The 80,761-nt window shown below is 72.2% G+C and carries 69 protein-coding genes and 3 tRNA genes (1 of these 72 only partly in view); 24 read left to right on the plus strand and 48 right to left on the minus strand.

What is annotated here, in order from left to right; genetic code table 11:
• Both ACIBFB_RS16880 and ACIBFB_RS16885 read right to left on the minus strand, forming a co-directional pair.
• Nucleotides 1–1,318: the 5' portion of an AAA family ATPase gene (locus ACIBFB_RS16880; protein WP_397230990.1), read on the minus strand. Its footprint begins 1,136 nt before the window's first position; 1,318 of the gene's 2,454 nt are visible here — the first part of the coding sequence; its start codon is at nt 1,316–1,318; its stop codon lies beyond the left edge, outside the window.
• Nucleotides 1,319–1,542: 224 nt separating this feature from the next.
• A complete protein-coding gene (locus tag ACIBFB_RS16885; RefSeq protein WP_397230992.1) occupies nt 1,543–2,271 on the minus strand; it encodes a ribonuclease HII in 729 nt (242 codons plus the stop codon).
• 152 nt (nt 2,272–2,423) lie between these two features.
• Between ACIBFB_RS16885 and ACIBFB_RS16890 the strand changes: the two genes are divergently transcribed.
• The 3 genes from ACIBFB_RS16890 to ACIBFB_RS16900 all read left to right on the plus strand — a co-directional run bounded on the left by ACIBFB_RS16890 (nt 2,424) and on the right by ACIBFB_RS16900 (nt 4,086).
• Nucleotides 2,424–2,999 (plus strand): DoxX family protein, encoded by a 576-nt coding sequence (locus ACIBFB_RS16890; RefSeq protein ID WP_397230994.1) that lies wholly within the window; start codon nt 2,424–2,426, stop codon nt 2,997–2,999.
• A 69-nt stretch (nt 3,000–3,068) separates the two neighbouring features.
• The gene (locus tag ACIBFB_RS16895; RefSeq protein ID WP_397230996.1) at nt 3,069–3,728 is read left to right on the plus strand and encodes a hypothetical protein; all 660 of its coding nucleotides are present in this window, start codon (nt 3,069–3,071) and stop codon (nt 3,726–3,728) included.
• 166 nt (nt 3,729–3,894) lie between these two features.
• Entirely contained in the window at nt 3,895–4,086 is a 192-nt protein-coding gene (locus ACIBFB_RS16900) for a hypothetical protein (RefSeq protein ID WP_075927964.1), read from the plus strand.
• Between the two features lie 69 nt (nt 4,087–4,155).
• On the opposite strand, the gene ACIBFB_RS16905 is transcribed toward ACIBFB_RS16900, so the two are convergent.
• The gene (locus tag ACIBFB_RS16905) at nt 4,156–5,607 is read right to left on the minus strand and encodes an SPFH domain-containing protein (RefSeq protein ID WP_397230999.1); all 1,452 of its coding nucleotides are present in this window, start codon (nt 5,605–5,607) and stop codon (nt 4,156–4,158) included.
• Complete coding sequence (locus ACIBFB_RS16910; protein ID WP_397231001.1) at nt 5,604–7,418, minus strand: SPFH domain-containing protein; 1,815 nt, start codon at nt 7,416–7,418, stop codon at nt 5,604–5,606. Before ACIBFB_RS16910 ends, ACIBFB_RS16905 begins: the two co-directional genes overlap by 4 nt.
• Before the next feature lie 314 nt (nt 7,419–7,732).
• Here ACIBFB_RS16910 and ACIBFB_RS16915 point away from each other — a divergent pair, with 314 nt between their 5' ends.
• Nucleotides 7,733–8,038, plus strand: coding sequence for a hypothetical protein (locus ACIBFB_RS16915; RefSeq protein WP_397231003.1), 306 nt, complete (start codon nt 7,733–7,735; stop codon nt 8,036–8,038).
• A 57-nt stretch (nt 8,039–8,095) separates the two neighbouring features.
• Here ACIBFB_RS16915 and ACIBFB_RS16920 read toward each other — a convergent pair whose 3' ends face one another.
• The 3 genes from ACIBFB_RS16920 to nrdR all read right to left on the minus strand — a co-directional run bounded on the left by ACIBFB_RS16920 (nt 8,096) and on the right by nrdR (nt 11,995).
• Nucleotides 8,096–8,530: a CBS domain-containing protein gene (locus ACIBFB_RS16920; RefSeq protein ID WP_397231004.1), complete on the minus strand. Its 435-nt coding sequence runs from the start codon at nt 8,528–8,530 to the stop codon at nt 8,096–8,098.
• A 160-nt stretch (nt 8,531–8,690) separates the two neighbouring features.
• On the minus strand, nt 8,691–11,486 hold the full coding sequence (locus tag ACIBFB_RS16925; RefSeq protein WP_397231006.1) for a vitamin B12-dependent ribonucleotide reductase: 2,796 nt from the start codon (nt 11,484–11,486) through the stop codon (nt 8,691–8,693).
• Between the two features lie 35 nt (nt 11,487–11,521).
• Nucleotides 11,522–11,995: a transcriptional regulator NrdR gene (gene nrdR / locus ACIBFB_RS16930; protein WP_397231008.1), complete on the minus strand. Its 474-nt coding sequence runs from the start codon at nt 11,993–11,995 to the stop codon at nt 11,522–11,524.
• Nucleotides 11,996–12,622: 627 nt separating this feature from the next.
• On the opposite strand from nrdR, the gene lexA reads away from it, so the two are divergent.
• Both lexA and ACIBFB_RS16940 read left to right on the plus strand, forming a co-directional pair.
• Nucleotides 12,623–13,339: a transcriptional repressor LexA gene (gene lexA / locus ACIBFB_RS16935; protein ID WP_397231010.1), complete on the plus strand. Its 717-nt coding sequence runs from the start codon at nt 12,623–12,625 to the stop codon at nt 13,337–13,339.
• Nucleotides 13,340–13,404: 65 nt separating this feature from the next.
• The gene (locus ACIBFB_RS16940) at nt 13,405–14,478 is read left to right on the plus strand and encodes an alpha/beta hydrolase family protein (protein ID WP_397231012.1); all 1,074 of its coding nucleotides are present in this window, start codon (nt 13,405–13,407) and stop codon (nt 14,476–14,478) included.
• A 3-nt stretch (nt 14,479–14,481) separates the two neighbouring features.
• Here ACIBFB_RS16940 and ACIBFB_RS16945 read toward each other — a convergent pair whose 3' ends face one another.
• The 3 genes from ACIBFB_RS16945 to leuS form a co-directional block, all read right to left on the minus strand.
• Nucleotides 14,482–15,120 (minus strand): hypothetical protein, encoded by a 639-nt coding sequence (locus ACIBFB_RS16945; protein WP_397231014.1) that lies wholly within the window; start codon nt 15,118–15,120, stop codon nt 14,482–14,484.
• Nucleotides 15,117–15,728, minus strand: coding sequence for a hypothetical protein (locus tag ACIBFB_RS16950; protein WP_397231016.1), 612 nt, complete (start codon nt 15,726–15,728; stop codon nt 15,117–15,119). The genes ACIBFB_RS16945 and ACIBFB_RS16950 overlap by 4 nt, the downstream gene beginning before the upstream one ends.
• Nucleotides 15,729–15,820: 92 nt before the next feature.
• On the minus strand, nt 15,821–18,316 hold the full coding sequence (gene leuS, locus ACIBFB_RS16955; protein WP_397231018.1) for a leucine--tRNA ligase: 2,496 nt from the start codon (nt 18,314–18,316) through the stop codon (nt 15,821–15,823).
• Nucleotides 18,317–18,699: 383 nt separating this feature from the next.
• Between leuS and ACIBFB_RS16960 the strand changes: the two genes are divergently transcribed.
• Nucleotides 18,700–20,256, plus strand: coding sequence for a long-chain fatty acid--CoA ligase (locus ACIBFB_RS16960; protein WP_397231020.1), 1,557 nt, complete (start codon nt 18,700–18,702; stop codon nt 20,254–20,256).
• A 66-nt stretch (nt 20,257–20,322) separates the two neighbouring features.
• On the opposite strand, the gene ACIBFB_RS16965 is transcribed toward ACIBFB_RS16960, so the two are convergent.
• Nucleotides 20,323–21,150: a carbohydrate ABC transporter permease gene (locus tag ACIBFB_RS16965; RefSeq protein ID WP_397231021.1), complete on the minus strand. Its 828-nt coding sequence runs from the start codon at nt 21,148–21,150 to the stop codon at nt 20,323–20,325.
• A 170-nt stretch (nt 21,151–21,320) separates the two neighbouring features.
• Between ACIBFB_RS16965 and ACIBFB_RS16970 the strand changes: the two genes are divergently transcribed.
• Complete coding sequence (locus tag ACIBFB_RS16970) at nt 21,321–21,608, plus strand: hypothetical protein (protein WP_397231023.1); 288 nt, start codon at nt 21,321–21,323, stop codon at nt 21,606–21,608.
• Nucleotides 21,609–21,649: 41 nt separating this feature from the next.
• Here ACIBFB_RS16970 and ACIBFB_RS16975 read toward each other — a convergent pair whose 3' ends face one another.
• From ACIBFB_RS16975 to ACIBFB_RS16995, 5 genes are all read right to left on the minus strand, one after another.
• Entirely contained in the window at nt 21,650–22,528 is an 879-nt protein-coding gene (locus ACIBFB_RS16975; RefSeq protein WP_397231145.1) for a carbohydrate ABC transporter permease, read from the minus strand.
• Between the two features lie 137 nt (nt 22,529–22,665).
• Entirely contained in the window at nt 22,666–23,949 is a 1,284-nt protein-coding gene (locus tag ACIBFB_RS16980; RefSeq protein WP_397231025.1) for a sugar ABC transporter substrate-binding protein, read from the minus strand.
• Nucleotides 23,950–24,092: 143 nt separating this feature from the next.
• Nucleotides 24,093–24,581 carry a hypothetical protein gene (locus ACIBFB_RS16985; RefSeq protein ID WP_397231027.1) on the minus strand — a complete coding sequence of 163 codons (489 nt, stop codon included), beginning with the start codon at nt 24,579–24,581 and terminating at the stop codon, nt 24,093–24,095.
• Between the two features lie 125 nt (nt 24,582–24,706).
• Entirely contained in the window at nt 24,707–25,993 is a 1,287-nt protein-coding gene (locus ACIBFB_RS16990; protein ID WP_397231029.1) for a class I SAM-dependent methyltransferase, read from the minus strand.
• A gap of 59 nt (nt 25,994–26,052) precedes the next feature.
• On the minus strand, nt 26,053–27,498 hold the full coding sequence (locus tag ACIBFB_RS16995) for an FAD-binding oxidoreductase (RefSeq protein ID WP_397231031.1): 1,446 nt from the start codon (nt 27,496–27,498) through the stop codon (nt 26,053–26,055).
• Nucleotides 27,499–27,734: 236 nt separating this feature from the next.
• Between ACIBFB_RS16995 and ACIBFB_RS17000 the strand changes: the two genes are divergently transcribed.
• On the plus strand, nt 27,735–28,526 hold the full coding sequence (locus ACIBFB_RS17000) for a glutamate racemase (RefSeq protein ID WP_397231033.1): 792 nt from the start codon (nt 27,735–27,737) through the stop codon (nt 28,524–28,526).
• On the opposite strand, the gene ACIBFB_RS17005 is transcribed toward ACIBFB_RS17000, so the two are convergent.
• Nucleotides 28,469–30,004, minus strand: coding sequence for a hypothetical protein (locus tag ACIBFB_RS17005; protein ID WP_397231147.1), 1,536 nt, complete (start codon nt 30,002–30,004; stop codon nt 28,469–28,471). The genes ACIBFB_RS17000 and ACIBFB_RS17005 overlap by 58 nt on opposite strands.
• Nucleotides 30,005–30,219: 215 nt before the next feature.
• Between ACIBFB_RS17005 and ACIBFB_RS17010 the strand changes: the two genes are divergently transcribed.
• Together ACIBFB_RS17010 and ACIBFB_RS17015 are read left to right on the plus strand one after the other, a co-directional pair.
• Nucleotides 30,220–30,567, plus strand: coding sequence for a hypothetical protein (locus tag ACIBFB_RS17010; RefSeq protein WP_397231035.1), 348 nt, complete (start codon nt 30,220–30,222; stop codon nt 30,565–30,567).
• 155 nt (nt 30,568–30,722) lie between these two features.
• Nucleotides 30,723–31,247 (plus strand): DUF6315 family protein, encoded by a 525-nt coding sequence (locus tag ACIBFB_RS17015; RefSeq protein WP_397231037.1) that lies wholly within the window; start codon nt 30,723–30,725, stop codon nt 31,245–31,247.
• Between the two features lie 328 nt (nt 31,248–31,575).
• Here ACIBFB_RS17015 and ACIBFB_RS17020 read toward each other — a convergent pair whose 3' ends face one another.
• On the minus strand, nt 31,576–33,657 hold the full coding sequence (locus ACIBFB_RS17020; RefSeq protein ID WP_397231039.1) for an ATP-dependent DNA helicase: 2,082 nt from the start codon (nt 33,655–33,657) through the stop codon (nt 31,576–31,578).
• Between the two features lie 224 nt (nt 33,658–33,881).
• Nucleotides 33,882–34,316: a hypothetical protein gene (locus ACIBFB_RS17025; protein WP_397231041.1), complete on the minus strand. Its 435-nt coding sequence runs from the start codon at nt 34,314–34,316 to the stop codon at nt 33,882–33,884.
• A 169-nt stretch (nt 34,317–34,485) separates the two neighbouring features.
• Between ACIBFB_RS17025 and ACIBFB_RS17030 the strand changes: the two genes are divergently transcribed.
• Nucleotides 34,486–35,664 carry a DUF418 domain-containing protein gene (locus ACIBFB_RS17030; protein ID WP_397231043.1) on the plus strand — a complete coding sequence of 393 codons (1,179 nt, stop codon included), beginning with the start codon at nt 34,486–34,488 and terminating at the stop codon, nt 35,662–35,664.
• A 162-nt stretch (nt 35,665–35,826) separates the two neighbouring features.
• Here ACIBFB_RS17030 and ACIBFB_RS17035 read toward each other — a convergent pair whose 3' ends face one another.
• The 3 genes from ACIBFB_RS17035 to ACIBFB_RS17045 all read right to left on the minus strand — a co-directional run bounded on the left by ACIBFB_RS17035 (nt 35,827) and on the right by ACIBFB_RS17045 (nt 39,509).
• On the minus strand, nt 35,827–38,478 hold the full coding sequence (locus ACIBFB_RS17035; protein ID WP_397231045.1) for a polysaccharide lyase family 1 protein: 2,652 nt from the start codon (nt 38,476–38,478) through the stop codon (nt 35,827–35,829).
• A gap of 505 nt (nt 38,479–38,983) precedes the next feature.
• Nucleotides 38,984–39,056, minus strand: a tRNA-Ala gene (locus tag ACIBFB_RS17040).
• A 380-nt stretch (nt 39,057–39,436) separates the two neighbouring features.
• A tRNA-Ala gene (locus ACIBFB_RS17045) sits at nt 39,437–39,509 on the minus strand.
• A 151-nt stretch (nt 39,510–39,660) separates the two neighbouring features.
• On the opposite strand from ACIBFB_RS17045, the gene ACIBFB_RS17050 reads away from it, so the two are divergent.
• A complete protein-coding gene (locus ACIBFB_RS17050) occupies nt 39,661–39,954 on the plus strand; it encodes a co-chaperone GroES (protein WP_017597826.1) in 294 nt (97 codons plus the stop codon).
• 10 nt (nt 39,955–39,964) lie between these two features.
• On the opposite strand, the gene ACIBFB_RS17055 is transcribed toward ACIBFB_RS17050, so the two are convergent.
• The gene (locus ACIBFB_RS17055; protein ID WP_397231047.1) at nt 39,965–40,558 is read right to left on the minus strand and encodes a TetR/AcrR family transcriptional regulator; all 594 of its coding nucleotides are present in this window, start codon (nt 40,556–40,558) and stop codon (nt 39,965–39,967) included.
• Nucleotides 40,559–40,697: 139 nt separating this feature from the next.
• Here ACIBFB_RS17055 and ACIBFB_RS17060 point away from each other — a divergent pair, with 139 nt between their 5' ends.
• Nucleotides 40,698–42,452: an ABC transporter ATP-binding protein gene (locus ACIBFB_RS17060; protein ID WP_397231150.1), complete on the plus strand. Its 1,755-nt coding sequence runs from the start codon at nt 40,698–40,700 to the stop codon at nt 42,450–42,452.
• Between the two features lie 86 nt (nt 42,453–42,538).
• Here ACIBFB_RS17060 and ACIBFB_RS17065 read toward each other — a convergent pair whose 3' ends face one another.
• Genes ACIBFB_RS17065 through ACIBFB_RS17075 form a run of 3 tightly spaced genes read right to left on the minus strand, consistent with a single transcriptional unit; the run spans nt 42,539 to nt 45,649 of the window.
• Entirely contained in the window at nt 42,539–43,438 is a 900-nt protein-coding gene (locus tag ACIBFB_RS17065; protein WP_397231049.1) for a carbohydrate ABC transporter permease, read from the minus strand.
• Nucleotides 43,435–44,283 (minus strand): carbohydrate ABC transporter permease, encoded by an 849-nt coding sequence (locus ACIBFB_RS17070; RefSeq protein ID WP_397231152.1) that lies wholly within the window; start codon nt 44,281–44,283, stop codon nt 43,435–43,437. The genes ACIBFB_RS17065 and ACIBFB_RS17070 overlap by 4 nt, the downstream gene beginning before the upstream one ends.
• A gap of 55 nt (nt 44,284–44,338) precedes the next feature.
• Nucleotides 44,339–45,649 carry an ABC transporter substrate-binding protein gene (locus ACIBFB_RS17075; RefSeq protein WP_397231051.1) on the minus strand — a complete coding sequence of 437 codons (1,311 nt, stop codon included), beginning with the start codon at nt 45,647–45,649 and terminating at the stop codon, nt 44,339–44,341.
• 215 nt (nt 45,650–45,864) lie between these two features.
• Here ACIBFB_RS17075 and ACIBFB_RS17080 point away from each other — a divergent pair, with 215 nt between their 5' ends.
• From ACIBFB_RS17080 to ACIBFB_RS17095, 4 genes are all read left to right on the plus strand, one after another.
• Nucleotides 45,865–46,887, plus strand: a complete 1,023-nt coding sequence (locus tag ACIBFB_RS17080; protein ID WP_397231053.1) for a LacI family DNA-binding transcriptional regulator — start codon at nt 45,865–45,867, stop codon at nt 46,885–46,887.
• Between the two features lie 27 nt (nt 46,888–46,914).
• Nucleotides 46,915–48,543 (plus strand): glycoside hydrolase family 13 protein, encoded by a 1,629-nt coding sequence (locus tag ACIBFB_RS17085; RefSeq protein WP_397231056.1) that lies wholly within the window; start codon nt 46,915–46,917, stop codon nt 48,541–48,543.
• A gap of 1,050 nt (nt 48,544–49,593) precedes the next feature.
• Nucleotides 49,594–50,451 (plus strand): hypothetical protein, encoded by an 858-nt coding sequence (locus ACIBFB_RS17090; protein ID WP_397231058.1) that lies wholly within the window; start codon nt 49,594–49,596, stop codon nt 50,449–50,451.
• 3 nt (nt 50,452–50,454) lie between these two features.
• Complete coding sequence (locus tag ACIBFB_RS17095) at nt 50,455–51,105, plus strand: ArsR/SmtB family transcription factor (protein WP_397231060.1); 651 nt, start codon at nt 50,455–50,457, stop codon at nt 51,103–51,105.
• A gap of 139 nt (nt 51,106–51,244) precedes the next feature.
• Here the strand turns inward: ACIBFB_RS17095 and ACIBFB_RS17100 are convergent, their stop codons facing one another.
• From ACIBFB_RS17100 to nadD, 7 genes are all read right to left on the minus strand, one after another.
• Nucleotides 51,245–52,042: an ABC transporter ATP-binding protein gene (locus ACIBFB_RS17100; protein ID WP_397231062.1), complete on the minus strand. Its 798-nt coding sequence runs from the start codon at nt 52,040–52,042 to the stop codon at nt 51,245–51,247.
• Nucleotides 52,039–53,109, minus strand: a complete 1,071-nt coding sequence (locus tag ACIBFB_RS17105; RefSeq protein ID WP_397231064.1) for a FecCD family ABC transporter permease — start codon at nt 53,107–53,109, stop codon at nt 52,039–52,041. The genes ACIBFB_RS17100 and ACIBFB_RS17105 overlap by 4 nt, the downstream gene beginning before the upstream one ends.
• Complete coding sequence (locus ACIBFB_RS17110) at nt 53,106–54,119, minus strand: ABC transporter substrate-binding protein (protein WP_397231066.1); 1,014 nt, start codon at nt 54,117–54,119, stop codon at nt 53,106–53,108. Before ACIBFB_RS17110 ends, ACIBFB_RS17105 begins: the two co-directional genes overlap by 4 nt.
• Nucleotides 54,120–54,417: 298 nt before the next feature.
• Nucleotides 54,418–54,490: transfer RNA gene (locus tag ACIBFB_RS17115), tRNA-Ala, on the minus strand.
• Nucleotides 54,491–54,569: 79 nt separating this feature from the next.
• Entirely contained in the window at nt 54,570–55,175 is a 606-nt protein-coding gene (locus ACIBFB_RS17120) for a histidine phosphatase family protein (RefSeq protein WP_397231154.1), read from the minus strand.
• Between the two features lie 48 nt (nt 55,176–55,223).
• Nucleotides 55,224–55,616 (minus strand): ribosome silencing factor, encoded by a 393-nt coding sequence (gene rsfS, locus ACIBFB_RS17125; protein WP_397231068.1) that lies wholly within the window; start codon nt 55,614–55,616, stop codon nt 55,224–55,226.
• Nucleotides 55,617–55,633: 17 nt separating this feature from the next.
• Entirely contained in the window at nt 55,634–56,212 is a 579-nt protein-coding gene (gene nadD, locus ACIBFB_RS17130) for a nicotinate-nucleotide adenylyltransferase (RefSeq protein WP_397231156.1), read from the minus strand.
• Between the two features lie 283 nt (nt 56,213–56,495).
• On the opposite strand from nadD, the gene ACIBFB_RS17135 reads away from it, so the two are divergent.
• Nucleotides 56,496–57,542 (plus strand): M48 family metallopeptidase, encoded by a 1,047-nt coding sequence (locus ACIBFB_RS17135; RefSeq protein ID WP_397231070.1) that lies wholly within the window; start codon nt 56,496–56,498, stop codon nt 57,540–57,542.
• 10 nt (nt 57,543–57,552) lie between these two features.
• Here the strand turns inward: ACIBFB_RS17135 and ACIBFB_RS17140 are convergent, their stop codons facing one another.
• The 4 genes from ACIBFB_RS17140 to ACIBFB_RS17155 are packed head-to-tail and all read right to left on the minus strand — an operon-like array spanning nt 57,553 to nt 63,511.
• Nucleotides 57,553–58,281, minus strand: coding sequence for an alpha/beta hydrolase family protein (locus ACIBFB_RS17140; RefSeq protein WP_397231072.1), 729 nt, complete (start codon nt 58,279–58,281; stop codon nt 57,553–57,555).
• A gap of 20 nt (nt 58,282–58,301) precedes the next feature.
• Nucleotides 58,302–60,659, minus strand: coding sequence for a bifunctional salicylyl-CoA 5-hydroxylase/oxidoreductase (locus ACIBFB_RS17145; protein ID WP_397231074.1), 2,358 nt, complete (start codon nt 60,657–60,659; stop codon nt 58,302–58,304).
• Between the two features lie 37 nt (nt 60,660–60,696).
• Nucleotides 60,697–62,322 carry an AMP-binding protein gene (locus ACIBFB_RS17150; RefSeq protein WP_397231076.1) on the minus strand — a complete coding sequence of 542 codons (1,626 nt, stop codon included), beginning with the start codon at nt 62,320–62,322 and terminating at the stop codon, nt 60,697–60,699.
• A gap of 22 nt (nt 62,323–62,344) precedes the next feature.
• Nucleotides 62,345–63,511, minus strand: coding sequence for an acyl-CoA dehydrogenase family protein (locus tag ACIBFB_RS17155; protein WP_397231078.1), 1,167 nt, complete (start codon nt 63,509–63,511; stop codon nt 62,345–62,347).
• A gap of 161 nt (nt 63,512–63,672) precedes the next feature.
• On the opposite strand from ACIBFB_RS17155, the gene ACIBFB_RS17160 reads away from it, so the two are divergent.
• Entirely contained in the window at nt 63,673–64,557 is an 885-nt protein-coding gene (locus tag ACIBFB_RS17160; protein ID WP_397231080.1) for a PaaX family transcriptional regulator C-terminal domain-containing protein, read from the plus strand.
• On the opposite strand, the gene ACIBFB_RS17165 is transcribed toward ACIBFB_RS17160, so the two are convergent.
• The 5 genes from ACIBFB_RS17165 to ACIBFB_RS17185 form a co-directional block, all read right to left on the minus strand.
• Nucleotides 64,547–64,987 (minus strand): RidA family protein, encoded by a 441-nt coding sequence (locus tag ACIBFB_RS17165; protein WP_397231082.1) that lies wholly within the window; start codon nt 64,985–64,987, stop codon nt 64,547–64,549. The genes ACIBFB_RS17160 and ACIBFB_RS17165 overlap by 11 nt on opposite strands.
• Entirely contained in the window at nt 64,987–65,814 is an 828-nt protein-coding gene (locus ACIBFB_RS17170) for an enoyl-CoA hydratase family protein (protein ID WP_397231084.1), read from the minus strand. Before ACIBFB_RS17170 ends, ACIBFB_RS17165 begins: the two co-directional genes overlap by 1 nt.
• Nucleotides 65,811–66,575 carry an SDR family NAD(P)-dependent oxidoreductase gene (locus ACIBFB_RS17175; RefSeq protein WP_397231086.1) on the minus strand — a complete coding sequence of 255 codons (765 nt, stop codon included), beginning with the start codon at nt 66,573–66,575 and terminating at the stop codon, nt 65,811–65,813. The genes ACIBFB_RS17170 and ACIBFB_RS17175 overlap by 4 nt, the downstream gene beginning before the upstream one ends.
• Before the next feature lie 161 nt (nt 66,576–66,736).
• Entirely contained in the window at nt 66,737–67,708 is a 972-nt protein-coding gene (locus ACIBFB_RS17180) for a hypothetical protein (protein ID WP_397231088.1), read from the minus strand.
• Between the two features lie 300 nt (nt 67,709–68,008).
• Nucleotides 68,009–69,283 (minus strand): glutamate-5-semialdehyde dehydrogenase, encoded by a 1,275-nt coding sequence (locus ACIBFB_RS17185; protein WP_397231090.1) that lies wholly within the window; start codon nt 69,281–69,283, stop codon nt 68,009–68,011.
• Nucleotides 69,284–69,873: 590 nt separating this feature from the next.
• Between ACIBFB_RS17185 and ACIBFB_RS17190 the strand changes: the two genes are divergently transcribed.
• From ACIBFB_RS17190 to ACIBFB_RS17200, 3 genes are all read left to right on the plus strand, one after another.
• Nucleotides 69,874–71,082, plus strand: a complete 1,209-nt coding sequence (locus ACIBFB_RS17190) for an AMP-dependent synthetase (RefSeq protein ID WP_397231092.1) — start codon at nt 69,874–69,876, stop codon at nt 71,080–71,082.
• Nucleotides 71,083–71,190: 108 nt separating this feature from the next.
• Complete coding sequence (locus ACIBFB_RS17195) at nt 71,191–72,156, plus strand: aldo/keto reductase (RefSeq protein ID WP_397231094.1); 966 nt, start codon at nt 71,191–71,193, stop codon at nt 72,154–72,156.
• Between the two features lie 115 nt (nt 72,157–72,271).
• On the plus strand, nt 72,272–72,736 hold the full coding sequence (locus tag ACIBFB_RS17200; protein WP_397231096.1) for a MarR family winged helix-turn-helix transcriptional regulator: 465 nt from the start codon (nt 72,272–72,274) through the stop codon (nt 72,734–72,736).
• 53 nt (nt 72,737–72,789) lie between these two features.
• On the opposite strand, the gene ACIBFB_RS17205 is transcribed toward ACIBFB_RS17200, so the two are convergent.
• From ACIBFB_RS17205 to ACIBFB_RS17230, 6 genes are all read right to left on the minus strand, one after another.
• Nucleotides 72,790–73,020, minus strand: coding sequence for a hypothetical protein (locus ACIBFB_RS17205; RefSeq protein WP_397231098.1), 231 nt, complete (start codon nt 73,018–73,020; stop codon nt 72,790–72,792).
• A 126-nt stretch (nt 73,021–73,146) separates the two neighbouring features.
• Nucleotides 73,147–74,706 carry an acyl-CoA carboxylase subunit beta gene (locus tag ACIBFB_RS17210; RefSeq protein WP_397231101.1) on the minus strand — a complete coding sequence of 520 codons (1,560 nt, stop codon included), beginning with the start codon at nt 74,704–74,706 and terminating at the stop codon, nt 73,147–73,149.
• Nucleotides 74,706–75,755, minus strand: a complete 1,050-nt coding sequence (locus ACIBFB_RS17215; RefSeq protein ID WP_397231103.1) for a 3-oxoacyl-ACP synthase III family protein — start codon at nt 75,753–75,755, stop codon at nt 74,706–74,708. Before ACIBFB_RS17215 ends, ACIBFB_RS17210 begins: the two co-directional genes overlap by 1 nt.
• 56 nt (nt 75,756–75,811) lie before the next feature.
• Entirely contained in the window at nt 75,812–76,900 is a 1,089-nt protein-coding gene (locus tag ACIBFB_RS17220) for a cyclase family protein (protein WP_397231105.1), read from the minus strand.
• Nucleotides 76,901–76,979: 79 nt separating this feature from the next.
• Entirely contained in the window at nt 76,980–77,711 is a 732-nt protein-coding gene (locus ACIBFB_RS17225) for an HAD family hydrolase (RefSeq protein ID WP_397231107.1), read from the minus strand.
• A gap of 47 nt (nt 77,712–77,758) precedes the next feature.
• Nucleotides 77,759–78,853, minus strand: a complete 1,095-nt coding sequence (locus ACIBFB_RS17230; protein WP_397231109.1) for a ScbA/BarX family gamma-butyrolactone biosynthesis protein — start codon at nt 78,851–78,853, stop codon at nt 77,759–77,761.
• Between the two features lie 454 nt (nt 78,854–79,307).
• Here ACIBFB_RS17230 and ACIBFB_RS17235 point away from each other — a divergent pair.
• On the plus strand, nt 79,308–80,761 hold a 1,454-nt coding region (locus tag ACIBFB_RS17235; RefSeq protein WP_397231111.1), incomplete at its 3' end, for an FAD-dependent monooxygenase.

Here is an 80,761-nt window from a genome sequence, read left to right on the forward strand (position 1 = left end):
GGCCCACGAGGGTCTCGGCGATGCGGAAGAGCTCGTCGGCGGTGTAGCTGGGGAAGGTGATGCGGGTGGCGAAGCGCGAGGCCAGACCGGGGTTGGACGCCAGGAAGGCGTCCATCTCCTGCTCGTACCCGGCCAGGACGACCACGAGTCGGTCGCGGTCGTCCTCGGCACGCTTGAGCAGGGTCTGCACGGCCTCGTTGCCGAACCGGTCGGGCTGGCCGTCGCCCTCGTTGACCAGGGAGTAGGCCTCGTCGATGAAGAGCACCCCGCCCAGGGCGCGGTCGATCAGCTCGTTGGTCCGGATCGCGGTGGCGCCCAGGTACTCCCCCACCAGGTCGGCGCGCTGGGCCTCGACGACGTGGGCGCTGGGCAGCAGGCCGAAGGAGTGGAAGATCGTGGCGAGGGCGCGGGCGACGCTGGTCTTGCCCGTGCCGGGAGGCCCGGAGAAGACCAGGTGCCGCAGGGGCCGTTCGACCGGGAACCCCGCGTCGGCGCGCAGGCGGGCGGCCTCGATCGAGGCGGCCAGCCCCCGGACCTGCTGCTTGACCGGGTCCAGGCCGATCATCGACTCGAGTTCGGCCAGGGCCTGGTCGACGGGGACGGGCTCGGCGTCGTCGGCGGCGGCGCTCCGGCCGCGCCCGGGGCGCGGGGCCCCGTCGGCGCGCCCGCGCACGGGTTCGGGACGGACTCGGGCGGCGCGGTCGGCGCCCGAGGGCGGGCGGGGAGCGGAGGCCGAGGTGGCGCGGGCGTCGGCGCTCTCCCTGATGATCTGGCGGGAGGCGGTCAGCCGCCACACCAGACAGGCCCCGGCCGCGGCGTAGAGCAGGGCGACGCCCCACGCCGCGGACAGGGCCGGGACCACCATCCCGGCCAGGGCGAGGGAGTACCCGGCGACCAGCCCCGCGGTCAGGGCCAGCGCGGAGGTGTGCCAGACGGGGAACTCGCGGACCCGGCCCGCGGCGAGCACGACGAGCGGGGGGACCGGCACGAGCAGGAGGGTGACGGGCTCACCGGCGAGCGGGATCTGGAAGAGCGGGAAGGTGACCGTCAGCCACACGACGCACACCGTCACCGTGACGAACGCGTCGAGCGAGCGCATGAGCGCGGCGAAGAGCAGGAGGAGGGCGAGGGTGGCGGCGAGCGCGCCCAGGACGGGGAGGTTCGCCACCAGAGCGACGACGGCCACCACCGTGACCAGGACCAGCGCGGCCACCAGCCGTCTGGCGAGGGGGACGCTGCGGTACCGGGCGCGCAGACGGGACAGCCCGGACGCGCGTCCCGGTTCCGCGGCGGCGGCGGAGTGCGTCTCGCGCGTCATCCATACCCTTCCTGCCTGGGGGTGCGTGGGAGGTCGGCTCTCCAGACCGTGACGGCCGGGCCGGGTGGTGTCGGGGGGACCGACGTGTACGGCATGGCTACGGAACCAGCCTTGCCCGAAGTGGTGTGGATGTCCAGTGCGGTGCGGCGTGTCGCGGCCCGTGGGTCCCGGAACCGGGTGGGGCGCCGTCCCCCTTCGCCGGGCGGGCTCCGCGCCGCGGGCGGTCAGAGCAGGGACAGCTGTTCGCCCTCGTCACCGGGTCCGCCGCCTGCGGTGGAGGGCGCCACGCGGTGCCTGCGCAGGTGCTTCCAGCGGGGCAGGGCGTCGAGGTAGGACCAGCTCAGCCGGTGGTGCGGGGTGGGTCCGGCCTCGGCGAGGGTCGCGCGGTGCGCCGGTGAGGGGTACCCGGCGGCGCGGTCGAAGCCGTAGCCGGGGTGGTCGGCGTCGAGTTCGGCCATGAACGCGTCCCGGCGCACCTTGGCCAGAACCGCCGCGGCGGCCACGCTCACGCAGACCAGGTCCCCCTTGACCTGGGTGCGCACCCGCCAGGGCCGGCCGATGAAGTCGTGCCGGCCGTCGAGGATGACCGCGTCGGGCCGCGCGGTGAGGCCGTCGAGGGCGCGCCGGGCGGCACGGCGCAGCGCCTCGGTCATGCCCACCTCGTCGATCTCGGCGGGCTCGGACCAGCCGAAGGCGTGGTCGGCGACCCAGGGCCCCAGCCGCGCGGCGATGTCCCGGCGGCGCTTGGGGGTGAGGCGCTTGGAGTCGGTGAGCCCGGCGGGCGGGGCGCCCTCGCCGGGCACGGCGGCGCACACCAGGAGCGGACCGGCCCACGCGCCGCGTCCGACCTCGTCCACCCCCGCCACGACACGGGCGCCGCGGGCGCGGAGTTCGTCCTCCACCTCGAACGTGGGGGCGGCGGACGGGCTGGCGCCCGTGGATGTCGTGGTCACACCTCCACCCTAGGGTGCCGCGCGTGCGGCGCGGCCCGGGGCCGGGGAACGCGCCATTTGGCGACTCACCGCGCGTGACAACACGCCGCACGTGGGCACCTTCGGTAGTTTCCGCTTGTCAGCACCGCCACGATCGGACCACAGGGGTGCACATGCGGGCCGCCAGGAGTCGACCCCGGATCTCTCGGGGACGCCTGTACGACGTCGTCTCCGCCCTCACCCGCGTCGGCGTCGGGTGGATGTTCGTCGAGCACGGCCTGGACATGCGCGGGCGGACCGACGCGGTGTCCGCGCGGCTGCCCGACCCCGGCTCCGCGGTGGCGGGCGTCCTCAGTCCCGCCCTGCCCGCGCTGCTCGTGGCGCTGTCCGTCGCGTTCGCCGTGGGCCTGCTCACGTGGTTGACCGGCCCCCTGCTGGCCGCGACGGCGATCCTGGGCGCGCTCGCCGTCGGCGGCGGGGGGCCTCCGGACCTGGCGCCGTTCGGCCCCTGGCCCACGACGGTGCTGGTCACAGCGGTGTGCGTGCTCATGGCGGTCAGCGGCGGGCGGTGGTCCTGGGACCATCTGGTGCTGTCCTCCGGCCGCACCGGCCGACGGCCGGGTACGGTGCGCGCGGTCGGACCCGCGACCGCTCGTGCGCCCGCCTTTTCCCGCCGTCTCCCCGAACACGCTCCGCCACTGCTCTATCCTGTCGGTGAGGCCGCGTTCCGACGGCCGTCTCGACTGTGACGCGGCCGGCCCGCCCCTTCGGCATGCCCACCGGTCCGTCGCATCCGCGGATTCCACGGAGGGGAACGTATGTCCGCCGCAGGTACCGGTTCGGACCCCCACGGGTCCGTGGCCAAGCTGATCGAGATCGCCGAACAGCCGACGCTCGGCCAGCGGCTCATCAGCTGGGCCTCGCGCCCGCCCGGACGGCTCTACATCCCCGCCTGCGGTGTCGTCGCGCTCGTCCTGGTCTTCGAGGACAGCGTCCCCGCCGGACACCTGCCCACCTTCGCGGTCGGACTGGTCTGCGGCCTGCTGCTGGCCGCGATGGGCGCGCTGCGGCTGGGCATCGCCCTCGCCGTCGCCCGGCCGATGATCCGGTACTACTGGCTGCGGTGGATCTCCGCGCCGCTGATCGCCGCCGCCGCGCTGGGCGTGTCCGGCGCCGACATCCCGCTCCAGCTGCGGACGGCCGCGTCGACCGACCAGTTGCGGGCGCTGGGCGACGAGGTCGACGACGGGGAGACGGTCGCACGCGACGGCTCCTGGACCGGGGCCTACCCGTTGGCCGAGGTCTCGGTCTCCGGCGACATCACGCACTACACCGTCCAGGGCGCCGGTGTCCTGGTCCCCTCCGCCGGGCTGGCGCACAGCACCGAGGACATCCCCGTGGGCGTGTTCGTCCCCGGCCAGGGCTCCCGCGTCTACGAGCACGTGTCCGGCGACTGGTACGCCTGGGCGAGCCACTGACCGCGCGGACCGGGTCACCGGCGTACCGCGGGGCTTTCCCGCCGTTCCGCCCCCCGTCGGCCGGTTCCAACCCCGCTCTCACCTTCGGCCGGTAGACAGGTGCCGCCCCCGGGGAAGGGTCTCCGACCTCTCCCCCACCGCAGCACCGAGCCCGAGGAGTCGCCCCATGCGCGAGTTCGCCCTGACCCTCCACCTGCGGATCCACGACGCGATCACCGCGCTGCGCCGGGCGCACGCCACCGGTGACGACGACCTCGCCAGCTCCCTGGCGGGCGAGGTCGAGGACCTCGTCGAGATCGCCGTCCGCAACGGCATCGACATCGCCGCGGCGTACGCCTCCTTGTCCGTCACGGGTTGAGCCGGACCCGTGCACACGAACGGGGACCCGCGACCACGGCGGTCGCGGATCCCCGTCGGCTCCGGCAGGTCAGCGGCGGCCGTAGCCCTCGCCGCGCTCGAACTGCTGGCGCATCGCGACGTCCTGCTGGCGCTGGTACTCGTCCGCCATGTGCTGCTGGCGCTCGGCGGCGGCCGCGATCGCGCCCTGGGCGGACTCCGCCATCTCCTGGGCGCCCGCCGACGCCGCGGCGGAGACCCCGCGGGAGCCCGGCGCCGCTCCGTTGAGCACCTGCGGCAGCAGCTGCGCGGTGAGCAGCGTGGACAGCGCCGAGGAGTCGCCGGATCCGGCCTCGGTCTGCACGACGACCGGTCGCGGCGCCCGCTCGGCGAGCGCGGCGCCCACGTCCAGGCGGCGGCGCGCCAGCTCGTACTCCAGCACCGCCCGGTTGTCCCGGTAGGCGGTGGCCAGACGCTGCTGCGCCTTCGCCTCGTTCTCGGCGGCGACCAGGTCGGCGCGGCCGCGGGTCTCGATCTCGTAGCGCACCCGCTGCGCCTCGGTCTCCTGTTCCTCCAGCATCTGCGCGACGTCCTTGCGCGCCTTGTTCAGGGCGGCGTTGACCTCGACGATCTTGGCGTCGCGCGTCTTCTTCGAGCGCTCGATGTCCATGAGCAGGGTGTCGATGCGGCGCTTGCGCGTCAGCTCCCACTCCTGCTCGTAGGCGACGAGCTCCTTGGCGACCCGCTCCCGCGTGGCCAGGTGCTGCTGGTACTGGTTGGGCAGCTGCACGTCGGGGATGTTGCAGCCGGTGATGCGCACGCCGTACTTCTCCAGCTGGGAGTTGAGCAGGCGGCGCATGTCCTCGACGTTGGATCCGCGCAGGTCGTAGGCGGACTCGGTGTTGACCAGGCGGCTGCGCTGGCGGATCGCGTCCTGCACGGCGCTGGAGAGCACCAGGTCGAAGTTGCTGGCGCCGATGATCGTCACGAACCGGATCGGGTCGATGATCTGGAACTTGAGGAAGAACTCGATCGACTTCAGCGGCACGTTCTCGCGGGTCGGGCAGGCCAGGACCGGTGCCGTGTAGGGGATCTCCGTGCGGGTGTCCACCACGAAGTCCACCCGCGACCAGGGGTGCCACAGGTAGTGGCGGCCCGGACCGATCGCCCGGACGATCGCGCCGTAGCGGGTGAGGATCCCGTGGGTGCCCTCCTCGATCTCGATGATCGAGCCGCGCCACCACCACAGACCCGCGCCGACGATGCTGAGCAGGCCGACGAGCAGTGTGGGGACCGCCAGCAGGGTGTAGCCGACCACGCCGCCGCCGATGGCGGCGTTGACCGCCATCATCAGAGCCGAGCACAGGGCGAAGAGGCCGAACCAGAGCAGCACGGTCCAACGCAGGCCGCGGGTGTCGCGGGGGATGACGACGGGGACGAGGGCGCCCTGGTCGCCGCCGCGCAGCAGACCGGCCAGGTCCCCCCAGGAGGCGAGCGACTCCTTGATGCTGGAACCGCTGCCGGTGTTCACGGGCTGGCTCATCGGGCGAAACCTCCCTGGTTCGGGCCGAGGTCCTCAGGGCCGTGCTGCGACCACGGAGGCGGGGGCGGTGCCTGGTGCTGCTGGTACTGCGGGTCGATGGTGGAGGACGGGTCGGCGGCCGGAGCGGGCCGGGCGGCGGAGGTCGCGGTGGGCTCGGCGGCTTCGCCGGGGTCCGCGGAGGTCTCGGCGAGGCGCTCGTCGATGGCCTCCTCCGAGACCGACTGGCGGATCTCCTCGACCAGGTCCTGGCCGGGGTCCCCGCCCTCGGGCTGGCGGCGCGCCCTGTCGGCGTCCTCGACGAGGGAGCTGATCTCCTGCTCGCGCTCGGCGATCCGGGCGGAGATCTCGCCCAGGCGGGCGCGGATGGCCTCCATGTCGGCCTCGGAGAACAGGGCGGTGTCGGTCTGGCCGATGATCTCCTGGGCGATGCGCAGGTAGTCGACGGAGGCGGTGTCGCCCGAGCCGATCCGCAGGACCTGCGGCAGGCTGTCGGCGACCGCCTCCAGCTTGTCCAGGAGGTTCTCGCGGAAGCGGTAGTTGAGGATCTCGGGGGCCTCGGCGGCGCTGACCGCGCGGATGTCCAGGGCCTGGGCCTGGAGCAGGGCCGCGTTGGCGTTGGCCTCGGACTCGGCCTCGACGAAGCGCTGGCGGGCCAGGGCGCGCGCCCGGTTGGTCTCCCGCTCCAGGGCGGTGTCCATCTGCGCCTGGTACTGGGCGATGTCCGCCTGGATCGCGGAGAGGGTCTCGTTGAGGGTCGCCAGCTCCTTGTTCAGGTCGCCCTCGTTCTGCTCCTTGCGCAGCTGGAGCTCGTACTCGAAGGTGTAGGCGTCCTTGGCGACGCGGACCATCTCCGGCGCCGCCAGGTCCATCCGGTACTCCTGGCTGGAGGGCTCGGCGTGGGTGATGTTGGCGTTGGTCAGGACCACGATGCCGCCGAACTGCCTGTTCAGCTGGTCGAGCAGGGTGTGCGTGCTCTCACCGACCATGTCGTAGATCGCCGAGGCCTGCTGCTCGTAGATGAGGCTGCGGGTGGTCTCGCTGATCGCGTTGTTGAGCTTCTCCTGGAAGCCCTGCACGCCGCCCAGCGTGTAGACGAAGCTGGTCGCGTCCTCGATGCGGAACTGGACGAAGAGGTCGACCGAGGCCTGGACCCCGCTCTTGGTGGGGGCCGAGCGGATGGGGGCGTTGAAGGGGTACTCGCGCGTGGTGTTGACGATGTAGGAGACGCGCTTCCAGGGGTTGAACAGGGTGACGCGCCCGGGCTTGAAGTTGTCCTCGCGCTTGCCGAAGCGCGTGACGATCGCCTCGCAGCCCTCGGGGACCATCACCATGCCCTGGCGCCACCACATGAAGGCCGAGACGGCCGCGGTGATGATCCAGTAGTGGATGCCGAAGAGGGGGTTGAGCAGGGGGTTGCCCCCGGCCAGCGACCACGGGATGAGGACGGCGAAGGAGCCGAAGACGCCGAGGACCACGAGCAGGATCGCGGGGAGCATGGTGAGGAACGTGCGGCCTCGCGGGATCACCATGGGGCAGATGACGTGCACGGCGCCGCCCCGGCCTCGGTCGACGTAGCTGCGGTTGAGCGCCTCGCCCGCGTTGTTGAGCGAGGTGGTCTTCTGTTCGATCCGGGTGCCGACGGACTCGCCCTGCTCGCGGGCGGCGATGAAGTCGCGGGGGTCCAGGCCACCTCCTCCGTCGGACTGGGTCCGGTCCGAGACCTGTTGGACGGCGCTGGCCATCGCCTGACGCGGATCGCCTCCCTGGACGATGGCGTCGGCGGCGCCGCGCACGGTCTGCGCGAACGACATAGGCGTGGACTCCTTGCTGGCGAGGACGGGGAACTATCGGGTTCGACGCCGCGTACGCCCATCCGGTTCCAGGTGGGAGCGGGTGGGAGGGCGGGAGCGGCGATAACGGACAGGGATAACTGTGGCACGGCCTCGAACCGGAACCCATCAATCGTGTCCTGAGCGTGATCTGCCCAGACGCGGCGGACGGAACGGACGCGGGTCCCCTCGCGGTGTCCCCGCGTGCGTGCCGGTTGGCGGTGGCGCGGGGACGGGGGCTAACGTCGTGCGGAGGACGGGCCGAGAACCGGCCGCGACGAGGAGGAGCGCCCCCGATGACCGCAGTACCCAGTGCCGCGCTGACCACCGCCGGGCTGATCGGCGGCTACGCGACCGCCCGCGCCACCGGCAACCGCCCGCTGGGCGGGGTGGTGCTGGCGGCCTTCGGCGCGGCGGCGTTCGAGACGTGGCGTCGGCGGTCGGGGCTCGGCACCGCGGTCGCGCTCACCGCGGTGTACGTGGGGGCGTTCGGGCTGGCGCACCCGCTGGCCAGGAAGGTCGGCTCCTGGCCCGCCGTGCTGGGGGTGACCGCGGCGACCGCGGCGGTGGCCGTCGCGGTGGGAGACCGGTGCGGGGAGTAGGCCGCCGAGGTGCGCCCGCTGCGTCGCGCCCGCACCCGACCGTGCTTCCGTTCCTGGTCAGGCACGGCGCCCCTGGATGTAGGCCTCCAGCGCGGCGCGGTCGTCCTCCAGCACGCTCAGACGGCTCTTGACGACGTCGCCGATGCTGACGATGCCCACCAGCCTGCCCCCGGAGAGGACGGGGATGTGCCGGAACCGCCGAAGCGTCATCGCCTCGCTGACGTCCTCGACGGTGTCCTCGGTGGAGCAGGTGAACACGTCCCTGGTCATGATGGCCGAGACGGGGTCGGAGAGGAGTTCGGGGCCGCTGCGTTGGAGGGCTCGGACGACGTCGCGCTCGGAGACGATGCCGACGACGCGGTCGTCCTCGGCGACGACGACGGCGCCGATGTCGTGGCGGGCGAGTTCGGTGAGGAGGAACGCGATGGTCGCGTCGGGGGCGACCCTGACCACCTCCGGCCCCTTGGACCGGAGGATCGCGGCGATCAGCATGGGGACCACCTTCCGCTGAAGGGCGCTCGGTCCCGAAGGGTTACCCGCTCTTCCGGCGTGCCAACCACAGGTCTGGACCATCCGCGTGCTCTCCGTGCACGGGGTGGGGGCGGTTCGACCGCCCCCACCCCGGGAGTTCCCCCAGCGACCACCGCCGGTATCAGCTGCACCCGCTGGTGGCGCCGCAGCCCTCACAGGCGTAGCAGCTGCCCGACGGCCGCATCTTGGTGCCGCAGGTCATGCACAGCGGCGCGTCCGCGACGAACCCCTGCCGCAGCTCCAACAGCTCCGTGCTGGAGTGCGGCTCCCTCGGCGGAGCCTCCTCCCGCGCCGCGCCGGAGCCCTCGGCCTCCCGGGTCGGGGCCGATTGGGCGTAGGACTCCACCTCGGCCGCGACCTGTGCCGGATCCTCGCCCGCCACCCGGGCCGCGCGTTCGTCCGCCGAGAGCACGCCCAGCGCGGCGCGCTCGTCGTAGGACAGGTGGTCCAGGGCCAGGCGCCGGAAGATGTAGTCCACCACGGACTGCGCCATGGGGACGTCGGGGTCGTCGGTCATGCCCGCCGGTTCGAAGCGCATGTTCGTGAACTTCTGCGCGTAGGTCTCCAGCGGGACGCCGTACTGGAGGGCGATGGAGACCGCGATGGAGAAGGCGTCCATCACCCCGGCCAGGGTGGACCCCTGCTTGCCGAGCTTCAGGAACACCTCGCCCAGGCCGCCGTCCGGGTAGGAGCCGGCGGTGATGTAGCCCTCCGCGCCGCCCACCGCGAACGACGTGGTCTCGCTCGGGCGCTTCTTGGGCAGGCGACGGCGGACCGGGCGGGCCGCCTCCGCGGAGCGCGGCGCCGCGGAGGCGCCCCTCTCGGCGCCGGTCGACAGCGGCTGGCCGACCTTGCAGTTGTCGCGGTACACGGCGAGCGCCTTCAGGCCCATCCGCCAGCCCTCGAAGTAGAGGTGCTCGACGTCGGCGACGGTGGCCTGCTCCGGGACGTTGACCGTCTTGGAGATCGCTCCGGACAGGAAGGGCTGCACCGCGGCCATCATGCGCAGGTGGCCCATCGGCTCGATGTGGCGGCGGCCCATCGCGCAGTCGAACACCTCGTGGTGCTCGGGGAGCAGGCCGGGAGCGTCCTCCACGTGTCCGTGCCCGGCGACGTACTCGACGATCGCCTCGATCTGCTCGTCCCGGTAACCGAGGGTGCGCAGGGCGCGCGGGACGGCCCGGTTGACGATCTGCATGGAGCCGCCGCCGACCAGTTTCTTGAACTTGACCAGCGAGAAGTCCGGCTCGACTCCGGTGGTGTCGCAGTCGAGCATGAAGCCGATCGTGCCGGTGGGCGCGAGCAGGCTCGCCTGCGCGTTGCGCCAGCCGTCGCGTTCGCCGAGGCGCAGGCACTCGGCCCACTCACGGGTGGCGGCCTCGTGGACGGGCTCCTCCAGGGCTCCGACGGCGCGCAGGTCGTCGTTGGCGGCGACGTGCTTGCGCATGACCCGGCGGTGGGCCCGCTCGTCGCGCGCGTACCCCTCGTACGGGCCGACCACGGCGGCCAGCTCGGCGCCGCGGCGGTAGGCGGCGGCCGTCATCAGGGAGGTGACCGCCGCGGCGACGGAGCGCCCGCCGTCGGAGTCGTAGGCGTGGCCGGTGGCCATCAGCAGGGCGCCGAGGTTGGCGTAGCCGATGCCGAGCTGGCGGTAGGCGCGGGTGGTCCGCGCGATCGTGTCGGTGGGGAAGTCGGCGAAGGTCACGGAGATGTCCATCGCCGTGACGACCAGCTCGGTGAGCCGGACGAAGGACTCCACGTCGAAGGTGTCGTCCTCGCACAGGAACTTCAGCAGGTTGATCGAGGCCAGGTTGCACGAGGAGTCGTCCAGGGACATGTACTCCGAGCAGGGGTTGCTGGCGCTGATACGGCCGCTCTCGGGGTTGGTGTGCCAGTCCTGGATGGTGCCGTCGTACTGGATTCCGGGGTCGGCGCACTCCCACGCGGCCCTGGCCATGCGGTGGAAGAGGTCCTTGGCGTCGACGGTGGCGACGACCTCGCCCGTGGTCCGGGAGGTCAGTCCGAATGCGGAGCCGGTCTCCACGGCGCGCATGAAGGCGTCGGAGACCCGCACCGAGTTGTTGGCGTTCTGGTACTGGACGCTGAACGTGTCGGCACCGCCGAGGTCGACGTCGAACCCCGCGTCGCGCAGGGCGCGGACCTTGTGCTCCTCGCGCGCCTTGGTCTCGACGAACTCCCCGACGTCGGGGTGGTCGACGTCCAGGACGACCATCTTGGCCGCCCGGCGGGTGGCTCCGCCGGACTTGATGGTTCCGGCGGAGGCGTCGGCGCCGCGCATGAAGGACACGGGCCCCGAGGCCATGCCGCCGGACGAGAGCGGTTCCCGGCTGGAGCGGATCCGCGACAGGTTCACACCCGCGCCGGACCCGCCCTTGAAGATGACCCCCTCCTCCTTGTACCAGTCGAGGATCGACTCCATGGTGTCGTCGACGGAGAGGATGAAGCACGCGCTGACCTGCTGCGCCGAGGTGGTGCCGACGTTGAACCAGACCGGGGAGTTGAAGCTGAAGAGCTGGTGGACGAGGGCGTACTTGAGTTCGTGGTCGAAGACCTCGGCGTCAGCGTCGTCCCCGAAGTAGCCGTGGGCCCGGCCGGTGGCGGTGTAGACGCCGACGACCCGGTCGACGAGCTGCTTGAGGCTCCATTCGCGCTCGGGGGTGCCCGGGACGCCGCGGAAGTACTTGCTCGCCACGATCTGCGTCGCGTTCATCGACCAGGAGGTGGGGAACTCCACACCGCGCTGCTCGAAGTTGACCGTCCCGTCACGCCAGTTGGTCATGACGACGTCGCGGCGTTCCCATGCGAGGGTGTCGTAGGGGTGGACGCCGGGTGCGGTGTGGACGCGCTCGATCCGGAGCCCCTCGTGTCCGGACTTCCCGCCGGTGTTCTCCGTCATGACGGCATCTCCCCCGAGAATGCGTCTGGAGGGTGTTACTCGCTGGTCGGCCCCGTGTCGGCCTGGTGGTCCTGGCGCAGGCTGGCGATCTCGGCCTCGAAGTCGGCGAGGCTCTCGAACCCGCGGTAGACGCTGGCGAAGTGCAGGTAGGCGACCTCGTCCAGTTCGCGCATCGGACCGAGGATGGCCAGTCCGATCTCGTGCGCGGGGACTTCAGCCAGACCCCGGCTGCGGATCTCCTCCTCGACGCGCTGGCCGAGCTTGGCGAGCGCGTCCTCGGAGACCGGGCGGCCCTGGCAGGCCCGGCGCACTCCGGCGATGACCTTGGTGCGGCTGAACGGTTCGGTGACCCCCGAGCGCTTGGCGACCATCAACAGGACGGTCTCCTGGGTGGTGAACCTGCGCTCGCACACGGGACAGGACCGGCGGCGCCTGATGGCCGCCCCGTCGTCGGTGGACCTGCTGTCGATCACCCGGGTGTCCGGATGTCGGCAGAACGGACAATGCATCCCTGTTCACCTGCTTCCTCACGACGACCCGTACGTCCACTTAACCACAAGTTCTGGGCTTTCGCCCCTCCGCGACTCCTAGATGTTGTGGTTGAACCTAGACCGCCACGCGGCGTCCCGCAACCTGTCCGGAGCGTGTCCCGCCCACGGGACGGCGGACCCGGACGGGGCGGGTCCGTCAGGGCGCACGAGGGAACGGGGAGAGTCGGCGGACGGTCCGCGGGAGGGTCGCGGTCCGCCCGAAATCCGGTTGCAAGGATACCGCCGAACGGCCCCCGAACACCGCGCCCCAGGGGTCGGGGAATGGCCGACGACCGCGTACGCAGGGGGTTCGCGACGCGGGCGGCCCCGGAGAGACCAGACCCACACCGGCACCGGCGCCGACGTGTTCGCGTATTCCGGGGACAGCGGCGGGAGTACACGTGTACACGTAAGTGGAGGCCGGTAATTGACCGCGAAAACACGCGGGCCATTATCGACGGCCTCGAACGCTTGTTTGATATCACCGTCTGCAACGACTAATGTTGACGTTGATTTCACTCCGGTTTCGTCGGCGTTGGCGCGGACCGGAGGTGGGCAGTCACCCGAGACGGCCCTGACCGAACCGAACGCCGAGGAGGCCCGGCCGTGCCGGAGGAGAACCCCGGAAGCACCACCGTCCTCTCGCCCGTGGGCGACACGGGCGGGCCGAAGCCCGACGCCCCCAAACTCACGGCGCGTCAGCAGAGTGTGCTGAACTGTATTCAGCGGTACGTACGGGAGCGCGGTTTCCCGCCCTCGATAAGGGAAATCGGCGACGCGGTCGGCCTGTCCAGTCCCTCCAGCGTGGCGCATCAGCTCAAGGTGCTCCAGCGCAAGGGGTACCTGCACCGCGACCAGAACCGCCCGCGCGCGGTGGAACTGCGCACGCCCGGCCGTGCGTCCGGCGCCAAGGTGGACCCGGCGGAGTTCACCGCGGACGCCTCGCGGGCGGCTGCCGTCCCGCTGGTCGGCCGGATCGCCGCGGGCGGACCGATCCTCGCGGAGGAGTCCGTGGAGGACGTGCTCTCCCTTCCGCGTCAGCTGGTCGGCGAGGGCCGGCTGTTCATGCTCACCGTGGTCGGTGACTCGATGACCGACGCCGCCATCACCGACGGCGACATGGTGGTCGTCCGGCAGCAGCCGGAGGCCAACAACGGCGACATCGTGGCCGCCCTGCTCGACGACGAGGCCACGGTCAAGGTGCTGCGCCGCGCGGACGACGGCCACGTGTGGCTCATGCCGCGCAACGACGCCTACGAGCCCATCAACGGTGACGACGCCACCATCCTGGGCAAGGTCGTCGCCGTCATGCGCCGGGTCTGAGGCGGCGCCGGGCCGGTCCGGGAGGGCGCCGCGGGCTCCCGGGCCGGGCCGCTACGCTGAGGAGCGTGTCCACAGCCACCTCCTCTCCCGTGACCGGTCGCCGACGCCTGCTCGCGGCCGTCGGCGCGGCCACCGGTCTCCTGCTCGCCACGGCCTGCTCCGGCGAGGCCCCCTCGGTTCCCCCGCCCGCGGTCAGCGGCTCGGAGCGGGACCTGTCCTTCACCGTGGACGGCACGAGGGTGTTCGGGACCTTCACGGCCCCCACCGACACCGCGGGCGCCGTTCCCGCCGCCCTCATCGTCTCCGGCAGCGGGCCCACCGACCGGGACGGCAACGCACAGACCCGACCCGACGCGGACACCAATCTGAACCTCGCCCGCGTGCTGGCCGACGCCGGGGTGGCCTCGCTCCGCTACGACAAGCTCGGCAGCGGCGAGACCGGTCTGGGCGACCTGGATCCGGAGGCGCCGATCGACCCCGAGGTCCACGACCGCCAACTCGTGGCCGCCTACGAGCAGCTCACCGCCCAACCGGGGGTCGACCCCGACCGCACGGTCGTCGTCGGGCACAGCGAGGGCGCGTTGTTCGCCCTCCGCGCGCACGACCTCCTGGACACGTCACCCGCCCTGGTGCTCGCCGCCCCGCCCGGCACCCGCTACCTTGATCTCATCGACCGCCAGCTCACCGAGCGGATCCGTGTGGGCGAGGCTCAGGGCCGGATCGGTGAGACCGACAGCGTCACCGTGCTCTCCGACGCACGGGCCGGACGGGCCGCCCTGCGCGGCGGACGGGATCTGCCCGACGACCTGTCGCCGCTGCTGGAGACCGTCTACTCCGAGCAGAACGCGGCCTTCCTCGGCTGGATCGACGCCTTCGACCCCGTCGACCTGGCCGAGGACGTCCCCGAGGACACCTCCGTGCTGGTGTTGTGGGGCGAGGAGGACGCCCAGATCCCACGTTCGGACATCGACCGGCTCATGACCGGCTTCGCCGACGCCGAGCGCGTCGACATCCCCGACGCCGACCACGTGTTCCGCGAATTCCGGGACCGGCCGGGCGCCGCCGTCCTGGACGCCGACCGCCCCTTCGCCCCCGAGGTCGCCCCGGCCCTGGAGGACTTCCTGGCCCAGGCCTGGTGAGGATCAGGAGGGCAGGTCGGCGACCACGGCCCGCGCGAGTTCCTCGGCCGTCTCCAGTCCCCGCTCAGGCTCGGCCGCGCGCGTGACCGCGTAGTCCGCGGCCACCCCGTAGCAGGTCTCCACGTACAGGTTGGACACCCGCGCGCCCACACAGGCGAACGGGAAGTCCGACGCGTCCGTCCACGAGAAGGCCTCGTCGCCGATGCCCTCGACACGGCCGGCTCCCTGGTTCGCGGTCGTGTTCCGCAGGTTGTCGGCGGCCGTCCGGATCCCGCCGGGGTTGGGCGCGGCCACCATCACCAGGGTCGCGAAGGAAGGAACCGCGTCGCCCGGTCCCTCGGGGGTGGACCACCGGCACTGCCATCCGGTGCCGAACGAGTCCTGCTCGCTCCCCACCGGCTGCTCCAGCTCCAGCGTGTGGGCGGGCACCAGCTCGTCGAGCACGTCGGTCTCCCCGACCGCGCACGCGGGCGCGGCGTCGAAATCGCCCGACTCCAGGGTGTCGCGGTTGACGACGAACCACACTCCTCCGGCCACGACCAGCACGACGACCAGGGCCAGGGCCGCCACGCCGGCCACCGCGCAGCCCCGGCTCTGGGGTTGGGCCGAGGAGACGACCGGACGGGGGTGTTCGGGGTTCACACTGCCTCCACGAGTCGCTCGGCGACGCGCACCGCCGCCTCGCGCGCGTCCTCCCGCTCCACCGGACCGTCTCCGGAGACGCCGGAGTAGGCCACCCTGACCAGCAGGTTGTCGCTCTGGAAGACCAGGTCGGCGGTGCCCGGCGCCTGCTCCTCCCACACGTGCGCCGCGACGTCCGGCCCGAGCGCGACCTCGTCGACGCTGTGCGGGACGACCGCCGCCAGCGCGCCCTCGGCGTGCTGCACGCCCGAGACCGGCTCTTCGCCCGATGTGTCGGTGAACAGCGCGGAGAACTCCACCCGCAGCGTTCCGGGGGCGTCGGCGCGGCCCAGTGAGGTCCACGCGCACACGGTGGTGTGCCCGCCCGGCCTCGGCCCGGACTCGGCGGACTCGACCACCGCGTCGGGCAGCGCCTCGGTCACCGCGTCCTCGGGAACCACCGCGCAGTCGGGCGCCGAGGTGTGGACGTCGTCCTCCCCGGGAACGTCGGGGTCGCCGCCCGCCAGGACCAGCCCGCCGCCGATCGCCGCCGCGGCGAGCACCGCCGCGCCGCCCACGATGACGACGCCGCGCACCAGCGCGCCGCCCGCCCTACCCGCTGGGGACACCCGCCCACCGCCTCCCTGTCGGTCGTCGCTCGCTCCGGCTCGTCATACGGAGGCGGCGGCCGCCGGACGCGACCGCCGCCTCCGTCGCCGGATCAGCCGACGACGATGTTCACCAGCTTCGGCGCGCGCACGATCACCTTGCGGATCTGCTTGTCACCGATGAATCCCCGGGCCTTCTCCGAGGCCAGCGCCAGCCGCTCCAGCTCCGCCGGGTCGATGTCGGGCGCCACGGACAGCTTGTCGCGGACCTTGCTCTGCACCTGCACCACGCAGGTCACCGACTCCTGGACCAGCAGTTCCGGGTCGGCCTCGCGCCAGTTGCCGACGGCCACGCTGCCGGTGTGCCCCAGCCGCTCCCAGCCCTCCTCGGCCACGTACGGCGCGAACAGGGACAGCGCGACGGCCACGAACTCCGCCGCCTCGCGCACGGCCGGGTCGGCGGCGCCGGGGCCGGTGTCGATCGCCCGGCGCGTGGCCGAGACCAGTTCCATGGTGCGCGCGATGGCCACGTTGAACCTGCGGGCCTCGACCAGGGTCGTGATCTGGTCGATCGTGCGGTGGGTGATCCGGCGCAGGTCGGTGTCCCCGGCGGCGGCGTCGGTCCCCGGCGCGCTGGCCGCGCCCGCCTCGCTCATCACACGGAACGCGCGGTTGAGGAACTTCTGCGCGGCGGTGCAGGACACGTCCGCCCAGTCGACGTCCTCCTCGGGCGGGCTGGCGAAGAGCATGGTCAGGCGGACGGCGTCCACGCCGTAGGCCTCGATCTCCTTGCCCAGGTCCACGCCGTTGCCCAGGGACTTGGACATCGCCCGGCCCTCGTTGATGACCTGGCCCTGGTTGGTCAGGCGGCGGAACGGCTCGGTGAAGGAGAGCATGCCCAGGTCGTGCAGGACCTTGGTGAAGAAGCGCGCGTACAGCAGGTGCAGGGTCGCGTGCTCCTTACCCCCGATGTAGTGGTCGACGGGGCCCCACGTGTCGACCGCCTCGGTGTCGAAGGGCGCGGTGTCCAGACGCGGGGAGCAGTAGCGAAGGAAGTACCAGGACGAGTCGACGAACGTGTCCATGGTGTCGGTGTCGCGGTTGGCCGGGCCGCCGCAGGAGGGGCAGTCCACCTCGACCCAGTCGGTGGCGGCGGCCAGCGGCGACACGCCCCGCGGCGCCAGCTCGGCGCCCTTGAGCTCGGGCAGCGTGACCGGCAGCTGGTCGTCGGGGACCGGCACCTCACCGCAGGAGGGGCAGTGGACGATCGGGATCGGGGTGCCCCAGTAGCGCTGGCGGGACAGCAGCCAGTCGCGCAGGCGGTAGTTGATCGCCGCGTCGCCCGTGCCGCGCTCGGCCAGCACCTCGATGATGCGGTCGATCGCGTCGGTCTTGGCCAGACCGTCCAGCGGCCCGGAGTCGCGCAGGGTGCCCTCGCCCGCGGCGGCCACACCGGTCTCGGCCGGGTCGGGTTCACCGGTCTCCACGACCACCCTGACGGGGAGGTCGAAGGCCAGGGCGAAGTCGAGGTCGCGCTGGTCGTGCGCGGGCACGGCCATGATCGCGCCGTGGCCGTAGTCGGCCAGCACGTAGTCGGCGGCCCAGACGGGCATGCGCTGCCCGTTGACCGGGTTGACCGCGTACCGGCCCAGGAACACACCGGTCTTGGGCCGCTCGGTGGCCTGGCGCTCGATGTCGGACAGCTTGGCGACCTCGGCACGGTAGGCGTCGAAGGCCTCCCGCTGCTCGGGCGCGCACAGCTCCTCGGCCAGGTCCGCGTCGGCGGCCACGACGAAGAACGTGGCTCCGTACAGGGTGTCGGGCCGCGTGGTGAACACGGTCACCGGTTCGTCGCGTCCCTCGATGGCGAAGCGGACGTCCGCGCCGACGGAGCGGCCGATCCAGTTGCGCTGCATGGCCAGGATCTCGTCCGGCCAGCGACCGCCGTCCAGCTGGTCCATGTCGTCCAGCAGGCGCTGGGCGTAGTCGGTGATCTTGAAGTACCACTGGTTGAGGCTGCGCCGGACGACGTCGGCGCCGCACCGCTCGCACCGGCCCTGGACGACCTGCTCGTTGGCCAGCACGGTCTGGTCCTGGGGGCACCAGTTGACCTGGCCGTCCTTGCGGTAGGCCAGCCCGCGCTCGAAGAACCGCAGGAACAGCCACTGGTTCCACTTGTAGTACTCGGGATCGCTGGTGTGCAGGCGACGCGACCAGTCGACGCCGATGCCGTACCGGCGGAACGAGGAGGCCTGGGTCTCGATGTTGGCGTAGGTCCACTCGGCGGGGTGGGAGTCGTTCCTGATCGCCGCGTTCTCGGCGGGCAGGCCGAAGGAGTCCCAGCCGATGGGGTGCAGGACGTTGTCGCCGCGCTGGAAGCGGTAGCGGCCGATGACGTCGCCGATGGCGTAGGCCTCGGCGTGGCCCATGTGGAGGTCGCCGGAGGGATAGGCGAACATGTCGACCACGTAGCTGCGCGGCCGGGTGTCGCCGGGGTCCTCGCTGGCCTGGAACGGAAGCTCAGCGGCCCAGCGCGCCTGCCACTTGTCCTGGAGGGCGCGGGCGTCGTAGGTGTCGCCCGTCTTCTGGTCGCCGTCTACCGCTGTCATCGCTGCAAGTTCCTTAGCCGGTCTCTCACGTCGGTCGCACGCGGACGTGCCGGGTCGGGCCCGGCGTCCACGCGTGCAGTTCCCAGGTTAGCGGTACCCGCCCTCGGCCGCGGACCCGTTCGCCTCCCTGTGGACAGCCCGCGGCCACGGCCGCGCCGAGCCACGGGCCGCGGCCTCGCGCCCCGCCTCCGCGGCGGTCCGCGTCCCGGCTCCGGGGCGATGGACGGGGGCGCCCGGATCACGTTTTCCGAACACTGTTAGGTTTCAATCGCACCTACTCCTCCACACCGACCAGCTGGTTTGTTACTCTGCCGTCACGTGACGCAGACCACGAGACCCAGACCACACCTGGGTCCGTCACTCACACGTAGCGGGAGGCCCCCATGCTCAACCTGTCCGTGCTTCTGGAGGACGGCGCCCGATCGGTTCCCGACAAGGAATGCCTGGTCTTCGGCGACCTGCGCCTCAACTACGCCCTGACCGACATGATCGCCAACCAGGTCGCCAACCTCCTCGTGGCACGCGGTGTGCGCCCCGGCGACCGGGTCGCGCTCGCCAGCCCCAACCTTCCCTACTTCCCCTTCGTCTACTTCGGCGCCCTCAAGGCCGGAGCCGTCGTCGTCCCCCTCAACGTGCTCCTCACACCGCGCGAGATCGCCTACCACCTGGAGGACTCCGGAGCCACGGCGCTCTTCGCCTTCACCGGCACCCCCGAACTCCCCCTCGGCGAGCGCGCCTTCGAGGCCTTCCAGCAGGTCGACACCTGCGAGACCTACATCGACCTGCCCGCCACCGCCGGAGCCACCGAGTCCGCCGTCGAGGGGGCCGAGACCCTGTGGAAGGCACTCGACGGCCAGCCCGGCACGTTCGAGACGGTGCAGGCCAACGCCGACGACACCGCCGTCATCATCTACACCAGCGGCACCACGGGTCAGCCCAAGGGCGCCCAGTTGTCCCACCACAACCTGATGACGAACGCGATCATCTCGGCCGAACTGGTCAACGCCCACCCCGACGGCCGCGACGTCGCCCTCACCGTCCTGCCGCTCTTCCACATCTTCGGCCAGACGGTCATGCTCAACGCCTCCCTGTACCGGCACGGGACCCTGGTCCTCATGCCGCGCTTCGACCCGGACGAGGCGCTCAGACTCATGGACAAGGAGGGCGTCACCGGATTCGCCGGGGTGCCCACCATGTACTGGGGCCTGCTCAACGCCGTCCAGGCCGCCGAGCCCGGCACCTATGACCTGGAGAAGATCGCGGGCGACATCGTCGACGCCTGCTCCGGCGGCTCCTCCCTGCCCGGCCAGCTCGCCGAGGACTTCGCCAAGACCTTCGGCGTGGAGATCAAGGAGGGCTACGGCCTGTCCGAGACCTCCCCCGTCGTCTCCTTCAACAACCCCCGGGTCCGGGCCAAGACCGGTTCGATCGGCCTGCCCGTGTGGGGCGTGGAGATGAAGCTGATCGACTCCGAGTGGAACGACGCCGAGAACGAGGGCGAGATCGCCGTGCGGGGCCACTGCGTGATGAAGGGCTACCACAACCGCCCCGAGGTCAACGACGAGGTCATCCGGGACGGCTGGTTCCGGACCGGTGACATCGCCCGCCGCGACGAGGACGGCTTCTACTTCATCGTCGACCGGTCCAAGGACATGATCATCCGCGGCGGCTACAACGTCTACCCGCGGGAGATCGAGGAGGTCCTGATGACCCACCCCGGGGTCAGCCTGGCCGCCGTCGTGGGCGTGCCGCACGCCACGCACGGCGAGGAGGCCAAGGCGTTCGTGATCCGCGAGGCCGACGCCGCCCTCACCGAGCAGGAGCTGGTCGACTGGGCCAAGGAGCGACTCGCGGCGTACAAGTACCCCCGCCAGGTCGAGTTCCGCACGGAGCTGCCCATGACCGCCACCGGCAAGATCCTCAAGCGCGAGCTCAGGTGACCCGCGGCCGCCCCTCCGCCCGTCCCGCGCCCGGGTGGAGGGGCGCCGCGCCGCCCCGGCGGCGCCTCACCCCTTCACGGCCCCCTGGACCAGCCCGGCGACCAGCCAGCGCTGGACGAGGATGAAGAAGACCATCACCGGGACCGTGATGATCGTGGACGCGGCCATGACGTGCCCCCACTCGTTGGCGTACTGGCCGAAGAACTGACGCAGGCCCACCGCGACCGTGTACCTGTCGCTCTGCTGCATGAAGGTCAGGGCCAGCACGAACTCGTTCCACGCCACGATGAAGGAGAAGACGGCCGTGGCCACCAGGCCCGGGGCGACCAGCGGGAAGAGCACCGACCAGAACATGCGCGGCCACGACGCGCCGTCGATGTAGGCGGCCTCCTCGACCTCCCGGGGAACCGCCGCCACGAAACCGCGCATCATCCACACCGCCAGCGGGAGCGACAGCGCCACGTACACCACGCCCAACCCCAGCACGGTGTTGAGCATCCGCAGGTCACGCACCTGGAGGAACAAGGGGATGACCAGGGCCTCCAGCGGCACCATCTGCACCACGAGGATGAGCACCAGCACCGTGGTCCGGAAGCGGAACCGGAACCGCGCGACCGCCACCGAGGCCAGCAGCGCCAGCAGGCACGCCCCCGCCACGGTGATGCCCGCGACCGCCAGGGAGTTGCGCAGGTACACGGAGAACTGGCCCTCGGTCATCACGTACGCGAAGTTGCCGAACGTGGGATCGGTGGGCAGCAGCGCGCCGGTCCCGGAGGTACTCCGATCGGAGAACGCGCTGACCAGCATGAAGTAGACGGGGAACAGGGTGAAGGCCAGCAGGACCGCCACCCCGAGGGCCCTGGCCGTGCTCCGGACGGCCGTGCTCGTACGCATCGGGGCTCCTCTCACCGGGGTCCGCCGCCGGACCCGGTCGGGTGGCGGGCCGGGGAAGGGGGAGGGCTAGAATCCTGCTCTGTTCGTGCGGGGGTGCTCACGGCGCCCCGATGACGGTTGAGGGGTGATGGCCGTGTCGACGTGGTCGTCGGAAACGGTGGCGTGACGCCGTGAACGAGTCCGTCGGGCCCTCCCCCACCGAGGTCGTCATCAGCTGGATCCCGCACGACGCGCGCTTCCGCGACCGCGCCGTGCGCCACGCGCTCGCCGACCCGAGCGGCCAGCGCCTGTTCGTGTACGTCAACAACCTCGTGAACCGGAGCCACGACGACGGCCGCCCCCTGGGGTCCTACGACCTTCGCACGATGGACGCGGTCCTGGAGGACCTGGACCACCGGCCCCTGGCCGCCGTGGACTGGCGCCGGGTCCGCGCGAAACTCATCGAGGCACTCGCCTGACCGGGCGTGCCCGGAGCCCCCCGGCGGCGTCGTCCTCCCCGTCATCGCAGCTCGTCCTCCCTGAACAGGGCGCGCAGGTACAGCACCGTGATCGCCAGCAGGAGCAGGGTGAGCAGGACCGCGACAGCCGCCCCCGTCCCGTAGTCGTTGTGGCCGAAGGAGCGCACGTACGCCCACACGCCGAGGTTGAGCATCTCCGAACCGCCGACGTCCCCGCCGGGCATGAGGTAGATCTGCGCGAACACCTTGAAGTCCCAGATCGTGGACAGGACCGTCACCACGGCGAACACCGGGCGGAGCACGGGGAAGGTGACGTGCCAGAACCGCCGCCAGGCGCCCGCGCCGTCGATCATCGCCGCCTCGTGCAGGTCCCGCGGGACGGTCAGCAGCCCCGCCAGCACGGTGACCGCGACGAACGGGAACCCGCTGTGCACCACGTTGAGGGTGACGACGGCGTAGAAGAACAGGCGGTCGGCGAACCAGTTGTACCCGTCCGGGCCCAGGACTCCGAGGGACGTCAGTGCCCGGGCGACGATGCCGTGGTCGACGTCGAAGATCCAGATCCACACGTACGTGCCGCTCACGGCGGGCATCGCCCAGGCCACCATCACGCACGAGACGACGACGACGCGCGGGAGCGGCCGCAGGGTGGACAGCAGCAGCGCCACGAGCGTGCCCAGCACCACCGTCGCGACCACCGCGACCAGGGCGAACCCCACCGTGTTGGGCAGCACGACGCGCCACAGGTACGGGTCGCCCAGCAGCGCCGCGTAGTTGTCCAGGCCGACGGACTCCGAGGTTCCGGTGACCAGGTTGCGCAGGTGGAAATCCCGGAAGGACAACCACACGACGCGCCCGAGGGGGAAGAGCAGGAGCACCCCGATGACCGTCAGGGCGGGGGCCAGCAGCCCCCACGGCAGGAGCGCCCGCCGGGTGCCCCCGCTGAGGAGCGGCGCCCGGCGGCGCCTTCGCTGCCGCGCCGGGGCCGGGACCGCCGCGCGGCCGACCCGCTCGGTCCGCCGCCGCGCCTCACTGATTCCGACCGGTGTGCCCACGTTCAGTCCCCGTTGAGGATGCGCTCGATCTCGTCGGCCGCGTGCTCGGTGGCCTCCTCCACGCTGGCGTCGCCGTTGAGGATGTCCTGCTGCATGGCGACGATGACCTTCTCGGCCTCCACCCGACCCCAGGCCGGGGTGACGGGGGTTCCGCGGCTGGCCGCCTCGAGCTGGACGGCGAACGGTCGGACCAGCGGGTTCTCGGACTCCGCGAAGGTGCGCACCGCCGCCGCGCGCCCGGGGAAGAAGCCGGTCTCCTCCGACCAGCGGATGGAGAACTCGTCCCCGGTCAGGTGTGCGACGTACTCCCAGGCCGTCTCCTCCTGGCCCGTCCCCGCGAACACGGACAGCAGGGATCCGCCCGCGAAGGAGTCGGTGTAGCCCCCCTCCCTGCCAGGGATGGGGAAGGCGCCCAGACGGCCCTCGAGACCGGGGTTGGACTCCAGGATCGCCTTGGGGTTGGCGCTGCCGGAGATCGCCATGACCGCGCGCTCCTCCGCCAGGGCCTCCATGACGTCGATCTCGTTCCAGTTCACCGCGCCCGTGGTGGACACTCCGTCCTCCAGGGCGAGGCCGGTGAAGAAGGACATTCCGGCACGGCCGCCCTCGCTGTCGATCTCGGACTCCCACGTGCCGTCGGGTCCCCGCACCGCGAGCTCGCCGCCGCCGCCCCAGATCCACGGCATGACCGAGTACTGGGCGTCTCCCGGGACGGGGAAGGCGATCATGTCCTCCTCGGCCTCGGAGAGCGCGATGGCGGTCTCGCGCAGCTCGGCCCAGTCCTCCGGGACCTCCTGGCCGTGCTCCTCGAAGAGGTCGGTGCGGTAGACGATCGAGCGGATGGCCGCGTACCAGGGCACACCGTAGATCCGGTCCTCGATCTGGCCCATGCGGACCATGCTCTGGGTGTAGAGGTAGGGGTCGTCGATGTGGGCCGACAGGTCGTACAGGGCGCCGGAGTCGGCGAACTCGGGGATGAAGGTGGTGCCGAGCTCGACCACGTCGGGCACCGTGCCTCCGGCGATGGCCGTGGAGATCTTGTTCTGGGCGTCGCTCCACGGCACGAACTCGACCTCGACCTCGACGCCCGTCCGCTCCGTGAACGCCGTGTTGGCGGCCTCGAAGTAGGTGGTCGCGTCGGGGTTGGTGCCCTCCATGATCCAGACGACCAGGGGGTCGGCCGCGGGGGCGCCGCCCGTACCGACGCCGCAGGCGGTCGCGGTGAGGGCCAGGGCCAGGGCAGCGGTGGGGATCTGAACGTGAGTGTGGGTCCGTCTGCGTGCCATCGGCGCGCCTCCCGTTCCATTCGAGGGCCCCCAGGGGGATGGTAGGAAACCTACGTAATGAAGCCTCCAATGTGAAGTAAACAACGCGCCCTTGTGGCCGAGTCGTGAGCAGACGGTGGCCCGGCGGGTAGGCGCGAACGCCGTCAGTCCTCGGCGAGCCCGGTCACCTGGCGGAGCGTGGACACCAGTTCGGGCCGCCGGTACACGGCCAGGCCGATGGCGGCGCTGAACGCGGCGAGCATGTGCACGAAGACCATGGGGTCGCCCTGGGAGATCCGCTCGGCGGCCTCCTCCTCACCGACGGAGTGCGCCTCCCAGGTGGTGCTGACGGCGAACTCCAGCTCGGGCGGGAGCATCTCGGCGACCGTGCGGGCGACGGCCTCCCGCGAGTCCGCGGGCTTCCACACCACACCGGTCTGCTGGACGCGGCGGCTCAGGAAGGCGGCGATGACCTTGAGCTCCGACAGGACGTCGTCGACGGCGTCGGCCGCCCCGGGGACCGCCTCCTCGAGTTCGTCCCGGTTGCGGTCGGCGTAGGCGCCCACGAGCGCGATCGCGGTGTGCTTGACGTGGTCGGGCAGGTCGGGTGCGGGCGACTCGTCGCTCTGGGGCGCGTTCTCGTCGGAGGACACTGGCTGGTCCCTTCACGGTGCGTCGGGCCGGTGTGACGGCTTCCATCATGCCGTCACCGGACCGGCCGCGGGCGCCTGACGGGCCGGTGTCCCCTCCCGGCGAACAGGAGGGGGCACCGGAGCGGTCAGAACTCGGGACGCAGCGGCACGCGGGCGTCGGTGCCGTCCAGTCGGACGCCGAGGATCTGGTGCAGCTGGACGACGTTCCGCTCGAAGCCGAGCACGCATCCGGCCATGTACAGGCGCCAGACCCGGGCCGTGCCCTCACCGACCAGCGCGACGGCCTCGGCCCAGTTCCGTTCGAGGTTGGCGCCCCAGTGGCGGAGGGTGAGCGCGTAGTGCTCGCGCAGGTTCTCCTGGTGGCGGATCTCGAACCCGGCGTCGTTCATCGCCGTCTGGATGGCGCCCGGCCCCTCCAGCTCGCCGTCGGGGAACACGTACCGGTTGATGACGCCCTTCGGGTCCAGGGGCTTGAGGTCGTTGCGCGGCCGGGTGATGCAGTGGTTGAGCAGACGGCCGCCGGGGACGAGCTTGGCGTGCAGCGACGCGAAGTAGGAGTCCAGGTTGCGCGCGCCGACGTGCTCGGTCAGCCCGATCGAGCTGATCCGGTCGAAGCTGGCGTCGGGCACGTCCCGGTAGTCCATGTGCCGGACCTCGGCCAGCTCCGACAGCCCCTCCTGGGCGATCCGCTTGGCCGCCCAGTCCGCCTGCTCCTTGGACAGGGTGACGCCCAGCGCCTTGACGCCGTGCTCGCGGGCGGCGTGCATGACCATGCCGCCCCAACCGCAGCCGACGTCGAGCAGGCGCATGCCGCGCTCCAGGCCGAGCTTGCGCGACACCAGTTCGTACTTGCGGAACTGGGCGCTCTCCAGCGCGCCCTCGAAGCGCCCGACACGGTCCAGGGCGCCGTCCTCCTCGTCGAAGACGGCGCAGGTGTAGGTCATGGACGGGCCCAGGACCAGTTCGTAGAAGTCGTTGGACACGTCGTAGTGGTGGTGGATGACCTCCGCGTCGCGGCTCTTGGAGTGCCGCCAGCCCAGGCCCGCGAGTCTGCCCCGGCGCATCTCCTGCGGCGGCGGGGCCACACGGTTGACGAACTTGACCCAGCCGACCGACCGGACGACGGCGGCGAGGTCGCCGAAGGACAGGTTGACCCCCTCCGCGAGGACGAAGTCGGACATCCGCCGCAGGACGGTGTACATGTCGCCCTCGACGTCCAGATGGCCGGAGACGTAGGCGCGGGTGAGACCGACCGCGTTCGGCGACTGGGCCAGGTAGTTGACGGCGACCGGCGTGCGCACATGGAGGGCGACGTCGGAGTCGGGGGCCCCGGCGGAGCTGCCGTCGTAGGCGGTGAAGCGGATGGGCGCGTCGGGACCGACGACCCGCTCGAAGATCTCGGCAAGCCGCATGTTCTCGTCCTCCCTCTCCCGGACGCGACCCTGGAGGGGACCGCCCGGTCTGTGCGGTGTCAGCGGTTGCGTACGCACTTGGCGTACAGGTCGAGCAGCCGTCCTCCGGGGTCGTAGGACTCCTTCAGACGGGCGTAGGCGGGACCGTTGTAGAGGCGCCAGAACTCGTCCTCGGCGTAGAAGGAGTCCGAGTACAGCGACTTGTGGCCGCCGAGCCGCGCGACCTCCTCCTCCACCAGGCGGTTGTGGTGGGCGCGGCGCTGGCGGGGCTTCATGTCGACCAGCCCCCAGAACCCGAAGTTCACGTAGAGGCGGTCGTTGTCGAGGGGGTAGAGCGGCCAGACGTGGTCGCCCTCGCCCGCCCCGGACGGCCGGGGTTCGCGCAGCCGCAGGGGGCACATCCACACGGGGGTCATGCCGATCTCGGTGTGGAAGAACTCCAGGAACTCCGCGCCGCGCTCGACGCCGACCTCGACGTCCTGGATGAGCGGCTCCTGGGGGCGCCTGCCCCGGTAGTGGTTGAGCAGGCGGGAGAAGTCGGTGCGCCGGTCCCAGGCGACGAGCCTGCGGTAGACGTCGGAGCGCTTGAGGGAGCGCGGCCACAGCGGCCGGACGAGGGGGTGCTGGGTGCCGAAGGCGCGCGAGCACCAGAACCAGTCGGTGTCCCACCGCCACAGGTAGTCGTGGACGGTGAGGTAGTCGCCGGGGCCGGTTCCCGAGTGGCGCTGGATGGACCGGTAGTAGATGTCGGTGCCGGTGTAGTCGCTGGCCCAGGGCGCCTGGTCGGTGAAGCGGGCCAGGGAGAGGCAGAGCTCGTCGGGGCCGAAGGCGACACCGTCCACGAAGTCGACGGGCTGGCCGTCGTGTTCGGCGGCGGCGCAGATCCGCGCGAGCGCGTCCATGGCCTCGGCCGCGTCGTGGAACCGCAGGTGGCGCAGGTGCACGTAGGGGGAGACGGGTTCCAGTTCGATGCGCAGGCGCAGGCTGTAGCCGAGGGTGCCGTAGGAGTTGGGGAAGCCGTGGAACAGGTCGGCGTGCTCGTTGTCGCGGGTGGCGGTGACGATGTCGCCGCCGCCGGTGAGGATCTCCATCTCCTGGACCGACTCGTGCGGGAGTCCGTTGCGGAAGGAGGAGGACTCGATGCCGAGGCCGGTCACGGCCCCGCCGAGGGTGATCGTGCGCAGCTGCGGGACGACCGTCGGCATCAGCCCGTGCGGGAGGGTCGCGGCGACGAGGTCCTCGTAGGTGGTCATCCCGCCGACGTCGGCCAGGCGTTCCACCGGGTCGATCGAGATGACGCCGGAGAAGGCCGACACGTCCAGCGGTGGGGCGGTGGCCGGTTCCCGGAAGCGGAAGAGGTTGGAGGTGGGCTTGGCCAGTCGCACGGGCCCGTCCGCGGGCAGTGCCCGGTACTCGCGGCGCAGGCGCTGGACCGCCGCGATGTGTGCCGCCAGTCCCGACCGCTCTCCGGTGGCCCTGTCCGTCCCCTGCTGTCGAGTTGCCATGTTCCCGCTTCCGGTCTCGGCTCGTGCCGCACGGTGTCGTCCGACCCGGGCCCGCGCGAGCGGGGACGGGCCGATGCCCTCAGTTCTACCTACGAGTAATGCCTCGGTGCCACCCCATTTCCGTACGTGTCGCCGACGGGCGTCTCCGACCTGGGCGGAGTGCGCGAAACCTCCGGGCTGTGGCGTGGGCCACGCGAGGGCGGTCCGGGGGGAGGCCGCGACTAGAATCGGCTACCGTGCGCATCGCTCTCGTAGACTCCGGCATCGGGATGCTGTCCACCGCGGCCGCCCTGCACGCGGCCAGACCGGACGCCGACCTCGTGCTGTCCATGGACCCCGACCACATGCCGTGGGGCGCTCGCACGCCCGCGCAGATCATCGGGCGCGCGCTGGCGGGAGCGCGCGCGGCCGGCGGGACCGCGGGTGCGGACGGTCTGGACGCGGTGGTCGTGCCGTGCAACACCGCCTCCGTGCACGGGCTCGCCGATCTGCGCGCCGAGTTCGAGCCGCACATCCCGGTGATCGGGACGGTTCCGCCGATCAAGCCCGCGGTGGCGGCCGGGGGGCCGATCGCCGTCTGGTCGACGACCGCCACCACGCACAGCGCCTACCAGCGTCGGCTCGTCGAGACCTTCGCCGCCGACGTCGACGTGACCCCGGTGGCGTGCGTGGGTCTGGCCGAGGCCGTGGAGTCGGCCGACCCGCGCCTGATCGACGAGGCCGTGGCGTACGCGGTCGCCCGCACCCCCGACGACGTGCGCGGGGTGGTCCTGGGCTGCACGCACTACGACCTGGTGGACGAGCGCGTCACGGCCGCGCTGGGCCCGGCGGCCCGGACGTTCACCGCGGCCGACGCGGTCGCCGCGCAGACCCTGCGCCGGATCGGCGCCGTCCCGCCGGGCGATCGGCGTGGGCGGGTGACCGTGCTCGCCAGCGGTCGCCCCGCCAGGCTGCCCGCCGCGGCGCTGGCCTACCCGGCGGGCCGGGCGCTGGCCGCCGCGGCCCCGACCTCCGGGGCGGTCCGGTAGTCGTCCGCGTGCAGCGCACCCGCCGCGAGGGTGCGGACCAGATCGCGCACCCCGGCCGTGTCGTTGTCGTGCATCAGCGTCTCCAGCAGCGACAGGGCCGCCCGCTGGTCGCCGGGACGCTCCCGGACGTGGCGCCACTGCGGTTCCGTGGCCGCGTCGGAGAGCATGAGCGTGCGGCCCACCTGTCCGAGCGCGGACAGCAGCGGGGTGTCGTGCGGTACGTCCGACAGCGCCGCGTTGACCTGTTCGGCCTGGCGCTCGGGGTCGACCTCCTCCGCGGGCTGTGCGCGCAGGTACTCCAGGATCCGGTCGGCGGGCGCCAGGGGCTGGACCGGGGGCATGGCGGCGACCATGGCGCGGACCTCGTCGAGGTCCCCGGTGATCTCCTCGGTGGCGCCCAGCTCCCCGATGAGGCGCTCGGCGCGCCGGGTCGAGCAGGCGGCCACCCAGCGGGCGCCCCGGCCCGCGGCCAGCCGTGCGGCGGCCAGGGCCAGTTCGGCGCCCCGGCGCGGTGCCCCGACCCGCTCGAAGTAGCGCGACCAGGTGGTGACGCGCACGCCCAGGCGCCAGTCGTTGCGGACCGCGCCCTGGCAGACGAGGTTCTCCACGGCCTCCACCCAGGCGGGCCGCAGGCTCGGGTACGCCTCGGCCTCCTCCACGGTCGGCAGGGGCACGATGGCGTCGCGGGACGGGTACAGGCCCAGGCGCGCCAGCCAGGACAGCAGCCGCGCGCGTTCGAAGCGGGCCAGGCGGCGCAAGGCGACGCGGCGTCCGCCGTGGGCGTCCGGCGCCAGCGCGATCTCGGCTTCCAACCGGTCCAGCGCCTCCAGGGCGTCGGTGTGCTTGTCCTGGTGGCGCAGCGCGCGGACCAGGGTGAAGACTCCCTCCGCTCCGAGCAGGGCGGGACCGGTGGCGGTGTGCTCGTAGCGGCGCAGGTCGGCCTCGGCCCGGTCGGGCCTGCCCTCGTCGATGAACAGCTGGGCCCGGGCCAGGCAGAAGGCGGGCCAGGCGGGCGACTGCTCCCATCCGGCCAGGCGCCGGGAGGAGAGCAGTTCGCCGCGCTCGGCGGTGGTGCCGCCCGCGTCGACGTTGGCGTGGCAGCGCACGAGCGTCTCCAGGGCGGACACCGGAAGCGGTCCGTGCGCGCGCGGATCGGGCACGCCGTCGGCCGCGGCCGTGGCGTGTTCCAGAGCGCGCCGCCCCTCCGCGAGTGCGCCCACCCGCACCGCCAGAGGCCAGTGCGCGAGAAAGAGCAGGGTCGGCGGGCCGAGCACCCCCGGCACCTCGGCGCGGTCGCCGCCCGACTCGGCGACCAGCCGTCGGGCCGTGCGCAGCGCCGAGCGGGCGACGGCCTCCACCCGGACCGCCTCCCCCGCCTCGCACAGCTGCGGCAGACTCGTGACCGCCTCGGCGAGGTCGACCTGACCGACCGACCGCAGGTGACGCGCGGTCTCCCCCGCCCATGACCACATCGGCATCATGACTCCCCCTATCACGCCGCGTGCGAACAGAAAGTAGCAGCGCGGTGACTCCCCTGTCCGGAAAACGCGTGAAACCGGTGCGCTCCGGGGTATCTGCGCCCCACCGGCGGTCGGCCGCGTGACTAGAATCGGGCCGAGCCGCGATGTCCCCGGGCTCCGGGAGCGACACCGGGGCCGATCCGCCCGCTGGACACGTGAGGACATGAGCGCCGATGGGATGGCGAGACCGCTTCGGACTGCGCAAGGCCAACCGCAAGGGCAAGGCCCGTTTCGACAGGGCCGCCGAGGACGACGACATCAAGGCGCTGATCGAGTTCGCCAAGAGCCGGGTCGGTGTGGAGTTCTTCGTCGAACCCGAGACCTTCGCCACCCGGACCACGGCCGTGGCGGTGGCCACCGACGGGGAGTGGATCCGCCGCCGGTGCGGCTCCCCCGACGTGATCCGCAAGGTGGCCGGGCGTCTGGCGACCCCCGCCTACGACGTCCAGATCGTCGGGTACCCGCAGCGGATGCGGGACTGGAGCGCCCGCAACAAGCGCGGGCTGTCCCTGGACGAATGAGATCCGACACGGCGACCTTCCGGCCCGGGTCCGGTCGAAACCCCCGACCGGGTCATTTTGGGCATTGATGACGACACCTTGCCGCGACTTCCTCGCCGAACGGGTTCCCTAACGGGCGTCATCCATCGCATACTCGCCTGGGAGGGGGGACTCTGATGAAGCAGGATCTCACTGCCTTGTGTTGCGAGTGCGGCATGATCCGCGAGGTGAGCGACTACCAGAGCGTGGGCGAGGCCCAGTCGGCCTACGGCGTGGCCCGCTGCGTCGTCTGGCGCAAGTGCCGCACGTGCGGCTACCGCACCTACCACGCCTACCTGCGCGCAGACGTGGACCGCGACGAACTCGAGGACGCGCTCCGGCTGGACGGCGCCCTGGCCGCCGAGGCGCTGGACGAGGAGGTCGAGCAGCTGCGGCTGTGCGGGGTGGAGGTCGGTCACGCCCCCGTCCCGGCGATCTGGGACGGTCAGTCCGTGGGGATGGTGACGCAGCGGCTCACCGACCAGACCTACTCGATCGTGCTGGACCCCGCGGCCTCGGTGGTGTCCCGGCTCAAGCTCATCGACATGATGTGGAACGAACTCCTGGTCGGCGAGCACGACGACCGCTGGTATATCCAGGAGCCCGAGGACGACTCCCCCGGCTACGCGATCCGCCTCTTCGGCTTCCGGGACCGCCGCTAGACCGTGTGCGCGCCCGCGCCTCGGGCCGCCCCGTCCCCCGGCACACTCGGAAGGCGCCCGCGACGGACGGGTCTTCCCCTCCGGTCGCCCTCCCCCGTCCCGTGGGACCGTCCCGCGGATCCACCCGCAGCAGCACCGCCCCCATGGGCCCCGGCGCACGGGCTCACCCCTCCACGGGAACCTCCGAGCGCGGCGCCACCCGCTCGCGGGCGGCCTCCGGCCCGGCGGCTCCCCCGTGAACGGACGGCCCCCGCGAGCCGCGTTCACGAACGGGACCGGGCCCGCGGAGACCACCCGTCCCGCACGTCGTCGGCCCGACCGCTCTCTGTCAGCCCGCCGCGGGCGCCGTCTCCGCCGTTCCGGACAGTCGCCGCAACGCCGACCGGGCCACCGTGGGGTCGGTCGTCCCCCAGTACGGCGGCAGGGACGCGCGCAGGAACCCCCCGTAGCGCGCGGTGGCCAGTCGCGGGTCGAGGACGGCGATGACGCCGCGGTCGTCGGTGGACCGCAGGAGCCGACCGGTGCCCTGGGCGAGCAGCAGGGCGGCGTGGGTGGCGGCCACCGAGAGGAAGCCGTTGCCGCCGTGTGCGGCGACCGAACGCTGGCGGGCCGAGGCCAACGGGTCGTCGGGGCGGGGGAACGGGATCCGGTCGACGATCACCAGTTGCAGCGAGGATCCGGGCACGTCGACGCCCTGCCACAGCGACAGGGTGCCGAACAGGCAGGCCCGCTCCTCCTCGGCGAACCGGCGGACGAGCTGGCCGGTGGAGTCCTCCCCCTGGCACAGGATCGGGTGCTCCAGGCGTGCGCGCAGCTCCTCGGCGGCCCTCTGCGCGGCCCGCATGGAGGAGAACAGTCCGAGCGCACGGCCGTCGGCGGCCTCGATCAGCTCGGCGATCTCGTCCAGGTAGGCGTCGGCCAGACCGTCCCGGCCCGGCGGCGGCAGGTGGGTGGCCACGTAGAGAATGCCGCTGCGCGCGTGGTCGAAGGGCGAGCCGACGTCGAGCGCGCGCCAGCGGGGCTCGCCCGCGGCGCGGTGCGGTCCGTCGTCGTCGGGGTCGGGGGCCTGGTCCGGTGCGGGACCGGCCTTCCCGGCGGCGGCGCGCTCGGCGGCCTCCTCGGCGACCTCGCGGCCGAGGCCCCACTGGCGGGCCAGGGCGGAGAAGGAGCCGCCGAGGGTGAGGGTGGCCGAGGTGAGCACGACCGTTCGGTCGCCGAAGAGTTTCTCGCGGAGCAGTCCGCCCACCCCGAGCGGGGCCGCGTTGAGGGAGGGTGGCCGGGACGGGCTCCGGGTGAGCCAGACGACGTCGGTGCGGTCGCGCAGGGCCGGCTCGAAGGACTCCAGGACGCTCACGGCGGCGTCGTGGACCTCCCCGAGGGCGGACAGGGCCAGGCGGCGGTCGGAGGCGGTGTCGGGGTCGAGCTCCCCGGGGGAGGGACCGATGGCGCTGACACAGGCCGACGCCGCGTCGCGCACGGCGGCGACGGCGCCCGCGAGACCGTCGTCGATGTGGTCGAGACGGCCGTCGGGCACGTCGGCGAGCATCAGCCCGAGGCCGTCGGCGCACTCGGCGAGCCGCTCGCCGATCCCGGGTTCGACGAGGCGTCCGGCGCGTTTGGCGGCGGTGGTGACGGCGCGTTCGGTGAGGCTCTCGGTGGCCACGGAGGTGGCGCGGTCGACGAGCTCGTGCGCCTCGTCGATCATGATCGTGTCGTGCTCGGGCAGGATGTGGCGGCCCTGGGTCATGTCGATGGCGAGCATGGCGTGGTTGGTGACCACGACGTCGACGCCCTGGGCGGCCTCGCGGGCGAACTCGGCGAAGCACTCCTGGCCGAAGGCGCAGACCCGGGCGCCGACGCACTCGTTGCCGCCCACCGACACCTGGCGCCACGCGAGGTCGCTGACGCCGGGGGCGAGCTCGTCGCGGTCGCCGCTCACGGTGTCCTCGGCCCACTCGTGCAGTCGGGCGACCTGGCGGCCGAGCGAGGAGAGCTGGCGCGGGTCGAAGAGCTCGGCGTCCTCGGCCTCGTCGCCGGCGGCGTTGAGGCGGTTGCGGCACAGGTAGTTGCGGCGCCCCTTGAGGACCGCGAACGTGGGCTCGCGCGGCAGCAGCGGCGCGAGCGCGGCGGCCAGGCGCGGCAGGTCGCGGTCGATGAGCTGGTTCTGGAGCGCGATGGTGGCCGTGGAGACGACGACGGTGCTCTCCGCGGCCATCGCGTGTCTGATCGCGGGCACGAGATAGGCCAGGGACTTGCCGGTGCCGGTTCCGGCCTGGACCACGAGGTGCTCGCGCCGGTCGACCGCCTCGGCGACGGCGCCGGCCATGGTCGACTGGCCCTCGCGGGGGCTGCCGCCCAGGGCGTCGACGGCCGCGTCGAGCAGGGTGGGAACGTCGGGAAGATCTGCCACGGCTCGACAGTACCGGCCGCGGGCGACAGGCGGAGCGTCGTCCACAGGCCCCGTCGCCCGGGCCGGTGGACGGGCCCGGGCGGCGCCGGGTCCACGGGGATCCTCGCCGACGCCTCCTCGGACGGGACCACGCCGGTCTCCCTTCCCGGGGCGACTGTGCCGTCGCGGTCCTCCGCCGGCGGGAGGGCGGCGGTCGCGGCTCGGAAGGGAGTCTCGGGAAGCGCTCAGCGCAGCCCGGCGAACAGGCGGCCGATCTCCGTCTCCGCGCTCAGCACGGTCGGCAGGAGTTCGGACTCGATCCAGTCGCGCTCGCCCGGCCCGACCGTACGCGCGCGGGGCCCGAGGTCCTCGGCGAGCGCGGTCAGGCCCGTGCGGATGCGGCGGATCCGCGCCAGGTCCGGGGAGTCGGCGGGCTCGCTCAGGGTGTGGACGGCGAGGAGGGCGTAGCTCTCGGACAGGACCTCGTCGATCTTGTCGATCACCGCGACGCGGACCACCTGGCCCCACTCGGCGGGGGTGAACGGCTGGCCTCCGGACCGGGGGGCGACCGGAGCGGAGGCGGCGGGCGCGGGCGCGCAGCGGGGGCAGGGGATGGGCGCGACCGTATCGGCGCGGCGGAGGAAAGCGGGAAGGGGGATCAGGTTCCACAGACTGCGCATAGCACCCCGAATGTGTTGAGTATGGGGATTTGTCTGTTTGGACGCGTGCGACGCCGACCCGGTTCCTCGGCCGGCCGATCCGCCCGCCGCTGAATCTAGGACAGAAAGTGACCTCGACGGGTTCTAGAGTCGGGCGGACCGAGCACGACACGACGAAAAGGGCGACACGATGACCCGACCCGCTCCGACGCCCCGCGGCGCCACGCCCGCGGCCGAGCGCAAACTCGCACCCGACCTGGCACGGGGGGCGATGCTGCTGCTGATCGCCATGGCCTACGCCGGGGTGTACGCGGGGGTGTCCTTCGGCGCCGCGGCCGAGCAGTCCTCACCCCTGGACGACGCGTCGCGGTTCCTGACCGTGCTCGTCCTGGACAACCGCGCCTTCCCGATGTTCGCGATCCTCTACGGCTACGGCATGGGCTGGCTCGTCGCCCGTCAGCTCAACGCCGGGACCGGCGAACGCGAGGCGCGGCGACTGATGCGGCGGCGCAGCCTCTACCTCCTGCTGTTCGGCTCGGTGCACGCGTTCCTGGTCTTCCCCGGGGAGATCCTCGCCTCCTACGGCCTGGCCGGGCTGGTCCTGGGCTGGCTGCTGTTCCGCTCCGACCGCGCGATCACCCGCGCGGTCGCGGTCCTGGCCCCGGTCTACGCGGTGACGGTGACCCTGGGCATGCTCGCGGTCGCGTCCGGCGGGCAGGGCGAGGACGCCGCGCAGTGGGGACTGCCGGGCTACACCACGGCGGACGACTGGACGGCCCGGCTGTCCGGGGTGCCGTTCACCCCGCTGTTCATCGCGTTCGCCTACCCGCTGCTGCTGCTCGTGGTGCTCGGCTTCTGGGCCGGTCGTCGCAGGCTCCTGGACGATCCCGGGGCGCACCGTGCGCTGCTGGCCCGTGTCGCCGTGGTCGGCGTCACGGTCTCCGTGCTGGGGGCGTTGCCCGCCGCCCTGGTCACCGTGGGCGTCCTGTCCCCGGGCGCGGCGTCCACCGGACTGGTGCTGGCGCTCCAGGTGCTCACCGGCGTCTTCGGCGGGGCCGGATACGCGGCGGTGTTCGGTCTGCTCGGCCTGCGGTGGAGTGATCGGCGGGGTCCGGTCGTCAGGGCGGTCGCCGCCGTGGGGCAGCGGTCGCTGACCTTCTACCTGGCCAATTCGGTGCTGGTGGCGGTGGTCCTGCATCCGGACCTGGGCGGGCTGGGCACGCGGGTCGGCGCCTTCGGTGCGCTGTGCACGGCGTTCGCGGTGTGGCTGCTCGCCGTCGGCGTCGCGGCGTGGATGGACCGCACCGGCCGCCGGGGGCCGGTGGACGCACTCCTTCGTGCGCTCGTCCACCGGGGCACCGCGAGGTAGCACCGCGGAGGCGTCGGCGGGGCCGTGCGGCGCCACGGGACCGGCGGTTCCCCCACCCGCATCGGTGCGCGGTCCGGCGTCCACACCCGGAACGGTCGGTCCGCCCGGTTCGCCCGGACGGACCGACCGTTCCTCGGTCGCTCCGGCGTCGCCGCCCAGAGGTTACAGGTTGACCTCGGTGCCGCCGATGGTCACCACGAGGCGGCCGTCGGAGTCGAAGCGCCAGTCCAGGGACCCGGAGTACTGGGAGCACCGGGAACCGTTGGAACCCTCCCAGAACTGGTTCGAGCCATCGGCGTCACCCTGGTACCGGTCGGTCGAACCGCCGTCGCAGGAGGTGTTGCCGCGAAACACCGACGAGCCGCCGTCGAACTGGAAGTTGCGCTCCCCGTTGCCGACGCCCAGGTTGTCCGAGACCGTCATGCTGCCGGGGTTCGAGTTGTAGGTGAACCCGTGTTTGCCGTTCCCGAAGGCGATGCTGTGGTGGATGCGGTGGTCCACCTCGATGCCCGAACCGCCGAGCTTGAACCCGTTGCGGTCGCCGTTCGAGTGCTGGGAGCCGTCCGAGAGCGAGCCGTTGCCCAACGCCAGCGAGTGTTCGATGGTCACCTCGCCGATCGGGCCCGTGTCCGACTTGGCGAACAGGTCGTAGCCGTCGTCGATGTTGTTGTACGCCACGGTGTACCGGAACACGTTCCCCTCCCCGACGGTGAGCTTGGGGGCGAACCCGTCGGCGTCCTCACCGTCGGAGTCGGCGTTGTCGTGCGAGACCGAACTGACGATCAGGTTGTTCGAGGGCCATTCCGACCGGGGAGCCCCAGCGGTGTACCGCGAGAGTTGCAGCCCGCTGTCGTGGTTGTACCGGGTGGTCACCCGCTCGATGACGTTGTCGTTGCCGCCCAGCAGGATTCCGTTGTCTCCGGCGTGCTCGACGATGACGCCGTTGACGTGCCACCAGTCGCCGCCGATGGCGAGTCCCCGGTTGGACGAGTCCTCGCTCTGGGCCGAGAAGTTCAGCACGGGGGTCTCACCCGGGTAGGCGAACAGCTCGTTGCGGTCCCCCGACAGGCCGTCGTTCCCGGGCTCGATGTGAACCGTCTCGGAGAGGTCGTAGGTACCGCCGCGCAGGTAGATCGTCCCGCCGGGCTCGATTCGGTCGATCGCCGAGGTGAGCGTCGTCGGGTCGGACTCGGTGCCGGAGGCGCCGTCGCTTCCGCCCGGAGCCGCGAAGAGCTCGTCGCCCGAGGGCTGGGGCGTGTCGCCTCCGCCGGACGGCGGGGTGTCGCCTCCCCCGCCGGTCGGCGAAGCGGCGTAGGTCTCGAACTCGGCGACGCGGGGGGTGCCGTTCGAGCCGGTGATCTCGAAGTCGATCTTGCGCACCGCCGTCGGGGCGAAGGTGATCACACCCGCTCCGCTGCCGGTGGCCAGGACGTCGCCGGTGCCGTGGTCGACGACCCGCCAGGAGCCGATGTCGCCTTCGGCCCCGGCCGCCTCGCGGATGTTGATCGCGGACACCGTGGTGTCGGAGCCCCACTTGACCGAGATGCGACCGGTCGAGCCGCTCGGCGACCAGTAGGTGCCCATGTCGCCGTCGACGACGTTGCCGTAGCTGGTCCCGGAGGCCTTGCTGGAGCCGTCGGCGCCGGCCCCGATGCTGAGGTTGGTCCCGTCGGGGGGGTCGGTCGGGTCCGGGTCGGTCGGGTCCGGGTCGGTGGGGTCCGGGTCGGTGGGGTTCTGTGCCTCGCAGTCGCCGTCCGAGACCCGGTTGCCCTGGTCCGCGCCCGCGATCTGCTCCAGCACCTCCGGCACGCAGCCGGCGTCGTCGAGCTCGTACGCGTACGGGATGCTCACCGTCGTGTTGGACCGCGGGTCGGGTCCGGCGGGGTGGTTCTCGTCGCCCTCGCCGGACCAGGTCACGTTGTCGAAGACGTTGCCGCTGACCTCCCAGGAGCCCCTCTCGTTGGTGTAGAAGGTGCCCAGGACGTCCTTGGAGTCCTCGAAGTAGTTGTTCTCCACCTTCGCGTTGGCCCCGGCGCGGGAGTTGATGCCGGACTCCCGGAGCCCCACGTAGTGGTTGTTGTACATGTGCGCGGTGGCGCCGCGCAGCAGGGGGGCTCGGGAGTCGATGTTCTCGTACAGGTTGTGGTGGTACGTGATGAAGTCGTTGGAGCGGTCGCTCTCGCTGGACCCGACCAGGCCGCCGCGGCCGGAGTCGCGCAGGACGCTGTGGGAGAGGGTGACGTACTGGGTGTTGTTCTTCAGGTCGAAGAGGCCGTCGTAGCCCTCCGACTCCCCGCCCGACGCCTCCAGGGTGACGTGGTCGACCCAGATGTTGCGGACGTCGCTCTCCATCCCGATGGCGTCACCGCCGTTGGACGTGGGCGAGCCGGACTTCCTGACGTTCCGGACGGTCACGTTCTGGATGATGATGTTGTGGGACTCGCGGATGTGGATGCCCAGCTGGTCGAACACGGCTCCGCTGCCGGTGCCGACGATCGTGACGTTGCTGATCCTCTTGAGCTCGATCACGTCGTCGGCGGTGTCGCAGCCGTCGCCCGACACCTTGGAGGTGTTGCCGTGGTCGATGGTTCCTTCCACCTCGATGATGATCGGGGTGCTGGTGCTGGGCCGGTTGCACAGGGCCTCGTGGATCTGCGTCCCGGTCGTGGCACGAACCGTCTGTCCGCCCGCGCCACCGGTGGTCCCGCCGTTCTGGGTCGCGTAGCCCGTGGCTTCTCCGGTCTGCGCCGACGCCGAGGCCGTCGGCAGTGACAGACCCGCCGCCACCAGGGCCGCGGCGGTCAGCGTCGACATGAGCCGACGCGCCATTGATCGTCTCACTACTCACCCTTCGTCGTAGGGCATGGGAATGAGCATGCTCATTCCGAGCGTAGAGAAAGCGCTTTCCGCGTCAAGGGGGGTTAGTGGAACCATTGAGGGGAGGGCCGAGGACCCCGATCGCCCTCCACCCCGGTGTCCTGCGGAATCACCGGTCTGCGCCGCCGACGCAGGCATCGATATTTTCCGATCGCGCGACCGTCCGGCCCGCCCCGCCGACCCGGCGGAGCGGACCCCGGCGCCCGAGCGGGGCAAACCTGCACTCTGACGAAGCGGCAAGGGCTTTCCCGCCCGGCGGTCCACCACACGGCCGCTTCCGGGGGTCGCCCCCGGGGAAACACGAAGGACGACCCGGCGAGCGCGGTCACGCGCGAGCAGGGCCGCCCCGAGTCCGTCCGGGGGTCCGGGGGTCGCCCCCCGGGAAACACGAAGGACGACCCGGCGAGCGCGGTCACGCGCGAGCAGGGTCGCCCTAAGTCCGTGGAGCTATGGGGATTCGAACCCCAGACCTCCTCCATGCCATGGAGGCGCGCTACCAACTGCGCCATAGCCCCTGGTGATGCAACGGTGAAGAGTCTACCGGACAGGGAGGGGTGGACCGACCCGGCGAGCACGGTCACGCGCGAGCAGGGCCGCCCCGAGTCCGTCCGGGGGTCTGGGGGTCGCCCCCCGGGAAACACGACGGACGACCCGGCGAGGCGGCCGAAGGCCCCCGAGCAGGGTCGTCCCGAGTCCGTGGACCCTGGGCAAGCCAACTACAACCCACGAGGCGCAGCCTCGCGTTGCAAGAGAGGCCCCCACTCACCTCACCGATCTGCGCGACCTCAGCCGCAGGGGGGTACCTCGGGGGGTTCGGGGGGTCTCCCCCCGGTAAACGCGACGGACGACCCGGCGAGGCGGCCGAAGGCCCCCGAGCAGGGTCGTCCCGAGTCCGTGGAGCTATGGGGATTCGAACCCCAGACCTCCTCCATGCCATGGAGGCGCGCTACCAACTGCGCCATAGCCCCTGGTGTGCCGGGCGGTTCCCCCGCTCGGCGTTGGGAACACTCTACCGGAGTCCGGGAGCGGGTCGAGCCATCGCCCGGCCCTGAGCGGGGAGTACTCCCGGCCGGAGCCGAATACCCTGGAGTGGTGCCCGAATCGAAGCTTGAAATCCAGATGCTCCACGATCGCCTGTTGGTGAGGGCGGTCCCGGACAAGAGCGAGCGGCGCAGCAGCGCCGGTCTGGTCATCCCGGACACGGTGAAGCTGGCGACCAGGCTCGCGTGGGGCGAGGTCTGCGGCGCCGGCACCGGCGCCCGCCACGTCAAGACGGGCGACCGTGTGCTGTTCGACCCGGAGGACCAGGGTGAGGTCGAACTGAACGGCGAGCGCTACGTCATCCTGCGCGAACGCGACGTGCACGCGGTGGCCAACGAGTCCCCCGAGCGCGGGACCGGCCTCTACCTCTGACCCGTCCCGGTCAGACCCGCCTGTCGTCGGACACTGCCTTGACCAGGGACAGCAAGCACATGTTGAGCGCCTCGAAGGCCGGAACGCGGGCCACGTTGGCGTAGACCGCTCCGGCGTACAACCCCGACCACAGCAACTGCTGAGCCCACAGGGGCGTGATCCTGGGATCGATCGTGCCGTCCTCGTGTCCTCGTTCGATGAGGTCGAAGAGGGCGAGGTCCGCGGGACCGCTCTCGCTCTCGCACTCGGCCGACTCCTGCGTGGCGTCCTGGTCTCCGAAGGCGGCCAGGATCCCCTTGCGCACCCCGAAGTACTCCGCGACCAGCCGGGAGAAGGCCTCGATGGCGGTGCCCTCGGTGGTGCGCGCCCGCTCGGTGGCCTCGTTGACCAGCTCCTCGACGTACTCCCCCAGAGCGAACTTGAGGTCGGAGCGCTCGGGGAAGTAGCGCTGCAGTGTGCTCCGCGCCACCCCCGCGGTTCTGGCCACCTCGGACAGCGGCGCCGAGGAGTTGTCCCCCAGGACCTCGATCGCCGCTTCGAGGATCGCCCGGCGGGTGCGCGCGCGCGTCCTCGTCTCGTCCATCGCAGATGCCCTGTTCTCCATGCCCACCATCCTAGACCGATGGGTATTCATTTGACGAGAATCGGTCATGTATGACCTAATTTAGAGCATGACTGCTCAACTAACGGACTCTGATGCCCGCACGTCGGATGAGGGCGAACCCCGATTCGCCCAGTTACGCGTGCTCTGGTCGTTCGTGCACCCGCACCGGGGCACACTCGTCCTCGGCCTGATCCTGGCGCTCTTCGGCTCGGCCCTGGAACTGGCCAGCCCCATGGTCATCAAGCTGGTCCTGGACACCGTGGCCGACGCGGGGGACCTGGCCATGCCGATCGCCCTCCTCCTCGGCCTGTTCCTGGTGGGGGCGGTCCTGGGCCTGTGGCACTGGATCGTCCTCGGCACGATGGCCGAGCGGATCGTCCTGGACGCACGGACCTCGATCGTCCAGCGCTACCTCCGCGCCGCGCTGCTGCCGCTGACCAGGCGGCCCCCCGGCGAACTGGTCACCCGCGTGACCTCCGACACCGTGCTCCTCAACGAGGCCGTCGGGCGCAGTCTGGTCGCCCTCGTCAACGGGACGGTGCTGCTGGTCGGAACGCTCGTCATGATGGCCCTGCTCGACCCGGTGCTGCTGGGCACCACCGTCGTCGCCGTCATCGTCGTGGCCGCGCTCTTCCTGACCCTGATGCCCGGCATCGCCCGGCACGAGGAACGCGCCCAGGCCGCGCTCGGATCCATGGGCGGCGTCCTGGAGGGCGCCCTGCGCGCGATGCGCACGGTCAAGGTGAGCCGTGCGGAGGAACGGATCGGCGCCCGCGTCGTGCGCGACGCCGAGGAATCGGCCCGGCACAGCGTCCGCGGGGTGCGCCGCCAGGCCGTCGCGTTGACGGTCGCCTTCAGCGGCGTGCAACTCGCGATCATCGCCATCCTCGGGTTGGGCGCCGTGCGCGCCACCGACGGGGCGATCGAGGTCTCGACCCTGGTCGCCTTCCTGCTCTACGCGTTCGCCCTGATGGGCCCCGTGACGGAGCTCTCCCAGAGCGTCACGGCCCTCCAGTCGGGCGTCGCCGCGGCACGCCGGATCCGCGAGGTGACCGGCATCCCGCTCGAACCGGGCGCGGACACCCCGGTGAAGGCGTCCGCGGGCCCCGGGGTCCCCGGCGACGCGATCCTCGAACTGCGCGGGGTGACCGCCCGCTACGCGCCCGGTACGCGGGCGGCGCTCGACGCGGTGGACATCGCGGTGCCGCGGCGCGGGCACACCGCGATCGTCGGCCCGTCGGGCGCGGGCAAGACCACCGTCTTCTCCCTTCTGCTGCGCTTCCTGGAGCCCGAGGGCGGCCGGATCCTGCTCGACGGCCGACCGTACTCCGAGCTGAGCCCGGCCCAGGTGCGCGAGCGCTTCGCCTACGTGGAGCAGGACACCCCGGTGGTGCCCGGGACCCTGCGCGAGAACCTCGTGTTCGGCCGCCCGGACGCGGACGAGGCCGACATCCGGCGGGTGCTGCACGAGGTGCGGCTGGCGGACCGGGTCGACGCCCTGGAGGAGGGACTGGACACCCCGCTGGACGCGACCTCGTTCTCCGGCGGCGAGCGCCAGCGCGTCGCCCTCGCCCGTGCCCTGCTGTGCTCGGCGGACGTGCTGCTGCTGGACGAGGCGACCTCGCAGGTGGACGCGATCACCGAGGCGGCCGTCACCGACAGCGTGCGCCGCCACGCCGACCGGGCCGCGGTGGTGACCATCGCGCACCGGCTGTCGACGGTGATCGGGGCCGACCGCATCATCGTCATGGAGGACGGCCGTGTGCGGGCCCAGGGCACCCACCGCGGACTGCTGGCGGACGACGCGCTGTACCGCGAACTGGTCGCGGCGCTGCGCATCGCCGAGGTGCCGGAGTCCGACCCCGGCGTGCCCGAGGCCGCGCCGGCCGGGTGACGGCGTGCCGTCCCCGGAGGCCGCCCGGGAACGGGTGGGCCCCGGGGACGGCGGGGCCGCTCCCGGGGTCCGCCCGTCGCCTCCGCCTACCCCTTGACGGCGCCCGAGGTCAGGCCCGCGACGATCCGCCGTTGCAGCACCAGGGCGAAGAGGATGAGCGGGATCGAGACCAGCACGGAGGCCGCCATGATCTGCCCGATCGGGTTCTCGTAGCCGACCCGTTCGAAGGTGCCCACGAACACCGGGACGGTCTGGACGTTGAGGTCGTTCGGGGCGAACGAGAAGGCCAGCAGGAACTCGTTGGTGGCGTAGACGAAGGTGAGGATCGCCGCCGCGCCGACCCCGGGCGCGGCCAGCGGCGCGACCACCCGCAGGAAGGTCTGGAACGGGGTGGCTCCGTCGACCTTCGCCGACTCCTCGATCTCCCTGGGGATGCCGGAGAAGAAGGTGGTGAGGATGAAGACGGACAGCGGGAGGGTCAGCGCCACGTACGGGATCACCATGCCCGCGTAGCTGTTGAGCAGGTTGATCCCCGTCCACTGGTTGAACTGCAGATACATCTGGTACAGCGGGTTGACCAGCGCGACAGGCGGGAACAGCGTGGCGACCAGGGTCGCCGCCAGGATGACGAACTTGCCCGCCAGCGGGAGCCGGGCCAGCGCGTACCCCGCCAGGGAGGCGACCGGGATGCAGATCACCGTGGTGACGGCCGCCACGATCAACGAGTTGCGCAGTGCGAAGTGAAAGCCCTGGTCGATGACCTGCTGGTAGTTGTCCAGGCTGAAGGGCCCCTGGAGGATGTTCGGGTTGGTCAGCGCCACCGATCCCGTGCGCAGGCTGGTCATGGCCATCCACACGAACGGGAACAGGCACCAGCCCAGCACCAGGAGCAGCCCCAGCAGTTTGAACGCGGTGGCCACCGCCGGGGGCGTGCCCCGGCGCCGTCCGGTCCGCGCTCCCCGCGGGGCCGCCGTCTCGACCGTCATCGCGTCTCCCTCCGCACCGCGTCGCCGACCATGTGCCGCCCCATCCGGCTGATGAAGGCCAGTCCGACGAGCATGACCACGACGAACGTGACCGTGGACAGCGCGTTGGCGTACCCCAGCTGCGGGTCGGCGACCAGGAACCGCTGGGCGTACACCGACAGCGTCGCGATCGAGTTGGAGTACCCGGCGAACACGTAGGCGAAGTCGAACATGCGCAGCGCGTCCACCGTCCGGAAGAGCAGCGCGACCACGATCGCCGGACGGAGCAGCGGCAGGGTGATGTGCAGGAACCGCTGGACCGCGTTGGCGCCGTCGACCCTGGCGGCCTCGTAGTAGTCCTTGGGGATGGTCTGGAGTCCGGCCAGGAGGAGCAGGGCCACGAACGGCGCCGTCTTCCACACGTCGGCGCTGATGATGGCGACCATGGTCCACGCCGGGTCGCGCAGCCAGTTGATGTCCGTGCCGAGCACGGCGTTGACGAAGCCCGGGTTGCGGTCGAACATGTACCGCCACACCTGGGCCGCCACCGCGGTGGGGATCACCCAGGGCACCAGGATGACCGCCCGGGTCAGCCCCCGGCCGACGAACACCTGGTGCATGATCAGGGCGAACGCCATCCCGATGACGAACTCCAGCGCCACCGACGCCACGGTGAACACCAACGTGTTGCCCACGGCGTTGAAGAAGCCGGAGTCGCTGAGCACCCGGACGTAGTTGTCGACGCCGACGGGTTCCCGCCGGAACCCCCGGATCTCGTACAGGCTCATCCCGATCGCGTAGCAGACCGGGAAGAGCGCGATCACGGCCATGAAGGCGAACGACGGGGCGAGGAAGACCCGCCCCATCGCCCGCTCTCCCAGGCCCTGGCGTGTGCGGACGCTCGAGGTCGTGGCCATGGCCCTACTCTTGCTCGAGCGCGGCTTGGGCGGCCTCGTCGACGGCGGCCAACGCCTCGGCCGGGTCCCCCTGCCCGAGGTAGGCGGGGTGCAGGCTGTCCTGCATGGCCAGGGACAACGCGTTGTATCCCGGCACCGGCGGGCGCGCGTGCGCCTGGGCGAGGACCTCGCCGAGCAGCTCGAAGTTGGGGTCGTCGGCGCCCTCGTAGGCGCTGAGGAGGGTCGGCGGCAGACTGTTGTCGGCCAGGATCGCCTGGGCGTCGGCGTCGGTGGCGGCCCACAGAACGAACTCACGGGCCAGGTCGGGGGTGTCGCTGAGCGTGCTGACCGCGTTGTTGAGCCCGCCCAGCGCGCTGGTGGTGCCCTCGCCGGTGAAGGTGGGCAGCGGAGCCACCGCGAAGTTCCCGGCGACCGCGCTCTCCTCGTCGCCCTCGCCCTCCAGCAGCGGCACGGCGTAGGGCCAGTTGCGCATGTAGACGGCCTCGCCGGCCTGGAAGAGGGCGCGGGCGTCGTCCTCGACCATCGAGTCGAAGCCCTCGGCGTAGAAGCCGGTCTCGTAGGCCTCGGTCATGAAGTCCAGGGCGGTCTCCGCGGCGTCGCCCTCCAGGAAGGTGCTGGTCTCCTGGGCGTCGTCGAACAGCTCACCGCCCGCGGACCAGTACAACTCCAGGAAGTTGACGACGAAGCCCTCGTACTGGTCGCCCTGGCCGACGTAGGCGGAGATGCCCGCCTCCTCGGCGGCCGCGGTGCCGGTGTCGTAGAGCTCCTGCCAGGTGGTGGGGGGCCCGTCGACGAGGTCGGTGCGGTAGTAGAGGAGCGCGCCGTTGGAGGAGTAGGGCAGCGCGTACAGCTCCTCCTGCCACTGGGCGCTGTCGACCGCGCCGTCCAGGCTGCCGCCCTCGACCTCCGGGCGCAGCTCCTCCAGGCTGTCGATGTAGCCGAACTCGGCGAACTCGCCGGTCCAGATCACGTCGAGTCCGAGGACGTCGAACTCCCCCGCCTGGCTCTGCAGGTCCTGGAACAGGGCCTGGCGCTGCTCGTCGGCCGTGGGCGCCAGGAAGAAGATGTCGACCTGGCGGTCCGGGTTCTGCTCGTTCCACAGCCGGGCGACGTCCTCGTGGATCTGCCGGTCCGCTCCGGTGACCGCCCAGACGAACTGCGGGTCGTCGGACAGCCCGGCGGTGTCGCCCCCGGCGCCGTCGCCTCCTTCTCCCGGCGGTTCCCCGCACGCGGTGGCGAGGGCCAGGGCCAGTGCTCCGAATCCGGCGGCGCAGGTGCGGGCCGCCGACCCTCGGCGCCGTGCGATTACGGACATAGCACTCTCCTTTCGCGCCGACCGGGGTCGCGCGCGCAGTGTCGAGCTCGTCGTGGATCAGCCGACCGGCTGTGCGAAAACGATGCCATCAAGGATGTGACACAGTCAACAGTCCGATCGCGCATCCGTGCGCAATGGCCGCAGGGTCTGACATGGAGACGAACGACGGCATGAAAACGTTGCCATCAGCCCCGGAGTTCTCTACCGTTGACCCCATGTCCGACAAACCCGCGAGCATGCGCGACGTCGCCCAGCACGCGGGGGTCTCCCTGTCGACGGTCTCGCGGGTTCTGCGGGGCGCGCCAGGGGTCGCCCCGCAGGTGCGCCAACGTGTGCAGGACTCGGCCGACGCGTTGTCCTACGTCGTCTCCCGCAACGCGTCGGGACTGGTGACGGGGCGCACCGGCCGGGTGGCGGTGGTCGCTCCCACACTGCGTCCCTGGTTCTTCGGGGGTGTCCTGGCCGGGCTCGGCGACGCCCTGGGCGCGGCCGATCTCGACATGCTCGTCTACCAGGTCGGCGAGGTCCGTTCACGCCGTGGCTGGACGCGTGCGGTGCCGCTGCGCCGCAACGCCGACGCGGTGGTCACGGTGTCCATGGACCTGTCCGAGGAGGAGTGCCGCCGACTGGACGACGTCGGGGTGCCCGTCGTGCTCACCGGCCAGAGCGTGCCGGGGCGGGCCGGTGTCTTCATCGACGACCGGGCGGGCGCGGCGGCGGCCACGCGTCACCTGCTCAACCTGGGGCACAGCCGGATCGCCTACATCGGATCGCGGACTCCGGAGTGGTTCAGGGGCAGTGCCCGGGACCGGCTCGCCGGCCACAGGGCGGCCATGGCCGAGGCGGGCCTCGAACCGTGGAGCCTCGTCCGTTCCCCGGACCAGGAGGGCGGGGAGCTGGCCATGGGCGAACTGCTGTCGGCGGCCGAACCGCCCACGGCCGTCCTGGCCGAGTTCGACGGCATCGCGATGGGCGCCCACCGCACCCTGCGGCGGTCGGGCGTCCCGGTGCCCGGCGCCATCTCGCTCATGGGCTTCGACAACCACGACGCCGCCTCGGTCCTGGACCTGACGACCGTCGACCAGTCCCCGTACGACACGGGACTGACCGCGGGGCGGCTCGCGGTCGACATCCTGGCGGGCACGGCACGCCCCGACACGCACATCGAGATGCCCACCCAGATCATCCTGCGGCACTCCACAGCGGCTCCCAGGGGCGCGCGTGGGCTGTCCTCGTGAACGCACGCCCGAACACAGGGGGAACCCATGCAGCAGTGGTGGCGCGACGCGGTCCTCTACCAGGTCTACCCGCGCAGCTTCGCCGACTCCGACGGTGACGGGGTGGGCGACCTCCCCGGCATCACGGCCCGGATGGACCACATCCGCGACCTGGGCGCCGACGGAATCTGGCTGACGCCGTTCCACCCCTCGCCGTGGGCGGACGGCGGCTACGACGTCGCCGACTTCCGGGACGTGGACCCGCTGCTCGGGAACCTGGACGACTTCGACGCCCTGGTGGGCTCGGCACACGAGCGCGGCCTTCGGGTGGTGATCGACATCGTTCCCAACCACACGTCGGAGGCCCACCCGTGGTTCCGCGCGGCCCTGGCGGCCGGGCCCGGGTCGCCCGAGCGGGACCGGTACGTCTTCCGCGACGGCCGGGGGACGAACGGGGACCTGCCGCCGTCCAACTGGCGGTCGACCTTCGGCGGCCCGGCCTGGACCCGGGTGCCCGACGGACAGTGGTATCTGCACTTCTTCGCCCCCGAACAGCCCGATCTGAACTGGAACGACCCCGGAGTGCGCGACGAGTTCCGCGACATCCTGCGGTTCTGGAGCCGCCGCGGGGTGGACGGGTTCCGGATCGACGTCGCCTACGGGCTGGTCAAGGACCTGGACGATCCCCTGCGCGACCTGGTCCTGGTGGACGGCGGCCGGAACGAGGACATCGCCGCCAACCCCGACCACCCCCTCATGGACCGGCCCGGGGTCCACGAGGTCTACCGGGACTGGCGACGGGTGCTGGCGGAGTTCGACCCGCCCCCGACCACGGTCGGCGAGGTGTGGCTGCCCGCCGAGCGGCGGATCCGGTACACCCGTCCCGACGAACTGGACCAGACCTTCAACTTCGACTTCCTGCTCACGCCGTGGGACGCCGACGCCTACCGGCGCGTGATCGACGCCTCGATCGCCGACGCCGCCGCGGTGGGCACGGTGCCGACGTGGGTGACCAACAACCACGACCTGGTGCGGCGGGTGTCGCTCCTCGGTCTGCCCCCGGGCACCGACCTGCGCGCCTGGCTGCTCGCCGACGGCCGCGACCCGCTCCCCGACCTCGACCTGGGCGCCCGCAGGGCCCGGGCACTGGCCCTGCTGGCACTGGCGCTGCCCGGTTCGGCCTACCTGTACCAGGGCGAGGAGCTCGGGCTGCCCGAGGTCGCCGACCTGCCGCCCGACGCGCTGGAGGACCCGCGCTGGCGGCGCAGCGGCCACACCGACAAGGGCCGGGACGGTGCGCGGGTGCCGCTGCCGTGGACGCCGGACGGGCCGTCGTACGGGTTCGGGGAGGGCGGCTCGTGGCTGCCGCAGCCCGAGGGGTGGGGACGGTGGTCGGTCGAGGCCCAGCAGGGGGATCCGGACTCGACGCTGTCGCTGTACCGGCGGGCGTTGGCGCGGCGGGGCGATTTCGCCGCGGAGCCGGCCCTGGCCTGGGACCCGGACCTGAACCGCGGGGCCGTGCTGGCGTTCTGGCGCGGGCCGGAGGCGCTGGTGCTGGTCAACACCGGCCCCGACCCGGTGGATCTGCCGCGGGGCGAGGTGATGGTGGCCAGCACCGGCCTGGACCGGGCGCTGCCGGGCGACGGCGCCGTGTGGCTGCGCCGCCCTCGCGCGTGACGCCGGTGAGGGTTCCGGGCCGACCCCCCGTGGCTGGGCGGGGCGGGGGTGCTTTCCCCAGCCCCGTTCGGTGACCGCGGTGGGAGGGTTTGCGGTCGACCCCCTGGGGTCGACCGCCCGGGAACGGTGACCCTTGACCCCCTGCGGTGACCCGCACGGTCGAGCGTGCCCGAACCCCCGTGTGGTCGAACACCCAGGAACGGTGACCCTTGACCCCCTTCGGTGACCCTGGGCGCGCATGGTTTCCGTCCAACCCCCCTGTGGTTGGGCGGGCTGGGAGGGTGTAGACCCCCTTTCCGGTGACGGACGTGCGGACCGGTGTGGGGCTTGGGGCCGATGTTCCCTGGACCGTCCACCCCCCGCTCCTGGGGCCGGGGGTGTCATCACTTCGGAATCACGTTCCCACGTGGTGGCCGCCTTCTGCATATCTGTGGACCGTCCGGGGTGACGGTAGGTGAGGGACCTCGCCCTCCGGAACGAATTCGCTCCGCGAACACGCCCTCCGGACGAGCCACACCCCCCGTGGTGACCGGGGCAAGAAAACACCACACCCAACCCCCAGTGGACCCGAGAACCGGACCACCCAACCCCCCAGTGGTTGGCCCATGAGGGACGGTCACCCCCAACCCCGTGGAGTTGAGCTCCCGGGAATGGTGAACCTCGACCCCCTGGGGTGACCGTGGTGGGAGGGTTTGCGTCCTGCCCCCCTTCGGCGGCCGACGTCGCGCGCCCATCGGCCCGACCAGCCGCCTGTCTGACCCCCGGTCACCACAAGGCCACCCGACGGGGGTCCGTGCGGCTCGGGGATTGGACGGAATCCCCGACCGCCCCGGGCCGTCGAAGGGGGTTCACCCGCCCGGGCCCTGCATGCCGCTGACGAAGGTGTTGACGGTGAGTTCCATGTCCGCTCCCTGGTGGTGGCGCGTTCCGTTGACCGCACTCTTCCTACCGACGGTGGAGGACTCCTCCTCCGGTGACCGGGCCCTTGTGGCCTGCCACTCCTGGGAATATTCTATAGATCACTAGATTACTGGATAAAGGAGACACGCCATGTCCGGCCCGTCAGGAACCGCCCCCGCACCGCGCACCCCGAGGGACTACTGGGCCTGCCGCGCCTGCGGCGCCGTGTTCCCACCGGCGCCCAGCGCGCCGGACTCCTGCCCGATCTGCGTGGACGAGCGCCAGTACGTCCCGCCGACCGGACCCGACTTCGCCACCCGCGCCGCGCTCGCCGCCGAGGGATTCCGGGTCGTGACGCGTCCCGTCCAGGACCGCGTCACCGGGCTGGGCACGGAGCCCGGGATCGGCGTCGGGCACCGCGGCGTCCTCGTCGAGACCGAGGCCGGGAACCTCCTGTGGGACCCTCCGGTCTTCCTCGACGACGACGCCGTGGCCGAGGTGGAGCGGCTGGGCGGCGCCGCCGTCGTCGCCTCCAGCCACCCGCACATGTACGGCGCGGCCGTCGAGTGGGCCGAACTCCTCGACGCCGAGATCGTCCTGCCCGAGGCGGACGAGCCGTGGCTCCCGTGGCCCAGCGCGCGGGTGCGCCGGTGGAACGGCACCCTCGTCCCGCTGCCCGGCCTGACCCTCGTCCAGACGGGGGGCCACTTCCCCGGCAGCGCGGTCCTGCACCTGGCCGACGGCGCCGGCGCCCTCTTCACCGGGGACACCGTCATGGTCACCCCCGGCCGCGACCACGTGACCTTCCTGTACAGCGCGCCCAACCGGCTCCCGCTGCCCGAACGGCTCGTCCGCCGCGTCGTCGACGCCGTGCGCGACCTGGAGTTCGACACCATCCACGGCGGATGGTGGGACCTGAGCGTGCGCGCGAACGCCAAGGAGGTCCTCCTGCGCGACGCCGACCGGTACGTGTCCTTCCTGCGCGGCGACCTGCCGAAGTATGACTAGAGCATGACGGATTTCCCGGAAGCCGCGATCTACGAGCACCTCGCCCGGGTGGGCAAGGCGCTCGCCGCGCCGGTGCGGCTGCGACTGCTCGACCTGCTGGACCAGGGCGAGTGCACGGTCGAGGAGCTGGCGCGCCGAGGCGGGCTCCCCCTGAAGAACACCTCGGCCCACCTCCAGCAGCTGCGCGCGGCGGGTCTGGTGACGAGTCGGCGCGAGGGCACCCGCGTCCACTACGCGTTGCGGGACGACGAGGTGTCGGGGTTCCTGGGGCACTTCCAGGACTTCGCCGAACAGCGGATGGGCGACCTGAGAGCGGAGGTCGAGCGGCACCTGGGGCAGGAGGGCGGTTCGGGCGCGGTCACCGCCGGGGAACTGGCGGAGATGGTGGGGCGCGGCGAGGCGGTCGTGGTGGACCTGCGGTCGCCGCGGGAGTTCGCGCAGGGTCATGTGCCCGGCGCGGTCTCGGTCCCGTCTCGGGAGCTGGAGGACAGGATCGCCGAACTGCCTTGGGACACCACGGTCGTCGCGTACTGCCAGGGCCCCTACTGCGTGGTGTCGCCCCGCGCCGTCCGCCTCATCAACGCCACGGGCCGCCGCGCGCGCAGTCTGCGGGGCGGCTACGTCCGCTGGAGGCGCGAGCGGCGCACGGGCTGACCCGAAGTTGCCGTCAGCCCGCCCCGTCCTCCGGGACCTGTGGCGGACGAGACCGATGAAGCGTCCGCTGAGCTCCTCGTGGCGCACTTGGTCACGGAGTTCGGGGCCGGGACTCCCACGGCGAGGGTGTGCCGCCCTCTCATCCGCCCTGGGCCGGGGTCGTGCTCGGAACGCGGCCCGGACTGAAGGTGATCACCGGACGGTCCGTCACGTCATCGACGCGGATGGCGACGTTGACCTCGTAGACACGGGCGATGAGTTCCGGTGTCAGGACGTCGGCCGGGGGTCCGGCCGCGATGGCGCGACCGTCCTTGAGGACCAGGAGCGTGTCGCAGAACATCGCCGCGAGGTTCAGGTCATGGAGGGCCACGACCGTGGTGACCGGCAGTTCGGTGACGAGCTGGAGCAGGTCGAGCTGGTAACGGATGTCGAGATGGTTCGTGGGCTCGTCGAGGAGGAGTTCCCGGGGGCGTTGGGCCAGCGCGCGGGCGATGTGGACTCGTTGCCGCTCGCCGCCGGAGAGCCGGTGCCACAGCTCCCCCGCCTTGTGGACGAGCCCGGTCCGCTCCAGCGCGTCGGACACGGCCTCGGCGTCCGCCTCCCGGTTCCCACCGAAGGTACCCCGGTGGGGGATGCGCCCCAGGGCGACGATGTCACGGACGGTGATGTCCACGGCCGTGTCGGCGTGCTGGGTGACGGTGGCGATCGCGCGAGCCGCGTCCCGTCGGGAGAGGTCCGTGAGCGACGTGTCGTCGAGGATGACGGCGCCCGAGGTCGGCCGCACGGCGCCGGAGAGCAGTTTGATGAGGGAGGACTTGCCCGATCCGTTGGGGCCGAGCAGTCCGATGGTCTCACCGGGCCGCGGGCTCAGGGTGATCCCGTCGACGACGAGTCGACCGCCGCGGTTCCACGTGACCTCTCGGGTCCGGAGTGTCACAGGGTCCTCCTACGACGGAACATGATGGCGATGAACACGGGCACGCCGACCAGGGCGGTACCGACACCGACGGGTAGCGGAGACGGTGAGAAGGCGACACGCGACACCGCGTCGACCCACACCATGAAGACCGCTCCGGTCAGCGCGGTCACGGGCACGAGGCGGGCGTGGAGGGGCCCGGTGAGGAACCGGGCCGCGTGCGGGAGCACGAGGCCGACGAACCCGATGGCGCCGGCCACACTCACCATCGTCGCCGTGAGCAGCGCGGTGACGGTCATGAACGTGAAGCGCGCCCGCCGCACGGAGATCCCCAGTGAGGACGCGACCTCGTCGCCGAACGCGAACGCGTCCAGGACCGGGGCCCGCAGGAGGCAGAAGACCATCCCGGCGAGGACGACGAGGCCGCACAGCGCGACGTCGTTCCACCGCACCCCTTCGAGGGAGCCGAGCAGCCAGAACATCACGCCCCGGGTCTCGTCCGAGTCGGCGAAGGCGAAGATGACGAACGAGGTCAGCGCGGAGAACAACTGCGTCACCGCGATCCCGGCCAGGATCACCTTGTCGTTGCCGCCACCGCTCAGGCGCGCGATCAGCAGGACGACGGCGAAGGCCGCGATGGAGCCGATGAACGCACCGCCGGAGATCCCGAGCGCGGTTCCCCCGACCCCCAGGATCCCGACGACGACGGCACCGGTCGAGGCACCCGACGAGATCCCCAGGACGTACGGATCGGCCAGCGGGTTGCGCAGCAGTGACTGCAGGATCACTCCGCACAGACCCAACCCGGCACCGCAGGCCGCGGCCACCAGGGACCGGGGCAGGCGGTCCTGCCACACGATCGCGTCCTCCGACACCCGTACCGGGATGTCCGTGATCCCGAGGTGGTTGAGGACGATGTCGCGCACATTGACCAGGGACACGTCAGCCGGTCCCAGGGTGATCGCCACCCCGATCGACAGGAGCAGCAGCGCCAGCGCGCCCGCTCCGACGCCCAGGAACCGCAGCCGTGATCCGCCCGTAGACGGCTGGGAGGCGATGCTCTTCGGCCGGGAGGGGCTGAGCGTCACCGCGTCTCCTCGAAGGAGCGCAGTCCGTCGGCGAGGGCCTCCAGACCGTCGATCATCCGGACCGACGGGTTCAGCTCGGCTCCGTGCAGGGCGATGAACCGTTCCTCCTGGACCGCGGTGAGATCCCTGGTGACCGGATCGGTCTGCAGGAAGTCGATCTTCTCCTCCAGTTGGTCTCCCGGCCAGCGCTCGCGGCTCAGGTCCCCCAGGACGATGACATCAGGATCCCGTTCGACGAAGGCCTCCCAGGTCGTGGCTGGCCAGTCGTCATCGAGGTCGGCGAACGCGTTCGTGGCGCCCGCCTCGGTGGCCAGCAGGTTCGCCGACCCCAATCCTCCGGCGATGTAGGGCGTCCTCAGGTCCGCGAACCAGAACGCCAGGCTCGAATCCGAGGCGTCGACGCCGTCCAACGCCGCCTGACGGCGCTCCTCCAGATCGGAGATCAGTTCCTCGCCGCTGCTCTGGACGTCGAAGATCTGCGCCAGTTCGCGAATCTCCCGGTAGAGGGAGTCGACCGTCAACGGGTTCGTGCGGGTACCGCCGGCGTTGATGCTCGTCCCGCCATCGCAGTCCGTCGGTGACAGGTACGTTTCGATCCCCGTGTCGGCGAACCGGTTCCGCTCGGCCACCCCGCCCTGGGCGAAGTGGCGTCCGAACGACGCCGTCACGAAGTCGGGTTCGGTGCCCAGGACCACCTCGTAGGTCGGGGCCTCCTCCGCCAGCCGGGGCACCTGGTCGTTCGCTTCGGCGAGGTTCTCCCGCACGGGGTCGGTCCACGAGGCCGTCCCCACCATGCGGTCTTCCAGACCCAGGGACAGCAGGATCTCCGTCGATCCCTGGTCGAGGGACACGACCCGCTGCGGCGCGGCGTCGAACGTCACTTCCTGACCGCAGTTCTCCACGACCAGCGGATATGTCGTCTCTCCCTCACCGGCGACCGTTGCCTGCTCCGGAACGGGCTCGGACGCACCGCACCCCGTCAAAGCCGCCAGCAAGACAGACAAACCCACAGTAGCGAAATGTGCGCGCACTGCCACGATCGCCGACCCGCCCTTCTCGCCCTGACCCACCCACCCGGCGAGGCCACCTTCCTTGACGCGAGTTAGATTAGCCTAACCTTCACAAATGCTATACATCAGGCTCAGGTGGGGTATGGCACACCACGCGGCCTCCGGTAAAGAGAAGGGCCCACGCGGAAACCGCGTGGGCCCTTCGAGGCGTATCGGGGGTCCGGGGGTCTCCCCCCGGGAAACACGAAGGACGACCCGGCGAGCGCGGTCACGCGCGAGCAGGGTCGCCCTGAGTCCGTGGAGCTATGGGGATTCGAACCCCAGACCTCCTCCATGCCATGGAGGCGCGCTACCAACTGCGCCATAGCCCCGTGTGGGAGTCGTGGGGGCCACGGGCCCTCCGACTCCCAGAACGATAGCGGAATCCGGCGATTTCGTCGAAACGAATCCTCAGGCGTCGTCGCTGAGCACCACGGGCTCCGGAAGGTTCGCCGCGTTGTGCTCCATCAGCCGCCATCCTCCCCGCCGGGTCTGGAGCACCGACCAGCAGCAGTTGCTCAGCGGGCCGAGCACCTCCCGCTGCTCGTCGGAGATCCCCAGCATCCGGGCGATCCCGGCGCGCACGGCCGCGCCGTGGCTCACCACGACGAGCAGCCCGCCCGACGGCGTCCGGGCCAGCGCCCTGTCGACGGCCGCGACCATCCGGTCCCCGACCTCGGAGATGTGCTCGCCGTCGGGGATGTCCATCCGGGCGTGCCGTTCCGGCCAGCGCTCGGACAGCTCCTTGCCGGTCAGCCCCTCCCAGGAGCCGCCGTAGCGCTCGCGCAGCCCCTTGTCGTACTCGACGCCGACCCCGCAGGCGCGGCTGAGGTATCCGGCCGTGTCGGCCGCCCTGCGCAGGTCGGAGGCGACGATGACGTCGGGGTCGAGCCTGGCGAGCACCTTCCCCGCCCGTTCGGCCTGGGCGTGCCCGACGCGGTCGAGTCCGATGTCGGTCTGTCCCTGGAAGCGGTTCTCGACGTTCCAGGCCGTGCGGCCGTGCCGCCAGAACAGCACGCGGGGGGTCGTGTCGCTCACGTGGTGGTGTCTCTTCCCGTTCGGCGGCTACTGCTCGGGCGTGCGCTCGGCGCCGCGCGCGCTCTCGGGAAGGCCGATCTCGGGGCAGTCCTTCCACAGGCGCTCGAGGCCGTAGTACCCGCGCTCCTCCTCGTGCTGGATGTGCACGACGATCTCCGCGTAGTCGAGCAGCACCCAGCGGCCGTCCCGCTCGCCCTCGCGCCGGACCGGCTTGGCTCCGGCCTTGAGGCGGAGCTGGTCCTCGACCTCGTCGACGATCGCGCGGACCTGGCGGTCGTTGGGCGCCGAGCACAGCACGAAGGCGTCCGTGATGACGAGCTGGTCGCTGACGTCGTAGGCGATGATCTCCTGCGCGAGCTTGTCGGAGGCGGCCTCGGCCGCGACCCGGACCAGCTCCAGCGCCCTGTCGGTGGCTGTCACGTTGTGCTTGCTGCCTTTCAGCTCTCTCGGTAGAGCCCGGTCTTGTTGATGTAGCGGACGATGCCGTCGGGGACCAGGTACCAGATCGGTTCGCCCTTGCGGACCCGCTCGCGGCACTCGGTCGAGGAGATGGCCAGCGCGGGAACCTCCACCAGCGAGACCTTGCCCTCGGGCAGCCCGGTGTCACTGAGGTGGTGCCCGGGTCGGTTACAGCCTACGAAATGCGCGAGGTCGAACAGTTCGTCGACGTTGTGCCAGCTCAGAATGGCGCCGAGCGCGTCGGCTCCGGTGATGAAGTACAGCTCCACGTCGGGGCCGTAGGAGGCGCGCATCTCGCGCAGGGTGTCCAGCGTGTACGTGGGACCGGAGCGGTCGATCTCGATGCGGTCGACCCGGAACTGCGGGTTCTCGGCGGTGGCGATCACCGTCATGAGGTACCGGTCCTCGGAGGGGGTGACCGTGTCGGGGTCCTTCTGCCAGGGCTGGCCGGTGGGGACGAACACGACCTCGTCGAGGTCGAAGAGGTGCGCCACCTCACTGGCGGCGACGAGGTGCCCGTGGTGGATGGGGTCGAACGTGCCGCCCATGATGCCCACCTTGGTGGGGGCGGCTCCGGCCCGTCTGGGCGCGCCGGTCGCTTCGTTCGCCACTGTGCGCTCCGTTTCGCCGTGGTCGTGGTCGTTGCCGGGATCGGCCCACCGAGAGTAGCCGACGGGGTGTACCACTGACGGCGCTCGATCCCGGTTCGTCCTTCGCACTGGATCAACGAGCGGCGGCGCGGCAACCTTCCCGACCGTTCCCGAAGGATCCGCGAATCGCGTCATATCTCGATTGCCCCAAACCGTGGCCAAGCGCCGATCCGGCGCATAGCATGCCGGTATGGCGAACTCACCAGACCGCGTACGCGTCCGGCTCTCCGAGATCTCACCCCGTGCCTACGAGCACCCCGCCGACCGCGGCGCCCTGGTCGCGCTGCGCTCGCTGCGCGGGTTCGACGAGGTGTTCAAGCGCATGTCCGGGCTCTTCAACGAGCGGGCGCTGCGACTGATGTTCCTGTCCAGCGCGGTGCGCGTCGGACCGACCCAGTTCCCCCACGTGCACGACTACGTGCGCGACGCCGCCTACGTCCTCGACCTGGACGAGGTCCCCGAGCTCTACATCCAGATGAACCCCCGGCCCAACGCGATGGCGATCGGCAGCCAGAAGCCGTTCATCGTCATGACGACGGGCCTGTTCGACCTGCTCGACGCCGAGGAGCAGCGGTTCGTGATCGGCCACGAGGTCGGCCACATCCTCAGCGGCCACGCCGTGTACAGGACGATGCTGCTGGCCCTCATCCAGCTCGCCGCACGGGTGGCGTGGATCCCGCTGGGCTACATCGGCATCCGCGCCATCGTGGCCGCCCTGGAGGAGTGGTACCGCAAGTCCGAGCTCTCCTGCGACCGCGCGGGCGTCCTCGCCTGCCAGGACCCCGAGGCGGGCAAGCGCGCGCTGATGAAGATGGCGGGCGGCTCCGCCCTCGCCGAGATGAACCCCGACTCCTTCCTGGAGCAGGCCCGCGAGTACGAGCGGGGCGGCGACGCGCGCGACAGCCTCCTCAAGCTGCTCAGCCTCAGCGGCCAGACCCACCCGTTCGCGGTGGTGCGCCTGGCCGAGCTGCACCGGTGGGTGGAGAGCGGCGCCTACCAGCGCATCCTGGGCGGGGACTACCCGCGCCGCGCCTCGGACCGCGACGCGAGCGTCGGCCAGGAGGCCCGCAACGCCGCCAACCACTACAAGGAGGCGTGGGAGCGCTCGGAGGACCCGCTGCTGGGCACCCTGCGCGACGTCGCCGGGAGCGCGGCCAACGCGGGCGGGAAGCTCTTCGACACCGTCGCCGACCGCTGGCGCAACGGGTCCTCGCGGGACTCGTCCAGCTCGTCCTGACCGGAGCGGGTCAGGACCGTGCCAGGTGGTCGCGGACCACGCCCCAGACGGCGTGCCCGGGGTCGATGACCGCGAAGTGGTCGACCCCGGCCGCCTCCCGGTACTCGACCGCGTCCCCGGCCGCGCGCGCCGCCGCCACGTAGTCGCGGCTGTGCTCGACCGGCACGCGGTCGTCGGCGTCGCCGTGCACGACCAGCTGCGGCACGCCGTGCGGCACCCGGTGCAGGGGCGAGCTGGCCGCGTACAGCGCGGGATCCGCGTCGGGGCGCAGGAAGACGTCGGTGGCGCCCTCGCCGAGCCCGGCCTCGGCGCAGCGCCGCAGGTCGGTGACCGGTGCGAGCGCCACGACGGAGGTGACGAGCGTGTCCGCGGCGGTGAGCAGGGCCAGATGCCCGCCCGCCGAGTGGCCGATCGACACCACGCGCGAGGTGTCCAGCCGGCCGTCCTCACGGCGCGCGGTCTCCGCGAGCAGGTCCAGGGCGCTGACGACGTCGTCGCGGGTGTGCGGCCATCCGCCGCCGTCGGCGCCGGTGCGGCGGTACTCGACGTTCCACACGTCCCACCCGGCCGCGCTCAGGTCCTCGGCCAGCGGTTCCATGAGCCGCGCGTCGTGCCGGTCGCGCCACCATCCGCCGTGCAGCAGCACCGCGACGGGCGCGGGCCGGCCGGCGCCGCCGGCGGGCGCCCACCGGCGGACGGTCTGGCTGGGGTGGTCCCCGTAGGTCATGGTCCTCGGCACGGGCCTCTCCTCCTCGGGCGTCACGGGCCGGGCCGCCAGCGGCGGTGGCGGGTGGCGTCGGCTCCCGGGGAACGTAGCAGGTCGAGTCTGGGCCGGGGTCCGTCGGTACGGCCGTCGGGCGGTTTCCGGCTGCCCGCGCGGAAGGGGACGGGCCAGACGGCGCCGGGCCCCTCGTACCCCTGCTCGGCCGCCGCGTGCAGGGTCCAGTGCGGGTCGTACAGGTGGGGGCGGCCGAGCGCGCACAGGTCGGCGCGCCCGGCCAGGATCGTGGAGTTGACGTCGTCGTGGGAGGAGATCGCACCGACCGCGATGACGGGGATCCCGGTCTCCCTGCGGATCCGTTCGGCGAACGGCACCTGGTAGCTGCGGCCGTGGGCGGGCCGTTCGTCGGGGGTGACCTGGCCGGTGGAGACGTCGACGGCGTCGGCTCCGGCGTCGGCGAGGGCCCGCGCGACCTCGACGGCGTCGGCGGCGGTGGTGCCGCCCTCGACCCAGTCGGTGGCGGAGATCCGCACGGTGAGCGGTTTGCCGCCGGGCCACGCGGCGCGCACGGCGGTGAGCACCTCCAGCGGGTAGCGCAGACGGTCGGCGAGCGTGCCGCCGTAGGCGTCGGTGCGGCGGTTGGTGACCGGGGACAGGAAGCTGGACAGCAGGTACCCGTGGGCGCAGTGCAGTTCCAACAGGTCGAACCCGGCGCGGTCGGCGGCGCGCGCGGCGGCGACGAACTCGTCGCGGATCGCGGCCATGGCGGCGGTGTCGAGCTCGCGCGGCACCTGGTTGACGCCCTCGCGGTAGGGCACGGGCGAGGGCGCCACGACCGGCCAATTGCCGTCGGGCAACGGCTCGTCCATGCCCTCCCACATGCGGCGGGTGGAGCCCTTGCGTCCGGAGTGGCCGAGCTGGACGCCGATCCGGGCCCCCGTGTGGGCGTGCACGAAGTCGGTGACGCGCCGCCAGGCGGTCTCGTGCTCGGTCCGGTACAGGCCGGTGCAGCCCGGCGTGATGCGGCCCTCGGCGGACACGCACACCATCTCGGTCATGACGAGTCCCGCGCCGCCCAGCGCCCTGCCGCCGAGGTGGACCAGGTGGAAGTCCTGGGGGGTGCCGTCCACGGCGGAGTACACGTCCATGGCCGAGACCACCACGCGGTTGGCCAGTTCCAGGCCGCCCAGGCGGACGGGGTGGAACATGGGGGGCCGGGGCCGGTCGGCGCCGACGCGGCCGGCGAACCAGCGGTCGGCCTCGGCGACGAACTCGGGGTCGCGCAGGCGCAGGTTGTCGTAGGTGACCCTGCGGCTGCGGGTGAGCAGGTCGAAGGCGAACTGCACCGGCTCCTGGCCGACGTGGCGGCCGATCCCCTCGAACCACTCCATGCTGGCCTGGGCGGCGCGCTGGGCGCTGGCGACGACCGGGCGGCGTTCGGCCTCGTAGGCGGCCAGGGCGGCGGGCAGGGCCGGGTTCTCGCGCAGGCACGCGGCCAGGGCCAGGGCGTCCTCCATCGCGAGCTTGGTGCCCGAGCCGATGGAGAAGTGGGCGGTGTGCGCCGCGTCGCCGAGCAGTACGACGTTGCCGTGGCGCCAGGAGCGGTTGCGCACGGTGGTGAACCGCTGCCAGCGGGAGTTGTTGGGGAGCAGGCGGTGGCCGTCGAGGACGTCGGCGAAGAGCTCCGCGCAGCGGGCGATGCTGCCGGTGTCGCTGTGGCCGGGGCGGGGATCGCAGGCCCCGGCCAGGTCGGCGAACCCGGCCGCCCGCCACACGTCCTCGTGGGCCTCGACCAGGAAGGTGCTGGCCTCGGTGGAGTAGGGGTAGCAGTGCAGCTGCATCACACCGTGCGGCGTCTCCAGCACGTGGAACCGGAACGCGTCGAACACCCGGTCCGTGCCCAGCCACATGAACCGGTTGCGTCCGTGGTCGAGTGCGGTGCCGAAGGCGTCGGCGTACGCGGCGCGGGTCCTGCTGCGGACCCCGTCGGCCGCCACCACCAGGTCGTGGGCGGCGGCCAGGTCGGCGGCGGGCGGTGCGGGCGCGCCGGTGAGCACGCGTACGCCGAGGTCGGCGCAGCGTGCGCGCAGGATGCGCAGGAGGGCGCGGCGGCCGATCGCGGAGAATCCGTGGCCTCCGGAGGTGACGACGGCGCCGCGGTGGTGGACGTCGATGTCGTCCCAGCGGGCGGACTCCGCGGTCAGCGCGGCGTACACGGCCGGGTCGGCGTGTTCGATCCCGCCGAGGGTCTCGTCGGAGAACACCACCCCGAACCCGTAGGTGGCCTCGGCCGGATCGCGTTCGAACACGGTGATGTCGTGGTCGGGGTCGAGCTGTTTGGCCAGTGCGGCGAAGTACAGTCCGCCGGGGCCCGCCCCGACACACGCGATGCGCATGCGGTCCGCCTTCCTGTCGGTGAGGTGCCGGTGCCGGTCAGCGCTCGTCGCGCAGTCGGAACCGCTGGAGCTTGCCGGTCGCGGTGCGCGGCAGCCGCGCGCGGAACTCGATGGAGCGCGGGGTCTTGTACGGGGAGATGCGCGAGCGCACGTGCTCGCGGAGCCGCTCGGCGCGGTCGTCGTCGGGGGCGAGGCCGTCGCGCAGCACGACGTAGGCGCGCACGATCTGGCCCCGGTCGGGGTCGGGCACGCCCACGACCGCGGTCTCCTCCACGTCCGGGGAGGTGAGCAGGGCCTCCTCGACCTCGGCCGGGGCGACGTTGTACCCGGCGGTGACGATCATGTCGTCGCTGCGCGCCCGGTACCACAGGTAGCCGTCCGCGTCGCGCACGTAGGTGTCGCCGGTGAGGTTCCAGCCGTCGCGGACGTAGTCGCGCTGGCGGTCGTCGTCGAGGTACCGGCAGCCCACCGGGCCGCGCACGGCCAGGTGTCCGGGCTGGCCGTCGGGAACGGGGCGGCCGTCGTCGTCCAGGACGGCCGCGGCGAACCCGGGCACGGGCCGGCCGGTGGAGCCGGGGCGCGTGTGCTCGTCGGTGGAGGAGATGAATATGTGCAGCATCTCGGTGGCTCCGATCCCGTCGAGCATGCGCAGGCCGGTCGCCTCGTGCCAGGCGTGCCAGGTGGCGGCGGGCAGGTGCTCGCCCGCCGAGACGCAGCGCCGCAGCCGTGACAGGTCGTGCCCGTCCAGGCGGCCCAGCATGGCGCGGTAGGCGGTGGGCGCGGTGAACAGGACGGTGACGCCCCGCTCGGCGACCGCGTCGAGCAGGGTCTCGGGGCGCGGCCGTTCCAGCAGGACCGAGGAGGCGCCGGCCCGCAGGGGGAAGACCAGGAGTCCGCCGAGGCCGAAGGTGAAGCCCAACGGCGGGCTTCCGCAGAACACGTCGTCGGGGGTGGGCCGGAGCACGTGCGCGGAGTAGGTGTCGGCGATGGCGAGCACGTCGCGGTGGAAGTGGACACAGCCCTTCGGCGTGCCGGTGGTGCCGGAGGTGTAGGCGATCATGCAGGCGTCGTCGGCGGCCACGCGCACGGGCGCGAAGGCGGTCGGCGCGGCGGCGGCGCGGGCGGTGAGGTCCTCGGGCCCCGGCCCCCCGTAGGCGACCACGCGCGGGGTGGTGTCCATTCCGGCGGCGGCGGTGGCCAGGTCGTCGAGGCAGCGGGCGTCGCACAGGGCGTGCGTGACGCGGGCGGCGCGCATGATCGCGGCGAGTTCGTCCGCCCGCTGGACCGGCAGGACGGTGACGACCACTCCCCCGGCCCGCAGGACGCCCAGCCAGCAGGCGGCCAGCCACGGCGTGTTGGGACCGCGCAGCAGGACGCGCTGGCCCGGGACCAGGCCGGTCTCCTCGACCAGGACGCGCGCCACCTGGTTGGCCCGGTCGCGCAGGGCGCCGTAGGTGAGGGTCTCGCGTTCGCCGGCGAGGCACAGCCGGTCGGCGCCGTGCGCCGCGATGGTCCCGTCCAGCAGTTCCTCGGCGCAGTTGAGCCGGTCGGGGTAGCGGGGACCGGGCGGGTCGAGGACGAGCTCGGGCCACTGTTCGGGCGGCGGCAGGTGGTCGCGGGTGAAGGTGTCGGTGTGGCCGGTGGGTGAGAGGGTCGGCGGCATGGCGGGCCTCCGCGGTCGGGACCTATGGGGGGGACGGGGCGCCCGGCACCGGGGGCAGGTGGCGGGCGATGATCTGGCGCTGCACCTCCGAGGCGCCCTCGTAGACGCGGGGCGCGCGGACCTCCCGGTACAGGCGTTCCATGGGGTGGCCGCGTCGCAGTGCGCGCGCACCGTGCAGCTGCACCGCGGCGTCCACCACGTACTGGGCGGTCTCGGTGGCCAGCAGTTTGGCCATGGCGGCCTTGAGGGTGACCGCGTCGCCGCCGCTGTCGTACTCCTCGGCCGCCGCGTAGACGAGGAGGCGGGCCGCCTCCGTCCGGGTGGCCATCTCGGCCAGGGTGTGGGCGACGGTCTGGAGGCGGTCGAGCGGCGCGCCGAAGGCGTGGCGGTCGCGGGTGTGCTCCCGGGCGGCGGCCAGGGCGGCGTCGGCCATCCCGACCGCGAACGCGCCGACGCTGGGGCGGAACAGGTCCAGGGTGCGCATGGCGACGGCGAACCCCTCGTCGGGACGGCCGATCACGTCGTCCGGTCCGACGGGGACGCCGTCGAAGACCAGGTGGCCCAGGGCGTGGTCGGCGAGCATCTCCAGCGCGGATCCGGAGAGTCCGGGGCGGTCGGCGGGGACGAGGAAGGCGGTGACGCCCCGGGAGCGGGCGCCGGGGGTGGTGCGGGCGAAGACGGTGTAGACGTCGGCGTCGGGGGCGTTGGAGATCCACGTCTTCTCCCCGCGCAGGCGCCAGCCGTCGCCGACCGGTTCGGCGCGCAGGGCGAGGGCGGCGGCGTCGGAGCCCGCGCCGGGTTCGGTGAGGGCGAAGGCGGCCACGGCCTCCCCCGCGGCGACGGCGGGGAGCCAACGGCGGCGCTGGAGCTCGGTGCCGGACTGGAGGACGGGGTAGGCGCCCAACCCCTGGAGGGCGAGGGCGGTCTCGGCGTGGGTGTCCGCGCGGGCCAGGTGTTCGCGGAGCAGGCACAGGCGGATGGCGGGCGCCTCCCGGAGGGGGCCGTCGCCGTGGGTGCCCGGGAAGAGCGCGGGGAGCAGTCCGAGGCCGGCGAGGCGGCGGAGCAGGGGGCGGTCGACCCGGCCCGGCGCGGCGGGCGGGCCGGCGGACGGCTCCGCGGCGAGCGCGGCGGCGCACCCGCCCACCCAGCGGGCGAACTCCCGGTCGTCGTCGTTCAGTGCGAACCCCATGGGCGACCTCGGCTCTCGTGGTGATGCGGCCCACGATCCGAATGTACAGGGATCATGACGGTCGTCAAGAGTTCGCTATGAACTCGTACGCCGCTGCGCACACGTTCCCCTCGGAGACCGGGTGATGGGAGGAAGACGGGAGGAGGCGCTATCGTGTCAGCGTGACGGAGAACAGCGAGCGGACACACGCGGCGACGACGGGGGACGGGACCGACGACGTGCGGGTCAACCGGCGACCGCGCTCACTCATCGTGTCGTTCTTCGGCACCTACGCCCGCGACGTCGGCGGCTGGGTCGGTGTCGCCGACCTCATCGCGCTCATGGACGGCCTCGGGGTCGACGCGCCCTCCGTGCGCTCGGCGGTCTCCCGGCTCAAGCGGCGCGGTCTGCTCGCCTCCGAGCGCATCGGCGGCGTCGCCGGGTACCGCCTGTCCGACGAGGGGCACCGCGTCCTCGGCGAGGGTGACCAGCGCATCTTCGGCCACCGGGTCGCCCGGACCGACGACGGGTGGGTGCTCGTGGCCTTCTCCGTCCCCGAATCCGAACGCGACCGCCGCCATGCCCTGCGCACGGCGCTCACCCGGCTCGGTTTCGGCACCGCCACGGCCGGGGTGTGGATCGCCCCGGCGCACCTGACCGGCCAGGCCCGCCGCGTGCTCCGGGATCTGGGCGTGGAGGCGTACGTGGAGCTCTTCCACGCCGAGCACCTCGGGTTCGGCGATCCGGCCCAGGCCGTGGCGCGCTGGTGGGACCTGCCCGCGCTCCAGGACATGTACCGGCGGTTCCTGGGCGAGCACGAGCCGGTCCTGCGGGCGTGGCGGCGGGGCGGCCGAGCCGGAACGCCCGCACCGGGACCGGAGGCGTTCGCCGACCACCTGCGCGCCGTGGACGCCTGGCGGCGCATGCCCTACCTCGACCCCGGGCTGCCCCCCGAGCTGCTCCCGGACCGGTGGGCGGGCAGCAGGGCGGCACGGGTCTTCTTCGACCTGCACGCCCTGCTGCGCGGCCCCGGCCTGGAGTACGTCCGCTCCACCGTCAGGGGTTAGCGTCCCGCTCCGGGACCACCGCCACCCCGACCAGCTCGACCAGGGCGTCGGGGTCGTACAGCCCGGTCACGCCGAACAGGGCCATCGCCGGGTAGTGGCGGCCCATCCGGGCCCGGTAGGCGCGGCCGATGTCCCCGGCCGCGGCACGGTAGCCCGGCACGTCGGTGGTGTAGACGGCCAGGTTGACCAGGTGTTCGGGGGAGCCGCCCGCCGCGTCGAGGGCGGTCAGGACGTTGGCCAGGGCGACGTCGAACTGGGCGGCCAGCCCGTCGGCGGCCACCGTGCCGTCCGGGCCGGAGGCGATCTGCCCGGCCAGGTACACGGTCCGGCCCGCGACCGGGACCACGGCGTGGGAGAAGCCGGAGCCCGGCCCCAGCGCGGGAGGGTCGACCAGGGTGTGGGGTGTCGGGGGCGGGTGCGCGGCGTCCATCAGCGGCCCTTCCACTCGGGGTCGCGCCGGCCGGTGAACGCCGCGTGGAACTCGGCGTAGTCGGCGCTCTTCATCAGCAGTGCCTGGGTCATCGCCTCCAGCTCGACCGCTCCGGACAGGTTCATGTCCAGCTCGCGCGAGAGCAGCGCCTTGGTCTGGGCGTAGGCGAACGCGGGGCCCTCGGCCAGCCGCGTGGCCAGCGCCGACACCGCCGCGTCCAGTCCGTCGTCGTCGACGAGCTCGCTGACCAGGCCGTAGCGGTCGGCCTCCTCCGCGCCGACGGTGTCGCCGAGCATGAGGAGCGTGGTGGCGCGGCCGAGGCCCACCACGCGCGGGAGCAGGTAGGCGGCGCCCATGTCCGCCCCGGCCAGGCCGACCTTGGTGAACAGGAAGGCGAAGCGGGCCGAGCGCGCCACCACCCGGAAGTCGGCGGCCAGCGCCAGGACCGATCCGGCTCCGGCGGCGATGCCGTGCACGGCGGCGATGACCGGGACCGGGCACTCGCGCAGCGCCCGGACCACCTCGCCCGTCATCCGGGTGAAGGCGAGCAGGTCGTCGGGGTCCATGGCCAGGGTGCGCCCGATGATCTCGTGGACGTCGCCTCCCGAGCAGAACCCGCGGCCCCGGCCGCGCAGGACCAGGACTCGGGTGTCGCCCCGGTGGGGCAGTTCGACCACCAGGTCGCGCAGGTCGGCGTAGGCCTCGAAGGTGAGGGCGTTGAGCCGGTCGGGGCGGTCGAGGGTCACGGTGGCCACGCCGTCGGCGCGGTGGACGTCGAAGTGGTTCCAGTCCTCGGTCAGGGGGGCGGACGCGCGGAACGGACTCACCTGTGGATTCCTCCTCCGTCGATGGTCAGGGCCTGGCCGTTGACCGCGCGCGCCATCGGGCTGACGAAGTAGGACACGGCGGCGGCCACCTCCTCGGGTTCCAGGAGGCGCCCGAGCGGTGCCGCCGAGGCGAGGGCCGCCTCGGCCTGCGCGCGGTCGCGGCCGGTGCGTTCGACGATCCGGGCCACCGACCGCTCGGTCATGGGTCCGCGCACGAACGTGGGGCACACCGCGTTGCTGGTGACCCCGGTCCCGGCCACCTCGGCGGCCACGGCCCTGGCCAGCCCGATCATGGCGTGCTTGGACGCGGTGTAGGCGGCGGTGTAGCGGGCCCCGGCCAGGGCCGCGGTGGAGGCGACGAACACCAGTCGGCCGTGGTCGCGGTCGAGCATGCCGGGCAGCACCGCGCGGGTCATGAGGAAGGCCGAGGTGGCGTTGGTGCGCAGGTGGCTCTCCCACAGGTCGAGCCCGGTGCTGCGCAGGGGCGCGGTGGTCGCGGTTCCCGCGTTGTTGACCAGGACCGAGACGGGTCCGAGCGCCTCGGCGGTCGCGGAGACCGCGTTCTCGTCGGTGACGTCGCACACGCGGGAGGAGACGTCGAGCCCGTGCGCGCGGCTCTCCCGCTCCAGGGCGGCGAGCCGCCCGGAGTCCCGGCCGAGGGCGACCACCTCGAAGCCCTCGGCGGCGAGCGCGCACACGACCGCCCGTCCGATGCCGCCCGAACCACCGGTGACCACGACACGCCGCACGGAGTCAGCCATGCGTGGACTGTATCACCCGACTTTGACCGTCGTCAGTAGGACGATATATAGCCACGCTTCGGTACGAAGCACCCCGAAACCACCCCGCGCACGCGCGAGCGGCGCCGACGGACGTCGACGCCGCTCGGAGGTCCGTGCCGCACCCGGTCGGGCGCGCCCTCCTAGAAGGCGGGACCGGCGGCCATGGCCTCGTCGATCGTCTCGGCGCGGGCCTCCTCGACCTCCTCGACCAGCTCCTCCTCGTGGGCCTCGAACTCCTCGGCCACGGCGGCGGAGAGGGAGCGCAGCGCGACCTGCTCGGTCAGGATGTCACCGCGGACGCGGTTGTTGTCGCCGACCTGGGCGGTGGGCTGGTTGCCGGAGGTGCTCAGGTCGCCCCCGACGATGTTGTTGTCCACGTACACGCCGCCCGTCACGCCGGTGACGGTGAGGTCGCCGTCGACGTAGTTGAGCGACTCGCAGAAGCCCTCCTGCTCGCCCGCGCCCACGGCGACCGGGCCGCCTCCGCCGGAGTAGGTGGCCGCGCCCAGCACCTCGCTGTCGCACAGGATGCCGCCGCCGGCCGAGTCGGTGACGGACAGGTCGCCGCGCACGGCCGTGTCGAAGATGTCGACGTAGGCGGCGCCCGCGGCGGTGACCGCGCCGCCGACCCGCGAGCCGCTGACGTAGAGCTCGCCGATCTCGGTGCTGAGGCCCGCGACCGAGGAGTCCACGACGAAGACGAAGCCGTCGGTGTTGCCGCCCTCGGTCGGGACGGCGCTCACGCCGGCGCCGCCGGAGGTCTCCTCCAGGTGGGTGCCGAAGGAGCCGTTGTTGACGACGCTGTCGCCGAGGGAGGTGCCGGAGGCGTCGAAGTACCCGTCGCCCTGGACGGTCACCTCGCCGTCGATCTCGCCGCCGATGATGTGCAGGTTGGCGCCCTCCCGGACCGTGACGTCGCCCTGGATGACCGTGCCGTCCAGGTAGCAGCTCTCACCCTCGGGCACCGCCAGGTCGGTCGGCAGGGTGATCGCGCCGCCGTGGCCCGAGCAGAGGGTGATCAGGTCGGCCTGCGCGGGGGTCGCGACCAGCGCGGCCCCACCGACGGCGAGGCACGCGGTGGCGAGCGCGGCGGCCTTGCTCGGAAGCTTCATTCGGGGGTGTTCCTTTCGTCTGTGACCGTGGGGGCGGCGCTCCGGGTACTGGTGCGGGCGGAGCACCGGGACACACCCAGCGAACGTATCGAGACGTAGTCGCTTTGGGAATACTTCTGAGGCGAATAATCGCGTTTGTCTAGGTTGCTGCTGAGAAAACCGCACGAACACCAAGAGTTCACAGTGCCCTCGCGTGACGCATGTGCTGCGTGGTGCATTTGCGAAGTTTGTGCTCCTCAGAGACGCGCTGGGGGCCGCCCGGCGTACCCGGCGGCCCCCTACGCGAACGTGCGACGATTCCTACTTCAGATGTCCGTCCCCGGTCACCACGTACTTGGTCGACGTCATCTCCGTGAGCCCCATCGGCCCCCTGGCATGCAGCTTCTGGGTGGAGATGCCGATCTCCGCGCCGAAACCGAACTCGCCTCCGTCGGTGAAACGGGTGGAGGCGTTCACCATCACCGCGGCCGCGTCGACGCGGGACACGAAGTACCGGGAGGCGGACAGGGAGTCGGTGACGATGGCCTCGGTGTGCCGGGTGGAATACCGGCGGATGTGCGCGAGGGCGTCGTCGATCGTCGGGACCACCCGCACCGCCAGGTCCATCGACAGGTACTCCGTGGCCCAGTCCTCCTCCGTGGCCTCGACCACGGTCGCGGACGTCCCGCTCTCCCCGGCGGCCGCCAGCACCCGGGCGTCGCCGTGCACCGTGACGCCGGCCTCGGCGAGGGAGTCCAGCACGCGCGGCAGGTACGCGTCGGCGACCGCCTCGTGCACCAGCAGGGTCTCGGCCGAGTTGCACACCGAGCAGCGCTGCGCCTTGGCGTTGGTGGCGATGGCGACCGCCTTGTCGAGGTCCGCGGCCTCGTCCACGTACACGTGGCACAGCCCCTCCCCGGTCTCGATCACCGGGACCGTGGAATCACGCACGACCGCCTGGATGAGCGAGCGGCCGCCGCGCGGGATCAGCACGTCGACCAGTCCGCGCGCCCGCATGAGCGCGGTGGAGGACTCGCGGGTGCGGCCGGGCACCAACTGGACCGCGTCGACCGGGACGCCGGTCCCCTCCAGCGCGTCGCGCAGCACCGCGACGATGGCGGTGTTGGAGGCGTAGGCGGAGGAGGAACCGCGCAGCAGGGCGGCGTTGCCGCTCTTCAGGCAGAGTGCGGCGGCGTCGACCGTGACGTTGGGCCGTCCCTCGTAGATGATTCCGATGACTCCGAGCGGCACCCGGATCTGGCGCAGGTCCAGCCCGTTGGGCAGGACCCCGCCGCGCACCGACTCGCCGACCGGGTCGGGCAGCTCGACGATGTGGCGCACGGCGTCGGCGATGGCCTCGATCCGCTGCGGCGTCAGCGTGAGGCGGTCGATCATGGCCGGGGAGGTCCCCTCGGCGCGGGCGCGCTCCACGTCCTCGGCGTTGGCGGCGGTGATCTCGTCGCCGCGCTTGACGAGGGCGTCGGCGACGGCGAGGAGTGCGGCGTCCTTGACGGCCCGGCTGAGCGGGGCGAGGTCGACCGCCGCGTTCCCGGCGCGTTCGGCTACCGCGTGGACCTCGCGCTCGATGTCACTCATGGGTGTTCTCTCTTGTCCTCGGGAGGCAGCCCCGGCACTCCGGTCGCGCCGTGGGCGGGACCGGCACCGGGGTTGTTGGTCTCCAGGGTATATGCGCCACCTCACCCGGCGCCCGCGGCGCCACGCGTCGCCGCACACCAGCGCGACTTCCGTTCGAAGTGACGGCCGAGGGTCATTCCATTTCTGCCGTGTTACCTGATGGGTATTGAAAGTTCATGTGACTAACGTCACAGGTCCAACAATGATCTTGAACCGTTCCTGGAACCGCCTCCGACAAGATGGGATAACTATACGCATTCGTATGGTCACGAAGAAAGAGACTTCCTTCTGGCCGCTTGTCGCACGAACCTGCTTTACTGTGCGTGTGACACCGACCCCACCCCTGTCGGCCACCGCAGGAAGCTTCCGGGAGTATTCCCGGCGGTCTTAGTTCATTAACGGCACCGCAACCACTCCGGGTGGTCGAAGGCGATCACCTGGGAATAGCCAGGAATGCGAGTACGCGAATGACAATTACTTCCGGGGCAGAGGAATCGCGTTATGAGACCCGGTCTCTGTCCAATGCCTTGGCCAGGCTCTCCAAAATCCCGGTGGTCCGTGACAAGTACAGCCGCTACGCGAGCCACGGGCGCCCGCCGAGCCTGACGGATCTGCCCACGCTCACCCGGGACGAGCTGGGCGAGGCGACCGACGCCCTGATGCGCGACACCCCGACGGCCCTGAACCGCGCCTCCCTGCACATCATGGGCGGGACCACCTCCACCATGCGGATGGGGGCGCTTCCCGCCGACCTCTACCTGGACGAGATCGCCCCCCACGTCAACCCGTTCGAGCCCGGCGACCTGCTCGCCAGCCTGAGCACGCCCTTCCACATGCGCGCCTCGCACGACCTGCACACCGCCCTGGCCACGCGGGCCGGGGTCCCGACGCTGTCCATGGACGCGCCGAACGACAAGCTGATGGGGCCCTACCTCGACCTGTTCGAGCAGCAGGGCGTGACGGCCCTGGCCACGACGCTGGACACGGTCCGACGGCTGCTGCGGTTCTGCGCCGCCGCCGGCCGGGACCTCACCTTCCTGCGCAAGGTGGTCTGGAGCGGTCCGGCGATGGACGCCGACACCCGCGCACTGATCCGCGCGCAGTTCCCCCACCTGCGCACCTGGGCGCTCTTCGGTTCGGCCGAGACCTGGATCATCGGGCACAGCGGCCCCTCGTGCTCCGACGACACCCTCCACCTGCTGCCGCACCAGTACACCGAGATCGCCGACGGACGGATGCTCGTCACCGTCACGCACGAGAAGGCGGTCATCCCCCTGCTCCGGTACGACACGGGCATCTCGGCGGAGTGGGCGCACTGCGGGTGCGGACTGCCGGGTCCCGCGATCCGGACGCACAGCCGCATCGACGCGCCCCTGGGGCCGCTCACCCGCCTGGTCTCCCCCATCGACCTGGTCGCGCTCGCGCACCAGCTGGACTCGGTCGCCGAGGCCCAGGTCGTGGTGGTGGACCCGCACACGGAGGACGAGCGCCTGCACCTGCGGATCCGGCTGATGCCGGGGGTCGAGGCCGACCTCTACACCAGCGAGTGGATCCGCCACCACGTGGTGTCCGGATGCCTGGCGCTGTCCGAGATCACCGACGAGACCCCGGAGGTGTTCGAGGTCGTCCTCGCCCAGCGACTGCTGAACACGGGCCCGGACGGCAGTGCGCCGCCGGTCGTGGTCAGGGAGGGCCAGAGATATGTAACCCCATCGACACCTGCGTTTAATCAGTACTCTTATGGTAGGTTGATCACGTAGATTCAGGAGGGTGGACCCTGGTCCGTCCACCCCGCCCGCCGTGGCCCCACGGGCCTCACCGCGGCCTCCTGAGTCGTGTCGTCAGACCCCCGACCACAGGAGTGCGTCATGCGGACCGCCCCGCTTACCTCCAGCGGCCCCACCGTGTCCGTCCAGGGACTCGGCTGCATGGGCATGAGTGAGTTCTACGGACCCGGTGACGACGCGGAGTCCGCCGCGACCCTGCACCACGCCCTCGACATCGGCGTCAACTTCCTCGACACGGCCGACATGTACGGCCACGGCGCCAACGAGGAGCTCGTGGGCAAGGTCGTGCGGGAGCGGCGGGACGAGGTCGTCCTCGCCACCAAGTTCGCCATCGTCCGCGACCAGGAGACCGGGGAGCGCGCCCACCGCGGCGACCCGGCCTACGTCCGTTCCGCCTGCGACGCCAGTCTCGCCCGCCTCGGCATCGACACGATCGACCTGTACTACATGCACCGGCGCGACCCCTCCGTCCCGATCGAGGAGACCGTCGGGGCGATGGCGGAGCTGGTGGCCGCGGGCAAGGTGCGCCACCTGGGGCTGTCCGAGGTGAGCGCCGAGGAGATCCGCGCCGCCCAGGCCGTCCACCCCGTCGCGGCCGTGCAGACCGAGTACTCCCTGTGGACCAGGCACGTGGAGGACGAGGGGATCCTGGCCGCCTGCCGCGAGCTCGGGATCGGGTTCGTCCCCTACTCCCCGCTCGGACGGGGCTTCCTCACCGGCGCCTACACCACGCGCGACGGGCTGTCCGAGGACGACTTCCGCCGCCGCAACCCCCGCTTCTCCGAGGAGAACACGGCGCGCAACAAGGACCTGCTCGACACCGTCCGGCGCGTGGCCGACGCCCACGGCGCCACCCTCGGACAGGTCGCGCTCGCCTGGGTCCACGCCCAGGCCTCCACGTGGGGGCTCCCCGTCGTGCCCATCCCGGGCACCAAGCGGCGCGGCCGCCTGGACGAGAACGCGAAGGCCGCCGAACTGGCCCTCACCCAGGACGACCTGGACGCGCTCGCCCCCCTCGCCGCCGCCACCGCGGGCGCGCGGTACTGAGCCCTCCACTCCCGGGCCGGGTGTACACCCGCCCGCCCCGGGTACCGCCCTGGTGCCGGTCCTGGAAGGGACCGACGAGCACGGAGGGACAATCGCCCTGATATACGATTCGCAGATGACCCAGCTTCCCATGGACCAGCGGATCGGTCATCACCTCAAACGCGCCGAGCAGGAGCTGATCGCGGCCAAGCACGCGGTGCTGCGTCAGTTCAACCTGTCCGTTCCGCAGTACACGGTCCTCCTCGTGCTGTCGGAGGAACCCGGGCTGTCGGGTGCGATCCTGGCCCGACGTTGCCTGGTGACCCCGCAGACGATGTCCTCAGTCCTCGCGACGCTGAGCAGGCGGGAGCTCATCGAGCGCAAGCCGCACCCGCTGCACTCGCACATCCTGGAGACCCGGCTGTCCGAGACGGGCCACGCGCTGCTCAAGCGCGCCGACGAGGCCGCGGTCCGGGTCGAGGCACGGCTGAGCCACGCCTTCACCAAGGCGGAGGAGGAGGAGTTCGTGCGCTACCTGGCCCGGTGCGCCGAGGCCTCCGCCGAGGCCCGGACCGAACTGGTGGACCTGAACGAGGAGTAGACCCGGACCGCGCGCACGCGGGGTCCGGGCCGGTTCGCCGGTCGTGGTCCCGGTCAGGCCCAGGGGCTCTCCGGGGCGGTCTGCCAGGATCCGGCGGGCTCCCCCGGACGCGGCACCGGCACCGGTCCGGCGAGCCGCGCCCGCTGGCGCTGACGTGCCCGGATGGTCGTGCGCAGCGCCGCGGACAGGGCCTGCACCTCCTCCGGGGTCGGGCGGCCCCGGATCACGCTCAGGATCAGGCTGTTCTCGGCCACCAGGTTCTCTTCGGTCGTCGTCTCACTCACGCTGGACCACCCTTCGGAGCGTGTGTGCCGGTCCGGGCCGGGAATCGGCCCGGGGCGTCGGTGCGGGAGGACGGAGGAGGGTGCCCGCCGCGCCCCGGGAGGGGCGGGGACACGGCGGACGCCCGGCTACACGGGGGGATTGCCGTGCTTGCGGCTGGGCCCCTGGGCGTGCTTGGCGCTGAGCGCCTCCAGGGCGCGGGCCAGCACGTGGCGGGTCCGCGCCGGGTCGATCACGTCGTCGACGAGTCCGCGTTCGGCCGCGTAGAAGGGGTGCATCAGCTCCTCCTCGTACTGGCGGATGCGCTCTGCGCGGGTCACCTCGGGGGTGTCGGAGGCCGCGATCTCCCGGCGGAAGACGACGTCCGCCGCGCCCTGGGCGCCCATGACGGCGATCTCGTTGGTCGGCCACGCGTAGGACAGGTCGGCGCCGATGGACAGGGAGTCCATCACGATGTAGGCGCCGCCGTACGCCTTGCGCAGGATCACCTGGACGCGGGGCACGGTCGCGTCGCAGTAGGCGTACAGCAGTTTGGCCCCGTGCCGGATGATCCCCCCGTGCTCCTGGTCGGCGCCGGGCAGGAACCCCGGCACGTCCACGAAGGTGACGAGCGGGATGTTGAACGCGTCGCACATCTGGACGAACCGGGCCCCCTTCTCGGAGGCGGCGATGTCCATCGCCCCGGCCAGGACCGAGGGCTGGTTGGCGACCACGCCGACGAGCCGGCCGCCGATGTGGGCGAGCCCGACGACGATGTTGGCCGCCCACCGTTCGTGCGTCTCGAAGAAGTCGCCGTCGTCGACGACCTCGCGGACCACGTCCCGCACGTCGTAGGCCTGTCGGTTGTCGGCCGGAACGATGTCCACCAGCCGCTCGGAGAGCCGGTCGACCGGGTCCTCGCTGTAGTAGGCCGGCGCCACCTCCCGGTTGTTGGCGGGCAGCAGCGAGAGCAGGAACCTGACATCCGCCAGGCACGCCTCCTCGTCGTCGTAGACCAGCCCCGCCGCGCCCGAGGCCGCGGCGTGCACGTCGGCGCCGCCCAGCCCGTCCGCGGTGATCCCCTCCCCGGTCACGGCCCGCACGACGTCCGGCCCGGTGATGAACATCTGCGAGGTCCCGCGCACCATGAACACGAAGTCCGTGAGCGCGGGCGAGTACACCGCCCCGCCCGCGCAAGGACCCAGCATGACGCTGATCTGCGGGACCACGCCCGAGGAGCGGACGTTGCGCTGGAAGATGCCGCCGTACCCGGCGAGCGCGACCACACCCTCCTGGATGCGGGCGCCCGCGCCGTCGTTGAGGCCGACGATCGGGCACCCGGCCTTGAGCGCCATGTCCTGGATCTTGTGGATCTTCTGGGCGTGCGCCTCGCCGAGCGCGCCGCCGAACAGCCGGAAGTCGTGCGCGAACACGAACACCTGGCGGCCGTGCACCCGCCCCCACCCCGTGACGACGCCGTCGGTGTGGGGGCGTTTGCCCTCCAGTCCGAATCCGGTGGCCCGGTGGCGGCGCAGCGGCTCGACCTCGACGAAGGTGTCCTTGTCGAAGAGCAGCCCGACGCGCTCGCGGACGGTGAGCTTGCCCTTGTCGTGCTGGCGCCGGGTGGCGGCCTCGTCGCCGTCCCGGACCCGCTCGTGCAGGGCCCGCAGCTCGGCCACGCGCTGTCGCGCGTCCGCGGTGACCGCCATCAGACGGTCACCGGTGTCGGGACGGAGGCCGCGGCGACCTCCTCGACCAACGGACGCAGCACGGGGACCGGGCTCCACCGCACGAGTGCGAGGCCGACGCTCATCCCGCCGCCGAACCCGGCGAGCAGGACGAGGTCGTCGCGCTGGAGCAGGCCCGACCGGTGGACGGTGTCCAGGGCGACCGGGATCGACCCCGATCCGGTGTTGCCCTGGCTCTCCACGGTCAGGTGCAGGTGGGCCCGGTCCAGGCCCAGGGACGGCCAGATGTCGGTGAGCATCGCGCCGTTGGCCTGGTGCGGGACGAAGTGGCGGATCTCGTCGCTGTCCACGCCCATGCCGTCCAGCATCTGGTGGATGACCTCGGGGAGGCGCCGGGTGACGTACTCGCGCACGCCCCGGCCCTCCATCTGGAAGAAGTGGTCGCCGCCGTCGAGCGTGGCCGCGGAGGCGGGCAGGCGCGACCCGCCCGCCGGAACGCGGATCAGCTCGTGGTGGTCCCCGTCGGTGAGCAGCTGGGTGCCCAGGACCCCGTCGCGGTCGCGTGCGGGACCCAGCACGACGGCGCCGGCGCCGTCGCCGAACAGGGTGGCGGTCTTGCGGTCGCTGTAGTCCAGGATGCGGGAGTAGATGTCGCCCCCGACGACCAGGGCGTAGGCGTCGCCCTGGGGACGCAGCAGGTGCTCGGCCACGGACAGGGCGTAGACGAACCCGCTGCACACGGAGTTCACGTCGAAGGCGGCCGCCCGGTGGGCGCCGAGCAGGTGCTGGGTGATGCTGGCCGTCGCCGGCTGCGGGTGGTCCGGCGTGGACGTGGCGACGATGATGTAGCTGAGCCGCTCCGCCGGGATGCCCGCCTGGGCCAGTGCCCGTCGGCCCGCCTGGGCCGCGAGGTCGGAGGTGGCCTCGCCGGGAGCGGCGCGCCTGCGCTCGCGGATCCCCGTCTTGCGGCGGATCCACTCGTCGGTCACACCGGTCGTGCGTCCGATCTCGTCGTTGCCGACCACTTCGGCCGGAAGGTAGGAGCCCGTTCCAAGGATGGCGATCGTCATCGTGCTGTCTCCTTATGTACTGAACTTTGGAGCGCCGCGTGGGTGGCGGCGCCCGGTCAGACCAGCGCCATGGCGCGCACCGGAGCGCCGAAGCCGCCCTTCAACCGGGGCACGCCGACCATGAGCGTGGCGCCCGCGTCGGGCACCTGGTCGAGTGCGGCCAGGTTCTCCAGGCCGTAGTGGCCCGAGGTCAGGAGGATGCTGTGGGTCTGCGGGTCGGGGTCCGCGCCGATGTCGAGGCTGGGGGTGTCCACGCCCAGCCCGACGACGCCGCGCTCGCCGACCAGGAAGTCGGCGGCCTCCGGGGTGAAGCCGGGGAACCGCGCGGCCCCGGTGACCGGGTCGATGTTGAGGAAGTCCTCGGAGCTGCCGACGCGGGCGGCCCAGCCGCTGTCCATCGCGACGAACGCGCGCTCCGGCAGCCGGCCGTGGCGGCGTTCCCAGCGGCGGATGTCCCGGACGGTGACGCCGGTGACGTTGTCCTCCGCGGCACGGTCGGCGATGCGGATCACCGCGAGCGGCGCGACCAGGTCCTCCAGACGGATCTCGTCGACGGTGGGCATCCCGTCCTGCCAGTGGGCGGGCACGTCGATGTGCGTACCCGAGTGCTCGTTGAAGGTCCACTCCGCGGTGTTGAAGCCGACCTCGTCCTCGAACATCACCTGGACGTGCTCCGGCGCGCGGACGAAGGCCGCGAAGACGGGGAAGTCCTCGTGCAGCTCGTGGGTCAGGTCCTTCATCCGGATGCTCCCCCTGGAGATCATCTCGGGGAGGCGGTGGATCGGGTTGTACCGGCCCGTGGGCGCCGCGGTCGCCGACGCCTCCCCCGCGACCAGGCCCGCGCCGGCCACGCCCAGGCCCCCGGCCAGCGCGGCGCGCAGCGCTCCCCGGCGGGAGGTGGCTCCGCCGGACCGGACGGGCTCGCCGGGAGCCTCCGGTCCGGGGCGGGAGGAGCCGCGGGGGCTCCCGGGACGCGTGGCGCTCCGGACGACGCGCCCCCGCTGTGCGGAGGACTCGCCGGTCGCGGGGGTTCCGGTCTCCGTGGAGGCGGTGGTGGGCTCGCCCGTGGCGGGCGCGGGGTGGTGCGAGCAGACGTGCTGGCCCTCGCCGCGGATGGCTGCCATGACCATGGCGGGTGAACACATGGTGGATCTCCTCTGGGGGATGCGGGGGATGTGGGTGGTGATGGATGGGGCCGCCCGCGGGCCGGGGCGGGCGGCCCCTTCAGCCCGCGACGACCGTTGCGGCCGCCGCGGGAGCCGAGGCGTCCCTGATCCGCTCCCAGCCGTGGCGGTCGGCGTGTTCGCCGAGCGCCGCGTCGTCGCCGACGACCACCGGGTGGCCGACCGCCGACAGGAGGGACAGGTCGCTGGAGTGGTCGCCGTAGGCGGTGCAGTCGGCGAGCGGGACGCCGCGCACGGCGGCGGCCGCCCGCGCCGCCGTGCCCTTGGTCGCGCCGATCATCGGGACCAGGACCTCGCCCGTGATCCGCCCGTCGCGTTCGACGGGGCGGGTGCCCAGCGCCCAGTTCGCGCCGACGGCCTCGGCGATCGGCTCCAGGCAGGCGAAGAAGGAACCGGACAGCAGGACGACGAGGTCGCCCCGGTCGCGGTGGCGGCGCAGCCGCTCCACGACCGGCGGGTGCCAGAATCCGGTGCGGGCGGAGACGGTCTCGAACCACGCCCGCCCCAGACCGCGCAGGCGGTCGGTGGTCTCCCCGGCCATGAGCCGGTAGTAGGCGCGGTTGACGTCCTGGCGGGGCGCTCCCCGCGCCGCCATCGCGCGCAGGTCGGCGACCGCCCGTTCGTAGGACGAGGGTGCGTGCCCGTCACTGGTGAACCGGAACTCCAGGAACGAGAACATGCTCTTGGGGCCGATGAGCGTCTCGTCCACGTCGAAGAAGGCGATGGCGGGTGTGCGGGCTCCCGTGCCGTGCACGTCGCCTGGTGCCGTCATGGGTGTTGCTCCTGACTGTGGGGTGGGTGCGTTCCGGCGGGCAGGGGTCAGGACGGGATGCGGACGAGACCGACGTCCAGGCGGCAGATGGACACGTCCTCCTGGCGCACGTCCACCTCGACGGAGGTCGTGGCGGCGGAGCCGGAGGGGTACTCGACCGTGCCGCCCTGGGTGTAGTAGACGTCGCCGCCCTGGACGGTCTCCCCGGCGGGCAGGGCGCGGGCCAACAGGTCGGTACGCGGCTCCAGCTCACCGAAGGCGGTGAACGCGGCGGTGATCTCGGTGGCGTAGGCCTTGGCGGGCGAGGTGCCCTGGGCCTCCAGGAGGGCGTTGAGCGCGAGCTGCCGGGCCGCCTCGGCCAGGACCATGCCCGGGATGTGGTCCTGGGCGTGGTCGAACAGGCTGGGGTGCTCGGGGAGCACGCGCATGGAGGCGGAGGTGACGTCGGCTTCCGTGCGCATTCCGGCCAGGACGACGTTCTCGGTGCTGGCGCGGCCGACGAGGTAGGGAGCGGGGACCTCGCCGGGGACGGGGAACTCGAAGCGCGCGGTGGAGGGCAGCGGCGCGCCGGAGCGGTTGCTGGAGCGCAGGCGCTGGTAGCTCTCCGGGGACTTGAAGCGCAGTCCGACGACGGCCGTGCCGACCTCGGCGTCGTCGACGAAGAGGCGGAAGCGGGCGTCGTAGCCGACCACGCGCCCCTCCTTGATCCGCTTGTCCTCGATCGAGGCCAGCATCTTCAGCGCGCTGGGCGCCGGGCCGACGACCATCCGGTCCGGGCGGTCGATCGCCACGCTCAGGGTGGTGAGCACGAACTTGTGGTCGAAGGGGACCCCGTAGTGGGTGTGGGCGATGGCGAGCCCGGCCTGGCGGCAGGCCTCCAGGAGCAGGACCGGGTCGTGCAGGCGCGGGCGCAGCAGGTGGTCGCCGTAGTAGGCGTGCGACCGGGGCAGCTGCGCCGCCGCCGCGTGGGCGTCCCCGCCCAGGGACCGGGTGTCGGTGACGAAGACCTCGGCCAGGGCCTCCCGGTGGACGACCGAGCGGTCCAGCGTGCGCGCGTAGTCCAGACGGGGGTCGTCGAGCCGCTCCGCCGCCTCGTCGACGGTGAGGAGGTTGTGCGCGGGCATCTGCATGGTGTGTCTCACATTCCTCTTGCTCATGGACCTGGTGGGGCGGGAGGCCTGGGGCACGGGCCTCACGGGGAGCGGGGAGCAGTGGACGGGGCAGGGTCGCGAGGGCATCGCGCCACCGGGAGCGGGGACCGGCGACCCGGACGCTCAGCCTGTACCGCGGCGCCGGGTTTCCACGGCCGGGACGGCGCGGACGTGGGCCTCCGGGCTTGAGGCGACGGTCGACGGACGGGCGGCCGCGGTGGCGTCGCACGCCCGGATCCGGGGTGCCGGACCGCGCTGTGCACCCGGTCGCGCCGTGATCGGAGTCACCGTTCCTCACCTCTGCATCGAATTCTTATAACCATCTAGCCACGGAGGAGCATAAGGTATCTTATTATCATCGTCAATCTTATAGATGTCCTGGGCGGGCGACCCGCGGCCCGTCCGGACGCCACCACCGACACCGGATCGATCGGAGCTCGTTGAGATGCCGTTGACCAGTGAGGACACCACTTCCGACCGCACGCCCCGAACCCCGGTAGAACCCGCGGACGTCCTGGTCGTCGGCGCCGGGCCCGTGGGACTGACCGCCGCCTGTGAGCTCATCCGGCGGGGGGTCAGCGTCCGGCTCATCGACCGGGCGGAGCAGGCCTCCCCCTTCCCCAAGGCCCTGCTGCTGTGGCCGCGCACGCTCGACATGCTGGACGACATGGGATCCCTCGGCGCCGCCAGGGACGCCGGGATCGACATCGCCAAGTTCCGCTACTTCTCCTCGCGGGAACCGCTGGCCACGTTCACCTTCCCCGACCACCTCACCCCGCTGTGCCTGCCGCAGAGCGAGACCGAGCGCGTGCTCACCGACCGGCTGCACGAGCTGGGCGGGCACATCGAGCGCGGCGTGCGCCTCCTGGCCTTCGACGGGCTCGACTTCTCGGGCGACATCACCAACACCGACGGGGTCACCGCCATCCTGGAGCACCGGGACGGCACGGTGGAGCGCTACCGCACGCCCTTCGTCATCGGCGCCGACGGGGCGGGCAGCGCGGTCCGGGCCCAGATCGGCACCGGGTTCAGCGGGAGCACCTACGAGTCGGCGTTCGCCCTGGTCGACTGCCGCATCGAGGGCGACCTGCCCACCGACGAGGCGCTCTACTACCAGTCACCGCAGGGGGCGCTCGTGATCGTCGCCCTCCCGGACGGGGTGTTCCGGTTCTTCAGCAGCCTGCCGCCGGGTGAGAAGGTGAGCGTGGAGCTGCTCCAGCGGATCGCCGACGAACAGGGCCCCGGCGGCGTGCGCCTGGTCGACCCCGTGTGGGAGTCGGTCTTCCGCGTCCACCGCAGGCACGCCGACGACTTCCAGCGGGGCCGCGTCTTCCTCGCGGGGGACGCCGCCCACGTGCACAGCCCGGCGGGCGGACAGGGCCTCAACACCGGGATGCAGGACGCGCAGAACCTCGCCTGGAAGCTGGCCGCCGTGCTCGACGGGCGCGCGGAGCCGTCCCTGCTGTACACCTACCAGCACGAACGCCAGGACGTGGCGCGCCAGGTCGTGCGCGACACCGACATCCAGACCCGGGGGTGGATGCTCAAGCACCCGCTCCAGACCGCTGCCAGGGACGCCGCCTTCCGCACCCTGGAGCCGGTGATGGACCGCCACTACCTGCCGGTGATGGCCGGGTACCGGTTCCGCTACACCCCGACCCGCAGCACGCAGGAACCGGCCTGGCCCTCCTCCTGCCTCATCACCCAGCGGCGGCCCGGCGCCGTCCGCGTCGGGCACGCCCTGCCGCGCGCGCTGGCCGTCCGGCTCGGCGGGGGGGGGGGGGGGGGGGGGGGGGGGGGGGGGGGGGGGCGGCCGCGCGGGGGGGGGGGGCCGGCGCGGGGGGGGGGGGGGGGCCGGGGCCGGGGGGGGGGGGGGGGCGGGCGCGGCCGGCGGGGCCG

It is taken from the genome of Nocardiopsis sp. NPDC050513 (genome assembly GCF_044457925.1).
In the GTDB taxonomy this organism is placed as follows: Bacteria; Actinomycetota; Actinomycetes; order Streptosporangiales; family Streptosporangiaceae; genus Nocardiopsis.

Bases quoted from the DNA above. Each gene is read 5' to 3' on its own strand.
- ACIBFB_RS16890 (WP_397230994.1), top strand. From the start codon at position 2,424: ATGCGGGCCGCCAGGAGTCGACCCCGGATCTCTCGGGGACGCCTGTAC.
- ACIBFB_RS16895 (WP_397230996.1), top strand. From the start codon at position 3,069: ATGTCCGCCGCAGGTACCGGTTCGGACCCCCACGGGTCCGTGGCCAAG.
- ACIBFB_RS16900 (WP_075927964.1), top strand. From the start codon at position 3,895: ATGCGCGAGTTCGCCCTGACCCTCCACCTGCGGATCCACGACGCGATC.
- ACIBFB_RS16905 (WP_397230999.1), bottom strand. From the start codon at position 5,607: ATGAGCCAGCCCGTGAACACCGGCAGCGGTTCCAGCATCAAGGAGTCG.
- ACIBFB_RS16910 (WP_397231001.1), bottom strand. From the start codon at position 7,418: ATGTCGTTCGCGCAGACCGTGCGCGGCGCCGCCGACGCCATCGTCCAG.
- ACIBFB_RS16915 (WP_397231003.1), top strand. From the start codon at position 7,733: ATGACCGCAGTACCCAGTGCCGCGCTGACCACCGCCGGGCTGATCGGC.
- ACIBFB_RS16920 (WP_397231004.1), bottom strand. From the start codon at position 8,530: ATGCTGATCGCCGCGATCCTCCGGTCCAAGGGGCCGGAGGTGGTCAGG.
- ACIBFB_RS16925 (WP_397231006.1), bottom strand. From the start codon at position 11,486: ATGACGGAGAACACCGGCGGGAAGTCCGGACACGAGGGGCTCCGGATC.
- nrdR (WP_397231008.1), bottom strand. From the start codon at position 11,995: ATGCATTGTCCGTTCTGCCGACATCCGGACACCCGGGTGATCGACAGC.
- leuS (WP_397231018.1), bottom strand. From the start codon at position 18,316: ATGACAGCGGTAGACGGCGACCAGAAGACGGGCGACACCTACGACGCC.
- ACIBFB_RS16960 (WP_397231020.1), top strand. From the start codon at position 18,700: ATGCTCAACCTGTCCGTGCTTCTGGAGGACGGCGCCCGATCGGTTCCC.
- ACIBFB_RS16965 (WP_397231021.1), bottom strand. From the start codon at position 21,150: ATGCGTACGAGCACGGCCGTCCGGAGCACGGCCAGGGCCCTCGGGGTG.
- ACIBFB_RS16980 (WP_397231025.1), bottom strand. From the start codon at position 23,949: ATGGCACGCAGACGGACCCACACTCACGTTCAGATCCCCACCGCTGCC.
- ACIBFB_RS16990 (WP_397231029.1), bottom strand. From the start codon at position 25,993: ATGCGGCTTGCCGAGATCTTCGAGCGGGTCGTCGGTCCCGACGCGCCC.
- ACIBFB_RS16995 (WP_397231031.1), bottom strand. From the start codon at position 27,498: ATGGCAACTCGACAGCAGGGGACGGACAGGGCCACCGGAGAGCGGTCG.
- ACIBFB_RS17005 (WP_397231147.1), bottom strand. From the start codon at position 30,004: ATGCCGATGTGGTCATGGGCGGGGGAGACCGCGCGTCACCTGCGGTCG.
- ACIBFB_RS17010 (WP_397231035.1), top strand. From the start codon at position 30,220: ATGGGATGGCGAGACCGCTTCGGACTGCGCAAGGCCAACCGCAAGGGC.
- ACIBFB_RS17015 (WP_397231037.1), top strand. From the start codon at position 30,723: ATGAAGCAGGATCTCACTGCCTTGTGTTGCGAGTGCGGCATGATCCGC.
- ACIBFB_RS17025 (WP_397231041.1), bottom strand. From the start codon at position 34,316: ATGCGCAGTCTGTGGAACCTGATCCCCCTTCCCGCTTTCCTCCGCCGC.
- ACIBFB_RS17030 (WP_397231043.1), top strand. From the start codon at position 34,486: ATGACCCGACCCGCTCCGACGCCCCGCGGCGCCACGCCCGCGGCCGAG.
- ACIBFB_RS17035 (WP_397231045.1), bottom strand. From the start codon at position 38,478: ATGTCGACGCTGACCGCCGCGGCCCTGGTGGCGGCGGGTCTGTCACTG.
- ACIBFB_RS17050 (WP_017597826.1), top strand. From the start codon at position 39,661: ATGCTCCACGATCGCCTGTTGGTGAGGGCGGTCCCGGACAAGAGCGAG.
- ACIBFB_RS17055 (WP_397231047.1), bottom strand. From the start codon at position 40,558: ATGGAGAACAGGGCATCTGCGATGGACGAGACGAGGACGCGCGCGCGC.
- ACIBFB_RS17065 (WP_397231049.1), bottom strand. From the start codon at position 43,438: ATGACGGTCGAGACGGCGGCCCCGCGGGGAGCGCGGACCGGACGGCGC.
- ACIBFB_RS17070 (WP_397231152.1), bottom strand. From the start codon at position 44,283: ATGGGGCGGGTCTTCCTCGCCCCGTCGTTCGCCTTCATGGCCGTGATC.
- ACIBFB_RS17075 (WP_397231051.1), bottom strand. From the start codon at position 45,649: ATGTCCGTAATCGCACGGCGCCGAGGGTCGGCGGCCCGCACCTGCGCC.
- ACIBFB_RS17080 (WP_397231053.1), top strand. From the start codon at position 45,865: ATGTCCGACAAACCCGCGAGCATGCGCGACGTCGCCCAGCACGCGGGG.
- ACIBFB_RS17085 (WP_397231056.1), top strand. From the start codon at position 46,915: ATGCAGCAGTGGTGGCGCGACGCGGTCCTCTACCAGGTCTACCCGCGC.
- ACIBFB_RS17090 (WP_397231058.1), top strand. From the start codon at position 49,594: ATGTCCGGCCCGTCAGGAACCGCCCCCGCACCGCGCACCCCGAGGGAC.
- ACIBFB_RS17095 (WP_397231060.1), top strand. From the start codon at position 50,455: ATGACGGATTTCCCGGAAGCCGCGATCTACGAGCACCTCGCCCGGGTG.
- ACIBFB_RS17135 (WP_397231070.1), top strand. From the start codon at position 56,496: ATGGCGAACTCACCAGACCGCGTACGCGTCCGGCTCTCCGAGATCTCA.
- ACIBFB_RS17145 (WP_397231074.1), bottom strand. From the start codon at position 60,659: ATGCGCATCGCGTGTGTCGGGGCGGGCCCCGGCGGACTGTACTTCGCC.
- ACIBFB_RS17150 (WP_397231076.1), bottom strand. From the start codon at position 62,322: ATGCCGCCGACCCTCTCACCCACCGGCCACACCGACACCTTCACCCGC.
- ACIBFB_RS17155 (WP_397231078.1), bottom strand. From the start codon at position 63,511: ATGGGGTTCGCACTGAACGACGACGACCGGGAGTTCGCCCGCTGGGTG.
- ACIBFB_RS17165 (WP_397231082.1), bottom strand. From the start codon at position 64,987: ATGGACGCCGCGCACCCGCCCCCGACACCCCACACCCTGGTCGACCCT.
- ACIBFB_RS17175 (WP_397231086.1), bottom strand. From the start codon at position 66,575: ATGGCTGACTCCGTGCGGCGTGTCGTGGTCACCGGTGGTTCGGGCGGC.
- ACIBFB_RS17180 (WP_397231088.1), bottom strand. From the start codon at position 67,708: ATGAAGCTTCCGAGCAAGGCCGCCGCGCTCGCCACCGCGTGCCTCGCC.
- ACIBFB_RS17185 (WP_397231090.1), bottom strand. From the start codon at position 69,283: ATGAGTGACATCGAGCGCGAGGTCCACGCGGTAGCCGAACGCGCCGGG.
- ACIBFB_RS17195 (WP_397231094.1), top strand. From the start codon at position 71,191: ATGCGGACCGCCCCGCTTACCTCCAGCGGCCCCACCGTGTCCGTCCAG.
- ACIBFB_RS17200 (WP_397231096.1), top strand. From the start codon at position 72,272: ATGACCCAGCTTCCCATGGACCAGCGGATCGGTCATCACCTCAAACGC.
- ACIBFB_RS17210 (WP_397231101.1), bottom strand. From the start codon at position 74,706: ATGGCGGTCACCGCGGACGCGCGACAGCGCGTGGCCGAGCTGCGGGCC.
- ACIBFB_RS17215 (WP_397231103.1), bottom strand. From the start codon at position 75,755: ATGACGATCGCCATCCTTGGAACGGGCTCCTACCTTCCGGCCGAAGTG.
- ACIBFB_RS17220 (WP_397231105.1), bottom strand. From the start codon at position 76,900: ATGTGTTCACCCGCCATGGTCATGGCAGCCATCCGCGGCGAGGGCCAG.
- ACIBFB_RS17225 (WP_397231107.1), bottom strand. From the start codon at position 77,711: ATGACGGCACCAGGCGACGTGCACGGCACGGGAGCCCGCACACCCGCC.